141 protein-coding genes, 3 tRNA genes and 1 pseudogene (1 of these 145 running past the window's edge) are annotated in these 115343 nt (G+C 30.8%); 12 read left to right on the top strand and 133 right to left on the bottom strand.

Going from position 1 to position 115343, the window contains the following annotated elements:
• From BN1865_RS04215 to BN1865_RS04070, 30 genes are all read right to left on the bottom strand, one after another.
• Positions 1–769 carry the 5' portion of a PepSY domain-containing protein gene (locus BN1865_RS04215; protein ID WP_050636017.1) on the bottom strand. The gene continues 602 nt to the left of window position 1, outside the view, so the window shows 769 of its 1371 coding nt (coding positions 1–769); the start codon lies at positions 767–769; the stop codon falls past the left edge of the window.
• Entirely contained in the window at positions 753–1277 is a 525-nt protein-coding gene (locus tag BN1865_RS04210; RefSeq protein WP_157844078.1) for an RNA polymerase sigma factor, read from the bottom strand. The genes BN1865_RS04215 and BN1865_RS04210 overlap by 17 nt, the downstream gene beginning before the upstream one ends.
• Positions 1278–1437: 160 nt before the next feature.
• On the bottom strand, positions 1438–3033 hold the full coding sequence (locus tag BN1865_RS04205; RefSeq protein WP_050636015.1) for an ABC-F family ATP-binding cassette domain-containing protein: 1596 nt from the start codon (positions 3031–3033) through the stop codon (positions 1438–1440).
• Between the two features lie 94 nt (positions 3034–3127).
• Complete coding sequence (locus BN1865_RS04200) at positions 3128–4663, bottom strand: leucine-rich repeat domain-containing protein (protein WP_050636014.1); 1536 nt, start codon at positions 4661–4663, stop codon at positions 3128–3130.
• 184 nt (positions 4664–4847) lie between these two features.
• Complete coding sequence (locus tag BN1865_RS04195) at positions 4848–5072, bottom strand: PF20097 family protein (protein ID WP_050636013.1); 225 nt, start codon at positions 5070–5072, stop codon at positions 4848–4850.
• Positions 5073–5159: 87 nt separating this feature from the next.
• Positions 5160–5945: a class I SAM-dependent methyltransferase gene (locus tag BN1865_RS04190; protein ID WP_050636012.1), complete on the bottom strand. Its 786-nt coding sequence runs from the start codon at positions 5943–5945 to the stop codon at positions 5160–5162.
• 261 nt (positions 5946–6206) lie between these two features.
• Positions 6207–7601 carry a polysaccharide deacetylase gene (locus BN1865_RS04185; RefSeq protein WP_050636011.1) on the bottom strand — a complete coding sequence of 465 codons (1395 nt, stop codon included), beginning with the start codon at positions 7599–7601 and terminating at the stop codon, positions 6207–6209.
• 44 nt (positions 7602–7645) lie between these two features.
• Complete coding sequence (locus BN1865_RS04180) at positions 7646–9100, bottom strand: UDP-N-acetylmuramoyl-L-alanyl-D-glutamate--2,6-diaminopimelate ligase (protein ID WP_050636010.1); 1455 nt, start codon at positions 9098–9100, stop codon at positions 7646–7648.
• Positions 9101–9166: 66 nt separating this feature from the next.
• Positions 9167–10186 (bottom strand): PTS sugar transporter subunit IIC, encoded by a 1020-nt coding sequence (locus BN1865_RS04175; RefSeq protein ID WP_050636009.1) that lies wholly within the window; start codon positions 10184–10186, stop codon positions 9167–9169.
• A 30-nt stretch (positions 10187–10216) separates the two neighbouring features.
• Positions 10217–11584, bottom strand: a complete 1368-nt coding sequence (locus BN1865_RS04170) for an MATE family efflux transporter (protein WP_050636008.1) — start codon at positions 11582–11584, stop codon at positions 10217–10219.
• A gap of 15 nt (positions 11585–11599) precedes the next feature.
• The gene (locus BN1865_RS04165; RefSeq protein ID WP_050636007.1) at positions 11600–12322 is read right to left on the bottom strand and encodes a putative ABC transporter permease; all 723 of its coding nucleotides are present in this window, start codon (positions 12320–12322) and stop codon (positions 11600–11602) included.
• Between the two features lie 54 nt (positions 12323–12376).
• Positions 12377–12452, bottom strand: a tRNA-Ala gene (locus BN1865_RS04160).
• Between the two features lie 21 nt (positions 12453–12473).
• A tRNA-Ile gene (locus BN1865_RS04155) sits at positions 12474–12550 on the bottom strand.
• Between the two features lie 19 nt (positions 12551–12569).
• Positions 12570–12646 (bottom strand) — tRNA-Ile (locus BN1865_RS04150).
• Positions 12647–12875: 229 nt separating this feature from the next.
• A complete protein-coding gene (locus BN1865_RS04145) occupies positions 12876–15866 on the bottom strand; it encodes a putative bifunctional diguanylate cyclase/phosphodiesterase (protein ID WP_050636006.1) in 2991 nt (996 codons plus the stop codon).
• Positions 15867–15870: 4 nt separating this feature from the next.
• On the bottom strand, positions 15871–17292 hold the full coding sequence (locus BN1865_RS04140) for an extracellular solute-binding protein (protein ID WP_050636005.1): 1422 nt from the start codon (positions 17290–17292) through the stop codon (positions 15871–15873).
• A gap of 67 nt (positions 17293–17359) precedes the next feature.
• The gene (locus BN1865_RS04135) at positions 17360–18028 is read right to left on the bottom strand and encodes an N-acetylmuramoyl-L-alanine amidase family protein (RefSeq protein ID WP_050636004.1); all 669 of its coding nucleotides are present in this window, start codon (positions 18026–18028) and stop codon (positions 17360–17362) included.
• 178 nt (positions 18029–18206) lie between these two features.
• Positions 18207–18593: a hypothetical protein gene (locus BN1865_RS04130; RefSeq protein ID WP_050636003.1), complete on the bottom strand. Its 387-nt coding sequence runs from the start codon at positions 18591–18593 to the stop codon at positions 18207–18209.
• A gap of 151 nt (positions 18594–18744) precedes the next feature.
• A complete protein-coding gene (locus BN1865_RS04125) occupies positions 18745–19683 on the bottom strand; it encodes a hypothetical protein (RefSeq protein WP_050636002.1) in 939 nt (312 codons plus the stop codon).
• Between the two features lie 349 nt (positions 19684–20032).
• On the bottom strand, positions 20033–21400 hold the full coding sequence (locus BN1865_RS04120; RefSeq protein ID WP_050636001.1) for an MATE family efflux transporter: 1368 nt from the start codon (positions 21398–21400) through the stop codon (positions 20033–20035).
• Between the two features lie 165 nt (positions 21401–21565).
• A complete protein-coding gene (locus tag BN1865_RS04115) occupies positions 21566–21895 on the bottom strand; it encodes an inorganic diphosphatase (RefSeq protein ID WP_232780321.1) in 330 nt (109 codons plus the stop codon).
• Positions 21873–22283, bottom strand: coding sequence for a VOC family protein (locus BN1865_RS04110; protein ID WP_232780320.1), 411 nt, complete (start codon positions 22281–22283; stop codon positions 21873–21875). Before BN1865_RS04110 ends, BN1865_RS04115 begins: the two co-directional genes overlap by 23 nt.
• A 42-nt stretch (positions 22284–22325) precedes the next feature.
• Complete coding sequence (locus tag BN1865_RS04105) at positions 22326–23834, bottom strand: 4Fe-4S dicluster domain-containing protein (RefSeq protein ID WP_050635998.1); 1509 nt, start codon at positions 23832–23834, stop codon at positions 22326–22328.
• A gap of 90 nt (positions 23835–23924) precedes the next feature.
• Positions 23925–24989 carry a bis(5'-nucleosyl)-tetraphosphatase (symmetrical) YqeK gene (gene yqeK, locus BN1865_RS04100; RefSeq protein WP_050635997.1) on the bottom strand — a complete coding sequence of 355 codons (1065 nt, stop codon included), beginning with the start codon at positions 24987–24989 and terminating at the stop codon, positions 23925–23927.
• Positions 24986–25378 (bottom strand): DUF3795 domain-containing protein, encoded by a 393-nt coding sequence (locus BN1865_RS04095; RefSeq protein ID WP_050635996.1) that lies wholly within the window; start codon positions 25376–25378, stop codon positions 24986–24988. Before BN1865_RS04095 ends, yqeK begins: the two co-directional genes overlap by 4 nt.
• Positions 25379–25391: 13 nt before the next feature.
• Positions 25392–25730: a DsrE family protein gene (locus BN1865_RS04090; RefSeq protein ID WP_050635995.1), complete on the bottom strand. Its 339-nt coding sequence runs from the start codon at positions 25728–25730 to the stop codon at positions 25392–25394.
• On the bottom strand, positions 25730–26104 hold the full coding sequence (locus tag BN1865_RS04085) for a DUF4186 domain-containing protein (protein WP_050635994.1): 375 nt from the start codon (positions 26102–26104) through the stop codon (positions 25730–25732). Before BN1865_RS04085 ends, BN1865_RS04090 begins: the two co-directional genes overlap by 1 nt.
• A complete protein-coding gene (locus BN1865_RS04080) occupies positions 26104–28134 on the bottom strand; it encodes a GGDEF/HDGYP domain-containing response regulator (protein ID WP_050635993.1) in 2031 nt (676 codons plus the stop codon). The genes BN1865_RS04085 and BN1865_RS04080 overlap by 1 nt, the downstream gene beginning before the upstream one ends.
• A 13-nt stretch (positions 28135–28147) precedes the next feature.
• Positions 28148–28501: an Hpt domain-containing protein gene (locus tag BN1865_RS04075; protein WP_232780319.1), complete on the bottom strand. Its 354-nt coding sequence runs from the start codon at positions 28499–28501 to the stop codon at positions 28148–28150.
• A gap of 136 nt (positions 28502–28637) precedes the next feature.
• Positions 28638–28982: a hypothetical protein gene (locus BN1865_RS04070; RefSeq protein ID WP_050635991.1), complete on the bottom strand. Its 345-nt coding sequence runs from the start codon at positions 28980–28982 to the stop codon at positions 28638–28640.
• A 185-nt stretch (positions 28983–29167) separates the two neighbouring features.
• Between BN1865_RS04070 and BN1865_RS04065 the strand changes: the two genes are divergently transcribed.
• Both BN1865_RS04065 and BN1865_RS04060 read left to right on the top strand, forming a co-directional pair.
• Positions 29168–29488 (top strand): hypothetical protein, encoded by a 321-nt coding sequence (locus BN1865_RS04065; protein WP_050635990.1) that lies wholly within the window; start codon positions 29168–29170, stop codon positions 29486–29488.
• A 208-nt stretch (positions 29489–29696) separates the two neighbouring features.
• Entirely contained in the window at positions 29697–31490 is a 1794-nt protein-coding gene (locus BN1865_RS04060; protein WP_050635989.1) for a sensor domain-containing diguanylate cyclase, read from the top strand.
• A gap of 139 nt (positions 31491–31629) precedes the next feature.
• On the opposite strand, the gene BN1865_RS04055 is transcribed toward BN1865_RS04060, so the two are convergent.
• The 3 genes from BN1865_RS04055 to BN1865_RS04045 form a co-directional block, all read right to left on the bottom strand.
• Positions 31630–32769, bottom strand: a complete 1140-nt coding sequence (locus BN1865_RS04055; RefSeq protein ID WP_050635988.1) for an FtsX-like permease family protein — start codon at positions 32767–32769, stop codon at positions 31630–31632.
• A gap of 5 nt (positions 32770–32774) precedes the next feature.
• Positions 32775–33467: an ABC transporter ATP-binding protein gene (locus BN1865_RS04050; protein WP_050635987.1), complete on the bottom strand. Its 693-nt coding sequence runs from the start codon at positions 33465–33467 to the stop codon at positions 32775–32777.
• A 254-nt stretch (positions 33468–33721) separates the two neighbouring features.
• Positions 33722–34297, bottom strand: a complete 576-nt coding sequence (locus BN1865_RS04045; protein ID WP_050635986.1) for a TetR/AcrR family transcriptional regulator — start codon at positions 34295–34297, stop codon at positions 33722–33724.
• A 374-nt stretch (positions 34298–34671) separates the two neighbouring features.
• Here BN1865_RS04045 and BN1865_RS04040 point away from each other — a divergent pair, with 374 nt between their 5' ends.
• On the top strand, positions 34672–35301 hold the full coding sequence (locus tag BN1865_RS04040) for a TetR/AcrR family transcriptional regulator (protein ID WP_050635985.1): 630 nt from the start codon (positions 34672–34674) through the stop codon (positions 35299–35301).
• A 371-nt stretch (positions 35302–35672) separates the two neighbouring features.
• Here BN1865_RS04040 and BN1865_RS18285 read toward each other — a convergent pair whose 3' ends face one another.
• On the bottom strand, positions 35673–35843 hold the full coding sequence (locus BN1865_RS18285) for a hypothetical protein (RefSeq protein ID WP_157844077.1): 171 nt from the start codon (positions 35841–35843) through the stop codon (positions 35673–35675).
• Positions 35844–36105: 262 nt separating this feature from the next.
• On the opposite strand from BN1865_RS18285, the gene BN1865_RS04035 reads away from it, so the two are divergent.
• A complete protein-coding gene (locus tag BN1865_RS04035; RefSeq protein WP_050635984.1) occupies positions 36106–36411 on the top strand; it encodes a hypothetical protein in 306 nt (101 codons plus the stop codon).
• A gap of 49 nt (positions 36412–36460) precedes the next feature.
• Here the strand turns inward: BN1865_RS04035 and BN1865_RS04030 are convergent, their stop codons facing one another.
• The 5 genes from BN1865_RS04030 to BN1865_RS04010 form a co-directional block, all read right to left on the bottom strand.
• Positions 36461–38662, bottom strand: a complete 2202-nt coding sequence (locus BN1865_RS04030) for a sensor domain-containing diguanylate cyclase (RefSeq protein WP_050635983.1) — start codon at positions 38660–38662, stop codon at positions 36461–36463.
• A 226-nt stretch (positions 38663–38888) separates the two neighbouring features.
• A complete protein-coding gene (locus BN1865_RS04025; RefSeq protein WP_050635982.1) occupies positions 38889–41216 on the bottom strand; it encodes a glycoside hydrolase family 31 protein in 2328 nt (775 codons plus the stop codon).
• A gap of 31 nt (positions 41217–41247) precedes the next feature.
• On the bottom strand, positions 41248–41559 hold the full coding sequence (locus BN1865_RS04020; protein ID WP_050635981.1) for a PTS lactose/cellobiose transporter subunit IIA: 312 nt from the start codon (positions 41557–41559) through the stop codon (positions 41248–41250).
• Complete coding sequence (locus BN1865_RS04015; protein ID WP_050635980.1) at positions 41559–42899, bottom strand: PTS sugar transporter subunit IIC; 1341 nt, start codon at positions 42897–42899, stop codon at positions 41559–41561. The genes BN1865_RS04020 and BN1865_RS04015 overlap by 1 nt, the downstream gene beginning before the upstream one ends.
• An 11-nt stretch (positions 42900–42910) precedes the next feature.
• Positions 42911–43213 (bottom strand): PTS sugar transporter subunit IIB, encoded by a 303-nt coding sequence (locus BN1865_RS04010; RefSeq protein WP_050635979.1) that lies wholly within the window; start codon positions 43211–43213, stop codon positions 42911–42913.
• Positions 43214–43420: 207 nt separating this feature from the next.
• Between BN1865_RS04010 and BN1865_RS04005 the strand changes: the two genes are divergently transcribed.
• Positions 43421–44155: a GntR family transcriptional regulator gene (locus BN1865_RS04005; RefSeq protein ID WP_050635978.1), complete on the top strand. Its 735-nt coding sequence runs from the start codon at positions 43421–43423 to the stop codon at positions 44153–44155.
• A gap of 46 nt (positions 44156–44201) precedes the next feature.
• Here the strand turns inward: BN1865_RS04005 and BN1865_RS04000 are convergent, their stop codons facing one another.
• From BN1865_RS04000 to BN1865_RS03915, 19 genes are all read right to left on the bottom strand, one after another.
• Complete coding sequence (locus tag BN1865_RS04000; RefSeq protein WP_050635977.1) at positions 44202–44801, bottom strand: alpha/beta hydrolase; 600 nt, start codon at positions 44799–44801, stop codon at positions 44202–44204.
• Between the two features lie 12 nt (positions 44802–44813).
• On the bottom strand, positions 44814–45269 hold the full coding sequence (locus BN1865_RS03995) for a GNAT family N-acetyltransferase (RefSeq protein WP_050635976.1): 456 nt from the start codon (positions 45267–45269) through the stop codon (positions 44814–44816).
• Positions 45270–45286: 17 nt separating this feature from the next.
• Positions 45287–45409 (bottom strand): hypothetical protein, encoded by a 123-nt coding sequence (locus BN1865_RS18915; RefSeq protein WP_255351749.1) that lies wholly within the window; start codon positions 45407–45409, stop codon positions 45287–45289.
• A gap of 16 nt (positions 45410–45425) precedes the next feature.
• Entirely contained in the window at positions 45426–45776 is a 351-nt protein-coding gene (locus tag BN1865_RS03990) for a hypothetical protein (RefSeq protein WP_050635975.1), read from the bottom strand.
• A gap of 78 nt (positions 45777–45854) precedes the next feature.
• Positions 45855–46334, bottom strand: coding sequence for a hypothetical protein (locus tag BN1865_RS03985; protein WP_050635974.1), 480 nt, complete (start codon positions 46332–46334; stop codon positions 45855–45857).
• A gap of 46 nt (positions 46335–46380) precedes the next feature.
• Positions 46381–46785 (bottom strand): DMP19 family protein, encoded by a 405-nt coding sequence (locus tag BN1865_RS03980; protein WP_050635973.1) that lies wholly within the window; start codon positions 46783–46785, stop codon positions 46381–46383.
• A gap of 54 nt (positions 46786–46839) precedes the next feature.
• Positions 46840–47244, bottom strand: a complete 405-nt coding sequence (locus BN1865_RS03975) for a DUF4259 domain-containing protein (RefSeq protein ID WP_050635972.1) — start codon at positions 47242–47244, stop codon at positions 46840–46842.
• Between the two features lie 139 nt (positions 47245–47383).
• On the bottom strand, positions 47384–48007 hold the full coding sequence (locus BN1865_RS03970) for a CatA-like O-acetyltransferase, family 2 (protein WP_050635971.1): 624 nt from the start codon (positions 48005–48007) through the stop codon (positions 47384–47386).
• 232 nt (positions 48008–48239) lie between these two features.
• On the bottom strand, positions 48240–48902 hold the full coding sequence (locus BN1865_RS03965; RefSeq protein ID WP_050635970.1) for a hypothetical protein: 663 nt from the start codon (positions 48900–48902) through the stop codon (positions 48240–48242).
• A gap of 96 nt (positions 48903–48998) precedes the next feature.
• Positions 48999–49829: a hypothetical protein gene (locus BN1865_RS03960; protein ID WP_050635969.1), complete on the bottom strand. Its 831-nt coding sequence runs from the start codon at positions 49827–49829 to the stop codon at positions 48999–49001.
• A gap of 464 nt (positions 49830–50293) precedes the next feature.
• Positions 50294–50848 (bottom strand): hypothetical protein, encoded by a 555-nt coding sequence (locus tag BN1865_RS03955; RefSeq protein ID WP_050635968.1) that lies wholly within the window; start codon positions 50846–50848, stop codon positions 50294–50296.
• Between the two features lie 69 nt (positions 50849–50917).
• The gene (locus tag BN1865_RS03950) at positions 50918–51313 is read right to left on the bottom strand and encodes an iron chaperone (protein WP_050635967.1); all 396 of its coding nucleotides are present in this window, start codon (positions 51311–51313) and stop codon (positions 50918–50920) included.
• Positions 51314–51424: 111 nt separating this feature from the next.
• Positions 51425–52072, bottom strand: a complete 648-nt coding sequence (locus BN1865_RS03945; protein ID WP_050635966.1) for a DUF1905 domain-containing protein — start codon at positions 52070–52072, stop codon at positions 51425–51427.
• 79 nt (positions 52073–52151) lie between these two features.
• On the bottom strand, positions 52152–52679 hold the full coding sequence (locus BN1865_RS03940) for a GNAT family N-acetyltransferase (protein WP_232780317.1): 528 nt from the start codon (positions 52677–52679) through the stop codon (positions 52152–52154).
• A 75-nt stretch (positions 52680–52754) separates the two neighbouring features.
• Positions 52755–53204, bottom strand: a complete 450-nt coding sequence (locus BN1865_RS03935; protein WP_050635964.1) for a hypothetical protein — start codon at positions 53202–53204, stop codon at positions 52755–52757.
• Positions 53205–53289: 85 nt separating this feature from the next.
• The gene (locus BN1865_RS03930; protein WP_050635963.1) at positions 53290–53685 is read right to left on the bottom strand and encodes a DUF6608 family protein; all 396 of its coding nucleotides are present in this window, start codon (positions 53683–53685) and stop codon (positions 53290–53292) included.
• Between the two features lie 740 nt (positions 53686–54425).
• Complete coding sequence (locus tag BN1865_RS03925; RefSeq protein WP_157844076.1) at positions 54426–57632, bottom strand: leucine-rich repeat domain-containing protein; 3207 nt, start codon at positions 57630–57632, stop codon at positions 54426–54428.
• A 411-nt stretch (positions 57633–58043) separates the two neighbouring features.
• Complete coding sequence (locus tag BN1865_RS03920) at positions 58044–60773, bottom strand: leucine-rich repeat domain-containing protein (protein WP_050635961.1); 2730 nt, start codon at positions 60771–60773, stop codon at positions 58044–58046.
• A gap of 148 nt (positions 60774–60921) precedes the next feature.
• Positions 60922–61275, bottom strand: a complete 354-nt coding sequence (locus BN1865_RS03915; protein WP_050635960.1) for a hypothetical protein — start codon at positions 61273–61275, stop codon at positions 60922–60924.
• 183 nt (positions 61276–61458) lie between these two features.
• On the opposite strand from BN1865_RS03915, the gene BN1865_RS03910 reads away from it, so the two are divergent.
• Entirely contained in the window at positions 61459–62184 is a 726-nt protein-coding gene (locus BN1865_RS03910; RefSeq protein ID WP_050635959.1) for a LytR/AlgR family response regulator transcription factor, read from the top strand.
• Positions 62181–63521: a sensor histidine kinase gene (locus BN1865_RS03905; RefSeq protein ID WP_050635958.1), complete on the top strand. Its 1341-nt coding sequence runs from the start codon at positions 62181–62183 to the stop codon at positions 63519–63521. The genes BN1865_RS03910 and BN1865_RS03905 overlap by 4 nt, the downstream gene beginning before the upstream one ends.
• A 544-nt stretch (positions 63522–64065) precedes the next feature.
• Here the strand turns inward: BN1865_RS03905 and BN1865_RS03900 are convergent.
• The 12 genes from BN1865_RS03900 to BN1865_RS03850 all read right to left on the bottom strand — a co-directional run bounded on the left by BN1865_RS03900 (position 64066) and on the right by BN1865_RS03850 (position 71160).
• Complete coding sequence (locus BN1865_RS03900) at positions 64066–64257, bottom strand: helix-turn-helix domain-containing protein (RefSeq protein WP_050635957.1); 192 nt, start codon at positions 64255–64257, stop codon at positions 64066–64068.
• Between the two features lie 589 nt (positions 64258–64846).
• Positions 64847–65356 (bottom strand): hypothetical protein, encoded by a 510-nt coding sequence (locus BN1865_RS03895; protein ID WP_050635956.1) that lies wholly within the window; start codon positions 65354–65356, stop codon positions 64847–64849.
• A gap of 235 nt (positions 65357–65591) precedes the next feature.
• Positions 65592–66047 (bottom strand): VOC family protein, encoded by a 456-nt coding sequence (locus BN1865_RS03890; protein WP_050635955.1) that lies wholly within the window; start codon positions 66045–66047, stop codon positions 65592–65594.
• 224 nt (positions 66048–66271) lie between these two features.
• A complete protein-coding gene (locus BN1865_RS18280) occupies positions 66272–66592 on the bottom strand; it encodes a hypothetical protein (protein ID WP_157844075.1) in 321 nt (106 codons plus the stop codon).
• 16 nt (positions 66593–66608) lie between these two features.
• Positions 66609–67211 (bottom strand): acyltransferase family protein, encoded by a 603-nt coding sequence (locus BN1865_RS03885; RefSeq protein ID WP_050635954.1) that lies wholly within the window; start codon positions 67209–67211, stop codon positions 66609–66611.
• 372 nt (positions 67212–67583) lie between these two features.
• Positions 67584–68495 (bottom strand): alpha/beta hydrolase, encoded by a 912-nt coding sequence (locus BN1865_RS03880; RefSeq protein WP_050635953.1) that lies wholly within the window; start codon positions 68493–68495, stop codon positions 67584–67586.
• Positions 68496–68715: 220 nt separating this feature from the next.
• Positions 68716–69060, bottom strand: coding sequence for a DUF3784 domain-containing protein (locus BN1865_RS03875; RefSeq protein WP_050635952.1), 345 nt, complete (start codon positions 69058–69060; stop codon positions 68716–68718).
• Between the two features lie 47 nt (positions 69061–69107).
• On the bottom strand, positions 69108–69518 hold the full coding sequence (locus BN1865_RS03870) for a TIGR04076 family protein (RefSeq protein ID WP_050635951.1): 411 nt from the start codon (positions 69516–69518) through the stop codon (positions 69108–69110).
• 31 nt (positions 69519–69549) lie between these two features.
• The gene (locus tag BN1865_RS03865) at positions 69550–69789 is read right to left on the bottom strand and encodes a GNAT family N-acetyltransferase (protein ID WP_050635950.1); all 240 of its coding nucleotides are present in this window, start codon (positions 69787–69789) and stop codon (positions 69550–69552) included.
• Positions 69764–70003 carry a hypothetical protein gene (locus tag BN1865_RS03860; RefSeq protein ID WP_050635949.1) on the bottom strand — a complete coding sequence of 80 codons (240 nt, stop codon included), beginning with the start codon at positions 70001–70003 and terminating at the stop codon, positions 69764–69766. The genes BN1865_RS03865 and BN1865_RS03860 overlap by 26 nt, the downstream gene beginning before the upstream one ends.
• A gap of 132 nt (positions 70004–70135) precedes the next feature.
• Positions 70136–70744, bottom strand: coding sequence for a hypothetical protein (locus BN1865_RS03855; RefSeq protein WP_232780316.1), 609 nt, complete (start codon positions 70742–70744; stop codon positions 70136–70138).
• On the bottom strand, positions 70744–71160 hold the full coding sequence (locus BN1865_RS03850) for a DUF3788 domain-containing protein (protein ID WP_050635948.1): 417 nt from the start codon (positions 71158–71160) through the stop codon (positions 70744–70746). The genes BN1865_RS03855 and BN1865_RS03850 overlap by 1 nt, the downstream gene beginning before the upstream one ends.
• Before the next feature lie 524 nt (positions 71161–71684).
• Between BN1865_RS03850 and BN1865_RS03845 the strand changes: the two genes are divergently transcribed.
• On the top strand, positions 71685–71942 hold the full coding sequence (locus BN1865_RS03845; RefSeq protein WP_050635947.1) for a PRD domain-containing protein: 258 nt from the start codon (positions 71685–71687) through the stop codon (positions 71940–71942).
• Entirely contained in the window at positions 71923–72753 is an 831-nt protein-coding gene (locus BN1865_RS03840; protein WP_050635946.1) for a PTS sugar transporter subunit IIA, read from the top strand. The genes BN1865_RS03845 and BN1865_RS03840 overlap by 20 nt, the downstream gene beginning before the upstream one ends.
• Positions 72754–73056: 303 nt before the next feature.
• Here the strand turns inward: BN1865_RS03840 and BN1865_RS03835 are convergent, their stop codons facing one another.
• The 4 genes from BN1865_RS03835 to BN1865_RS03820 form a co-directional block, all read right to left on the bottom strand.
• Positions 73057–73428 carry a hypothetical protein gene (locus BN1865_RS03835; RefSeq protein ID WP_050635945.1) on the bottom strand — a complete coding sequence of 124 codons (372 nt, stop codon included), beginning with the start codon at positions 73426–73428 and terminating at the stop codon, positions 73057–73059.
• Between the two features lie 46 nt (positions 73429–73474).
• Entirely contained in the window at positions 73475–73813 is a 339-nt protein-coding gene (locus tag BN1865_RS03830) for a TfoX/Sxy family protein (RefSeq protein WP_050635944.1), read from the bottom strand.
• A 155-nt stretch (positions 73814–73968) separates the two neighbouring features.
• Positions 73969–74601, bottom strand: coding sequence for a hypothetical protein (locus BN1865_RS03825; protein ID WP_050635943.1), 633 nt, complete (start codon positions 74599–74601; stop codon positions 73969–73971).
• Between the two features lie 327 nt (positions 74602–74928).
• On the bottom strand, positions 74929–75747 hold the full coding sequence (locus BN1865_RS03820; protein WP_050635942.1) for a MerR family transcriptional regulator: 819 nt from the start codon (positions 75745–75747) through the stop codon (positions 74929–74931).
• A gap of 83 nt (positions 75748–75830) precedes the next feature.
• Between BN1865_RS03820 and BN1865_RS03815 the strand changes: the two genes are divergently transcribed.
• Positions 75831–76451: a GNAT family N-acetyltransferase gene (locus BN1865_RS03815; RefSeq protein WP_050635941.1), complete on the top strand. Its 621-nt coding sequence runs from the start codon at positions 75831–75833 to the stop codon at positions 76449–76451.
• Positions 76452–76573: 122 nt separating this feature from the next.
• Here the strand turns inward: BN1865_RS03815 and BN1865_RS03810 are convergent, their stop codons facing one another.
• The 14 genes from BN1865_RS03810 to BN1865_RS03750 all read right to left on the bottom strand — a co-directional run bounded on the left by BN1865_RS03810 (position 76574) and on the right by BN1865_RS03750 (position 86612).
• Positions 76574–77635 (bottom strand): hypothetical protein, encoded by a 1062-nt coding sequence (locus BN1865_RS03810; RefSeq protein WP_050635940.1) that lies wholly within the window; start codon positions 77633–77635, stop codon positions 76574–76576.
• Between the two features lie 314 nt (positions 77636–77949).
• Entirely contained in the window at positions 77950–78198 is a 249-nt protein-coding gene (locus tag BN1865_RS03805; RefSeq protein WP_050635939.1) for a hypothetical protein, read from the bottom strand.
• Positions 78195–78644 carry a hypothetical protein gene (locus tag BN1865_RS03800; RefSeq protein WP_050635938.1) on the bottom strand — a complete coding sequence of 150 codons (450 nt, stop codon included), beginning with the start codon at positions 78642–78644 and terminating at the stop codon, positions 78195–78197. The genes BN1865_RS03805 and BN1865_RS03800 overlap by 4 nt, the downstream gene beginning before the upstream one ends.
• Before the next feature lie 27 nt (positions 78645–78671).
• Positions 78672–78911, bottom strand: a complete 240-nt coding sequence (locus tag BN1865_RS03795) for a hypothetical protein (RefSeq protein WP_050635937.1) — start codon at positions 78909–78911, stop codon at positions 78672–78674.
• A 125-nt stretch (positions 78912–79036) separates the two neighbouring features.
• On the bottom strand, positions 79037–79675 hold the full coding sequence (locus BN1865_RS03790; protein ID WP_050635936.1) for a type III toxin-antitoxin system ToxN/AbiQ family toxin: 639 nt from the start codon (positions 79673–79675) through the stop codon (positions 79037–79039).
• Between the two features lie 952 nt (positions 79676–80627).
• Positions 80628–80714 carry a helix-turn-helix domain-containing protein gene (locus BN1865_RS18695; RefSeq protein WP_255351755.1) on the bottom strand — a complete coding sequence of 29 codons (87 nt, stop codon included), beginning with the start codon at positions 80712–80714 and terminating at the stop codon, positions 80628–80630.
• A gap of 145 nt (positions 80715–80859) precedes the next feature.
• A complete protein-coding gene (locus BN1865_RS03785; protein WP_050635935.1) occupies positions 80860–81225 on the bottom strand; it encodes an Imm1 family immunity protein in 366 nt (121 codons plus the stop codon).
• Positions 81226–81276: 51 nt separating this feature from the next.
• On the bottom strand, positions 81277–81906 hold the full coding sequence (locus BN1865_RS03780; protein ID WP_050635934.1) for a CatA-like O-acetyltransferase: 630 nt from the start codon (positions 81904–81906) through the stop codon (positions 81277–81279).
• 106 nt (positions 81907–82012) lie between these two features.
• Positions 82013–82705: an aspartate/glutamate racemase family protein gene (locus BN1865_RS03775; protein ID WP_050635933.1), complete on the bottom strand. Its 693-nt coding sequence runs from the start codon at positions 82703–82705 to the stop codon at positions 82013–82015.
• A gap of 238 nt (positions 82706–82943) precedes the next feature.
• Positions 82944–83591, bottom strand: coding sequence for an acetyltransferase (locus BN1865_RS03770; protein WP_050635932.1), 648 nt, complete (start codon positions 83589–83591; stop codon positions 82944–82946).
• 8 nt (positions 83592–83599) lie between these two features.
• Positions 83600–84415 (bottom strand): histidinol-phosphatase, encoded by an 816-nt coding sequence (locus tag BN1865_RS03765; protein WP_050635931.1) that lies wholly within the window; start codon positions 84413–84415, stop codon positions 83600–83602.
• A 56-nt stretch (positions 84416–84471) separates the two neighbouring features.
• Positions 84472–84648, bottom strand: coding sequence for a cysteine-rich KTR domain-containing protein (locus tag BN1865_RS03760; RefSeq protein WP_102134057.1), 177 nt, complete (start codon positions 84646–84648; stop codon positions 84472–84474).
• A gap of 11 nt (positions 84649–84659) precedes the next feature.
• A complete protein-coding gene (locus tag BN1865_RS03755) occupies positions 84660–85379 on the bottom strand; it encodes an SIS domain-containing protein (RefSeq protein ID WP_050635929.1) in 720 nt (239 codons plus the stop codon).
• 507 nt (positions 85380–85886) lie between these two features.
• A complete protein-coding gene (locus tag BN1865_RS03750) occupies positions 85887–86612 on the bottom strand; it encodes a GntR family transcriptional regulator (protein ID WP_050635928.1) in 726 nt (241 codons plus the stop codon).
• Between the two features lie 575 nt (positions 86613–87187).
• Here BN1865_RS03750 and BN1865_RS17875 point away from each other — a divergent pair.
• A pseudogene (locus BN1865_RS17875) lies at positions 87188–87610 on the top strand (type III toxin-antitoxin system ToxN/AbiQ family toxin); the annotation flags it as partial.
• Between the two features lie 521 nt (positions 87611–88131).
• Here BN1865_RS17875 and BN1865_RS03740 read toward each other — a convergent pair.
• From BN1865_RS03740 to rpsJ, 45 genes are all read right to left on the bottom strand, one after another.
• On the bottom strand, positions 88132–88689 hold the full coding sequence (locus BN1865_RS03740) for a GNAT family N-acetyltransferase (protein ID WP_050635926.1): 558 nt from the start codon (positions 88687–88689) through the stop codon (positions 88132–88134).
• Between the two features lie 12 nt (positions 88690–88701).
• Complete coding sequence (gene tsaA, locus BN1865_RS03735) at positions 88702–89178, bottom strand: tRNA (N6-threonylcarbamoyladenosine(37)-N6)-methyltransferase TrmO (protein WP_050635925.1); 477 nt, start codon at positions 89176–89178, stop codon at positions 88702–88704.
• A gap of 84 nt (positions 89179–89262) precedes the next feature.
• Positions 89263–90093 carry a MerR family transcriptional regulator gene (locus tag BN1865_RS03730; RefSeq protein WP_050635924.1) on the bottom strand — a complete coding sequence of 277 codons (831 nt, stop codon included), beginning with the start codon at positions 90091–90093 and terminating at the stop codon, positions 89263–89265.
• 198 nt (positions 90094–90291) lie between these two features.
• Complete coding sequence (locus tag BN1865_RS03725; RefSeq protein ID WP_082189885.1) at positions 90292–90618, bottom strand: toxin-antitoxin system YwqK family antitoxin; 327 nt, start codon at positions 90616–90618, stop codon at positions 90292–90294.
• 421 nt (positions 90619–91039) lie between these two features.
• Entirely contained in the window at positions 91040–91432 is a 393-nt protein-coding gene (rpsI, locus tag BN1865_RS03720; protein ID WP_050635923.1) for a 30S ribosomal protein S9, read from the bottom strand.
• A 15-nt stretch (positions 91433–91447) separates the two neighbouring features.
• Positions 91448–91885, bottom strand: coding sequence for a 50S ribosomal protein L13 (gene rplM, locus BN1865_RS03715; RefSeq protein ID WP_050635922.1), 438 nt, complete (start codon positions 91883–91885; stop codon positions 91448–91450).
• A 111-nt stretch (positions 91886–91996) separates the two neighbouring features.
• Positions 91997–92920, bottom strand: a complete 924-nt coding sequence (locus BN1865_RS03710; RefSeq protein WP_050635921.1) for a hypothetical protein — start codon at positions 92918–92920, stop codon at positions 91997–91999.
• The gene (locus BN1865_RS03705) at positions 92917–93348 is read right to left on the bottom strand and encodes an RNA polymerase sigma factor (RefSeq protein WP_050635920.1); all 432 of its coding nucleotides are present in this window, start codon (positions 93346–93348) and stop codon (positions 92917–92919) included. The genes BN1865_RS03710 and BN1865_RS03705 overlap by 4 nt, the downstream gene beginning before the upstream one ends.
• A 78-nt stretch (positions 93349–93426) precedes the next feature.
• The gene (locus tag BN1865_RS03700; protein WP_050635919.1) at positions 93427–94335 is read right to left on the bottom strand and encodes a histidinol-phosphatase; all 909 of its coding nucleotides are present in this window, start codon (positions 94333–94335) and stop codon (positions 93427–93429) included.
• Positions 94322–95056 carry a tRNA pseudouridine(38-40) synthase TruA gene (truA, locus tag BN1865_RS03695; protein WP_050635918.1) on the bottom strand — a complete coding sequence of 245 codons (735 nt, stop codon included), beginning with the start codon at positions 95054–95056 and terminating at the stop codon, positions 94322–94324. Before truA ends, BN1865_RS03700 begins: the two co-directional genes overlap by 14 nt.
• On the bottom strand, positions 95053–95853 hold the full coding sequence (locus BN1865_RS03690) for an energy-coupling factor transporter transmembrane component T family protein (protein WP_050635917.1): 801 nt from the start codon (positions 95851–95853) through the stop codon (positions 95053–95055). The genes truA and BN1865_RS03690 overlap by 4 nt, the downstream gene beginning before the upstream one ends.
• Positions 95846–96697, bottom strand: a complete 852-nt coding sequence (locus BN1865_RS03685) for an energy-coupling factor transporter ATPase (RefSeq protein ID WP_050635916.1) — start codon at positions 96695–96697, stop codon at positions 95846–95848. The genes BN1865_RS03690 and BN1865_RS03685 overlap by 8 nt, the downstream gene beginning before the upstream one ends.
• Positions 96673–97503: an energy-coupling factor transporter ATPase gene (locus tag BN1865_RS03680; RefSeq protein WP_050635915.1), complete on the bottom strand. Its 831-nt coding sequence runs from the start codon at positions 97501–97503 to the stop codon at positions 96673–96675. Before BN1865_RS03680 ends, BN1865_RS03685 begins: the two co-directional genes overlap by 25 nt.
• 89 nt (positions 97504–97592) lie before the next feature.
• Positions 97593–98465 carry a MurR/RpiR family transcriptional regulator gene (locus tag BN1865_RS03675; RefSeq protein ID WP_050635914.1) on the bottom strand — a complete coding sequence of 291 codons (873 nt, stop codon included), beginning with the start codon at positions 98463–98465 and terminating at the stop codon, positions 97593–97595.
• A gap of 174 nt (positions 98466–98639) precedes the next feature.
• Positions 98640–98999 carry a hypothetical protein gene (locus tag BN1865_RS03670; protein WP_050635913.1) on the bottom strand — a complete coding sequence of 120 codons (360 nt, stop codon included), beginning with the start codon at positions 98997–98999 and terminating at the stop codon, positions 98640–98642.
• A gap of 174 nt (positions 99000–99173) precedes the next feature.
• Positions 99174–99536, bottom strand: coding sequence for a 50S ribosomal protein L17 (gene rplQ, locus BN1865_RS03665; protein WP_050635912.1), 363 nt, complete (start codon positions 99534–99536; stop codon positions 99174–99176).
• 32 nt (positions 99537–99568) lie between these two features.
• Positions 99569–100513, bottom strand: a complete 945-nt coding sequence (locus BN1865_RS03660) for a DNA-directed RNA polymerase subunit alpha (protein WP_050635911.1) — start codon at positions 100511–100513, stop codon at positions 99569–99571.
• Positions 100514–100554: 41 nt separating this feature from the next.
• Positions 100555–100950: a 30S ribosomal protein S11 gene (rpsK, locus tag BN1865_RS03655; protein ID WP_050635910.1), complete on the bottom strand. Its 396-nt coding sequence runs from the start codon at positions 100948–100950 to the stop codon at positions 100555–100557.
• A 14-nt stretch (positions 100951–100964) separates the two neighbouring features.
• On the bottom strand, positions 100965–101330 hold the full coding sequence (gene rpsM, locus BN1865_RS03650) for a 30S ribosomal protein S13 (protein ID WP_050635909.1): 366 nt from the start codon (positions 101328–101330) through the stop codon (positions 100965–100967).
• 16 nt (positions 101331–101346) lie between these two features.
• Complete coding sequence (gene rpmJ, locus BN1865_RS03645; RefSeq protein ID WP_006505646.1) at positions 101347–101460, bottom strand: 50S ribosomal protein L36; 114 nt, start codon at positions 101458–101460, stop codon at positions 101347–101349.
• A 30-nt stretch (positions 101461–101490) separates the two neighbouring features.
• Positions 101491–101712, bottom strand: coding sequence for a translation initiation factor IF-1 (gene infA / locus BN1865_RS03640; RefSeq protein WP_050635908.1), 222 nt, complete (start codon positions 101710–101712; stop codon positions 101491–101493).
• A 16-nt stretch (positions 101713–101728) separates the two neighbouring features.
• Positions 101729–102475 carry a type I methionyl aminopeptidase gene (map, locus tag BN1865_RS03635; protein WP_050635907.1) on the bottom strand — a complete coding sequence of 249 codons (747 nt, stop codon included), beginning with the start codon at positions 102473–102475 and terminating at the stop codon, positions 101729–101731.
• The gene (locus BN1865_RS03630; RefSeq protein WP_050635906.1) at positions 102475–103122 is read right to left on the bottom strand and encodes an adenylate kinase; all 648 of its coding nucleotides are present in this window, start codon (positions 103120–103122) and stop codon (positions 102475–102477) included. The genes map and BN1865_RS03630 overlap by 1 nt, the downstream gene beginning before the upstream one ends.
• A 22-nt stretch (positions 103123–103144) precedes the next feature.
• Complete coding sequence (gene secY / locus BN1865_RS03625) at positions 103145–104446, bottom strand: preprotein translocase subunit SecY (protein WP_050635905.1); 1302 nt, start codon at positions 104444–104446, stop codon at positions 103145–103147.
• Between the two features lies 1 nt (position 104447).
• Positions 104448–104888 carry a 50S ribosomal protein L15 gene (gene rplO / locus BN1865_RS03620; RefSeq protein ID WP_050635904.1) on the bottom strand — a complete coding sequence of 147 codons (441 nt, stop codon included), beginning with the start codon at positions 104886–104888 and terminating at the stop codon, positions 104448–104450.
• Between the two features lie 11 nt (positions 104889–104899).
• A complete protein-coding gene (rpmD, locus tag BN1865_RS03615; RefSeq protein ID WP_050635903.1) occupies positions 104900–105091 on the bottom strand; it encodes a 50S ribosomal protein L30 in 192 nt (63 codons plus the stop codon).
• 14 nt (positions 105092–105105) lie between these two features.
• A complete protein-coding gene (gene rpsE / locus BN1865_RS03610; RefSeq protein ID WP_028044764.1) occupies positions 105106–105669 on the bottom strand; it encodes a 30S ribosomal protein S5 in 564 nt (187 codons plus the stop codon).
• 14 nt (positions 105670–105683) lie between these two features.
• Positions 105684–106040: a 50S ribosomal protein L18 gene (rplR, locus tag BN1865_RS03605; RefSeq protein ID WP_050635902.1), complete on the bottom strand. Its 357-nt coding sequence runs from the start codon at positions 106038–106040 to the stop codon at positions 105684–105686.
• Between the two features lie 28 nt (positions 106041–106068).
• The gene (gene rplF, locus BN1865_RS03600; RefSeq protein WP_050635901.1) at positions 106069–106614 is read right to left on the bottom strand and encodes a 50S ribosomal protein L6; all 546 of its coding nucleotides are present in this window, start codon (positions 106612–106614) and stop codon (positions 106069–106071) included.
• Positions 106615–106643: 29 nt separating this feature from the next.
• Positions 106644–107036, bottom strand: a complete 393-nt coding sequence (gene rpsH, locus BN1865_RS03595) for a 30S ribosomal protein S8 (RefSeq protein ID WP_050635900.1) — start codon at positions 107034–107036, stop codon at positions 106644–106646.
• Positions 107037–107072: 36 nt separating this feature from the next.
• Positions 107073–107258, bottom strand: coding sequence for a type Z 30S ribosomal protein S14 (locus BN1865_RS03590; protein WP_008790806.1), 186 nt, complete (start codon positions 107256–107258; stop codon positions 107073–107075).
• Positions 107259–107272: 14 nt separating this feature from the next.
• Complete coding sequence (gene rplE / locus BN1865_RS03585) at positions 107273–107812, bottom strand: 50S ribosomal protein L5 (RefSeq protein ID WP_050635899.1); 540 nt, start codon at positions 107810–107812, stop codon at positions 107273–107275.
• Positions 107813–107830: 18 nt separating this feature from the next.
• Positions 107831–108160 (bottom strand): 50S ribosomal protein L24, encoded by a 330-nt coding sequence (gene rplX / locus BN1865_RS03580; RefSeq protein WP_050635898.1) that lies wholly within the window; start codon positions 108158–108160, stop codon positions 107831–107833.
• A 15-nt stretch (positions 108161–108175) separates the two neighbouring features.
• On the bottom strand, positions 108176–108544 hold the full coding sequence (rplN, locus tag BN1865_RS03575; RefSeq protein WP_050635897.1) for a 50S ribosomal protein L14: 369 nt from the start codon (positions 108542–108544) through the stop codon (positions 108176–108178).
• Between the two features lie 28 nt (positions 108545–108572).
• Positions 108573–108833: a 30S ribosomal protein S17 gene (rpsQ, locus tag BN1865_RS03570; protein WP_050635896.1), complete on the bottom strand. Its 261-nt coding sequence runs from the start codon at positions 108831–108833 to the stop codon at positions 108573–108575.
• Positions 108834–108850: 17 nt separating this feature from the next.
• Positions 108851–109045 carry a 50S ribosomal protein L29 gene (rpmC, locus tag BN1865_RS03565; RefSeq protein WP_008790811.1) on the bottom strand — a complete coding sequence of 65 codons (195 nt, stop codon included), beginning with the start codon at positions 109043–109045 and terminating at the stop codon, positions 108851–108853.
• A 2-nt stretch (positions 109046–109047) separates the two neighbouring features.
• On the bottom strand, positions 109048–109458 hold the full coding sequence (gene rplP / locus BN1865_RS03560; protein ID WP_028044772.1) for a 50S ribosomal protein L16: 411 nt from the start codon (positions 109456–109458) through the stop codon (positions 109048–109050).
• Positions 109459–109460: 2 nt separating this feature from the next.
• Entirely contained in the window at positions 109461–110114 is a 654-nt protein-coding gene (gene rpsC, locus BN1865_RS03555; protein WP_050635895.1) for a 30S ribosomal protein S3, read from the bottom strand.
• Positions 110115–110125: 11 nt separating this feature from the next.
• Positions 110126–110458 carry a 50S ribosomal protein L22 gene (gene rplV, locus BN1865_RS03550; RefSeq protein ID WP_050635894.1) on the bottom strand — a complete coding sequence of 111 codons (333 nt, stop codon included), beginning with the start codon at positions 110456–110458 and terminating at the stop codon, positions 110126–110128.
• Between the two features lie 20 nt (positions 110459–110478).
• Positions 110479–110757, bottom strand: coding sequence for a 30S ribosomal protein S19 (rpsS, locus tag BN1865_RS03545; protein WP_008790815.1), 279 nt, complete (start codon positions 110755–110757; stop codon positions 110479–110481).
• A gap of 18 nt (positions 110758–110775) precedes the next feature.
• The gene (gene rplB / locus BN1865_RS03540) at positions 110776–111609 is read right to left on the bottom strand and encodes a 50S ribosomal protein L2 (RefSeq protein ID WP_050635893.1); all 834 of its coding nucleotides are present in this window, start codon (positions 111607–111609) and stop codon (positions 110776–110778) included.
• 58 nt (positions 111610–111667) lie between these two features.
• Complete coding sequence (gene rplW / locus BN1865_RS03535) at positions 111668–111958, bottom strand: 50S ribosomal protein L23 (protein WP_050635892.1); 291 nt, start codon at positions 111956–111958, stop codon at positions 111668–111670.
• On the bottom strand, positions 111958–112584 hold the full coding sequence (gene rplD, locus BN1865_RS03530) for a 50S ribosomal protein L4 (protein ID WP_050635891.1): 627 nt from the start codon (positions 112582–112584) through the stop codon (positions 111958–111960). The genes rplW and rplD overlap by 1 nt, the downstream gene beginning before the upstream one ends.
• Positions 112585–112606: 22 nt before the next feature.
• Positions 112607–113338 (bottom strand): 50S ribosomal protein L3, encoded by a 732-nt coding sequence (rplC, locus tag BN1865_RS03525; RefSeq protein ID WP_050635890.1) that lies wholly within the window; start codon positions 113336–113338, stop codon positions 112607–112609.
• 21 nt (positions 113339–113359) lie between these two features.
• Positions 113360–113668 (bottom strand): 30S ribosomal protein S10, encoded by a 309-nt coding sequence (gene rpsJ / locus BN1865_RS03520; protein WP_028044779.1) that lies wholly within the window; start codon positions 113666–113668, stop codon positions 113360–113362.
• Between the two features lie 331 nt (positions 113669–113999).
• On the opposite strand from rpsJ, the gene BN1865_RS03515 reads away from it, so the two are divergent.
• Entirely contained in the window at positions 114000–115301 is a 1302-nt protein-coding gene (locus tag BN1865_RS03515) for an IS30 family transposase (RefSeq protein ID WP_050635889.1), read from the top strand.
• The last annotated feature ends 42 nt before the right edge of the window (positions 115302–115343 follow it).

The following is a 115343-nucleotide window of genomic DNA, read 5'->3' as shown; positions in this document are numbered from 1 at the left end:
TCACAGCAATTTCCATTGCTTTTTCTTTACCAATATATCCACTTTCACTTGCTTGTGTTCCTGTTGTATGAATATCTATGCTATTTTTATGCAATAGAATATTTAAATCATTGACTGATAAATCTTTTAAGGACTCAAAAGTATAACGGTTATTCTTATGAATCAGTTCTTGAATCACTTCTGCTTTTCCAATAGAAATTTGATATTGACTTGCTAAAGCTTCAATATCTTTTTTTTGTGAAACAGTTTGTGATAAAATAGAGCCTTGAATTTGACTGTCTTTTAAATATTCATCAATATGCATTGATAATATCATACGCAATTGTTCATTCTTTTCTTGATTATCTCCCGTCACTGATATTAGTAAAGAATTTTTTAATTCATTAATATACCCTTGTTTTAACATAGAACCAATTAATGCATTTGTTGCTAATTCAATATCATTGCCTTCTAATTTCATACTTCCAATAATCTTTTGACCATCTTGATTATATGGATGAACTTTTACAATTTTATTTTGATCATCAATATCTATAGCAATACTTGGATTAACATCAAATCCTACAGTGGCTATGACTTGATTTGGTTTTTGACTGATTGTCAATATTGCAATCAAAACAATCATCATAACTGGTAATACATAATATATTTTTCTTTTCTTTTTGGGTTGTTCCACAACAATCTCTTCATTTCTATTTTGTAATTGAGTTTGGATTGACTGATAAGAATCTGGTGTAATTTCCTGAAAAACCTCATTTAAATCTTTCATCCACTCTACCTCCTATTTCTTTCATTTTTTTCATTCCTCGTCGATAGCAAGATAGTGAAGTTGCTAATGGAATATCTAATAATGTTGCAATTTCATAATGCTTAAAGCCCCATAATGAATGCATAATAATAATTTCTCTTTCTTTATCATTAAGAGCTTGAAATAATTGTTCTAATATCATTTGTGTTTCCCAATTATTCACTTGAGGCAAAGACATATTATCATCATATTCCTGATTCATTTTTCTTCTTCGTAAATGCAGATAACATTCATTTCTAGCAATTGTAAATATCCATGCAAGTGGCTTTTTCATAGAATGATAAGAAGAACTTGCCAGATATATTTTTATATAAGTCTCCTGCATAATATCACTGCTATCATCATAGTTTTTGATAATGCTCATAATATATGCAAAAACAAGCGTTCGTGTTTTCTCATATAATTCATGAAAAGCATTATCAATTTGGGGAATGTTTAAAATTAATTGATCAATTTCTCGATTATTCATATGCATATGTCTCCCCTTTCACCTTATTAATACAATCATAACATCAATTATTGCATAAATTTTATTTTTTATAAATTTCATTATTAAATACATTTTTTCAATTAGACATCTTCCATAACAAAAAGAAGTCTTCATTTAAATGAAAACTTCCTTTAATCAATTACATATTTTCTTTATATTCTAAATACTCATCATATGTTGATAAACGATCTAAGCAACCTTTTTCATTAAATTCAATAACACGATTTGCAACAGTCTGTACAAACTGATGGTCATGTGATGAAAATAAAATATTCTCTTTAAAACGCATAAGTCCCTCATTTAAAGCTTGAATAGACTCTAAATCAAGATGGTTTGTCGGTTCATCTAAAATCAAAACGTTACAATTTGCCATCATCATTTTAGCCAACATACATCTTACTTTTTCTCCTCCAGATAAAACATTTGCTTTTTTAAGTGCTTCTTCACCAGAAAATAGTACTCTTCCTAGCCAACCTCTTAAATCTTGATCATAGACATCTTCATCTGTAAACTGACGTAACCAATCAACCAATGTTAAATCACAATTTTCAAAATATTCATTATTATCTTTAGGAAAATAAGATTGTGATGTTGTGACTCCCCATTGGAATGTTCCTTCATAATCTTTAATTTCACCAGTAATAATTTTAAAGAACGATGTGACTGCTAATTCATGTTCACCAACAAAAGCAATCTTATCTTTTGGATTTACAGAAAAAGAAATATGATTTAATATCTTTTCACCATTGACTTCATAAGATAAATCTTCAACATTTAAAACAATATTCCCAACTTCACGATCTGGAGTAAAACCAATAAAAGGATATCTTCTTAGTGATGGTTTAATATCTACCATCTCTAAATTATCTAATAATTTCTTACGAGAAGTCGCTTGTTTTGCCTTAGAAGCATTCGCACTAAAACGTGCAATAAATTCTTCTAATTCTTTTTTCTTAGCTTCTGCTTTTTTATTGATATCTTTAGCTTGTTTTACCATCATTTGTGAATATTCATACCAGAAATCATAATTTCCTACATACAATTGAATCTTACTAAAATCAATATCTGCAATATGGGTACATACTTTATTTAAAAAATGTCGGTCATGTGAAACAACAATCACAGTATTAGGAAAATTAAGTAAGAAATTTTCCAGCCAATTAATACTCTTTATATCTAAATGGTTTGTAGGTTCATCTAATAAAAGAATATCAGGATTACCAAATAATGCCTGTGCCAATAAAACTTTCACTTTTTGTTGATCACCAAGTTCTTTCATCAAAACATGATGAAATTCCCCAGTTACTCCTAATCCATTCAATAATATCTCAGCATCAGTTTCCGCATTCCAGCCATCCATTTCCATGAATTCACCTTCTAATTCAGCCAATTCAATCCCATCTTCATCATTAAAATCAGGTTTGCTATAAAGTTCTTCTTTTCTTACCATAATTTCATAAAGACGTTTATTTCCCATTAAAACAGTTTTTAAAACTTCCATTTCATCATAAGCAAAATGGTCCTGTTTTAAAACCGATAATCTTTGTCCCGGTGTGACAACAACTTCCCCTTTATTTGGTTCTATTTCACCAGATAGTATTTTTAAAAAGGTTGATTTCCCAGCTCCATTGGCTCCTATGATTCCATAACAGTTTCCTTCTGTAAACTGTATAGAAACATTTTCAAATAAAGCTCTATCACCATATCTTAATGTTACATTTTGTGTTGATATCATCTTTGTTTCTCCTCTTTCATAGTCTTCCTTATTATACATGATTAAATATATTTTTCAACTTAACAAATGAAAAAGAAGAAGGGCTTCCTTCTCCTTATATTTCATAACTTTGTTTTTTCATTTTTATAAATACAATTGCTCCACTGACAATCATAAGAAGTGTTAATCCTAAAATCATTGTCTGATCTTCTGTTTTTGGAGTATCATTTTCTATTGATTCAGGTTTTTGAACAGGTTCTTCTTGTGGCTTATTATCTGGAATTGTTTGATCCTCCTGATTATCATCATTAATCACATCTTTTGCTTGAACCTCTATATTGAATTCTACTAAATGTTGTGCATATTTCATAATGATTTTATTATCAGTTGTTTTTAATGGATCTTGATGAGAAAATGAGAAATTCGCTTTTGAATCTTGATTATAAGTAACTATTTTATAAGTTCCATCACTATAATGAACCTTTATTTTTAAACCTTCAGGATTAAAGAATTCTCCTTCAAAATAGGTTGTTTTCTCTGGCTTTTCATCAATTTCAATATTTGTGATTGTAATTTCAAGAACATCCACTGTTAAAGTATCACTATAACCATTGAGATTAGCTTTGATTTGTATTGAATTTGTTTCATCATCCCCTATTTTTATCTGATGTCCTGAAATTTGAGTCTTTGGGAAATGAGTTCCTATTAATTGATATTCTACATTTTGATAATTTGACGGAATCATCATTGCCGATGACAATTGATTATTTTCATCATATACTTGAAATGTTTTATCAAAATATGAATCTAAATCTAGTGTTTGTCCCCTATTCGCATGAATTGTACTTTGATTTGCTTTTACGTGTGTGACACCACGATAGATTTGATGTGGATTTGTTATTTTATTGACAGCTGCTAAAATTTGAGGATTCATTATTTCATCCTTTGTATCAGTTATAACCATTATTTTTGAAAGTTTTGAAGAATGCTGTAATGCTGTATCTTTAATATTTGCAATCTTATTAGATAATGTTACTGATTCTAAATTTGTACAATACCATAGTGATGATGCACCTAAAGATTCAACATTTTTTGGAATGACAATTGATTTAAGCGAATGACAATCAATAAAAACATTATCTGCAATTTTTTTGACACTATCTGGAAGAGCTATTGCCTCTAATTTAGCACAATGATAAAAAGCATTTGATTTTATTTCTGTTAATTGATGAGAGAGTTGGATATTTTCTAAACGAAGACAGTCTTGAAATGTATAATTTTCAATTATTTTCACTTCATCAGGAATCTTAACAGATTTTAACTGTTTACAATTTTGAAACGCTCCTGTACCAATACTCGTGATTGTTTCAGGAAGTGTAATCGAAACCAAAGCAGCAGGATTAACATTATCATAAAATAAATGATCTCCTAAACTGACAACAGTATACATAACATCATTATATTCAATGGTTTGTGGTATATTATAGGAAGTTCGTGTTTTATCAGCACCAATAACACTGACATTATTTTCGCCAATCATTTGGTACGTTAGACCATCTTTTTCAAATGTTTCATCAGCCGCAGACGTTTTATGAATAGTCAGTGTAAACAACATCATCATTGCGACAACCATTATTGTTATTTTTTTCATAATTTCCTCCTTTTTTATTTTCAGTGACATTTATACACTCAGTATTATTATCACTTTTTATATTGTATCATTCTTAAATTAGAATTGATTGTATGATATGACACTTCTTACAAAAAGAAAAAGCAGTTCGTCATAAAGATAAACTGCTTGTCATATCGAATTGAAATCACAATCAAATAGGAAACTATAAATGTGAGATAACATTTTTATAATCAAACACAATCAGACCACATTCTTTACAAATAAAGGCATGAAAATCTGATCCCATGAGAGTGTTTTTTGCTATCATAACATCCTCTTCATGTTTTGAATTTAACGATATTTTATGTCTTGTTTTATTGAATGCAATGATATTCCCTGTTTGTAAAAATCCTGGCTGCATCTCTTTGCCACATTGAGGACAAATCATTATCAACACCTCCAAACGTTTTGACTCGTTAGTTTTTTATAAAAACCATCCTTTACCCATAAACACACTTCAACAAGAATTGAAATCTTACTTCTTTTTAAGTTCAGCAATGGCACCATAATGCAAAACATCAAACTCAGCAGGAGCATTATCAGTAAGTAACTTTAAATGTTCCTGTTCCCACATGGCAATCTCTTCTTCCGTAAGTGAAGCACCAATCCCACGACAAGCCTTCATTCTTCCATTCCAGCTTTCACGAGTAAAATGTACATATAAAGGATACTCTTCATGATAAATGAGTTCAAATTTTTCATCATAACAATCAGGTATACTTATTGGGTGGATTGTTTCTCCAGCACCACTCCACTGTGGACTATATTTCAGTGCAAGTTTTTCACTTGCTCCTGCAATTTTATCTTCATAAGGCAACCAAGCCATATACAATACAAGAATCCGTCCATTAGGCTTAAGCATACGATAAAACTTAGATACAATTTCCTCATGATTGAAATACCAGAAACATTGACAAGCCGTAATAACATCAAATGATTCATCTGGGAAATTGATGTTTTCTGCTGATAATGCATAATAATCAATATCCATACCTTCCGAAAGAATTTTAGCTTGTTCAATTTGATTTTCAGATATGTCTGTACCTGTCCATTTTGCTCCATAGCGATACATATTTCTAGGTAGAACTCCTGTTCCTGTTCCCATATCAAGGACACTTTGACCACTCATACATAATTGACGGTTTATGATTTTATCATAAAATTCCTGTGGATAAATATCTCTAAATTTTGCATAATCTGCTGAAGTTTTCCCAAAATCAAAAGCTTTTCCACCATCAATATTTTCATCTGTTATATTCATGACAACTTCCCCTCCAAGATTTCTTTTATAGAGATATTATACAGCCATTAAATGCCAATAGCAACTTGAACCAAAGATACAAAAAATTCAATCTGTAGTCTATGTTTTCATTTTAATATGTTATACCATTTCTTTACAAAAAAAGAAATATCAAGACTTATATATCAATAATCAGTAAATAATTATAATAGTAACAGGATTTTATAAAGAAAAAAATCATTAATAACAGGAATTCTATCATCAATGATTTTCCGATTATATTTAGTTTTGTACTGTATGATGAAAAGTTGGAGAATACTGATCTATGACTTCAAACTGATAGCCTTTTTTAATCAGATAATCTAATATAGCTGGCAATGCTTTAACTGTATTATCCTGTCCTGAACTATCATGCATTAAAAACATAATATCTTCTTTATCACCAATTTCTTCAATGGCTTTCTTTTTTAAGCCATTCACTGTTTTAATACCCTCACCATCACCATTAATAGATGTCCAATCATAATACTGATATCCTAAATCAATGACTTTCTTTGTTAATCGTTTCATAATACCTACATTATACTTTTTAGAAACAAGGTTACTTGAACCACCAGGAAAACGCATAAATTTTGTATAAACTCCAGTTTGTTCATAAACTACATCTTTAATCTTATTTAAATCATTAATATAATTCTTCAGTGAACTATAGATGAGTTCATAATCATGACTATATGTGTGTAACCCAATTGTATGTCCTTTTTCATAGGCTTCTTTAATATAATGAAAATCTTTAGGAGATGTTCCCGTGACAAAGAAAGTGGCTTTTATATGATATTCATCTAATACCTTTAGAATTTTAGCGGTATTGCTCGAGGGCCCATCATCGAAAGTTAAATAACATGTTTTTTTACCATCTTGTTTTGCTTCACGATTATCATATTGACTCAAAACTTCTACTAAACGTGTATATGTTTCTTCATTGCCCTGATCATCCACAACGTGATAATAAACTTCATATTCACCTGTTTTACGAATATTTAACTGCGAATCATCAATTGTTAATTTAGGATTCTTATCATGGTCATCCTGAACTGTAATCCCCTTTTTTAAATCTATTTCATCACCAATTAACATTGTTACTTTATCTAATCCAGATATTGTTGGTGCTTCATTATCTCTTTCTTCTACTAACACATATGCATTTTTTTCTGTTTTATTTTCATATTCATCTTCTACAACAACAATAACTCGATATGTTTTCACTTCATTAAAAATATAATCTTCTTTAAAATAAACAATTGTTTTTGAATCATCTTGAATATTTTTAACTAATGATTCAGGATTCACTTTTTCATTACGTAATATTTTGGTATTGACTGTATCAAATTGAGGAGGAATTTTATCATCAATAAATATCTTTAATGTAAATGTTTTATTTCGATAAACATACTCAATTTTATATTCACCTAATTTTTCATTATTCACTTGACTATGAATTTGTAATTCTTCTATATCCATATGTGAAACCTCTTCAATATAATCATAAGGTTTCACTTCTTCATATAATGACAAATGAATTTCATCATGAATAAAATGAATTCTTGGTTGTTGCGAAATGTAAATTATACCTGCACAAGCTAAAACTGCTATGCAAGAAAAAAAGATCTTTTTCATATGTATCACCAAAATACTATATGCACAAAAGATCTTTTTCAGTCCTATAATTGAAAATATTCTTCAATAATTTCTTTTTCACTAAATGCCAGAGGTTCTTGATCAATAATTTGATAATCTTCATGTCCTTTGCCTAAGCATAAAATGACATCACCAGTTTCTCCATGATCTAAAGCATAATGAATTGCTTCTTTACGGTCTTCAATAATCACATATTCTCCACCAATACGTTGAATACCTGTCACAATATCCTGACAAATTTTTGAAATACTTTCGCCACGTGGATTATCCGCTGTTAATATCGAAAAAGCTTTATATTTTGCAACAATTTCTCCAACATCATAACGACGTTTAACATCACGATGTCCACCTGCACCATAAACACAATAAATGCGATGTGGATGATAATCCATGATGGTCTGAAGAATGCTCTCAAATGAAAGTGCATTATGAGCGTAATCAATCATAACAGTATAAGGTTGTCTGACTGGCACAATTTCAACACGTCCTCTTACTCTGACTTGCTTTAAAGCCGCTTGAATATAATTTGTCTCAATGTGTAAAAGATGACAAAGCATAATCGCTACAAGCGAGTTATAAACACTAAAACGTCCTGGAATGTCTGTTTCAAACTCAGCATTAATAATTCCAGATGTTTGAAAAGAAACACCCAAAGTTCCTTGACCTTGACTTAATTGAATATGGGATGCCTTTAAATCACTTTCATGATGTAATGAATAAGTTTTGATATCACATTTTGCACCTTTAATCATATCTCCATAATGTTCATCATCCTGATTAAAAATCCCTACTTTACACATTTGAAATAGCATTTTCTTACATTCCATATAATGTTCAAAAGAATGATGTTCATGCTCTCCAATATGATCTGGTGAAAGATTTGTAAAAACACCATAATCAAAATCAATTCCTGCCACACGATTAAGCATCAATCCTTGTGATGAAACTTCCATAACACAATACTCACATCCACAATCTACCATTTGTCTCATTAATCTTTGTAATTCAAATGATTCTGGTGTTGTATTCTTTGTTTTTTGAAACTCTCCATTGACAATAGAACCAATTGTTCCAATAATTCCTACTTTCTTATTAGCTTTTTCTAAAATTGATTCCACCATATAAGATGTTGTCGTTTTTCCTTTTGTTCCAGTAATTCCAATCACTGTCATCTGACGACTTGGATGTCCAAAAAAGGCACACGATAAAAGTGCTAATGCTTTTCTAGCCTCAGGTACTTTCATGTATGTAATGCCTTCACGAAAAGGAACATCACGTTCAACAACAATAACACGAGCACCTTGATCAATCACTTGATCAATAAAATCATGCCCATCAACATTGGCACCTGGAATACATACAAATAAACTTCTATCTTTAACAGTTCTTGAATCATAATCAATCTGACTAACATCTTGATTCAAATCACCTTGTAAAACTTCATAATCCATTTCTTCTACTAATTGTTTTAATTTCATTTTTCTCACCAATCCTATTATATCTGTTTTTAAATGCAAATAAAAGAAAAAATCATCCGAAGATGATTATAATCTTGTTAATTTCATATCTCCACTTTTTATGTAATTCAATTTACGAAAGGCACGATACATACTCCAGCAAATTGCCATTGGGACAAGAACATCTACGATAATTAAAGGTAACCAGAAAGATGATCCCATGACCTGTATACATTCTAATAATCCTACCAGTCCAGCCGTTCCCATTCCAGAACCAACAGGTGTACATTTGATACCTAAAACAGCAGTTGAAAGGATTCCTGTAATAAGACTTGCTACGATTGGTGGAAGCCATATAATCGGACGTTTAACAATATTTTTAAATTGTAACATACTAGTTCCAATACCAATAGCAATGACATCACCAATTTGATTATCATCCATTGACATGATAGCCAATCCAACCATTTGAGCACAGCATCCTGCTAAAGCAGCACCAGCCGCCAAACCATTTAAACCTAACATAATACCAATAGCTGCTGATGAAATCGGAGCAGTTAAAGCCATTCCCATTAAAACCGCAACAATCATTCCCATTAACAAAGGCTGCATTGTTACACCTTGATTAATTAAATCACCAATCCATACAATCACTTGAGAAATATAAGGTCCAACAAATTTTGTAATCAAACCAGCACAAAGAATAGAAGTCAATGGAACCAATAAAATATCCAAAGGTGTTTTATCTTGTATAAGTTTTGTAACTTCAATAGCCAATATAACAGCTAAATAAGCAGATACAGGATTTCCTACAGCAACAGATACATTTTGTCCACTGATAGAAAATGTCCCAGCACCAATTGCTCCAGCAATAACAGCTGCAATCATATTAAGACCTTTTGCATCTAAGACAACAGCAATTCCTACACCAATAGCCGGTCCCATTAAATATGTCGCTAACTGTCCCCAATAAATCAAATCACCCCAATGTATTGCCCCACCAATTTGTTTTAATATTGTTCCAATAATGAGACTGGCAAAAAAGCCATAGGCCATCCCATTAAGTGTCTTAACAATATAGTTTTCTTTTTGTGATGCACGTGCCATAACAATTCCTCCTTTTTCTAATTCAATATCTTAATAAACGACTTCCTGAGTTAATGTCATATTTTTAGCCCATCGTCCTTTTTTAAAGAAATACGTAGCAACAAACAATTTCAGTAAATCACAGGCCTCAACAATTGCAAACAATTGAACAAGTGATAAATTCGTAAAAATAGATAAAACTGTTGATAAAAGAACTCCTGCACACCATAAAAAACCAGAGTCCATCAACATTGTTGAGAAAGTATCACCACCAGCTCTTAATGTAAAAAATACACAGACATTATAAACATAAATAGGTAACAATAAAGACTTAATTCTCAACAACATAACAATTGTTTCTTTAATCATATCTTCAACATTATAAAAGGAAGCAATCAATGGTGCTACACCAATAAAAATAACACTAATTGTCAAACCAATCATAACACCAAATGCTAATAATTTATAAGCATTTGCTTTGGCTTCTTCAATCTGATTTGCGCCTAAACGATTCCCAATTAAAATAGAAATAGCACTCGATAACCCACCAAATACAATATATGCAATTTGCATAACTGTATCAACAACACTAATAGCTGAAATCAAGCTTTCATCACAACGCATATAGGATAAGAAAATCATAGCTAATCCTAATGAAAATAAAATTTCATTAGCAGTGAGTGGAATTGCTTTTCTAATCATTGAACGAATTAATGATGTGTCAAGATGGAACAAATTTCGCAATGAAAAAGTAAAAAAATGTTTATGTCGTTTTAAAATAATTAAATAAATACCTAATTCTAAAAATCTAGCTATAGCAGTTGCAATGGCCGCTCCTTGTACTCCTAATGTTGGAAAACCAAAATTTCCAAAAATCAATAAATAATTCAATGAAGTATTGGTTACTACAGTAATTAGCCCAACTATCAACTGAATTTTATTAATTCCTACAGCACGCATAGCCATCATAATACTAAAACTCATAGCAAAAGGAATATAAGTCAATACTGCAAACTGAATATAACGTAAACTTTCTTCAATAACAGCAGGATTAGATGAAAATATTTCCATCAGTTGTCTAGGCACTGTCATTAAAGCCACAACAAATAATCCCGCCACTAAAAGTCCACATGATAAATTGATATTAAGTATCTTTTGACAATTCTGATATTTCTTCGCTCCATAATATTGAGCAATAAAAATACCAGCGGCCCCACAAATACCAAACATTGTTGAATTAAAAATCAGATATACACGATTAGCTACAGTTACTGAAGTTAATGCTAGACTTCCAACACTACCAATCATAATATTATCAATGAGATTTACAAAACTTGTTACAAATTGCTGTGCCATAATTGGCAAAGCAATGGATAATGTTGTCATATAAAAAACTTTATTCCCCAAAAATTTTTTCATAGAACATCCCTGCCTTTATTTTTTCTTATTCATTAAGTGAGGGAAAGCTTTTAAAATACGCTTCTCAGCAAACTTTGTCTGTTTTGTAATTTCCTGATATATTGGCATATCCTTAACTTTCATATCCTCAAATATCTCATACAAGTTCTTCTTACTGCTTTCAAAACCATCAAATGCTTTGACAGTATATTCTTCTACCATTTTTCTAAACTCTTCCAAGCGCTCTTCTAAATGAGCCAATGCAATAATCGTAAAAATTAAATCAATAGTCAAAATTGTAGTTAAAACGGTTGCAACAACTAATAAAAGAACCATTCCATATTGTAATAACCATTCCATTATTGCTGGCTGAACAAATTTAACTGCAATCACACTAAAAAGTCCAAATACCAAAAATCCTTCTAAGCAGACTCTCCCATTCACATTAAAAGCTTTATCAGAGTAATCCCACCAACGATGATGATATAATGCCTCCATTGCCCAAGAAGTTAAATATTCAATAACACATGCAACAAAAGCTCCTTCTATAAATATAGATAAATAACTTTCTTGAGGTGAAAATAATAAAGAAACAACCAATGCTCCTACACCATAAATAGGTACAATCGGTCCATTCAAAAAACCACTGTTTTTAATTTTATGTCCTGTTATTAATGGACAGATGAAAGATTCCCATATCCATCCACAAAAACCATAAATAAAAAAAGAAATCACAAGTGCACTGATATACCTTTCCATTATTTTCCCTCCTATATACAATAAAAACGTTACATAAGTAACGTTATTTTCAATTGGTGGAGCTTAGCGGGATCGAACCGCTGACCTCCTGCGTGCAAAGCAGGCGCTCTCCCATCTGAGCTAAAGCCCCAAAACCTATATTAAATTAATATGGTGGGCCTGAATGGATTTGAACCATCGACCTCACCCTTATCAGGGGTGCGCTCTAACCAACTGAGCTACAGGCCCATATTATAACAGAAATTAATGGTGGGCCTGAATGGATTTGAACCATCGACCTCACCCTTATCAGGGGTGCGCTCTAACCAACTGAGCTACAGGCCCATTAATGACTGCCCTAATATATTAGCATAGCCCCTATTTTTCGTCAATACTTTTTTTATTTTTTTTGCATAATTAAGCTACAAAAGAAAAAGATAAGTCCTAAGACTTGATTAATCGATAAATAATGAAAGCCATAATAAATGAAAGAAGAAATAAAGTACTGAAATTGATCAGCAATTGACTTCTTCTTTTTTATTATTTATATCTATACCTTAAAACAAGCAAGAACTTATAATCCCTCTTTTAATCTTTTCTTTTGATACTCTAAAATACATTGAATTCCCTTTTCATTAATTTGACTAGGTAAAGGCATTGCCTTAGCAAATAAAAATCCTTGTACAAAATCAACTTCCAATCTTAAAACAACCTGTAATTCTTCTAAAGACTCAATTCCCTCAGCAATCACACTTTTCCCTCTTTCATGGCAATAAGATACAATATTCTCAACAATTTTTTGTTTATCAATATCAGTATCAATATCACGAATAATATCCATATCTATCTTTACATAAGTTGGATTAATCATCAATAAATTACGTTCACTATTATACCCACTACCATAATCATCTAATGCAATTTCCGCTTTCCAACGAGATAATGTTGCTTTCTTTGCCTCAAAACAATCTTGATTTGTATCTTCATATTCAGTGACTTCTAATACAACATTATGTAAAAGTTCATGATAATTTTTTTCAATCTGCTCTATCTGTTCATCAGCGATTAATTGATGTGATAGTGAATTAATAAAAACTTTATGATTTTTGTGTACTTTTCCTTGATGATAATATTCATTATAAGAGTATAATGCTTCACGCCATGTCATAGCTTCTATTTGGCTTAACTGTGCTTCTAATTTCGCTAACATAATAATTTCTTTAGGATCTTTTAAAGTTGGATGAGAAGAACGCAAAAGTGCTTCATAGCCATAAATTTCACCAGTATTAGTACTAATAATTGGCTGAAAATGATAAACCATCATTCTTTCATCCATAAATTGATGAAAATCAATGCGTTTTTTCATAATATAGGAATTATTCTCATAATCCAAAAGATTGAAAACTCCTATTTCGCCCTTAACTGTTTTCTTCACAGAATACATTGCATAATCAGAATATCTTTGTAATTCTTCAAAATCGGTACTATCATCTGGATACCAGGCAATACCGCCAGATACTCGAATCTTAACTTTTTGTTGATTTGGTAATTCAATACTAGCAATCGCTAAAGCCTTTTTTAAACGCTCTAACTGTTCAGCAATTTGATCTTTACTATGATATCCATAATAGAAAAGATAAAATTCATCGCCAGATGTACGCGATACAATTGTTTGCTTTGGTGAATTCTCTTTAAATATGCGTGCCGTTCCTTTAATATAGGAATCTCCACAATCATGGCCATATTTATCATTAATAGCCTTTAAATTATCTAAATCCATCATCACCAATGCTCCAACATTCAACTGACTCTTATGAACACTAAACAATCGTTTCATTTTTCTTTGGAACGCACGTCGATTCATTAAACCAGTTAAAACATCATGATCTCTTTCATGTTCAATTGCTAATCGTTCTTTAATAACATCACTAATTTCTTCCAATAAACCAACACATTTTTCTTTATCACTATGATATCTCAAACGTAAATATACCTCATCAGTTGATGTCTCAATATGATAAACATACTCATTATGATTCTTTGTTGCTTTGCAACATCCATCAAATGTATTAAATAATTTTTTAAATTCATCAACTGACATATGTCTTGTATCTATATCATGTAACATAAAAATATCAAAAAATTGATCTGTAATAAACAATTGATTGGTTGTATAGTCAATTTCAAAACCAGCCAATTTGGTATTTGCTAATCGAATAATATTAGTAAAACGTGATGCTGATTCAAGCACATCATTATTCATTTTTTCAATAGCCTGAATTAATTGATCAATTTCAATAATATTTGTTTTAGCCAATTTCAAACGTGCCATAGCACCTGTTGGATGGGCAATTCGTTTTGCCAAATCAACAATTGGCTTTGTAATATATTTCGTTAAAACAAAAGAAAGAAGTGCTCCTAAAACAATAATAACAACAAATATAAATGTAAATATTTCTGTTAAATGATTGGTAATACTATAAAGTTCGCTCTTATCCACCAGTCCCAATAATACCCATCTTTCATTTTCATAAGGTGTATTGGTATTATAGAGTTTCAATGAAGACGCAGAACAATAAATTTTATCATCAATATATTGTTCATCAGTCCCTTCAACTTTCATTTTAGAAAAATCATTAAATGAGCGTGAATAATAAGGCCCATTTAAAAACATTGACTGATATGTATGATCATCTTCTTTTAAAGCCAATACATATCCACTATTCCCATTATTAAGCAATTCATCATAATTCAATATCTTCTGTAAATAAGCAAATGAAATATCTACCCTAATAGCTCCATATACCTTTTGATTACAGATCAATGGAAGCATAAATGAAATACTATATGTATCACTGCCATAAAGCTTATACGGCTGAATCCAGCATCCAACATCATTCAATGAAAAATCCGGATTATCAATCACTAACTGAAAATTTTGAAAAGCTTTTTCATAAAATATATAATCTTCCCGATTAAATTGAAATGATGGTTGCCAACAACTATCTGTTGATATATTTAATTTATCAACAAGTTCTTTAGGAGAACGTGCTAATAAAAGATCTGTATTCGTTGACGTATAGACGCTTTCTGGATCATTATCAATAACATAAATACCTGGGAAAAACTGACTGTTTTTTTGCGTAAACTGTCCATCACTTAAAAACAAATAAGCCCCTGTCGTGCCATGATTTCGCAACATTGTAATCAGTTCATCAGAAGTTTTTTCAAGCAGCAATAAACTATCCTGAGAAGAATTTGTTAAGTGATCCAATGAAATCTGATGACTATCAACAAGATTTTTGGTAATTGCATTAATACGATTAATCTCACCTTCAATATTAGACCATTTCGTAATCATAGATGTTTGTAAATCATGTGCTCTATTTTTGACTTGCTGATCAAATAAACTTCGGCTGTTTGCATTCATTTCCCCCAATATATCATAATAATAACTAAACCCAATTAAAAATATAACAACAGAGGCAATCAGCATACACATGGGGATAAAAATTCTTTTAAATAAAGAATTTTTTTGAAATACTTTATTATATTTTAATTTCATAATATTAACCTACTATATCTTTTAAGGCCTTATATGTCTCTTGATACCAATTTTCAAAATTATCCTGATTGTCATATTGTGCAAACACACTGTTTGAATCTTGACCGTTATCAAGTGATTTTTGAATCGTTTTTCGATCTGTCTCTGCTTTATCTTTTAAACAATTTTCTAATTGAGTTCTTAATGTTGCACCATTATCACAAGCTTTTGTTGTATAAAGTTTTTTATTATTAACTGTATCAACAGAAGTTTGAATAACTTCTTTCATAAGATTTGATTCAATCTTAACTGTTTTTTCTATCGCTGAAAACTGATTGGCATCTTTAGTAACTGGTAAATAACCAGAATCAATAGAAAATTTAATATTTTGTTCTTGTTGTGTAAACCATTTTAAAAACTCAACAGATCCTTCAACATGTGCTTCATCACCTGTAGTAACAACCATTCCAGCTCCCTGCTGAACAGCATATGCTTCACCATCTTTAAAAGTTGGTGCTTCTAAAACTTTCACATCAATCGGATAAGAATTCTCATCATCCACAATAACCTGTTCTGGAAAGAATGTTGCTCCTGAAGAAGATCCAACGAAACTAATAATATTTCCTAATTTCACATCATCACTTCTAAAACGCCCTTCTGCTTTAAAATAACCATGAATATAAGGCGTATAATAATAATCCCACAATTTTTTAACAGCATCTTTATCAAAATCCAAAGTTGCCTTTCCACTATCACTTACAGTAATAATATCATGTCCTAATTGCTTTAAACCAATAACAATATAATTAGCCATGGCATCTCTACCAAAAAAAGCTTTCCCATCATTTGGTGTTGGTGTCATCTGATCAGTATACTCATAATATTTTTTAGCTGTTGCACATAACCCTTCAATAGTTGATAAATCTTCTAATTTTGCTCCTGTCACTTTAGCAAATTTATTAAAATCTGTCATGTTAATCATCATAATCTCTGTAGATTTAGCCGTAGGAAAAATTTTCAGAGCATCATGAAACATTCCTTCTTCAATATATCCATCTACATAAGCAGAAAGTTCTTTATCTGTAAAATAAGGCTTTAAATCCTGGACCAAACCTAAAGCATCCACTTGATAGGCTGTATCAGCATATGCCGCAAAAATATTTGGAACTTCTTTAGATCCCACTTTTTTATTAGCAGCATCTAAGACACTTTCCCCTAATTCATTGACATTACCAAAACCTGTCACCTCAACAATAATTCCTTTTTCTTTACCAACCGTTGTATTAAATTGGCTTACCAAAGCGTTAAAAGATTCCAATTGTTTTCCAGTGTAATAATTCCACAATTTGACTGTAACTGGATTATCTGGATCTAAATAGCTCTTCGAAGAGCATCCTATACACATTAACAAAGCCACACAACATAGTACTTTCATTATTTTCTTCATATATAAAACTTCCCTTCAATCGTTAATCTAATCATACCATTATTACCAAATATTTACAATAAAAACACTATACCCCGGAGTTCAAGGATTGATAATATGACTCTATTCCATCACTGATTGATACTGCTAACTTCTTTTGATATTTACTACTTTTTAGCTGACCACGTTCATTCTCATTTGATAAAAAACCACATTCGATAAGAACACCCAAAGATTGTGTCGCACGCACAACATAAAAACTGCATGGTGAAATATTCTTACGTGTCCCTGTCACTGGTTTCATACTATCATGAATATTTTGTGCCAACCTTTTTCCTTCCTGACTATTCTGATAATAAAACACTTGTGATCCCCATGCTCCAGATGATGAAGAGTTCAAATGAATACTTAAAAACAAATCCGGCTTATATTCATCAATTTTTAAGACTCTTAAATACATATCATCTTGTTTAGAATAATTATAATCACGTTTTGTCATATCTTGATCATCAGTACGTGTCAAATAAATGGTTGCTCCCCTTGATTCCAATTCTTCTTTTAACGCAAAACAAATCTTTAAATTCAATTCATCTTCATTGACCTTTCCAACATTAGCCCCATTATCCATTCCACCATGTCCTGGATCCAAAACGATCACTTTTTTAGCAAGAGATTGTGATGATGAGACACTAATCACTGGTTTAAATATTAATGAACATAATGCAAACATAAAAACAAATGGTATTACTTTTTTCATATCATCACCCAAAACATTATATGCTTTAAATCAAAAAAGAGAACTGACAATCATGTTCTCTCATTTCTCTATTTATTCATGTGAATATGACTATGATACTAGAAAAGAAAACAGTATAAAAAGATGATGCATTCATTCTAAATCATTATCTATAATCTCATTTTATAATAATATCCTATTAATATAGTTTTTCAAAGTAATCATATTTTTGTGTTTCTTCATTAAAAATCGCAACAAAATCCTTATTTTCCGATATATAAACTTTATAACCTATGTTATCTTTAATAATTTGACTAACTTCTAAATCATGACTCGGAACTGCTATCATATCTTTTGTTGTACTTTTTACACATCCATAAAATGTATAATCTTTATCAATATCACCACTTTTATTCATAGTGGTTCCATAGATATATCCATTCACATGAATAGTAGGTTTAGTAAAATTACCATCAACATCATCTTTAGTGAAATAATTTTGACATAAAACAAATAAAAATACACCAATACATAGACAAATCAGTAAAATTTTTATACCTTTATTTCGCAAACAATATTTACTCATTTTAAATCCTCTTCTCTTCATGTTCTTATATATAATGACTCATAAGTTTGGACAATCAATACAGAAGCATCTGTTTCTATTTAAATTGTCCAACACAAAATCTCAATCTACAAATTCTATCAACGATAGAAATAAATATGTATTTCAAAAATTATTCATTCTCTTTTATGAAATGATTATGTTTATCAAAAACATTTGTTTGTAAAGACTGATTAAGACTTAATGAATTTATTTTTGTTAAAAAAGTATCATTTCCGTCACTATCAATCAAATGAGATTCAAGTAAAATACCAGTAGCAGAATCAATAATGAAGCGTGCCGAAACTGCATTATGCTTTCCTTTATAATAAGCGTTTAATACTGGTTCAACGATTACACAGTCTCTGTCTAAATATTTTTCATTCGATACAATATTCCAACCGCTCAAATCTGTACCTATAAAGCCAATTGCAAAATCTTCTGGTAACAAAACAGTTTTCGTGATTCCCATAAGCGAAGTTTCTGTTTTTCTAACATATGAATCCTGAGCATCAGTTGTTGCTATTCTATCTTCTATTGTATTATCTGCTACAATGCCTTGATTCTGTGAATCAGGAGTAGATATTTTTTGATAATGAAACTGACTTGATCCGCTACTCGTTGCAAGTTCTTCTAAAGAAAGTTGAGTTGCAAGATAATCTTGACTTCTATATACCGAATAATATTCACCATTAAAAATACTTTCCTCAAATGGTTCTACAATACTTTTTGTTTTTAAATTTCTAAATGTATTCTTTTCATATGACTTTGAATTTTCAATATCAACCACAAAGTCTATATCCATATCAGTTTCAGCATTTTTTGAATAATATCTAAATGATCCAGAAGCATTTTTAAAATAATCAGTTGAATTAATCATCATATTTAACAGTTGTGTCTTATCTGAATCTGAATTAGTAAAAACTTTTACACTTTGCTGACTTGATGTCATTTCATGACTTGAACTTGCTTTTACATCATCTAACGGACTGATATGATAATTTGACATGAATCCAGTCATTAATACTCCCAATGCAATACCACCAATTAAAATTTTATTTCCCTTTTTCATGAATAGAAATCTCCTTTATTTTTTGTTTACAATCATAAAACAAGCGACTTAAATAACTTTCATAAATATTCTATAACCAATTCATAAGCATAAGAAAATCAAAATTATCTGCTTATTTACAACCAAATTATCATAATTTTAAGACTATGTAAAGGTATTACGTATATAATGCATATTTAATGTATAACATGTGCAATTCCTAAACTATAGAAGTGTTTTATTTTTTACTTTGATTAAAGAATATTGCATGATTAACATTATATTTACTTTTAAATATCAATACTTATTTCATATATCCTAATAACACAAAATAATAATCATTTTTTACCTTAAATTTTCAACTTGTTATTTAAAATGAATAGGTCTTTGTTTTCTTTCGTAAGTCTTTTCCGATTGTTAATAACATTGTTATGTAGCATGCTCCTCCACCAATAAAATTACTAATTGCTTCAGCAATAAAAACACCATCAATACCTATAAACATAGGTAATATCACTGTTAAAGGCGCGACAATAATAACCTTTCGAAAAACAGAAAAGAAAACAGCTTGTTTAGATTTTCCTAATCCTACTGCTATTGCCTGCCCAGTCATCTGAAAAGACATCATAAAGAAACCAAAAAAGTATAAACGAATTGCTTTTGTTCCATGCATAATCATATCTGAATTATGACTAAAGATTCTAATAAAGAGTTCTGGAAATGTTGTGACTGATAGCCATAAAATAAGACTTGTTATTAAGGAAGCAATGGTTACATATTTCATACCTTGTAAAACACGCTGATATTTTTTTGCTCCATAATTAAATCCCAATACTGGTTGAGAAGCATTAGCTAATCCTTGACCTGGTAAAGAGATGACTTCACGAATGGAATTGATAATTGTCATAATAGCTATATAGAGATCTCCACCATATATCTGTAGTGTTGAATTACAAACGATAGTGACTATTGAATTTGTAATTCCCATCATAAAGCCAGCCATTCCTAGTGAAAATATACGTTTCACGTGATGTATCTGAAGATGCATTTTTTCTTTTCTAATTTTTAAAATTGTTTTTTGTCCTGTTAAAAAACGAAAAGTCCACACTGCAGATACAAACTGAGAAATAACAGTTGCTAGAGCCGCTCCTTTAACCCCCATTGAAAAAGTAAAAATAAACACTGGATCTAAAATAATATTTGTTATGGCACCTAAAAGGACAGTCATCATCCCAATTTTAGCAAAGCCCTGACTATTAATAAAACTATTCATACCAAGTCCAATTAATACAAACAATGTTCCTAATAAATAAATCGTCAAATAATCATTAGCATAACCTATTGTCTGTGAACTTGCTCCAAATAACCACAATAATTGTTCTTTAAAAATCAACCCAATTCCCATAATAAGAATAGAAAAAATAATCAAAAGTGTAAAAGAATTGCCCATAATTTCTTCTGCTTCATCTATTTTTCCTTGTCCTCTCGCAATTGAACATAATGGGGATCCACCCATTCCAAACAAATTCGCAAAAGCAATAATAATAGATATAATGGGCAGACACAATCCTAGTCCACCCATTGCTAAAGTAGCAGCCTCAGGAATTCTTCCAATATAAATGCGATCTATGACGTTATATAAAACATTAATGAATTGAGCAACTATCATTGGCCCTGCTAAATGTAATATATGACTTGACATCTTCCCTTTTGCAAAATTATTTTCATCAACACCCATGCAACATTCCCCCTATGTTTTGCATTATACAACTCTTTGAGATGTTTCGTAAACTTTTTTCGATAAATTGAAAATGGTAGTTACATTTTTGATGAAACTACCACTATTTATTCTTTTCATATCCTCATTGATTTTATGACTTTTCTATATTCTTTTTATCAATAATTAAAATTCATGAGAATGAATGATTTCTATTTCATGCGAAAAGTATTGTTCACAAAATGAAATGGCTTGTTCAATCTCTTCAATATTATAATGACTTTTAGGTGGAACAACTATCCATTTATCCTCAACATCATCTTGTCTATGTACAATGGCATAGAGTTCGCCTATAAATTCACTGACTGGTTCATTAACCCCTAAAACATAAGCATCTTGTTCTTCCCCATCGCCTGCAATCACACCTTCAATATATCCATAATTAACTGGATAATAAAGATCTGGATATTGAGGATGGTAACTACCTAATGGTCTATCTATAATCACTTTTATCATCATATCCTCCTGTTATCTCTAATTCATTTCCATCTGGATCTTGAATTGTAAAATACCAATATGGAGCAGCTATATTTACATAAAACAATGGTGAAACTTGACCTATATTTAAAGCTTTTACTCTTGTATATTCCTTTTTTAAATCATCAACTTCAAAATTCAAAACAATATTTGTATTTGTTATATGTTTTGGAAGTTGAAAATATTTCTGATAAGCATCATTATAACATTGTAAAACATCTTTAGAAGAATTCATTTTATCTAGATCATACTGAGCATTATATAATGCGAATACATTCCCAATATCAAATTGTGCCCAACGATTTTCATTTTGATATGTGGGTTCTTGTTGTAATAATTTCTGATAAAAATCTAATGATTTTTCCATATCTGTCACACATATATACGTACATCCGAGTTTCATCAATATTTATTCCTCAACTAGTTCTTCTAAGCGTTCAACATATTCACTTTCAGAAGACACTTTCTTTTTTGAACTTGCCTTAAACTTATTGACTGCACCTTTTGCACGAACAATTGATTGTAATGTCCCTGCGCCTGCAATACATCCTCCAGGACATGCCATACCTTCTAACAGATAACCATCATAAACACCTTTTTTAGCATCCTGTAACATCTTGCGGCAATTACGTAGACTTTCTTCAGCATGTACCTTCACTTCAACATCAGGATGTGTCTTATGGATACAATTCACAACTGCCTGAGCGACTCCTCCACTGACTGCAAAACCACGTCCATCAGCTGTTGCTTCACCCAATTCTTCTTCCTCTGTTAAATCTTCAAAATGAATATCTTTTGCTTCAAACATACCCATAATTTCTTCAAAAGTTAAAACAAAATCAACATCACTACGAACTGATTTACGAGAAGCTTCTAGCTTTTTAGCTGCACATGGTCCTACAAAAACAACTTTACAGTCTGGATGATCTTTTTTAATCATACGAGCAGTTAAAACCATTGGTGTTAGCGCCATAGAAATATAAGGTTTAAATTCTGGAAACAATTTTTTAGCCATCACTGACCAGGCCGGACAACATGACGTTCCCATAAACGGTTGTTCTTTTGGAACTTTACTTAAAAAATCTTCAGCTTCTTCAACTGTACATAAATCAGCGCCAATAGCCACTTCAACTGTATCTTCAAATCCTAATGCCTTCATCGCACCCTTTAATTTTTCAGGTGTGACTTTTGGTCCTAATTGTCCTACAAAAGCCGGTGCTACAGCTGCATAAACTTTATATCCCTGCTTCATTGCAGTAATCAATTGAAAGATTTGTCCTTTATCACTAATTGCACCAAATGGACAATTCACCAGACACATTCCACAAGACACACATTTATCATAATCTATATCTGCATGTCCATTCTCATCAGTACGAATAGCATCCATACCACATGCTTTTGCACATGGTCTTTCCATTTTCATAATTGCTCCATAAGGACAATTTTTAATACATAATCCACATTTGATACACTTTTCTTGATCAATAACGCTACGTCCATCAACAATACTTATAGCATCTTTTGGACACACTTCTTTACAAGGATGTGCTAAACATCCTTGACATGCATCAGTTACTTTTACAACATTATCTGGACATGCATGACAAGCAAACTTAATAATATTAATAAGTGGTGGTTCATAGTATTTTTCAGCAATAATACTATTACTAATACCAGTAGGTAGTGGAGCATGCTGATCAATTGGGCGTAATGGCAGTCCCATTGCCAAACGTAATCTTTCTCCAACAATTGCTCTTTCTAGGAAAATACTTTCACGATAAGTTGCTACTTCTCCTGGGATAATTTTGTATGGCAATTCTTCTATATTTGAATAATCCCCGTTATATGCCATACGTGCAATTTCAGTAAAAATTTTTCGACGAATATCTGTAACAGACGAATAAATTCCTCTCATAACTCTATACCTCCTATTTCTCTTATATCATATCATTTTTATGATTGAAGAAAAATAAAAAGCGTGTTCAAGATAAAAAAAGAAAGACATTTAATCTTTCTTTCTCATGTAGAGTATGGTTTGATCATGACAAATATATTTTTGAAAGTGTGATTTTTCAAGCAAACGCTTTGAAGCTATATTATCTTGAAACGGTTTTGCATAAATATATTGAACATTCTTTTCAACAAATAACCATTGTATGAATTTTTCAAGAACAAGACTCATAATCCCTTGATTCCAATACTGGACATCTAACCAATATGCTAACTTAACCTTATTATCACTTTCATAAAAACCAGCTATACATCCAATCATTTCTTCATCTAACAAAATAACTTTTGCTTCATCATTTGATTGACTCAATATCTTTACTGTTTTTTCACATTCTTCTAAAGTTTTGGGAAAATCATCATTCATATATTGATAAAGTTCATCAGAATGTGAATGTTTATAAAACAATTCTCCATCATCCTGATGCCAACATCGAAATGTAATAGGTAGATATTTTTGATAAAAGAAATCACGTGCTTCTTTCATTTTTCGATGAGGAAAAAGCAACTGATGATTTTCAAAAAGATAACGAATATATTCATAACATGCTTTTTCCAATGATATTTCAAGTGCTTTTCCAATTTGAGGTAAATAAGGTGGAATTCCTTTCTGATCCCAAGAAATTTTATCAGCTAAAAACAAAACCATATCATACAAAGATGGGTTTGCTTTTAATGTTGTATGACATGCAATCGCATTTAAGATACGTTCATCTTGTATCTGAAATATATCTTGTGCTATCCAAATTGATACTATTTGGTGAAGCAAGAAAGGATATTTTTCTTCTGCTTTATCTAGTATATAACCATTTTTTAGGGCTAATTTCTTCATATCATCGCTCTTTATAATAGCACTAATATCATGTAATAATGCACTTTGATAGCAGAGATTCTCATCTAGGTTGAATCGTTGTGCTAATTTTCGACTTGTTTGAGCAACGGATAAAACATGTTGTTTCGTTGTTGTTTTATGATTGATATCAAATAATTCTGAAATATCTGACTGCAGATCATGGGATAATTCAATTGCCTTGATATAATTAAAATCCATAAAATCAATCATGACTGATATTCCTTTACCCCATGCATTATCAAATCCATAATTTCTTCCTCTGTCTCAAATTGATCATATTCACCCATATGACTACCCTGATAATGATAAACAACCCCATTTTCTTCATTTCTTTTTAAACATTCCAACAACTTTTCTTCTCCATATATACCAATAAATTTAGCAAATGTTCTGACTCTTAACTTATTTAACATATGATTATCACAAGGGAAATCCTGACATTCCCAACATCCTTTTAAATTTTGTTTTTGACAGCATTGAAAACATTGGCACCATTCTTTATCATGACATCCCTCTTGTCGACATCCAGGACAATCCTTTGCCTCACGACAAAGACAGCAAGCCAATCCACAATATGCAAAACCTCTTTCTTCATTCATTTTCAAACACTCCCTATGGTTTAATATAAGCAAAGCCTTGACTTTGTTTCAGGGCTAACTCTACAACACCTGCATCAACAACGACAACTTCTTCCAACAAATCTTCTAAAGCAATCTTTTGTCCTCGCAAAGCATTATGACAAGCTGCAAACTGTATTCCTTGACATGATAGTTCTTTGAGTTTCAAAGCCAATGCACTGTCTTTAACATAATCTTTCACAGCAAGACTATTGGCTAAAACTTCAATTTGATATGGGATATGATGACTTCGGTAATATGCTTTCATATTTTCAACATTGCCAAGACATAATGACCACTTTTCTCTTTCGTCAATATGATAAATAACTTTCATCAATTTTTATACCTTCTTTCTTCTCTTTGAATCCATTCCATAATAATATCAACAATATACTCAACTTGTTCTTGATTTAAATCCGTTCCCATTGGAATAGAATGCCATTTATAAAGACATTTGCGACAGCAAGTTGCTGTCGCATGCTGGGCAATAAAAACAGGATGCCCTCTCATTGGTGTCTGTTTTCCATCATTGATTATCGTTTTGGGTGCTAATCTTTTATTAATAAAATCATATGCATGCTGACGGATTGTTTCTAAACCTTTTTGATTGATATATTCAAAATCTTTAGTTTGAAGATGAAAACGACTTCTAAATGTAGAACGAGACAATCTTAAAAACAATTGTTCATGATTTTTCAATCTCATCATTAACTCTTCACCTGCTTTTCATGAAAATAAGGAGCATAGAAACGATATTGTTTTCGTCCATTGTTTTTTGCTACATAAAGTGCCTGATCAGCACGATTATAAATATCATCATAAACTTCACCATCTTGTGGATATAAAGCAATTCCCATGCACAATGCGATTGAATAGCCCTTATATTCACGAATAATAGCATGATGAAGTTTTCGCATAATCCCTTCTATATCTTTATCATATTTAAAGAAGAGCATAAATTCATCTCCACCAACTCTAGAAACAATACTTTCATCATTCACATTTCTTAACAATTCATTTGCTACATACCTTAAAACATCATCACCAAACATATGCCCAAAATGATCATTAGCTTCTTTAAAATAATCCAAATCTATTAGTACCAAAGCATATTTAGAATTATTCTTTTTTGACATCAATAATTCAATTTGATCTCTTGCAGCTTTATGATTCCATAATTTTGTTAATGAATCGTGATTCGCAATAATTTCCAAATGATTCATTTTAGTATATTCTTCATGAATATCCACACATTTTCCAATGACATTAATCATTTCATGCGTTTCTTCCAACCATAATGGGCGTGCTAAAATCTTCATCCATCGGTGTTCACCCTTAATATTCATACGAGCCATCATTTCAATAATTGGTTTTTCTAATGTTGCTAATTCTATTTTATTTTTTAATTTATCTAATGAATCTTTGAGAATAATATTTTTTATTAAAGAATTCTCAAATGGTTTCACTATAATTTCTGGTATACATAGATGCATTGCACCCCATTCAGATAAAGATAATATATCTGAATTGATATCATATTCAAACTGAATTTCTCCAGACATTGATGCAAAAAATCTATATTTTGTTCGTTCTTGTTCTAATAAGGCTAAAGTTCGATTAGAAACACTTGCATTTTTCAGTAATTGTTCTTTCACATTTTGGGATTCTGTCTCAAGTAACTGATGCGAAGAATAGGTATCAAGTTTTTGTCTTAATTTCTCACCACTATTATAAAAACATTCCAGTAACTCTGGATTAAAGCATCCACATTCTCCGTTTTTTATCATTTCCATAGCTTTTTCATGTGTAAATGCTGGCTTATATACACGCTGACTCGTTAAAGCATCATAAACATCTGCCAAAGCAACAACCTGTGCAGCAAATGGAATATCATCACCAATGAGTCCATCAGGGTATCCTTTACCATCATAGCGTTCATGATGCCAACGACAAATGTCATGAGCGATTTGAATCAAATCTTCCTGTTGATAATAAGGAACATTCTCAAGCATTTGTGCACCTAGAGCACTATGGGTCTGAATAACTTTAAATTCTTCTTTTGTTAATTTTCCAGGCTTATTTAAAATTGTCTCTGGGATCATGATTTTTCCAATATCATGTAAAGCTGAAGCATTAACAACTTTTGAAATATAAGATGAAGAAAAAGAATATTGATCAGATGAACGTGATAACTCTTGCATTAAAAATTCAGTAATAATACGAATACGTAATACATGTAATCCACTTTCACCATTACGAAATTCAACAATATGACTTAAAATTTCAACCATAAGGAGATTGTTTTTTTCTTTTTCTAAGATTTGTTCAGTCACCATATTCTCTAACATCTTTTGTTTTGCATACAATATTATAGTATTATTGACTCTTCGCTGAACAGTCAATTCATCAAATGGTCTATTAATATAATCTGTAACGCCTAAATCATAAGCTTTATTAATATATTGAGATGCTGTTTCTGATGTAATCATGATAACTGGTGTACTTTGAATCCACTGATTATGATTCATAATTGTTAAAACTTCAAAACCATCCATGACAGGCATAACAATATCTAAAAGAACCAAACTAATACTTTCAATATGTTTTCCCATATACTCAATCGCTTCTAAACCATTTTCAACTTCTACAATATCATATTGATGAGAAAGAATATCTATTAACAATGAGCGATTAATATCAGAATCATCTACAATTAAAATCTTATCTTTATGTGCCATCGCAATTCACTCGCTATGCATCATGAAGCAATTGATGAATTGCATGAATTGTTTGATCATAATCTGCTTTTACATTCTGATAAAGATCATCAATATTTTTTTCATTATTTCTCAATGCTTCAGTAAGTAAATGACTAGAATCAGCTAATTTTTTCATTCCTAAATTAATTGTGACACCTTTTAATGTATGAACACTTCGAAAAGCCTGTTCATAATCTCCTTGTTCTAAAGCATCACTTAAATTTTGCATAGATTTATCTTCAGTAAATTTAATCAAATATTTCATGATTCTTTGTTCATTTATTAATAAATGAATAATTTCATCATAATCTCCGCCCATTGCTTCATAACACTCTTTAATTGTCATTATGACCCCTCCTTGTATTTATATTATTATATCATTTGAAATAATGATGTACAAGAAACATTACATAATCGTTTTGATTTGATCAGCATAGAAAAAGACACCATTTCAATCAAAATGATGTCTCTTTCATAATCAATTATTTCTGCTTCAAAATAGCTTCTACTGCTGCACAGGCAGGGCAATCACAATACTTTGCTCCAGCAGCCTTGATGTCTTTAGCATGCGTAGCAATATTTTGGGCAGTTTCTTCTCCAAAATACTCTGCTCCGGCTTTTGAATCTGCAAAGGCAATCAGTTGATCAATTGGCATAATATCTTCTTCTAACTCTAAAAAGTATTTTTTTGTCTCAGCCTCTTCATTTTCTGTTCCAACAGCATCAAGCCATTTTTGGGCAGCAACTTTTAATTCCTGACAACAAGTTGGTGCCTCTATTAATTCATGTGTTCTTAAAATAATATTATTTAATTTTTCTTTATCCATAAATATTCCCCTTTCTTACTATTACAGTAGCATATTTATTTTATGAAAACAAATTTAAACGCTTGCATTTTTGCAAATTATATAATAAAAAAGTTTTTGTCACAATCTTCAATTTATCTTGTCAAATAATATGAGGACATTTCAATATGACTTGTTCTTAAATTTTATATTATGAGGAGGACAAAATGAATAAGATTTTATTAACTGCTTTGCTAGGAATATTGATTGGAGCCATTGATATTATACCTATGATTAAAATGAAATTAGACAAATACTCAATTCTATCAGCATTTTTATTTTACTTTATGTTATCTTTTATAATTGTGAATGTTGATTTATATGGAATAAAATGGTGGCTTAAAGGTGGGATTGTTGGTTTTTCTCTTGCCTTACCAACAATCATAATGGTTGCTAAAGAAGATCGTAAATCGGTTTTACCGATGTTGATTATGTCTATCGTTTTAGGGACAATCATAAGTGCAATTGATTATTTTTGGATATCATAATGTTTTAAGCAAATAGAAAAAATTCCGTCAAGGAATTTTTTTGATTGAAAACAAATATTATTTAGATTATTTAAAAAGATAAGATGAATATTTAATACTTAATACAAAAATAACTGATAAAATGGGGATTATTAATTAAATCAGTACTATCATTTGGGCAAAAGTGATATACTATGACTAAGTTATGACAAACAAATGAGGTGTCTCTATGCAAAACATAAAAAAGTATAAAACAAAAACTGGTGGTGTTTTTGATTGTCGCTGTGATTCATCTTTTACTTTAATTCAAGCAGATTCTTCACTTTTTTCTCTAATTGGATATACTCAAGAAGAATTTCAAGAACGTTTCCAAAATCAATTAATCCAAGTTATTTATCAAGAAGAACGTGAACATATTTTAGATGAAATTATGCGTCAAGTCAAAAAAGATGGTGTCTTTATGTATGAAAATCGTTTAGTATGTAAAGATGGAACTTTAAAATGGATATGGATTAGTGCACAATATATAAAACGTAATCAGGAAGAAGCTTTTTTTCATTGTATATTTCATGATATAGAAGAAGAAAAAAGAAATGAAGAAGCATTAAAGATTAGTGAAAAACGCTTAGAATATATCCTTTCTCAAACACAAGATATTGTTTTTGAATATGATTGTCCTCATAATGAAGTCTATTATTCTGATAATCTTGAAAAGAAATTTGGATATACCATTCCTATTAATGGATTTCCTGATTCTCTATTTTCTTCCCATATCATCTATCCAGATGATGAGCCCATTGTCCGTAATGCTTTTCAATTAATTCGTCAAGGAAAAGATCATATGCAATGTGAGTATCGTTTAAAATATCGTGATAAAGGATATCGTTGGGTTTATACACAAGGAACATCACTGCGTGATGAAGAAGGAAATCTGATTAAAATTCTTGGTGTCATTACAGATATCCATGATCAAAAACAAGAAATTATGAAATCAAAAGAAGAAGCTGCTTTAGATCCTTTAACGGGGTTATATAATAGACGAGAATGTTTACGTCAATTGGAAGATTATATTTCATTAAATGATGATTTATTTGCATTTATATTAATTGATATAGATGATTTTAAAGTGATTAATGATACTTATGGTCATACCAAAGGTGATGAAGTCTTATGTGCAATTGCTGAAGAATTAAAAGCAATGATTCGTCCACACGATATTGCTGCCAGACTTGGTGGCGATGAATTTGTGATATGTTTAATGAATTTGCCTGATTACCAGATTGCTACTAATAAAGCAGAACGTATTCAAACAACTTTTGAATTTATCTTGACTCAAAGACTACAATGTGAAATCAATTGTAGTATTGGCATTAGTTTTTACCCAGAACATGGACATAATTATGAAGAATTGTTTGAACATGCAGATATTGCAATGTATCAGTCAAAAAAAGAAGGTAAAGGACAATTTTCTGTCTTTACCAATCATAATCCTCAACAACAAGCAACTGTTGAACCACAAAAATATATGAAAAAAACTTTCCATGATCATATTATTGAATATGTTATACGTATTTTAATAACAAATTCTAATAAGCAAAAAGCGATGAATTATGTATTAGAATTTATTGGAAAAACTTTTGACTGTGATCGTATCACTCTCTATATTAAAGAAAACCATATTTTTCAGCGTTCTTATGAATGGATCAGTGATCCCATTTATCAAATCAATGAAACTCATTTACCAGTTGTTCAAGAATTACAAGATAAAGAAAACAATTCATCTAGAATTTTTGCTTATACAAATATTCAATCCATTGAAAATAATCAAATAAGACAATGGTTTACACAAAGATTAACATTGGCTGCAATTCTATGTCCATTAAAAGAAAATAATGATTTACATATGTTTTTATGTTTTGAAGATTGCCATTCGTTACGTCATGGTAGTGGTGAAGAACGATATACACTCCGTATCATTAGTGATATTATTCACTTGTTCTTACACAATGAAATACCTTACTAATAAAATATAGTTATATCATTCTTAACTTATTTCTTTTGTGCTGCTATTATTAGCAGCTTTTTTTAATGACTACAATACTTGATATTTTCATTCATTACATATGAGATATACTTCTTTTTATTATCAAACCAAAACACCTTTATTCCACCATAACACTCTTTAATGACAATCTTTTAATTTGTAAAGAGTAAACATAAAGAATAATTTCATAAACCACAACAAAAGCAATCAGTGTAATCAGAAGAATTTGAAAGTCAAAATGATAATCAGGCATATTCTCAATATTTGCAAATAAGACTGTCACCATCAATTTGAGTAAAACATATTGATACAGTGTACCTATGAAAAAGCCAATATAAGCAAACAATCTATATGCACCTAAAATCTTCTGACTACAAATGCGATGTTCATACCCAAATACCCTCATCATTGCAATCGTCTTCACATTTCCTTTGACTACTGTAGACAAGGACAGAATTAAAGTTATAAAACTTAGTATTAATCCAATTGTGATAATCATAAAAGCATAGTTTTCACTTGCAAGTTGCTTCATAGACATAGACATCTGCACCATTGCAGAAAAACAAAATGCTGAAAAAGCGGTAAAGAAAACAAGTGTCTTTTGAGATCTAACTGTTGTTTTAGGTAATTCTTGTAAAAAAGGGAGTTCACTATTTTTATACTTGATTTTTTTGAATTTCACTGGCTTAATTTCTCTTAATAAGTTAATAACAGGTTGTTTCAGTTTAAAATCTGCATACAGTACAGAGATTATTGAAAACAACAGTGTTGGAGCAATTGTAAGTAAAAAGCATAACAATGGATGAAATTGCACCATAATATCTGGGAAAAGCTTATCTGTGTTATTTTGCATATAGAATGTTGGTAAATAAAGATAAGCTATCACATATCCAACAACACAACCTAATAAAATACTCAGACCAAACACCCAAAAACTTCTTGCAATTGTCATATTCGAATATCCTAATGCCTTTAAAATACCAAGTTCTTTGCAATGTATGTCAATATAATTTTTTATATAAAACATCAGCATAACGACTGATGTAAGCACTAAGCAACACCCTGATACTATCGCTATGACCCTTCCCATAGAGACAACAGCATCATACATAGCCTTACCGGCCACCATTGTGATTTCACTTTCCATTGCAACAAGATCAAGATTATAGTTTAGAAAAAGAGTACATACAAATACTGCACAACATGCAACAATAGATATTCCTATCAGTTTAAAAACATCCTTAAATCCAACAATCATATCTATCACCACCCTATCTCATAAGCAGTTTTCACTGTGACATTTTTATAGACTTCTGATACTCTACCACTGTTCATATGAATAACTGTGTTTGCCATTTCTGCAATATTTTGATTGTGTGTAACCATAACAATAGTAAACCCATATTCATTATGTAATTTACATATATAGTCCAGAATTTGTCTACCTGTTTGCTCGTCTAATGCTCCCGTTGGCTCATCAAGAAACAACACTTTAGGTTTTTTAGCAAGCGCTCGTGCAATCGATACCCTTTGCTGCTCTCCACCTGAAAGTTCGCTGGGAAATTTGCTCTGCTTACCATCAAGACCTACTGCTTTAATAATTTTATGATAATCTTTATTATTGGCAAGATCGGCTCCCATTCTTACATTTTTTTCAACATTCATATTGGGCAATAGATAATATTGCTGAAAAATAAATCCTATGTTACATTTACGAAAACGTGTCAATTCTACTTCTGAAAACTTCGTAATATCGACATTATCATACGCAACAATACCACTGTCAGGACGCTCAAGACCTGAAATCACATTTAAAAAGGTAGACTTCCCTGATCCTGATGCACCTAAGATGACTGCAAAATCTCCATCAGCGATTTCTAAACTGATACCCTTTAATATTTCCGCTTTGTTATCACCTACTCCATAAGCTTTTATAATCTTCGAAATTTTTATCATTTCTTTATTCTCCTTTATGTACATACGTATCTGTACTTAATATAATATTCCTTTTAAAATCATCACTCCTATATTACAATGTCAAGCAATTGATATATATGACAACATAATCACAAGATATTTCATACAAAGAAAATCAATCTACATACAAAACCTATAGTCATTTTCTCCCAGCATGTAATCAATAAACAAAAACTTTTTTAAAATATGTGTATTGAAATAAACTCTCCTATTTTAGAAAAGGTCATGACTTCTTAAACCTCACCTATTGACAATATCTGAAGTAACCCACGTAACACTTCAGTCATCATTGTTCCAATTTCATCAGTAGTAAATACACACATATTGGTAGCACATAATACTGCAATACCATGTGTATATATCCATAAATGCTGATATAGTTTTTCAGCAATCTTGTCGTGAACACCAAAACTAGACTCTACTGACAAAAGAATTTCCGAATAGTTTTCATCAATAATAGGTAAGACATTTTGGAAATTGGGTTTATTTTGTTGCTCTGACATAAACAAAAGTTGAAATAGCTTAGGCTCTTCGATTGCAAATTTGATATATTGCATACCAACCCCTTTAAACGCTGGTGTATCTTTAAGACCTGCATTTATATATTCAGCATATAAATCTCTTGCCAGTTGCTTTGCTGCTTCGCTTACCTCCTCCATGTTTTCAAAAACAGTAAAGATAGGACAAGCAGAGCTACCTAAACTTCTACCAAGTTCCCTTGCTGTTAAGCTCTCCACTCCTTTTTCTTTAATAATATTTAGTGCGGCAGAGGAAATCTGCTCTCGTGTAAACTTTGCTTTTGGTGGCATAACCACGCCTCCTTTATTTATAACATACGTTCTATAACATATGTTCTATTATGTGATATAAACCTCGCTTTGTCAAGGAAATACTATCCACTTCCTTTACTAATATATGTCTTTTCATATTTTTTCAGATATTATAGATACCACTATTTCAATAGTCATTATCTCTTTTTGATATAAGAAAAGCTATATAATAGCCTCTTAACAGTTCATACTTCCGTTCATCCATTTCCTTCATATATAAAGATAAAGTTAATTCCAATATTGCAATTAAGTAATGGATATATTTAAAATTTACTGACTAATCAATGCTTGACAGTCTATAAATCATTTGTTATGATATTCAAAACAGACCGTTAGTTTGTTAGGAGGACGTTATGGGAAGAAGCAAACAACCAGAACAAACACGAGAAGCCATTATTAATGTTTCAGCAGAACTATTTTCAAAAAAAGGCTATGAACAAACAAGTATACAAGATATTCTTGATATCACAAAACTTTCAAAAGGTGGACTTTATCATCACTTTAAATCAAAAGAAGAGATTTTAAATGCTGTCATGCAAAAACGTGTTCATTATGTTAATGAAAGATTTCATAATATTATCAAAAATACACAAGGTGAAAATGCAAAAGAAAAACTCAAAATAATACTTTATCAACTCGTAACTGACACAGAAACTTATTCACTTGACAAAGCGATAACTACTCATATTGATCCCTATTTTGTAGTAGGTGGTATGCAAAGCTGTATAAAACAAGACGCTCCTATCATTTGTAAACTCATCGAAGAAGGTATTGAAGATGGATCTTTTACAACAACTCAACCTGCGCTTTGTTCAGAAGTGTTCTTAATGCTCTTAAATTATTGGGCAAATCCTATCTTGTTTGAACGTAACTATGCGGATACAAAAGAACGATTAAACTATTTGCAATTTACCATGGCTCAACTTGGATTAGATATTTTAGATGATTATCTCATCTCTGCTTTGTTAAAAACATATGCTTAATGAGTAATTATCGTAAAAAATAACTGTTTTTTTACAGTTTATTTTTTGACCTAAAAAAAGACCAACGGTCGGTTTTTAAAAATAATAAAGGAGACAATACCAATGTCAAAACTGATAAAGTTAGAATTACAACGTATCAATTTAAGATTTTATTTCATCACATCTTGTATACTAGCAGGAATCATATTAACATTTATTTACTTTATAGCAAATGTCGCACAAATCACACAAGAAAGAACATTTATGACTTATAATAACATTTTTCAATTGACCTGTATTATCAGTCTTTTGACTTCTAGCATTCTATCAACAGTAATGTATAACCATTTGATTGTAAAAGACTTTTCTTATAAACAGATATTGCCTTTGTCTTATTTAGTTTTTGATTCTAAAATATTGATAATAAGAGTATTCTTAATCTTTTTATTCATAATGATATCAATAATAATCCATACAATAATACCACTTATTTTCTTTTCAATGACTGAATCATTTATTCCTATTGTATCAGATATCATTACAGTGAATTTATTATTATCCACCTTTCAATCAGTTCTTATTTCTTCAATATTTTCTAACACCATCGGAATTATCATAATGGGTATTAACACAATCAAAAAATCAGTTATTATGACTCTGATAAGTTTCTTTATACTATACGGTATTTATGGCAATATTATCATCTTTGTTAATATCTCTGATAGTCTCATAGCCTTACTGCTTATTATTGGAATATCACTTTTTGTAATAAGCAGTATAATCTTCATATTATTAAACAAAATCAATCATACGGAGGAAAAATAAATGAAACAACCCTTAGAATATACACAGACTGCTTTAGCAGCATCTAAAAACAAAACAGAAAGAATGATGAATGCAACTCATTCTATTATTAAGAAAAGTAAAAAATTGCGTCATCCATCAAAACAAGTTGATAAGATTGGAACTGCAGTGAGTGCTATTGTTAGCCTTTGTCTCATTATTTATGGTGTAATTCAATTTTTGAGTGAAAAACCATTATGGTCATTAATTACATTATCAGTTGGTAGTATATCATTTGTATCAAATCGTATTCATCAACATAAAGTAAATCACTCAAATCAAAAATAGTTAGAGAAACACAAAAGAAGCAATATTTGCTTCTTTTGTACTTTCACTATCATTCATCTTTATAAATATAAGTATTTTTCCCGCTCTTTTTAGCCTGATATAATCGTCTATCAGCGCATTCAAATAATTGTTGATAATTCATTCCATCTCTATCATAAATAGCAACACCAACACAACACTGTATACGATATGTACGATTTCTTGTTAATCGAATTTCAGAAATTGTTTTTAGAAAATCATCACATTTCCTTTCAATCTGTTCATTTGTAAACTGATCTGGATATTTCATAAAAACAACAAATTCATCACCACCAAGTCGACCAATAATATCATTTTCTCTAAAACTTGACATAAGTACAGATGAAAACTTTTTCAATGCTTCATCTCCACTTGTATGTCCTAAAGTATCATTAATCACTTTGAAATTATCAATATCAATAGCAAACATAACATGACATTGATGAGGATTTCTTTCTAATTCTAAAGTAATCATATTTTCTAAAGTCATTCGATTATAAGTTTTCGTTAGTCCATCTTTTTGAGCCCGCTCTAACAACTGCAAAGCTCGCTGTTTTTCTTGACTGATATCTGAAATACTTCCAACAATACGTAATAAATAACCTTCTTCATTTAAGATAGCTTTTGCAAAAATTTTAACCCATATTTCTTCACCATTTGCTTTAGGAAGAATACATTCTATTTGATCACTTTCTACTTTCCCAGCCACCATTTTTTCTATCAATGGAATGTAAGTATTTGTTTTCCCTTCAAAAAGCTGATAAGTCAAAACAAGAAAACCATTTAACTGTCTTGGATAACCATATTTACTTACCCATAAATCTGAAAATGTCATTTGATCTGTATTTGTATCCCATTCAAAAATAACAGATTCTGTTTCTTTTAGAATCATTTGATAACGTTCTTCACTAATCATTAATTGTTCTTGAGCTGCCTTTAATTCAGTAACATCTAAGACTTCAACATAATATATAAGACGATGATCCTCTTGGATAATCTGACGTTGATCAAAAATCCATTGCATTTTATTATCTTTGTTTTTTATACGATATGTATTGGAAATAACAGAATTAAATTCTAAATTCTGTAAAGATGCTTGTAAAGCCTGATAGTCCTCTTCCAATATTAATCTATAAATATCTTCATGAATAATTTCTCTAATTTCTTCTTGCGTATATCCAGCCAATAAACGATTATCTTGTTTGAAAAAGACAATTGTATCTGGTTTTGTTACTTCATGTTTATAACTTGATCCTGGTGTATTAGAAATAATAGCATCCATACGTTTATTCATTTTCTTAGCTGTTCTTGCACCTTGATACTGTAAATAGAAAAAATATAAACATGTGATTAAAAGAATAGAACTGATTTTCAATGCTAGAATAATTGTCTGTTCAAAATTATGACTCATCTCCTCCTGTATTGTTGTATAAGGTAAAACCGTTAACATAAACCAATCAGTATGTGCAATCGGAGAATAATAAGCGTATCGTGTTTTTTCATTTAATTGAAAAGTCAAACTCCCCTTTTTACCACTATTTAAGTTTTCTTTCATTTCTTCTATTATTGATTCATCATTATGGGACTTACCTAACATATCAAAAAAATGACTATCTATATCTTCACTTGAAATCAGATTTAACCCATCACTTTGAATAAGATAAGATGAAACATTACCAGATAAAAATGAGAGTTCAAAATATTCATTCAATTTTTCAATATTTAATGTTGCACGAAGCACTCCAGCAAAATGATTGTTTTGATAAACAGGGACACTCATAACAATCACTTCTTTTTGATCAATCATACTTGTCATCAAATTAGAGATATAACTATTTCCTTTTTTTCCTTCAATGTAATATTCTCGATTGGAAGAATCATGTTGAAAATGATCACTTGTATAAGATATTCCCTGTGCATTAGTAATAGCTACACGAGAAAACATATCTGTTTTTAATAATGGTTCTAACTTTTGAAAAGCCATTGCACTGGTAATATCATCTTCTTCTGAAATTAATGTTGCATATGATTGTAATATATAAATCTGATCATTTAGTTTTTCAGTAACAGCTGTGTTTGTTTGTTGATTATTTTCTTCAGTTATAGAGCGTAAGTTATCTTCTATTCTTTTCCCATTACGATAATTATAATCATAAAAAGAATAGTATAGTAATACTGCCATAACTAACAAAAAAGCAATTTTTATAAAATTATTATTTAAATATTTTTTCATAATCAACACCTACTTTATACGAAACCTCTTCATTTATTATATCACATATTCATCACACAAGAAAAGAAAACTCCTATTCCTTTTGTCTATAAATCAAAATAAACTGCTTATTAACTATCAAAATTTCTCTTCAAACACATAAATCATTATTTAATAAAATAGACAGAAAAAGAGTATATTCTTACATTTTAAGAAGATACTCTAAAATTTGGATTATTATTTAAAATTATAAAGTTATATGAAATATTTTTTCATGTGTTTGATATACTTGCCCATTAAGAATAATAGCATCAAAATGATCATTGATAACATCTATTTCTAATGATTTCACATTATGCTTAATCATAATATCTAAATTTTTATCAATAAGTGTTGCATTCACTTCAATAGCATATTCATCGTCATATAAATATAAATATGCATTCTTTTCATAACAGAAGATTGTTAGTTTATACATTCCATCATGTTCAAGAGAATTCTTTATATTATTTTTATATTCTACAAGAATAGAACCATCTTTCATAAATAAAGGTATTCTCTCCAGTGGTGTATCTATTTTATAATATTGATTTCCTAATAATATGCCCTCATTACCATTGATAGCTTTCCAATACCCTGCTGGCAGATAAACATTTCTACTTCTCGCCTCTGGCAAAATAACAGGTGCTACCAACAATGAGTCTCCAAACATATACTCATCTTCGATTGTATGAATGAATGGATCATCAGAATATTCAGCAACCAGAGCCCTCATCATAGGTAAACCATTCTGACAACTTTTTTGAGCATAATGATAAATATATGGCAACAATCTATATCTAAGTCTCATATAATCAACAACTATTTTTTCAGCATCCTTACTATAATTCCATGGTTCTCTAGGAGTAGTTCCATGAAATCTTGTAATTGGAGTAAACATCGCATATTGTGCCCATCTCACATACAGTTCATCAGATGGTTTAGACCCTGTAAATCCTCCTGCATCATGAGACCAGAATACTTCCCCACATAATCCAGCACTTAGTCCTGCTCTTATGACACATTTTAATGCTGGCCAACTTGTTTGCGTATCCCCCGCCCAGGTTACTGGATATTTTTGTGTTCCTATATACCCAGATCGCCTAAACATAATATGTTCATTTGTCTTTTTATATATAAGTTCATCAACTGCTTTTACATAATAATAAGAATAAATATTATGCATTTCCTCTCCTGTTTTTCCATTATAAAAGACAGCATTACAAGGTGTTCTATCAGCATAATCTGGCTTTACACAATCCATTCCATCATCAATAAAGACTTCTAACTGACTTTGCCACCATCTTGTTGCATCAGGATTTGTAAAATCTACCAATCCAGCGGTTTCTCCACTTTCGATTCGTGCATTATGTCCATCTTGATCTTTAACCAGATAACCTTTCTGACTTGCTTCATGATATAAATCTGTATGTTCTGCAATATATGGATTTATCCACATACAAAGATGATACCCCTTTTGCTTTAATTCTTTAAACAGCGTTTTTCTATCTCTTAATTTTTCATCATCCCATACAAAATCGCAGGCATCTGTTCCTATTGTATTATAGAAAGATTCTTTCATCCAACCTGTATCTATATTAATGCAATCAATTGGAATCTCCTTCTTTTGAAGCATTGATGTTAATTGATCAAGTTCTTCATTGGTATTATAAGAGCACTTACTCATCCAAATACCTAATGCCCATTTTGGAATCATATAAGGTTTACCAACCATTCTATAATAACGTTCTAACATCTCTTTAAAATTATCTTTAGCCCATATAAACAAATCTAAGCATTTTTCATATACCATAACTGAAGCTGTTGGATAAGAAAACGTTCCTATTTCAAATTGACTTTTGTATGTCGTATTAAACAACATCCCATAATTATAATTAGAAAATAATACGGGAATTGATTTATAACTTAAATCAGTTGTGTTGGTCCCCATTGTATCTGCACCCCAAATTGTAGCCTTGGTATGACGTTTATCTAAAGGACTAAATTTTTCACCCAACCCATAAAAATGTTCATCATTTTTCATTCGAAAACTAATAACTGGTTGTTCAGTTAAATCATTTAAATTGTTTCGATAAGCCATTGGTGGTGTAACACACCAACTTTTTTTATCTGTATTTTCCAAATCCCATAATAACTTTCCTTGGGCATTATAAAGACAAATATTAAATAAATCTTTTTGTACTTCCAAATAAAGAGAACTATTTTTAATTATATACTTATCTTCACTTTCTAAAACATTTGTTTCTGTCATATATAAATTTTTATCTTCAAAATCAATTAAAGTCGTATGAGTTTGACGAGACTCTTTAGACATTATGATTCTAAATGTTTCTTCACAATAATTGATAATACTCAGATAAATTTTTGTAGCATTTTGTGTTTCAACAATAAACTCTACAAAACAATCATTTTGATAACTGATACCTTTTACAGTCTTTAAAATATCTATATCATATCCTTCTTGATGAAAAATACGATTATCATTAGGTATCAGATTAAATTTATTTGTAATCACGATTGACTCTCCCTATATATTAATAATTTTGTTATTTTATTTTTTCATGTACATGGATTAATTTTTCAGCCAGATCACAACATAGTGAAGCTGACATAAAATGATCCTGTGAATGAATTAATAAGATTGATTTTTCAATTTCTTTTCCATTAAGTTCATCCTGCATCATTGTTGTTTGAATTTGATGAGATTGTGATAACTCACGTCTTGCATCCTTTATCATTTTTTTAGCCAAATCAAAATCATGATGTTCAGCTGCTTCAATGGCTTGCATTGCTTGAGATTTTGCATTCCCTGCATAAAATATCAATTGCATTGAATCTTTTAATACATTTTCATCCATTACTTTTTCTCCCCATATTTCATCTTATTTGCCATTTTTACAAAAGGCATCCACAGTAAGATACATAATGCCATAATAATAATTTGAGCAACAGCTCCTGTCCACGAACCTGTATATAATAAACCAGAAATCACTGGCGGTACTGTCCATGGAACATGATTTGAAATAATCGGTATAAAGCCAATCATTGTTAAAACCTGTGCCACAAAGAATGAAACAAGCCATGAACCTATATATGGAATAAAATAAATAGGATTAAGGGCTATTGGCAATCCAAATGTCAATGGTTCAGAAATATTGAAAAGTGCTGGCATAGCTGCAATTTTAACGAGTGATTTGCTTTCATCACGTTTTGAAAATAATAACAAAGCGACAATTGGTGCAACTGTTAACGTTCCAGAAGCAACAACAGAGAAATTCATAAATATTGTAGAATATAAATGTTGAGCAACACCTAAAACATTCTCATTACTTGCGATATCCCAAGTCACTCCAAAGATTGGACTCCATACAGATGAACCATGAATACCAAACCATTGTAATAGTGGCTGAGTAGTTACAGCTGCTAATGCAAAGAAAGGTGTACTTGCGATTGCCATTGCTGGTTTTTGTAAAGAATTTAATAATAATTCAGGTATAGACATATTGAAGATACTTTGACATCCCCCTGCTAAAACAACAAATAAAGATATTGAAATTAGTCCAGGAATTAAAGATTCAAATGATCTTGCGACTGCTGGTGGTACGGAATCAGGCATCTTTAACTTAATATTTTTCTCTAAAAGTTTATTGTAAAGATAAACTGTAACTCCGGCTATAATCAATCCGGCAAAAATTCCTTTTTGTCCAAGATAATCAGCATTTAATCCTGATATGACAACATCTTTACCATCTAACTGTGTTGTAAACTGCCATGGTAGACAAATAAAGAATGAACCTAATGCATAAAAACTAGAAATAATAGGTTCTCTGTTTTTTGGAAAAAATCTTTTTGTTAAAAAGAATGCAAACCCACAAACAATTAATATTGAATTAATTGTCATTGTTCCTTGACTAAATAAATTAAAATAAGCTTGTAATCCTCGTAAATTATCTGCCATCCCAGAAGTTGACCAAGCTTCCATTGAACCACTGATAAACGCTCCTATTCTTAAACCACTTTCACCAAAAATAACTCCATTTGGATCTAAGAATACTGAATTAATCATAATCGCAAAACCAGCTATCATAAGTGGTGTTGCTGCCATAATAAAAGTATCTCTCATTGTCAACAAAAGTCTATTTCCTGAAATTTTGCTGATTGTCTTATTCAATTTGACTGATAACGCATTTAAATTCATTTTAACCCCTCCTATTTCTCCTCTATCTCTTTTTCAATTCGATCAGCAATAACATCACCATTCATTGAACCAAACTCTTGCATCGTTAATAATATAACAACTTTATCTGGATAATCCTTTTTGACATTGTCATATTGCCATGCTATTTGCGGACCAAGAATAATAACATCTGCCTCTGGTGCGACTTCTGGAAGCATTGACATATCAAATGCTTCCACTTCAACATCATGTCCCCTTGCTAATAAAGACTTTTTTGCAAATGAGCCAACTAAGCTTGTTGACATCCCCGCATTACAAAATAAATAGATAACCATATCTTCTCCTCCTTTTGTTACCCCTTACAATTCACAGTATACACAAACTTTTTCTATTTGTCTATACTTTTAATTTATTTTTATAGACATATTTATTTTATTGTCTATAGTTTTTATATGAATTTCATAATTTTCTATGTAAAAATACTATATTTATGTTAGAATATGAATAGACATTTGAATGTCAAAGAAGTGAGGAGTGATTTTATGGATAAAGATTATTCATTTCCAAAATATAAAATAATTTATGATGTACTTAAACAAAGAATAATAGATGGAAAATATAGTGATAATAACTATCAGATACCTGATGAATTAACATTGTGTGATGAATTCAAATGTAGCCGTATGACTATGAAAAAAGCCCTTGATATTTTGGTATCAGAAGGCTTCATTTATCGTAAACGTGGTCATGGTAGTTTTGTATTATATAAAAATTCATATAAAAATTCTGTTCTTCAGTTGTTTGATCAGGATTTAGTTAGTTTTAGTGAGTTAACCGAAAATGAATGTACTTCTAAAGTTTTGGAGTTTCAATTATTGTTTGCAGATGAAGAAATAGCCAATAAACTTAATATTCATATCCAAGATTCCGTATATAAAATAGTGAGACTACGTTCTTTAGACAATGAACCCTATTTAATTGAAACAACTTATATTAGTACCACTTTAGTTCCAGGTTTAACTTTGGAAATATTATCAAACTCTTTATTTCATTTTATAGAAAATGAAACCGATTTAAAAATCACAAGTTCACAGCGTACATTAAGAGCTATGATACCAAATGAAATTGATATACATAATTTATTATTAGAACTCAATGAACCTGTTTTAGAATTAGAGGCAATTGTTTATTTATCTAATGGAAAAATATTTGAATATTCTACTACACATTATCGATTCGACAAAATAGAATTTACTGCTTTTGCACAAAGAAAATAAACGAGAGCTATTTGATTATTAATTGAACGATTATACAAAAAGAGTTTTAAATATTCATTGTTATCCATCTATCTAAGAAAGCTAATTGTTCATCAGTATGGAACCAATGTTCTCCATTTTCCATAATTGTAAGAGAAGCATTATGATTTTGAATATAAGACTCAATTGTTTTACGTGAAGTTAGATGGTCTTGATCTGCATAAAGGATGGCTGTAGGTACTTTCCAGTTGATAGGATGGTTTCTCACATATTCTAAATACTTCCAAGATAGTGTTTCTCCAAATTGAGTCTCAATCTCTCCTTTTTGACAAAGTTCCTTCTCAGTGACATTTGCCCATCCCATCATATCTGTAATCAGTTTTTCCATATCAACAATTGGAGATATGAATAATGCTTTTTTTATTTTCTGACCTTGTAATGCATTCATACAAAAGTATGCCCCAATACTATTAGCAACGATAGTCATTTCATCATACTCCATAGCCAGTTTTTTATATTCATTTTCTATTTCATCTTGAGTATCCCATGGAAATTCTCCCTTATAATCCAATCCATAAATATCATATCCAATACAAACAGATTGATAACGGTTAGCTTCTTTGGCATTTCCACCTTTTCCATGTATATATAATATTGCTTTTTTCAATGTTATCACCTCTTAAAAATCATTATTTTCAACATTTAACCAGCGTATAAAAGCTGTTTTATCCGTCGTATTATATCCAGCCTTTTGATAAAAATCTAATGTTTTCTTATCCTTTGAACCTGTTAGCAACATAATTTTATAACAATTTTTCTGAATTGCTAAATCTTGTGCATATTTTAAACATTCCGTAGCATGTTCTTTTCCTCTATAATCTTGATGTGTAACAACATTTTCTATAAGAGCATAAGAGCTTGCATTTCTTGTTAAATTAGGAATGATAATACATGTACAAGAAGATATAATCTTTTCATCTATTATTTTTATAATAATATGATAATTATCATTTTCTAAAATCTGATTCCATGTAGACATGAAATGATCAGTTAGTTGAGGAATTGATTTTTCATGTAAATATAAATAGAGATCTAATAATCCTTTTAAATCTTCTTTTGTAACTTCTCTAATCATTTCATAACCTCCATATATTAAAATATAAAATGTAAAACTATTGGTATTAACAAAACAACAGCAATTCCAATTAAAAAGACATTAACAACTTTATTGAAATCTTTCTTTTGTTGGTCATTCATATTTTTGTACCATTCCATAAATATGTCCTCCTTTTCATTTGAGTTTTTGATCTTTTTGTCTAATAAACTCCACAAAAGCAAATATAATAGAGATGACAGTTAATACAGAGACAATAAGTTCTGACATGTTGTCTGCATAGTCTGCTTGGGTTGGAACAATGATTCCTAAAAGAAGAAAATAGATACACCAAAGTAATCCGATCACAAGCAATGTCATTGTGACATACTTTAATACAACTGCAAATTTATTAATCACTCCTCGCATAAATTCTACTTGCTTTGGTGAAGGTGCTTTTTTGCGCAAAACAGACTTTAAACTACCAAAGATAACACCAATGACTATTCCCATTGATAAAGCCATAAAAATATGACGTAAACTATTCATATCCATTCCCCTTTCTCAGAAATGAAAACCATAAATATATTCCTTATGATTAACACCTATTAAAAAACTCAAATAAACTTATTTTCTATTTTTATTCAGTTTATAATAATGTTCTAAATGAATTCCAATATGTCCAATTCCTAAAATAACTACAGCAATTAACATCCAAATCACTTTTCCATATATTCCTAACAAACCAAATGCCATCACAGGCAGTGTTGCTCCGGCAAGCGGAATAAACAAGATGCCTGTATAAAAATCTTTTAGTTGACGTTCACTACAAAAATACTTTATCCACCAAATTTCATATAAAACCATCAGCATAATTGCTGCTATGAGCCATCCACTCCACGCTGTTATTTCACGAAAATTAAAATCTGAAAATATCAATGCACAACAACATACTAATATTTCACCAATACGTTCAAATAAACCTAAAATCTTATTTTCTCCATCAGCAGTGTAACCTTCTGGTTTTTTTCTTGCCCAAATCATATTTGGAATAAATAACATCAGTAAAAAGATGAAACCAATATATGAAAATCCGAAATGTCCCATAACATTACCTCCGTTAAATAATTATTCTATAAACCAGATTTCATCATCAACCTAAATGATCATCAATATATTTTTTCACCAAATCCCAAAAAGCACTGTAATCATTATTCAAAGCCAATTGATTATACAAATCATTATATTTTTGTTCATATTCTTGTGGTGACATTGCTTTAGCTTTTTTCAGCAAACTCGCTTCTTTGCTTGCACCACAATTTTCTAATGCTTGTAATATTTGAGGAAACATTTCTTGCATATTTCCATTTATAATTTCATCTAATCCACCCATCTGAATTTCAGTATCATAATCAATAATAGTAATAACATCCTTTATAAAGTGAGGATATTTATCTAATACACTTCGTACATTATTTTCTGAATAGATATCTGCCATAGCTTGTAAAAATTCATCGCCATGTAAATTATTTTCCAATGCTTTATCAATAAAATTCACTTATTTATATCCCCTTTGCATCCCATATACATAATCATTGTTTTTAATCTCTACTTACTCCATAAGTCTCTTTTTTATCTTGCATTTATCATCACACCATTTAGGGTATAATTCCTTATTCTCTTCCCATAGTTCTTTTAATTCAGAGTGATTAGAAAGAACTTGATTAATAGCCATGACTGCCTTTTGTTTAAGTGACGTCAAATCAAATTCTTTTAGTGTTTCTATCCATTCAGTATAACTATCATCACATCTATAAGATGTTCCATTTATTACACTATCTATCACTGCAGCTGACACTAAAGCATAATGTCCCTCGTCATAACCAACATAATCAGTCTGTATTGCCTTATCAAAATACTTTTCCATTTCCAGCATAATATCTGTTGATTCCTTTAAATCATCTAAAGCATCATAAGCAGTATCATCATCAAACACACCATAATCCCATGCACCCATATATTCATTTCCTCCATAAATTCTAATTCTATATTATTAACTTTTTTAACAAATACCTTTGAAAATTTATCAAGTTTTTTAACTTCTCTATATATTCTCATTTATATCATTCTTTGTCATTTGGATAAATGAGAATTTTTTATTTTAAACTATTAATCTCCTTTTGTAAATTTGCCAAAAATCTACCAGCATGTGCACCATCCATCTGTGTATGGTGAAATTGAAAAGAAAGTGTTAAGTAATATTTAAACCATTTCTTTTTGTATCTTCCCCAAATGATAAATGGGTTATTAAAAATGCCACTGTTCATACCCACAGCACCATCAATTTCTGTATCTATGATTGCTGATGTACCTATTACCATACTATTGTTGGATAAATCTCTATCTTGACAGTTTTCTGCAACCTGAGAGGTATATTTTAAATATTGTTGGTTGTATTTATTCAAATCTTCCACATATAAAATGTCACACGAACTGACTTCTCCATCTTTATTTTTCACGATCGTATTAATTGCAATCGTATCATATTGCATAAGTTTATCGCCTACAGGAAGTGTATAAAACTCTTTTACACTCACAGCAGCTTTTCCAATGCAAAAATCCAGAAGCATATTGAACTTCATGTGTTTTCTTTTACTCACTTTCATCAGATTCGTTACATCCAAAGTCTTAAAAAAAGTTACCATTGGATTGGGAGCTTTCATCCAAAGTTCATATGCCATGGCTCTGGTTGTATCTTTTGGTTGAACTTCTTTTGCCATCATATCCTCCATCAAATTCTCATTTAGTTTAACTTATTATATCATACATCAAATAATTAAGCATTATAGTTATTGACTATGTTCTCATTTAGATATGTCTAAAAATGATTATTTTTACAAAAAAAGTATCGCTTTGAATCTCAAAATTAAAGTGAGGTAAAAAAATACCCCACAATTATTGAAAATACCACTATTTATTGTAATAAATTTAAAATTTTATATGGACTAAAAGTTATTGACTTGAACAAATTTTATTCTTGATACGTAAACTTGCTTCAATATGCATAATCCAATGTCTTGAAAAGGGCATTAGAATTAATCCTCTTATATCTTTTCCACACCAATAGTCAATAAGCCATATCGCGCTTTCATCTGTACTGACCACATTTAGACATTTTAAAGTCTTTTTTCTATCTTCTGAAATTTTGTTTCTCATATCTGTATAAGATAGATTTTTAATTAATTTCTCAGTACTCTCTTTCACCTCAAAAATATAGGAATAAAGTTCATCTAAATTTAAGTTTTCTGAAAATTCTGCTATTTCATATTTCACAAGTTCATTTCCTGTTGTGATAATTGATGCATTGATTCGCTTTTGATAATTCCCTTTAAAGAAAACTTGTTCATCACCATTTATCAATGTATGTGCAACAATATCCTCTATACGGAAAATATGCCATATAGAATAAACAATAGTTTTACTATGATAGCCTTCTGCATTTATAAATGGTATTGTATTGAAATCTTCTCTAATCAATTCATCTTTTATAGATACGAGCACTTTCATAAGACTATTACGTAATTCAAACAATGTATCAATACCTTCTTGATAAGTATCTTTCCTTTTTATTTGTTCCTGTACAGTTTTATGTAATTTAGACCATTCTTTATTCATAAGTTTTACCTCTGTTATTTTCTTCACTATTTAGAACAACTGGTATTTATCTCTCTTATAACTTTTTCACTTAACTGAAATTTACCTTTAAAAAAATTATAAGTACTTTCGAAAATACTTATCCACTAAAGTACTATCATAACCATCTTCTCCACGCCAATAAGTCGCATAAGTCCAATCATGTTTTGCCGCCTCTGGTCTATCGTATGATTTAGGAGTTAACACTCCTATACACGACAATATCTCGATTATAACATCACGCTCAGCTTTATTTGTCTTTAACAGTGAAATCTCTGCTAATTTGTTTCTCAAAGCACTTGGATAATCATTAGAATGACAACTCGCTACTGCATTCAATATTTCTTTAAAAATTTCAGCATCCTTACTAGTTGGTTCAGGGATTTCTTCTTTCATAAACTGTTCCAAATCAAAAAGTGTATAAATCAAATCTCCATGACGAAGTCCTCCCCATTTTATTCGCTCAAAATTCAAAACATTCAAATCTATATTTTTGTAGTATTCTTGTCCTACTACTCCATATTTTATATCACGACATATAGCACAAGTATAATCTATGTGTGTCACTGCATCACACTCATAAAAATAACCTGATTCAATAGGCGTATATTTATGCTCTGTAAATAGTTTTGCAATATAATAAGAGCATACTGCACTTCGCCATTCTAAACGTCGTGTAGACAAACTACACATGAATGCTCGTGTAACTTGTTCCATAGTAATTGTATTTGCAAGTTTTACTATTTTTTTTACACATTCATCATGAGAAATCGTAATTGGCTCAAACATTAATCCTTTTTCTTTTGCATATGCAAAATCTTCTGGTGATGTGTAACGTTCATTCTCCATTTTCCATCCATTACTTGACCAATAGGTACTAAACAATATCTTCTTTGCTTTTTTATCCATATTCCACCTCATCTATGCATAAAATTCAGAGTTTAAAATTCCTACATCCATATTCAACAATTTTTATTCTATTAAGCCCTTTTTCAAGGATACTGCCTTTGAGGTATATACATCAGTTGTACTAAAAACAAAACATTCTTCTACATAACTGGAATTTGTAGAAGTAATTACAGAATATCCTTGCTATAAAAAATAATCTCTTTGTGATGTGTTTTTGCATATTCAATTTCTTGCCTAACCGAATGACCAATATAACTATTTACATATACCACATCAATAGTATCACTCATATCGATTTTTTTAAAGTGTGCTTGTTTTAAGATTTTCTAACATCAGTGCAGTAATATCAATATTCATATCATTATAAGTGCATTGTAAAACATCATACCCTTTTATGCATTCGAAATCAAAAGCTATTCTTCTCATTTACTGAATTATAATGCATTTAGAAAATAAATATTTATTTATTTTAGTATCTCACTTATAAGAGTTAATTCATTAGAAACATTTGAAACTTGTCCACCTTGATTGTACGTTTTTTCTAATGATAATTTATTTAAATCAAGATAATGAGAATTATTGAGAACATCATATAACTTCATATATAAACTTATTGGAAATTCTTCTTCCCATTCAGTTCTATAGCCATATATTCCTACTCTCTTAATAAGCCTAGTTAAACTTTCAAAAAGTGCATCCATAAATTCATTGTAATCACAGCGAATCTTCGTAATTTCTATTTGTTTATTTCTAGTTTCATCTTTAAAACAATTGATTTGTATAACCAAGTCATTATCTTTTTTATTAAATAACCAATCATCAATTGCAGGTTCTGAATATGCAGTGAATCTATCTAAAGATCTATTTTCTATATACCCTCCAACATATAAAAATGCCTTTAATAAATCATTTAAGAAATTTGAAATCCAGCTATAAGAAAAGTATAGATTATTTTCTTCAGTTGTAATTTTCCCTTCTATCCAACCAGCTTCCAATCTCTCAAAGTCTATTTTAATCACAATAGTACACCTCCACAAATTCTCATTTTTAATGTTCCTTAGTACTTTTACAAACAAAAAATTATCAAATTATTTTAAGCACCATTTTACAATATTTGTAATCAGTTTTGTTGGCAATGCTTTATTATAAGGAAAGTAGATTGCATTTTTCTTTGTAACAAATTCATTTAATTCAGGTGCAAACTCTTCAATAGCTTCAACTCCTACATAAAGACTAATATGATTTTTACAAGCAGAAAAGGAAATAGACTTTCCTTCTTTTTCATAGTATGGCATACTCCATAATATACGTTCATTTATATATGGAACACTATTTTGTAATGTAATCATCATTTCTGTTAAATGAGAATGTGTTTCCGATGGTTGCGAGTCTATATATTCTAATACTGTTTCAGCTGTTTTTCCACAATAATGTCCTTGATTTGTTCTTTTAAACTCTCTTCCACATTTAGGGCATTTCCACATATTTAATTTCCTCCTCAACTTTTGAATTTATACTTATATCTTTTCATAAGATTCTTTCCCCAATTCTCATTTGTAAGTATAAATAAGAATATATCTGCTCAATCTTTTTTATTATATAATAATTTCTAAATAACCTATAATTTTTGATAGAACAATAGATTTTGTATCATAATATTTTCCTTTATAATACAAGACAAAATGACTTGTATTTTCGTCTTTTATATTAACAATGCAACACTCTGGTAAGGTAAACTCTTTTCCTTTAGTATAAGTAATCTTTTTATTATGTTGAATACCAAAATAGTCTAAAGTTTCTATCAGTTTTGTAAAAGAACATTGCCATGCCTTTGTTTGCATAATATTGATAACTTCATCTACACTAAGACCTGTCAGCATAGCAATACAGATTTGTCCACAATATCCATCTTTTGGATAACTGACACTTTCAATAGAGTTAATCTTTCGTATAGGATTTTCCTTAGTATATGGACTATCATGATTTATTCGAGTTAATCCACTAATGACTTCCAAGGAAACACTTACCACATCCTTTATCTGATCCGCAATTTTCTTTGCAACCGGTATGTAATAGATTCCTTCTCCTTTTGGAATCAGTCTGCACTCAAAAGGATAATCTTCTATGGAAACTTTAACTGAAATCATGCCCTTTTGACCAAATTCTTCCCAGACATTAAAGGGAATTTCAATGAAATATCGATTCCCTTGCTTGAATATTTTTTCTACAAATCTACATTTCATTGTATTTTAACCTCCCCATGATAAAGCAACAAATTTTAATTTTTACTACCCTTTATGACTTCTACAAACTAGGATTTATTTATATCTTTGTGTATGTGTATACATCAACAGATACAATTTCCTGACCGCCCCAATTCTTTTCTTGTATAGTATAATTCTCCTTGATAAAACCATTATTTAATAATATTTTTGCTGAATATATATTTTTTGGCATAACAAAAGCATTAAGTGTTGTAATTCCAATTTCGTTTACTAAATAATCAACCATTAACTTTAAAGTATTTGTTGCTATTTTTTTATTCCAATAACTTTCATTCACTTTATATCCTACTGTTATTTTGTTTTCTCTTTTTTTATAGTCAAACATTTCTGCCAAGCCCACCAGTCTATTAGGATTATCCTTTAAATAGATGCCTGCAATTATGAGTTTTTTCTTTTCAAAATCTCTTTTCCCAAGATTTTTAATTGCTGTCTCTAATGCTTTGTTACTTTTTTTATACAGAAACGGTGGTATAAACCTATATATATTATCATTATTACTCATTTCTGATAATGCTTCAACATCATTTAATTCCATTTTTCTTATAATCACTTTATCATTTTCCAAATAAGGAAATATCTCAAATAACTCTCTCATTATAATCTCCACAAATTCTCATTTACAATCTAGCTATACCAGAATTTACCAAGTATATTGTCTAATGTGATGTATCGCCTTTTGCCTATCTTTATATACTAAATTTTGCATACTTTCATCATAAATTGTATGATAATCTTCTAAGGCTTGAAGAATGACATCTATAAGTTCTGGCTTATTTTTTGCTATGATAATTGTATCTTTTATACACTGCCTAGCTGTTATAGGCTTCTCATCTTCAATATGCTTCAACCATTCATGAATAATTTCATTCACTTGATTATCTATATCCCATTTTGAATTATATGCAATTAAACGTAATCCTCTAGTACGAATATATGAATTATCTTGATTATTCATCATTTCAACAAATCGATTGAAATATGGATATAAAATATTGCTTTTTTCACTTAAAGCTAAAAGTTCTTTCAAGGCATTATATGCCTGTTTATTTTCTGAATATATTAGCATATCTATTTGTTGAGTAATGTTCATTTTATTGCCTCCTATATCATCAAAAAGATCATACAATTTTTCCTTTTACAAATTCTTACTTTTATTACTTTGAGAAACTAGGATTTCACTGTTTCTTATCTTTACATTTCTTTTTTTCATTAAAATATAATCCTACAGCGATAATAGCATATACTGTTGTATAGTTTAAAGCAAAAATAGGATAAGGTGGTTTCTCACCAATTTCAACAAAGAAACTCAAACAAAAAATAAATAATAGGATAAGAAGTAACGAAACTATATAATGTACACATTCTTGTAGTAATTTATTTTGTAATCTTACAGTTCTAAAAAGACAGATAAAGCCTACACCTAGAGTACAAATAGCTCCTCGCAGTAAAATATGTGTATTGCTGTCATATCTTTTTTCCTGTATTACAAGTTGGATAATACTGCTGCAAAATGTTGTAACTGCAAATAATACACAAACAAGCAAGAAGTATTTTTGAGCTTCTTTAAACATTATATATTCCTCCTCGAATTCTAATTTATATGTATATTCATTTTAACATAACCATATACAAAATACTATTTTAACCAAAAGGAATAAGATAAATTCAAAAAAGATAACAACCTAGGCTATCTCAATTCATCACTTACATAAGCGATGTTCAGCGTTTAAAATACGGTGTGCAGATATACCTCGCCGTATAGTTGGGAATAAGCGTTCTAAGGCGTTACTTAGGGTTAATAACTTATACATATTTTGCTACCCCTTTCTAATGTAACTTTTTCATATACCAATATAGTACTCTATAATAAATCCATTATTTCATAATGAACCGCATTCTGTCAATGATTGCTCTAATTGCCCGGAGGAATAGTCAGCTGCTTTTTTTATTGAACAGAGGAAAGTACTAAAGTTATTGAACTTTATATTTGAATAAACCAACTGCTAAATGAGAAAGAAAAGAACCACTTATAAACCCGAGGCGTTTATAAGGGTTCTATTTTATTATAAACTATGTTCTATTTCTTCTTATGTAATAATTTTAACCTTAATGAACACGGCAATTTTCCTGCAATATTTCATAACAAATTATATATAACTGTATTGAAGTGTATACAAAATGTTTACTTAACTATACATGTTGCACTCAATAATCGTTCTCATTTTGGTTTTTCTTCTGATTATTTCCGATAATCAAAGCAATACATTCGACTAATAGAATAATGAATGTAGTAAGTAGTCCTATTGATGTACTATCTTCGCGTCATCTCCTCATTCTTTTTTCTTCTCTTTCCTGTAAGGTACACAAAACATCCTGCGGAGAACATACTAATCGTTGCAAAGAATCCTGTTTGGTTATGATCACTAGTTGATACGCTGCTTGTATCTTTTATTATCTCTTCTGATTTCTCTGTATCGGTCATGTAACTTCTTGTGAAGATGCCAGTATAATTGCCCTGGAATGTAATCGTGATCGTGACCTCATTATCTTTTTGTTGCTTGTCTATGCGATAATCTTTTCCTTTTATCAATTCTCTATCTCCATCTTTGAGAATTAGATGCGCTACATCCTCATCTGATTGGATATCAGGAACGATATCACCATCTATATGTTTTGGTGCTATCATAAAAGTCGTTATATATTCTAATTCAGTATAATCCCCTGTTCCTTCTACGCTTCCTTTTATATACCATGTACCTGCATTTACTGGTACATTAGATGTAAATTTTCCTATCTTGGAATCACTGTATGTGTAAGTCACATTGCCATATTTCGATGTAGCAGTTGGCATATTTGCTTTCTCTCCATATGTCCAGCCTATTAGCGCTGGTTGATTTATCCACCCATTATCTGCTTTTTGAATCTGGAACATCACAATTTCTTCCAAGCCTGTATAATTATCTGTATCTGCAACTGTTGCCTTGACATACCATGTGCCTGCATTCTGAGGAATTTTATCAGTATAGATGCCTGTCTTTGTATCACTGTATATGTAAGTCACATTGCCATATTTCGATGTAGCAGTTGGCATATTTGCTTTCTCTCCATATGTCCAGCCTATTAGCGCTGGTTGGCTTGTCCACCCATTATCTGCTTTTTGAATCTGGAACATCACAATTTCTTCCAAGCCTGTATAATTATCTGTATCTGCAACTGTTGCCTTGACATACCATGTGCCTGCATTCTGAGGAATTTTATCAGTATAGATGCCTGTCTTTGTATCACTGTATATGTAAGTCACATTGCCATATTTCGATGTAGCAGTTGGCATATTTGCTTTCTCTCCATATATCCAGCCTATTAACTCTGGTTGGCTTGTCCACTCATTATCTGCTTTTTGAATCTGGAACATTACAATTTCTTCCAAGCCTGTATAATTATCTGTACCTGCAACTGTTGCCTTGACATACCATGTGCCTGCATCTGTTGGTACATTGCTAGTGTATATACCCGTGCGTGAGTTGCTATAGCTATAGCTCACATTACCAAAAAGGGAGCTTGCGGTCGGATCGTTTGTTGATTGACCATATGTCCATTTTTCAATTGTTGGTTTTGCAATCCAATTATTTACTGCCCCTGTAATGGTGAATTCCACTTTTTCAGAATCTGCCATAAGCCAAAAATCATCACTTGCGACATGTGCCTGTACTCTATATACACCAACATGAATTGGTATATCACTAAAGTCTATCCATTTACTATCATTCCATTGCTCATACGTAAAAGTCACTTCCTTTTGACTACCATGCTTACTTATCATAGGATCATCTACTTGCTTACCATCATAAATTTTACTAATATCATTTTCGATAGAAATAACACTCTTCTCTTTTTGAATATCCAGGGCTAGCGCAACAGTTAAAAACTCTGTTCCATTTCCTGAGGTACCCATTTGATACATATAAGTTACATCTTGATCAGGTTTCATAATCGTTACGATTCCTGTTGTTGTGTTTAGGTCACCATTTGAAGTTATTGATACTTTTTGCAAATCTAGATCAGGGAATAAATCTTTGATATTGAAGGTATTACCTGTCACAGATATATTCATCTTTGTGGTATTTTTTGAAATTGTCTTTAAATTGATGTTATCCCCGATATTCAACCAAACTAATTGCGTATTTTGACATTCCAATAAATTCAGATTTTTATTTTGACTAACATCTAATGAACAGATACTTGTATTATCACATGATAACTTTTCCAAAGCGTCTGCACCTGTAATGATAAGTGATGTTAGATTTTTATTATCCCCACATACAAGTTGTTTTAAAACTTTATTTAAATGAATATCTAGTTTTGATATCTTCGTATTCGAAGCAAATAAGAATTTTAACGCTGTGTTTTTACTAACATCTAAATCTGTAAGATTGGTTGAACTTGTATACAAATGTGTTAATTTTTTATTATTCGAAACGTTTAATTTATTGATATTTGTATCATTACAACGTAATACTTCTAATGCATCTGCACCATCTACATTCAATGTGTTCAAATCAGTATTTTCATAACAATTTAACTCTTCAAGATTTTTAAGATTGCTTACATCTAACGTCTGAATAGCATCGTTAAAACAACTTAATTTTTCTAATCGCTGTGCACCATTCACAAGGAGGATTGACATTTGTTTATTATTATAACAATTTAAATCTTTTAGAAGTTCATTATGGCTGACATCTAAACTTTTCAATCCTGAATCCGTACAAATCAAAGATTGTAAAGCATCTGCACCTTGTACCGTAAGAGATTCCATTTCTGTGTTCCAATTACATGATAATTGTGTTAATTTTTTATTTTTACTTACATCCAAAGAAGTGAGTAAGGTATTACTACAATCCAATTTTTGTAAAGCCAAATTTTTACTTACATCCAGTACCGTTATTTTCGTGTTATTACAGTATAAAAAACGTAAATTAGGAAAATATTCAATTCCTTTTAGACTTTCAATATCACTTTTACTCAATACATTTACAGTATAGATATTATCTAGTTCCTTTATTGATAAAACATTATCTTTTAATGTATCAAATGTTTCCTTCACATATTTTCTGAAAATATCGTCTGGAAAATTTGCTTTATCAATAGCAACCTCTCCTGCTTTTGGTATGCGTGGTATCGTTAAGGTATAATCAAAATAGAACTCTTTAGCATTTTCTAACATCACTCCAATCCTTATATTTATGTCTCCTGTGGAATCCTGTGTTGCATCTGTTTTAGAAACCAAACTCATTTTTATACTGCTAAGTTTTGCAGTGCCTATAAATTCTGCTCTTAAAAAATCATGTAATTCTCTCTCTGTTGTTTTATTGCTTATTGGATAGCTATCCAGTGCTTCCTGTATCGCTTGTTGTGCTTCTCCATCATCAGTAAAAACTTCATTTGACCTTAAATCAACGACAGCTATATCTGTTACTGATTGTAAATTGTTGGTATTCGTATTCTGTAGGTTCTCATTCACTGGAACGTTCTGCTTTGATATGGTAGTTTCATTCTGTGATTTTGTATCCTTTTGAATGTCCTGCTGCTTGTTTTCCTGCATGATTATTGCTGAGTCTTCTTCCTGGGCATATACTGCCACAGGGGACATCATGACGCTTACTCCCAATGCTGTTGCCATTGCTGCTGCGACGCTCTGTTTCTTCTTATTATTCATAACAGCTTCCTCCTTTTCCTTTCAAAACTAATTCAATATAGAAATTCAATTCTCTTTGCTGGAATGCTTTTTTATAACGTTAAGAGCAACCCCTCTTTTTACTTTTCGATTTCTCCTTAGGTATGAAATTGTAGTAATCATGAAATGATTACTACATTAGACTGCGCACTATGCTATCACTACCGCAGATAATCATTTCCATATATTCCACAAGTACTATCTTCCCTTCATCTCCTCATTCTTTTTTCTTCTCTTTCCTGTAAGGTACACAAAATAGCCTACGGAGAATATACTGATTGCTGCAAAGAATCCTGTTTGGTTATGATCACCAGTTGATACGCTGTTTGTATCTTTTATTATCTCTTCTGATTTCTCTGTATCGATAATGTAACTTCTTGTGACAATGCCAGTATAATTGCTCTGGAATGTAATCGTTATTGTGACTTCATTACCTTTTTGTTGCTTGTCTATACGATAATCTATTCCTTTTACCAATTCTCTATCTCCATCTTTGAGAATTAGATGCGCAACATCTTCGTCTGATTGGATATCAGGAATAATATCATCATTTATATGTTTTGGTGCTACCATAAAAGTCGTTATATATTCTAATCCAGTATAATTCCCTGTTCCTTCTACGCTTGCTTTTATATACCATGTTCCTGCGTTCTGAGGAACTTTATCGCTATAGATACCCGCCATTGTATCACTATATGAGTAAGTTACATTGCCATATTTCGATGTAGCAGTTGGCATATTTGCTTTCTCTCCATATGTCCAACCGATTAGCTCTGGTTGGTTTATCCACTCATTATCTGCTTTTTGAATCTGGAACATCACAATTTCTTCCAAGCCTGTATAATTATCTGTACCTGTGACTGTTGCCTTGACGTACCATGTGCCTGCATCTGCTGGTACATTTGATGTAAATGTTCCTGTCTTGGAATCACTGTAAGTAAATATTGGATTGCCAAATTGCGCAGTCGCTGTTGGAAGATGAGATTTTTCGTTATATGTCCAATCTGCAATCACAAGCACATTCTTCCAACTATTTGTTGCTTTTGTAATAGCAAATTCTACTGTATTTGAAGCACCATAGAAGTATTCATCCTCTTCTACAGTTATCCTTACTCTATAGTTCCCAACATCACAAGGTGGCCCGTTTACATCCTTCCAGTATGAGCCGTCAAGCATTTCCCAGCGAATCTTATACGCTTGGTTATCGCCTTTTACGACAATATCACTTTTATCCAATTCCACAGGTATTCCATCATACGGTTTATTTAGATCATTCTTTATTGTGATACCATTATCCAATTTTTGAATATTGGGAATCAATGAAACGGAAAGTTGGATCTTCCTTCCGTTATACATCCCACAGTAGTATGTATAACGTATTGGCTCACCATTTTTATATCCACTAAATTCCTCGCCGTTTTGTGTAGCACCACTCAAAAGATTCAAATTAGCGACATTTATATTTGGAAATATATCCGTGATTTTGAAAGAACTACCTGATATATCAAAAGCAACCTGCTTGTTATTGCCATAATATAGGTAATTTATATCTACTTCTTGTGGCAAGTTTAAATAAGCTAGAGGACAATCGCCAATACTTAAACTATTCAAATTTTTATTATTTATCAAATCCAATCCTCTTAACGCAGTATCATCACCAGTAAAACTTTTTAAGTTTGACATGCCGCTGACATCTATATCACTTAAACTAGTATTACCAGATACGACGATATTTTCTAAAGCTGTATTATTTCCAGTTTGTATATCTGCAAGTACAGGCGAATACTTCGTCCATAATTCTTTTAACAAAGATGCATTGCTAATGTTTAGGGAAGCTAAGTTAGGGCATCTCATTGCTTTTAAATCTGTTAGTTTACTATGATCACTGACATCTAATTCATTGATTCCAGTTTCAGTAATATTCAATTTTTCTAACAAGCCACTCTTATTTGTCTTTAAGGTAGTCAACTGCGGATTAGAAAAGCAATCCAGTATTCTGAGTTTTGAATTGTTGCTAACATCTAAGCTGTTAAGCTTAGTCATATAGCAGGCAAGCCAATCAAGGTTTGTGTTATTTTTTACATTTAATTCAATGATTCCGGTAGAATAACATTGTAATTCCACTAAAGATTCAGCCCCATCGATATTCATAGATGTAAGCTTTAAATTATCAGTGCAATATAAAGTTTCCAATTTCTTGTTTTTGCTGACATCAAAAGTTTCTATATCAGTATTACCGCAATTTAAAAACACTAAATTTCTAAGATACTGTATTCCTGCTATATTTTTTATATTTTTATTTCCATATAAATACACTCTTTTCGCATTATCCAATTCAACTACAGATAACACATCATTAGAATTACTATCAAATGTCTTTTTTATATAGGATCTGAATTCAGCATCTGGAAAATTTTTGTCATTGATAGCAACTTCTCCTGCCTTTGGTAGGCGTGGTATCGTAATATTCATGTAATAATAGTACATTGATGAAGGCTGGAACCGTAACACAAAAACTATCTCTAGGGTTATATTGCCTACAGTATCCACTGTAGCTTTTGTTTTATCGAAGGAACCTAAACTGCAATCCGCTAATTTCTCTGTATTTATAAATGTTTTCTCTAGAAAGTCGTCTATTTCATCTGCTGTTGTTTCATTGCTCACAGGATAGTTGCCCAGTACTGCCTGTATCGCTCTTATTGCTTCAGCCGGATCAGTAATCTCTTCATTTGACCTTAAATCAGCAACAGGTATATCTGTTTCTGGCTGTTTATTTGTCTCCTGTAGAATGTCTTGCTGCTTGTTTTCCTGCATGATTATTGCTGAGTCTTCTTCCTTGGCATATACTGCCACAGGGGACATCATGACGCTTACTCCCAATGCTGTTGCCATTGCTGCTGCGACGGTCTGTTTCTTCTTGTTATTCATAGCATCTTCCTCCTTTTCATTTCACAACTTGTACAATATAGAAATTCTATTCTCTTTTCTGGAATGCTTTTTTATATTATTAAGAACTACTTCCTATTTTTGCTATATCTTTATGTATAAAATTATGAATATCTGATACATTTTGCTATTATATCGTTTCGATACGCTTTAGTGCCTGGATGACTTTTTCATGTGAAATAGGTTTCATGTCGAAATAGAACACGCACAGACGATATGCCTGTATGCTGAAATCCAAGTCAGAAAACCATATCATCCTGCCTGATGCTATCCTCAATCCTGTAATGATATCCAGTCCACTCACCCCATCCTGCGCCACGATGATAGCATCTGCTGTTTTCTCCTTGATCTGCCTACTCAGCCCCTGCCAGTCTCCACAGTGTCGTATTTGGCAGGGGATATTCTTGTCTCTGTAGTAGTCATTAACAGATTCCTCTATCAGACTGCACTCCTTGCTATCACCACCACAAATGATCATTTCCATACATTCCACACTCCTTTCGTGCTTGGTATTTCCTACTTTCACTATAGCAAAAAGAGTCGGAAATTCAACAGGTTGGCCGCAAACTGCAATTTTTGGCTGAAATTCGCATTGTTTTGACCTTCTTTTTCATGTAAAATTAAGTTGACAAAATTATTTTATTCGTTAAAGGAGTGAGGATGGAACATGAAAATAGCAATTATTGATGACCTTGTAGAATGCAGAAATGCCATCCAATCATGTCTCTATCGTTTCTTTTCCAAACATTATGTTGAGGAATTCATTCATATCGAGGAGTTCATCAGCGGTGAAGATTTTCTATCGATTTTTAGAAAAGACAGCTATGATACTATCTTTATCGATCAGTATATGGATGGTCTCTCTGGTATAGATACCGCAAAAAAGATAAGAATGAACGATACCTTTGTCCCTCTGATCTTCATCACTACCAGCAGAGACCATGCAATTGATAGCTATCAGGTGCGGGCAAACGGTTACCTTGTAAAACCTTTTTCCTATGAGGGTTTTGAACAGACTCTACTTCTGCTTAACATGGCACGATTGCGTAATGCCCGATATATCTGTATACAAGATGAAAAAATACTTCTGCGTGAGATTCTATGGTGTGATGTAAGTGGTCATTATACACAGATTCATACCCTACAATATGGCGTCCTGCGCTACCGCATCCCCTTTACCACTGTGGCGGATATGCTGATGGCTTATCCACAGTTTCTGTCCTGCTATAAGGGATGCATCGTCAACCTTGATTGTGTTGAACAAATGGTAGATCTAGCATTCCTGTTGAAAACAGGAGAAAGGGTTCTCTTTTCCAAGCGGGACAGGAATAACATAGAGAAAGAATATCATAGATATCTGTTTCATAAAGCAAGAGAGGAGGAAACACTATGATAGATTCATTAATGGTGATCCTATTTCCATATCTTGACTTCATCCCATTTGCGATACCACGTTATCTAATGTTCAAGGATAAACTGCGTATTCCGTTTCGTTATGTCATGATTCTGATCACGGCTGTAGCAACACTCAACAGTTTGACTTTCTACCTTATCAATACAGGTGGATATGAGATGGCTATGCAATGGACGACCACCATGCGCTATTGTTTCATGCTTGTGAATCTGACACTGTCCTTTGTTCTGATAAGAGAGAGTTTCCCAAAGCTGATGTTCACCTATTTGCTTCTGTTCTCGTGGTCATTCTTTGTTTATGGGAATGCAAACTACATCGAAAGCAAGTTCTTCTGGGATTTTTCAGACCAGCACCCCTATTTGATATATAACATTGTTCGCATCGTTGTCTATCTGGTGACCTGCCCGTTTATGTTCCGTTTCTTCAAGCATACGATTGCGGATGCCATGAAGATACAGGACGATGCAATGTGGCGACACCTCTGGAAGATACCATTATTTTCTGCATTGTTTGGGATGCTGTACTGCTTCAATGATGATATCTATGCTTATGCGACATGGCAATTCATAGTATCCCGCTACCTCATGCTGTTAGGTACTTGTTATGTATCCTATGTAGCATTGAAAGTATTAGAAATTTCCATGAAGAAAACACAGCTGGAAGAGTCTTTGAAATATGCTGATCAAAGTATTCAGACACAGAAAAAACAATACGATATACTTGCCAAACATATGGATGATATGCGCAAAGCCAAACATGATTTACATCATCATCTAATGCTTGTTAATTCCTATATAGAAAAAGATGATAAGGAGGGATTGAAGAATTACATTGATTTATATAGAAGCGAATTACCTCCCGACGTTTTAGAACTCTACAGCCGTAATGATGTCGTAAATGCAATTGTTTGTTATTATGCAAGTAGAGCAAGAGATTATCATATCCGCTTTGATGCAAATATTGCTTATCCTGATGACTGCAGCATTTCAGAAACAGACATCACCGTGTTACTTGGTAATATGCTGGAAAATGCTGTAGAAGCCTGTCAAAGAAGTAAAAGTAATGACACATTTATAAAATTATGGATAAAGCAGCACGGAACCTCTGAGTTGCTGATTCTCACCGACAATACCTGTGATGCTCCTATACCCTTTCAAGATGGTGTACCCACTTCTTCAAAACGTGAGGGCATGGGAATCGGGACAGCTTCTATGCAAGACATAGCAAAGCGTTATCATGGTTCTGTACGCTTTGAAACAAGTGATGGTATTTTTTATACTTCCGTAATCATGTGTTTTACATCTGGTGAACAATAATATAACTAATAGAAAGCAGACATATGTCCCAATATCATTAAGTTATTAATGATAAACAATCAGCTAATTATTCTTAATTAAAAATGAATAATTAGCCACTTTTTTACCTTTTTTATGAAAAACACTTAAATATAACTCACTCTAGGATACTCCTATTCAAAAGGAATTATATCATATGTTATCTTTTTCATTGTCACCATGATATATAAACAGATGTGATATTCAGTGCATCGGAGAACTTACATAAAATTCCTACTGAAACTTTCCGTTCCCCTTCTTTAATCATTGATCATCCATTTCTCTCCTGCTCAACATAGCGTGAAAGAGAAATAATATTTGCACCATTAATTAGTATCGTGTAAAAAAATAAATCTAGTCCCTGCTTAGGTTTACATATATGCTTTTCCGTTTATTATCGATAAAATAGAATGTTTTCTTCTTATATAATTCAATTCAGCAAAAAACATCAACCCATTTTCTTAGATTGATGCCATTTGACTTTATATCAAAATGTTTTTTACTCAAATATCAAGTATTTTTTATTCTAAATGTTTAAAGCTTCAGCAATATCAAAGATCTTCAACATTGTTATATTCCTTTTGCCGTTCTCTATATCGCTAATATAGTTTTGATTAACACCACATAATTTAGCTAAATCTTCTTGTTTCAATTTCTTGCTTTTTCTTATGATCCTTATCGATTTCCCCATCCTTTTCAAAAAAATTTCATATTTCACATCAGCACCTCGTTTTATCACTAATATAATGCCACAGATTTCAAGTATTATCAGTTAGTTATTAAAAGCTATAGTGTGTTTGCAATAATTAGAATTATATATTAATTACAAAATCGGAAGGAATATCCTATAAATTGTAAGAAATCATTAAATAAAAAAAGTCTATTCATTAATACAGATGATAGGATAAAGTCTATTTAAATGTTCAAAGGATAATATAAATCATTTTATAAACTTAATTAGTCAATATTATTTTTAAATAGCAATTTTCAGTATCCATTTTCATAATATGTTCAAAATTGAACACCAAATCAACATAGAAATCAAAAATATTTTTCTTAAATCTTTTCACAAAAAAAAGTCATATTTTTATTTATAAATCATCTATTCTGTTTATCAATTAGTTATGAATTTTTGTACTATATCAACATATTATCAAATGCATTTTTTTACGCTAAAAGTTACGCCAAACCTTGCGTAAAAATTCTAGATTTGTTACCTAAGTGTGTCCACCCCATCGCTCATTTCCACTTACACAGACCTACGCACAACGTTCTTTTGTATATTCAGTATTACGTAAAACTGGAATCTATCTTTTAATGTTGTCGTTTTTTTCGTATTGTATAGGATAAATATTTTCTTTATGTAATTGCCCTATTTTATCACATATTATGTCATACAAATTATCATTGACATAAGCAATTCTTTCTATATCAACATTATTTTCCGATATTTTTCCACTATTAAATTTCTGAGCATAAATCCCACATTCTTTTATATAAGACATTATTAAGGTTATTTCTTCTTTTTCAACCGCTGAAAATATTGATTGTTCAGTTAATCTTTCACTAATAAAATCGCAAAAATAAGAATAATCATCATCCCAATTTATATTTCCATTATCTTGTGCCTCAATACGGATTTTTTCTATTTCTCTTAATAATTCGCCTTGCAAGTTATTCGCTTGACCCTCTTTGGGAACATAATTTTTCCATATATACTTACATTCATTAAAATATTTTTGTTTATAATCTTTAGATATAATTTCCTCTATTGTCAAACCACTGTTTTTCTTCCTCAATTTATTAAATATTCTCATAGCTAAATCTCCTTTACAAATTCTAATTTATCTATGTCATTTTTTCTTGACACTCGCTACATTCTCCATCTTGTATAGAAATGATTCTACCGCACTTAGAGCAAGTGTACTTGATTTTTTGTTGTTTCATAAATTGATCTAAGCCATACTTTTTGACAAAAGCACTGTTCTCCATAAGGCTTGTCTGATATCTCTTATTATAACTTTTTTCAAGATTTATTGACAAATATCTTCTTTATTCTTTCACAACTCGAGGAAAATATTTGTTTCTATTGAAATTGACTAATTCATATTCTATTCCTTCTGAATCCTTAAAAAATAAAGCATAATAATCATCACAATATTCAGGATAATATTGTGGTTTATGAACAATAACAGACGGAATATCTCTAATTTTAAGATAAAGTGAATCAATTTCTTCTAGACTATCAACATGAAATGCAAGATGATGTAATGCACCTGCTTTTCTTCTATTGACTTTTTCATTCTTATTCTGCTTTCTTGAATTAACAAGCCCAATAGACAAACAATTGTGATGATACTCAACAATTTCATATTGATGTTCTGGCACTGAATCATGTTCTTTGAGTGAAAGATCAAATCCAAGCAATGGCAATAGTTTATCATAAAAGGCTTCTGCTCTCTCAAGATTTTCAACTGTGATATGGATATGATCAATATATGGTAGCATTTTAATTCCTCCTTCTTGTAAAAATTCTCATTTTCATTATTATCTGTATAAACACTATAAACTGGAAGTTCACGCACCATAGATTATGCTCATATATTGAATAAACCAATTACTTTATTCCAAACAGTACTCTAACATAAGGAATCCTTTTTATTATCTCATATAAAAATATTGTCCCAATAAAACTTGTAACTATTATAATGCCTATTTGTAAAGGTAGATCATTAACATATTGTAAAGTATAATATGCCACTGCTACTAATATGGATTAATGTAATATATATTGGAAATGATGCTTTATTAAAATAATGCAATAATTTCGTCCTCTTATTTAGATATTTCATTGCAAATGAAATCAATGCACAACTGCCTATCCATGCAACAAAATTAACCAATACATCTCCATAATATGCATATTGGTAATATGTAATAAAAAGCAAAAATAAACTACTACAAAACATAATTATTAATACACTTCGATACTTCTCAAGCAATCTTAATACACACTCATTACTTAAAATGTAGTATCCCAATAAATATAACACAAGATTCTTTCCTAAACTAAATCCTCCAAAATTTCCTATATAATATCCTCCCCATACAAGAATGAACATCGTAATAACAATATATATTAATATTAGAAATCTTATTTTTGACTTTATCGTATGGTATAACCTTTGCACTCAAAATCCCAATAAATGAAAATAAAAAAAGAAATAGAATAAACCACAACTGTTCAGGTGTAAATGCACCATCATAACCTGACATATCTGTAAAACGTGTAAAGAAATAAATAATATTATCAAATATAGTTCCTTTATAACCATAGAAGTATTTTCTTGCAAAAAATGTTTGAAAAGGTACGAGTAATATAACCCCACTTACCAATGGAACGAACAACTTTTTCACTCTTTCAACTATAAATTGCTTTGTCGTTCTATTTTCTAAGGAATATCTGGCACACATACCTACAATAACAAAAAATATTGGCATAAACCATGGATTAATTAAGATAATTAAACTACTTAACACTCTATTATCTCCACCCCAAACATAGAACTTCTGCCCATAATCGTTCCATACCATCAATGTATGAACTGGAAATAATAGTACTATAGATATAATTCTTAAATAATCTAAATAATATTTTCTCTTTTTCTCCATACTCACCTCATATATAAATAATCTTTAGGACAAATTATAATTTATATGTATATTCATTTTAACATAACCATATACAAAATACTATTTTAACCAAAAGGAATAAGATAATTTCAAAAAAGATAGCAACTAAGGCTATCTCAATTCATCACTTATGAGTATAGTATATTCTCAAAAAAATTGTGTACAAATAGATTTAATCTGTAATTTGTATATTTAAGACATCAAATATATGTTTCCCTAAAAAAGATATAACATGATCTATTCGAGATATATTAATCTTTGTGATATTATCATTACCGCTTTTGATTTCATAACGAATAGCATCTTTTATTAAAAACCAAAGAATATGCTTTATTATCCATATCTAGATTATCACTTTTCACTAAAATTAGAATTTGTATCAATTCCTTTATTTAAAAAAACAATTCTTTTTTGAATACATTCACGCACACAATCAGATTTTTCTTCTACATCAAATCCATGAATTGTTCCCTTTGTATTCACAATTTCCACAGAAACATCTGATAACTTTAAGTGATTAGCAAGATTTATTCCTTCATCTCTTAGACAATCAAATTCTGCTGTTTCAATATAACATTCAGGAAATCCATAAAAATTATCTGCTTCTATAGGCGATACTAAAATATTGTGACGATCTTTCTTTTTAGTATATAAATCCCACATTTTGGCATTCAGCTTTGCATTCCAAATAGGAGTATCAGTGAACTCTTTCATGGAATTTGTTATCATTCTTGTATCAACAACTGGATATATTAAAAGTAATTTATCTGGAATTCTATTGTTTTTCTCTATAGCTTTTCTCGTTACTCCAAGTGCTAAATTTCCTCCAGCACTATCACCACCTACATAAATCCTTTGTTTTGTAAATTTACTAACAGCCCAAAGATATGATTCATAGCAATCCTGCATTGGAATTGGAAATTTATATTTTGGTGCCAGTCTATAGTCTACAAACAACACTGCCATATTTCCTTTATATGCATATTCCCTTACAAGATTTTTGTGTGTTTGAGATGCTTTTAATACAAAACCCCCTCCATGAAAATACACTAAACACGGAATGTCCTTTTTTACTTTTGGTTTTATAAGCTGTGCTGTACAGGATTTGAACTTAATCTCTTCAACTTCAAGTTCATTTTCAAATGGAGAATTCTGTTTTTGAACAATTGGCATCATAAAATTGACAATTTTTAATATGATTGGGTTTAAAGGGACAATATCTTTTGAATGTCTTTTAAATTCTGGTAAAATATTATATTTCATTTATTGTTCACCCCGGCTCATTTTATTAATATAATTATTTATTTTATCAATCTTTTCTGTATATCAAATTTATCATTTTGCCATACAGTATACAATTTTTCCTTCCATGGTTCTTTCCATTCATAATGATTACTTATATAACTATATTGTGATTCCTTTTTTAAAACAGAACGTTTCTCCTATGAATTTTCATCATTTAGAAAAAGTAAAATTCAATAAATTAAAGTGTATTCTCATTGTTTTTTCTTCTAATATTAATTGAAGATCCTATAGCATAAACCATTAGACAACCGATAATCAGCATTATTGCTGAATACAGCCATCTAACCTTAAAAAGAATCTCCAATGCAAGAAGCAAAAGTGCTATTCCTATTAAAAGGAAAACTATCGCTGATTGCCTATAATGAGATTTCTTATTCATTGTTTCACGCTCTTTTTTAGAAGCATAAAGGTATGCATTATTAAATAAAAATCCCTTTTCTTTAAATTGAAAAAAGCTAATTATAAAAGCAATCAAAGATACGATAAGCAAAAAAGTAAAAATAATGACATCTCCTATATCCATAAAATCACCCTCTTACAAATCTTGTCGTTATAATACTTCTCTATTCATTATCCAGTATAGGCACTATCTTCAGTGTTAGAAAAATCCTGCTTATCTAACCATTCTTTTTCCTCTATACTTTCAGGAATATCAATTCTTTCTATTTTAAATATAACAGGTCTCGTCCCATCATTACAGCAAGCAATCATCATCCTATCATCATTTGTCCAATTATGCATAATTGCTCCACCCTGTAGCGCTGTATAAACATATCTGCTAATTGCATCCCATGCTTCACCACAAAACTTTCCATCCATTAAATGATAAAAATCATCTCTTTCTGGAGTCCTTTTCAAGGTAAAAGTATCTCCTACTTTAAAGCAAGGGCAAGGTCCAGATTTGGGATTAGCAAGATATTTTTGTTGATAATCTGAAAAAACTTTGGTTTCCAATACTGTTGTTTTGCACTCATGTTTCATACTACTCCCCTTTTCTATTTTTATAATTTAGTTATCTTTTTAATACAAATTTCTGGACAGGACTTCCAAATTCTTCTGTCAACTGGCCTTCTTGAAAACCTAAACTCTTATAAAAAGCTCTTGCTGCTATTCCCTCAGGAACTTCTTTACGATATGTAGTAACCACGACATCTTTTTTATCATCCATAAATGTAAGCATATAAGATATCATATTGTCTGCAATATGCTGTCTACGATAATTTTCATCAACAGCCAAAAAAACAGAGTTCATTATTATCGATTGAGAATAATAAAACACCAATAATTTTATCATCATGTTTAGTACAAATTGCAGATTTCTGACTCATAAACTCTAAAACAGTATTCTTATGATTATCCAAAGCTTCCTTTGTTTCTAGTCCTGGAAAGTAGTCTTTCACTTTATATACAAGATTCATCCAATTATCAATATCACATTCTAAACCCATCTCAATTTTCATTGACATAATAGACTCCTTATAAATTTTCACTTTTTACATAACTGATTATTCTTTTTTTATAAATAATTCATATAATAGAATTCATTATTTAGATAAAATCATATAGCCTTAATAATTCATAAAACCAATGCCTATTAATTATTTTTCTATTGAAACAAACGTTGGGAAAATATCAGGACTATTCACACGATGCATAGTTTGTATATCGACATCAAAACATTTTCCATCATATTCATAGTGTAATTTTCCATCTTGTAAATAAAAGCGATGCTCTGATTGAAATGCTACTGGCTTATAACGTCCATCTTGAATTGGCTGATCACGATACAAAACTTGATCTTCTAAAAATTTTAAAACGTTATTTTCAAGGTGAATATCATAAATGCCACTAATCACTGCTTCAGCAGCTACATCTTTTCCAGAAGCAGAAATCATCCTAAAACAACCTGTCATTGCATTTGTACTTTTACGCTTAGCCATCTCAAAACGAAACAATGATACAGCACTAAAATCTTTTTGCAATTTCTCACGTTGACGATCAGTACCCATAATCCATATCTTCTCATTAGAAACAATAAACATATCTAATTGAAATCCACTTTGATAGTACTTAAAATTTGAGAAAGAAATTTGATCAGAGTATACTCCCTCCAATTTATCATTTTCTAATTTATATACTAATTCCTTTGTAAATAAAGTCTTTCCATTTACATTTTCTTCAATAAAATCAATGATTTCTTTCACCATTAAGTCCTCCTGTTTGGCTTTCTTTTAATACTCAACAATCTCATAAAATCATTAAATAAAGAAACATCTACTGGCTCAAACATCATCCATTTACCATCGTGATAAGTTTTAGATTCATCATAAATATTTTGAACTTCGCTAGTGTAATTTTCTCTATCTTTTTCAAATTTTAAACGTTCATCTTTACCCAAGATAACCATAAAACCAATGCAATTCTCTCTGGCATATAAAGCACATAAAGTTTTACCACCACGTCGATATTTATATTCATATACCCATGCCTTACCACCTTTATTCCATAGACAATCCATATCATATTTCTCATCAATTAAATCACATAATTTATTCCATACTTCATATAATGATTCCCCAACTAAAATTGTCATTTGTTCTGTATTTGGTATTTTATCTAGCATAATTTTCTCCTTTATCAACTCTTTTAACTGCTATTTTTATAAATTTTTTAGCTGTATATAAAATAATAAGCAAATCTATAATTATATTCCTTGTTTTAAATAAATATCTCTTTATTTCCTATCATATACCTAAAAAATAAAAGAAATAAAACTTAATACATCAAGTTACTTATCATCTACTTTATAATCCATTATTATACTGCTTTTAGTATTATTACTTGTCTTTCTTTAAAAAGAATATATCATACACATAAAATAGAAAACCTTATGGCAATCCATATTGCCATATTATCACACCTCTATAAATTCTAACTTTGCTAAATCTATTATATCATGTTTGAAATAATTAAATATAAATAAATTGATTATGCTTGAATTTAAATATCTTAAAGTACAATATAAATCAAAATCAATTTCATTATAATAAAATTGTCACATAAAACAAATATCCTACCTACGCTTTTGAAAATTGCATAGCGATTTTATTATGGGGACAAATTAAGCCAATAGATACTTCTATTTCTATGAATCAACCTACATCAGAAATTATCACCTCAGAATTTATCAATGAAATCGATGAGATTCTTTTTAGTGTTTTCAATTACTATATGTTAAATATTGATTTTTCTGATTTCTTATACAATTTTGCCTTACATATTAATGATTTAATTAAACGCGCGAGTCATTGTCAAATTGCTCATAATGATATCTTTGATAATATAAAGAAGAACTGTCCTTTTATTTATGATGTGGCTGTACAGATTGCAAAAAAAAATACATGATAAATATAACATTCTTATCGAAGATCAAGAAATTGGTTACATAAGTATTCATATTGGATTTTTAATTGAAAATTATAATGCTTCAACTGAAAAAATAAAAATACTTTTAATTTGTGATGACTATTATCATATAATGGATAAGATAAAAAATAACATTATAAAAAATCATGCACATCTTATTGAGATTGATTCTATAACTGATAATCCATTTCATTATGAATTTAATGATAAGATTGATTTAATCATTACTACGAAAGAACTTTCATTTATAGATAAAAAAATAATCCATATATCACCTTTTTATACACAGGAAGATTATTTGAAGATTGATACTGCTATTAATCAATATATTATTGAACGAGAAAAACAAGCACAAAATAGTATGTTACGTTCCTATTTTCATGAAAATCTATTTTTTGATATGAATACTTATTTATCAAAAGAAGAAGCCATACGTTTTATGGGTCAAAAAATTATAGATTTTGGTTTAGCTAAGGAAGGATTTGTAGAATCTGTTTTTAAAAGAGAAGAAATGTCTTCTACTTGTTTCTTTGATACTTTTGCTATTCCTCATCCATTAGAGTTAATCGCTAAACAGACTATGTTTTGTGTATTAGTAAATAAAAAAGGCGTGCAGCGGGATTACAAAAAAATTCATATTGTGTTAATGATTGCTGTTCAGCAAAAAGACCGTAAAAAATTCATGAAAATTTATGAAAGTATTATAAGAGCTTTAGGAGATAAAGAGAAAATACAAAATTTAATAAAATCTCATTCATTAAATGAATTTATTAAATATCTAGAAAACTAATAATATAATTATGTAACTTTATCCATTCTATCATTGGACATATAAAACAAGTGAGGAAGACCTTTGACTTATATTAGGCATTCCTCACTTTTTATCAATTATATCGTTGTCTTTTTTCAAAATATAAATACTACATCTAAAGTTTTTGATAATGCAATGAGAGTGTCTTGTGTTGTTTGTTCCAATTCCCAATTTGAAATAAGTTACCTTATTACACCAATTTTTTTATCTCACTACTTTTACCAAAACCCCTTGGAAATATGTCAATGTTTCTTTAATATTGTCATACTCTAGATTTATCTATTAATGAGTAACTACTGTGAAGTTAACACTTCCTTTTGCTTTTTCTCCTGTTACTGTAACTACATACGTTCCACTCTCTTCAATTTCAATATCAAATTTATCAGTTAAACAGATATCGTTCTCCTCATAAATAGGTGTCTCATTATCTTTCTGAACCTTAATTGATAAGCTACTGCTCTCAACAATAATTTCTGCATGAATAGTTTCTCCTTCTTCAACGATTAAGTGTTGAGAGTCGGCAGTATTAAACATCTTAAAGTTCATCACAAATTCATTATCACTTCCTATTCGGCTACCTTCAAAATATACTCCACAAGCTGTTAATAACAAAGTTAATATTAACAAACACAAGATACTCAAATATTTTTTCATAATCTTCTCTCTTTCAAATTCTCATTCTTTCTACTTTTTATGACTTCTACAAACTGGAACTTGTCAATTTTTTCTTTTTCGGTTTTGGTTCTGGTAATTCCTCATACATAGCATTAAATAAACCTGCCAGAAATTCTTTATTATCAACTTCATCTACCAACAACATTTCTTTTGCTCCCTTATAAGGCAACTCATACAGAACTGTTGGCATATAACTAATCGCTGATTTTACTGGTTTGACAAGCAATCTATCATCATAGATACCACCAACAATTTTACTGCGATAATAGATAATAAACTCTCCCATCATAGCACGATATGTAATTTCTTCTAATTCAGATAGTTGCCCTAAAATAAAATCCAAATAATCTTTACTTGACGCCATAATTCTACCTCAATTCTCATTTATTAACTCCATTATGACATATCTAAAATACATTTATACCCTGTATATAAGTAAAAATAGATAATGTCTACACTGTATAGATTTTATAAATAATTACTTTTAATCATAAAGAAACTTTGCTCAACATAATAAATTTACTTCAAATCACATAAAAATCCTGTTGATTTTGTTTCTTGATACTCATCTAAAAACGGATTAATACCCCACTTTGCAGCAAGTTCATCAACAATCTCTTCATCAGGATATAATATATTTTGATCATACTCTTCTAAATTAAATGATGATAAAGTGAGGCCTATTTCTTGTTCTTCTTTTGTTAATGCACCTTCGTTCCATATAATTTCACCTTGATCACCAATATAATAAAAACTGCGTACTAATTTCCCATCTACGAACTTTACCCAACATGATAAATCAACAACTCTATGTGTTGAAAAGAACTGAATTTCTTCAAATTTCATTGCTATTTCCTGTAATAATTCTTTATTTTCTAAGGGTGAATCAAAATTAAGTACTAAGATATATCCATCAAAACATGGCGTTACAAATACTTTCTTCATATCTTGCATATAAGAAAATGCACTATTCCAGTTACACTTTTCGATATTAGTGCAATCGAGTTTATCAAGAACTATTTTTGGATCGGTTTCTTTCAAAACCAACCAAGACATTTTCATTCCAAACGGAATTGGTGTATCTGGTTCTTGAGATATGACATTGTTTTTCTTTGTTTCTTTTTCTTCTTTCAAAAAATTAAATAAACCCATAATGTTTGTCTCCTACCTCTAATTGATTGATTAAATTATATCAATAAATATAAGTCTTTACAAATTTTATAAGTGATTGAGAAAATTTTCACAGATAATGGGATGCCTTACTCATATCACATGACTGTCAATATAATGTATCCTTATAGAAATACTAACGAATCTAAAATTGCTCTATCGTCAATATGACAATAAACAAATTTAGATTTTATCAATTCTATAATATTATCAATCTAACTTACAACGATATATCTCCTTATCATTAATCCACAAGTCAACTTTTCCCTAATACAAAAGTATCAAAATCATTTCATAATACCTATCACCCTAAATTTGAGAGTTATCTTTAATCTGAATCATAATCTTTGTAACATATTGCGAAAAATCTGAAATCGCAAATTCATTCAATCCCATCTCGTAAGCATAACCTACAAGGGCCAAATTATTTTGCTTGGCAAAATCTATCATCTTTTTATAGATACATGGTAACTTGTCCCATGTTCCTTTTTGGTAACCACACAAATATCTGCCTTTAGGTTTAGTTATCTTTTTCGCTGATGAACAGCCACTTATTGCAGGAGTATAAAGTCCGTCATACTTTTCAAATTCTTCATTGATAACTTTATCAAGAGAAATAAATCCTCCAATCCCCATACGAATTTGTTCAATACTCCATGTATCTTTTAGATAAGTAAATATCTCTGATATATTATCCTCTGAAAAATCATAAGGAGTAATCAAAATGCTTTCAGATGGATGTTCCTCAACTCTAATCGCTTGTTCTAGCAAGTTTTCACAGAGAGCTAGATTATCTTTCTTTACATTCAAAATCTTTTTAATAGATTTCAACTTTTGGATTTCTATATCAATTTCCTTTATTTTGATGTCCGCAATTTTAAGGAAACTGTCAGCAGCAGGATTTTTACAATATGCTTCAATTTCCTCGATACTCATATTTAATTCTTTCAGCATACGGATATACTCAAAGTCAATACTTTGTGATAAATCATAATATCTATATCCATTATCCCCTTTTGTGTCAGGGGAGAAAAGGCCAATATTATCATAATAATGTAAAGTTCGTTTATTCACTTCATGCAGTTTTGCAAATTGAGCTGTTGTTAATTGGATATTACTTTTTTTCATTTTTCAAATCTCCTTATTGACTTTACAGTAACTGTAAAGATTATTATATAAATTGTAACAAGAAATGACAAGGAGAATTGAAAATGAAAATTACATTCAGAGAATATCAAAAAGAAGATTTTAAAATCTTAGGAAACATTATCCGTGAAACATGGCACTATGATGAATTTAGCAGTCCTAAAACAGCAGTAAAATTAGCTAGAGTATTTTTGAGCAGTTGCTTAACAAATTATACGTTTTCACGTGTTGCTTTATTGAACGACAAACCGATAGGAATTATTTTAGTCAAAAATATCGCTACTCATAAATGTCCTCTAAAATACAGATTAAAACAGATGAAATCTATTTTATCGCTGTATCTTTCTAAAGAGGGAAGAAAAGTATCTAAAATCTTTGAAAACGTATACGGTATTGATAAACAACTTTTAGCTGATGCAGGTAAAACATATCCAGCCGAGCTTACATTATTTGCTGTTGATACTTCTTGCCAAGGAAAAGGAGTAGGTAAGAATCTGTTTAACTCTGCGCTTGAATACTTAAACAAACAAAGGATCAATGAGTTTTACTTGTTTACAGATACAAGCTGTAACTATGGTTTTTATGAACATCAAGGAATGATTCGTCGCTGTGAGCAAGAACATATTTTTAACATCAAAGGACAACAAGCAAAAATGAATTTTTATATTTATGACTATCGATGTTAAGAAAACAATAGACATGCATTCTGATTCAGATTGCATGTCTATTATTTTTAATCTAATAACTTAGAAATTTATATAATTATTACTTCATTTTGATAGACAAATACAACTACCTACCACTTATTTCAGAATAAAGTAATCAAATTAATTTTATTATCTCTTGGATTGTACTTAAATGCTGCTAACATTTTAATTTTTTTATCTAAACAAAGAATTTCAAATAAAATATTAAACCTCACATTTCCCCATTCATCATAATCTAGATTATAAATATAATTTTGTCTTATCTTTTCTTTTAATAGTTTACATAAATCCTCTTCTTTGAAATTTTCCATCCCACTTCTCTTTATAATATTCGCTTTATTCATTTTAAGATAATCTAATTTATTAGATTCAATTTCAATATCTACAGTAGTAATATCAATATAAAAAGGAACAACAGCATTTATTGAATCATTAACATCAATTGCATATATTAAACTAGATTCAATTTTGTAATCTAAAAAAGAAAAATATAATTCTTGTTCAATTGGTACCTCAATATATCCTTTATATTTAAAGGAATAAAAGCACTCATCCAAAGATACACATGGAAATAATATTTTATTCCCCTTTTTTATACATGTTGAGCTTAAAACATAAGCTAACAAGTCTTTCAAATCGTTATTAAATGTGAAATCACAATAACCTATATACATCTCTTCTTGTAGTAATTCTTCCAATAATTGTTTTCGCTCACTTTTTGTAACATTATTAATATAAACAAAATAGTATTGTGACGAATAAATCCAAATGCTTTTTTTAACATATTTTATGTTATTAAAAAACAACTCATGTGCTTTTCTTTGATATATATCTTCGATAATAAAATCACCAGTATGTATACTATGCACTGTTTTAGAATTTAATAAAGAAAATATTAATTCTAAAATTCGTTGTCCATAGCAACTTATTTTTGGATTAATGTTAGTATCAAAACAAAATAACAACTCATATTTATCTTTATCACGATTTGGAATTAACGCAGATTTAAGTTGTTTATACTCTATCTTTCTATTCTTCAAATAATCCAAAAATTCTTCAAAATGTAAATTAATTTCATTATTAAATTCTTCTGGGGTTGTATTAAAATGATTTCTTATTATCTCCCAAATAATATTATCTCTAACATTAAAAGTAAAAATCATTTATTTAATCCTATTTAAGTAAAAAATTTTATAATATTTTTTGCTTAATACCTTTCATCTGTATATATATTATATCTTTTTACTTAAATAAGATAAAGATTTTTTAACCTATACTTGATAGACATAATTATTCCACTTGTCCAACAATAGGTATAATGAACATACTCTTATAAAATAAGAGTTTTCAGCATTTTTGTGTCCACCTCAGCGCTCATTTCCACTTACACAGACTTAGACACTATGTTCTTTCTATATAACTATTTATAGTATCACACAATGATCGACATATATTAGTTCCCTGCTATCATTGCAAGCTATTTTAAATTTTTTTCTAATTTACGAACTCTTTGTTTAAATCCGTCAGTAATTATTTCTATTCTTTCAGGACTTATTTTAGATATATATTGATTTGAAATCAGCATATCTTTCCATTTTTTAGCCACATCATATAAAGCATTAAAATCAATATCAAAATCTATATTTTTAATTATTTTTTCGATAATAATTTCAAAATCAATATCGTTTTTATTAAAAAATCTTCCAGTGGCATTATTGAAATTCATTTCATATACTTTTTTTGTGAAAACAATGCCTGACCACTATCAAAATTAGGTGCAATCTTTACCCATTTCAATGTTTCAACATTTCTAATAATCCCAAAATTACCAAGGTGTCTATCTACATTTGCCATTAAATAATCAAGAACAAACATTTTAGCTAAACAAGATTCAACATTTTCTAATCCTTTAGATTTTAAAATCTTTACATAACTTTCATACACATATTGATTCATAGGTCTTATATCCACCTCATGATAGTGCAATATTGAATACGCTGATAACAGTTCTGTATTTGTATCGATAAAGCATTCATACTTTGATAACACCTTACCGTGTATTACTTCAATCGTATACTCTACATGATCCAGTCCAACAACCTCACATATCATACTTGCTAATACCTCATTGAAAGGTTCCATTCCGCTTTCTCTATATGACCCTTTAAGCATATATCGTTTTCTATCTTCTCCAACAAACTATGTTTTCTTTAGCATACCGTCAAACGTATTATTCGGAGAATAAAGATCTATTTGTTTATGATCAAGTATCTTATTTTCAAATATTGCAATTTCATAATCAGAACTATTGAAATCATTTTCAAAGAAATTAATATCTTTCCAATCCATAATTATATGAGTTGGGTTCATCCAATATTGGTCAGACACTGATAGGCCAAATGCTTTATTTAATAAAATATCTTTATTTTGAATGCCCATATTATCTAGGAAGTCATCTAACCCATCTCTCCACGCTGGTATACCTCGGCCTCTAAACCACTCTGTAATTCCTGTAACAGTTATATTCCCATGAGAGAAGCATTCTAGAGGAGTATATTCAATCTCTAATAACTCACAACTATTTTTGCTACAGTTTGTTTTGAATTATCATACATTATCTTTGCAATTTTCTTATGTTTATTCATTAGAAAATATTCAGTAATTCCTTCTGTATTTGGATTTGTTAAAAAATACTGAGAATCTGGAAAACGATTATAGTGTTTCCCGTACTTATCTATTTTCCAATTCTGTGATGCGATTTCTAATTTTTGAAAATCGACAGTTACACGTAAATATCCTTGGTTATATCTTTTCTTTTTTTGATTATAAAGTCTATCGGCTGATTTCATGATTCTATTCATTTGAGTTCTTAAATATTCAAGTTTCTTTTCTGCAAGTTTGACTTCAAAATCTTTAAAATCATTTAATTCAACTGAAATCAAATCTTTATATGGAATTGCAAACATATTTGAAAATAAGCATTTTCCTAAATACTCTTGTGTTTTCATATCAAACATGCGCAAAATAGTTGGTGTTGTTTTCCTCAAATTATGATTTTCGTCATAATCAGAGTCATTAGCAGAATCAATAGGCAAATAATAAATCATCTCATTCAACCGAATTGCAATCCCTATTGTATTTTTTGTATTTACTATATTATTATCTAGAGAGTAAACATATGCTAAATACTCAGGATTTTTCATATTCTTACTTCTCCTTTTATCTATATATAATGAAAAACAGGGAAAGCCTAAATGCTTCATCCCTGTTTATAATTTGTTTCATCCAACTTAGGCTATGGTTCTCCGATTTAGTAGTTCCAACTCAGGCTATGGTCCTCCGATTTTTTAATACATATTTCTAATATGGAAGTAAATATATTTTTCAACTACATCTATTTTCATCATTTTTGAAACAGCCTACATATTAAGTTATGCTCTTATATGTGATGTTTATACATCAAGCCTTATACAGTACAGTTAACTCATTGTCTCTTATAAATGAAGAGGATTTTGTAGAGGATTTCTCTTAAGCCACTATATATGAATTGATGTAATAGATTACAATATTTACAACATATTGGATTAACTATAGAATTGTCTTTATTTCTACAATAAATCAAACGAACACAACAAATCAAAAAATCTTTTCCCTTCCAATTCTTAGAAGGGATTTTTTATTCTAATTTATCTAATGAATTAGAAATTTGTATATTGATTATTTACTTCTGTCTGATAACCAAAAACGATTAAATAATAATCCAACAATCACACAGATAATACATCCAATACTTCTAGCAATCCATTCGTTTGCATCTATTTAATATAAAATATCTGTAAAAAAACTACCAATAGAAACTGCCACAATGATAGCAATAAATACTTTCACATTTCTGCTTAATCTTGTCTTTTTCATCTTCTCTTACCACTATGCCAAAGAGATAAACGCTAGAATCAAGATAATAACAATTATCGTTAAAACAATTATTGAAATTTTTAAGAGTTTGTTGTTCTTAACAATTTCTAATTCTACATGATTCACTTTTTGTTCCAGCAAATTATGAATATCATTATCTACAAGAGTATCAATACTTACATTTAAAGCTTTTGCTAATGCAATTAATTGATGCGTGTCTGGGGTTGTTTGTTCTAATTCTCAATTTGAAATAGTCTGTCTTGTTACTCCAACCTTTTCTCCTAGCTTTTCTTGTGATAAATGCATTTGTTTTCTTAATTCTAAAATATTTTTTCCTAAGTTTATTTTCGTTTATCTGATCCTTTTCAGTAAAATTATATAATACCTATTCACTGATTTCTATCAAAGTCCTTTAGATGTTTGTCAAAGTTTTTTAACATTGCTTTTGTTTATCATTCGATTAAACTGGAATTTATAACTCTTGCCACTGAATACAAGAAGGTCTTTCATAAGTAGCACAAAATTCATTAATGCAAGAAAACGCACTGTTTAAACTAATAATTGCATTGACATCTGGCGTCCATTCTTCCCCAGCAACTGTAAAAGTGACTTCTTCTTGATTTCCCTCATTATAGGACAACCACATATCACCTATATCATTTTGAAAATAATAGATAGCTGCATATTCTCCGTTAATACAAACAGATATACAGGGATATGACTGCTTCCCACTAATCCATAGCTCAATGTTTTCTTGTACTGATGTTTGTATGAACCTTAATACATCATCTGCTGATTGAAAAGAAAAATCACCTGTATCTGTACTTACAACTATCATATTGTTCTCCTTAAAATTCTAATTTTATCATCCTTTTCATAACGTTATAGGCTAAAATCTATCAAAAAAATCTTGAAGTTTATCTGCAAACTGTCCGATATGTATACCATCCACAAAAGAATGATGTACTTGTACTGATATTGGTATTATAGTTTTTCCATCTTTCTCATAATATTTTCCCCAATCAAAAAGAGGTGTTGCATTATCTTTATTCCCAGAATTGGTATGAGAAATATGTGTGTAGGTTATCCAAGGCATAGGAGAACATTGAAATACATCATTTCCTAATGGACCTGTAAAATATTCCTTTTGCTCCTTTGCTGCTTTTTCAGCCAACTCACAATATTCTTTAAAATCATCTATCATGCGAACATTTACCACCTTAAAAAGTTCAGTTTCTTGGTTAAGATAAGTGAATGCAGTATCTATTTTATCAAATAAAACGACTTGGCCATCAACAAATCTATAACGAAATGCTTCTATTTCATTTGCACATTTACAGACTGCATATACCATAGCTATGGTAAAAGAAACACCTTGATTTTTTACCATACGTTTAAATCTTGTGATATCTATTTCAAATGTTACACAAAATGATGGTTCGATACTATTTCTAAAAATCATGCAATGCATTGCTCTGTTCCATGTTTTTTCATCAATGACCTTATACTTATTTACCATCTGTTCAACCCTCCAAATTCTAATTTTTCTAATTAAACTGAAATTTCTTACTACTCTTTATAACTTCTACAAACTGAAATTTGTACTTCCTTTATTAATTATATTTTTAGCTATCCAACGCTATTTCAGCCGCCTTTTTTGCATGTATCAGCGTAGTATCGTATACAGGAAGAGAAGAATCTGATTGATGAATAAGTAGCCCAATTTCTGTACAGCCAAGAATAACACCAGTTGCTCCTTTTTTCTTTAGGTGCTCTATTATTTTTTTGAATTTTATACGTGACTCTTCCTTTATTTTCCCTAAACAGAGTTCATGGAAAATAATATCATTAATAACATCAATATCAGTGTCATCTGGAATGATAACGTCTATTCCCCTATCAATTAATTTCTTTTTATAAAAATCCTGTGTCATCGTATACTTTGTACCGAGTAATCCGACTTTTTCAATTTGATTATTTTGAAGTTCATCCGCTGTAGCATCTGCGATATGGATGATAGGTATGTGAATCATTGAGGAAATTTGTGGTGCTACTTTATGCATCGTATTGGTACAAATCAGAATGAAATCTGCTCCGGCAGCTTCTAAGCTCTGTGCAGCCTTACCAAGAATATTACCACTTTTTTCCCAGTTTCCACTTGATTGACATTTCTCAATTTCATCAAATTCTACACTGTAAAGAATAATCTTTGCAGAATGAAGACCTCCAAGTTTATTTTTAACTTCTTCGTTGATAATCTGGTAATATGGAACTGTGCTTTCCCAACTCATTCCACCTATTAAACCAATTGTTTTCATGTTTTAATTCCTCCCCCAATTTTTTATAATGAAATCCACTTAGAAAAATTCTTATTTATTAATTACATTATAGCATGAATACTCCATAATTAAATGAGATTTAATAAAACTCTCCCGTCGACTTTAACTAAATTTTTTTACAAAAGCAATCAATCCTATTGACTGACTGCTTTGTGTGTACTAATTGTTGGTTAGTTTAATCTTCTTTTAAATCTCCCCAATTGATCAAGTCGAAATATCATGAGGTTTTATTCTTCTTTTTCTTGATAACTTCTGCTGGAACACCTACAGCAACACTATTATCAGGGATATTTGCAATAACAGTAGCCCCAGCACCAATTGTTACATTTTCGCCAATTGTTACATCATCAATGATTGTACTGCCAATTCCCAGAAATGTTTTATTACCAATTATAACATGACCTGCCATCGCAACTGCTGGACATATGTTTACAAAGTTTTTTATAATACAATCATGTTCAATAATTGCTCCTGTATTCACAATACATCCCATACCAATGCATGCATTTATATTGATAGCAGTATAAGCTAAAATTGTACATCCTAATGAGATTTTAGCGTATGGACTTATTATTGCTGTTGGATGAATAATTGTTGCAAGCTGAATATTCATTTCTATTAACTGTAATACTTTTTTCTCTCTTAAATTGTTATCACCTGTAGCTACAATGACTTCATCATATTTTTTGAATATTTGATATATATCCTCTTTTCCTTCTTCATAAATTATGAATCCAGGAATTTCTCGATGTCCTTTTTCCTTAAAATCCAAGAAATCAATTTGCTCATATTCATTCATTGCTATTGCACAATTTAATGTTACAGTTCCTTGATCTCCCGCACCCCATATTAATAATTTTTTCATCTGTTTACCTATTTCAATTTAATATTTTCTATAAAATTCAATGGAATATCTTTAAGTATTTCATTAGCTGTGATATATCTATTTTTCTCTAAAAATGCTATTGGTGAGTGTGCATCATAACCATAAAGAACTTTACATCCATATGATGAAATAATTTCCCAGAACTCTCTAAATGGGTAAGTATATCGTTCCTCATAAATACCTGGTCGATTATAAATTTCATATGTTTTTTTTCCATAACGAAAACCATTTAAATTAACTTCTAAAGGAATATCATATTTTAAACTAGCTTTAGCAATTCGATGAGCTGCTTCCTCACATTCTTTTGAAAATACTCTTCTCCCCTGCATAAAATAATCAGGATGGGCAATATAAGTTACTAGATTATGTTGTAAAGCAGTTTCAATCTGTTCAACATATGTTAAAACATCTTCATTAGAACAATAACAGTCATAATCATAGATACCTTTACTATCAGAAATATATTGAAGATGTTGTCCTAGTATCATATAATCACATTCTTTTCGAACTTCCTTTAAATAGTCAAGATGATCTTCTAGATATTCTATTTCAAAACCAACTTTTATATCAATCTCGTGTTCAAATTGTTTTTTTAGTTTTTTAATACTGGCGATATACTCATCTTTTTGTTCGATAAACATACGGGCTCCAGAAATCCTAATTTCTTCAAAAGGAATATGCTCACTAAATCCTAAAATTTTTAATCCAGCATCAATGGCACTATGGATATACTGAATATCCGTTCCATCTGCATGCCCACATCGTTGTGTATGTGTATGCAGGTTAAATAATTGTTTTCCCATAACACTACCTCCTTATTATAATAAAACCAATAATCTTAATTACATATGTCATTAGATCATTGGCTCTGTGTCTTTGCATCTGGCTCTATTATTACAAATTGTTTCATATTTATGACTGTCTCTTGTTTGCATTTTGGGCAGTAAAGAGGAAAATTTCTCAATTCTGTATATCTTCTCACTTTTACTCTTATTTTGCCACCACAAACTGGGTAACGTATCCATTCCTTTAACATAATCTTGTTCTCTAAATATTGTAATACTTTTTCATAATTTCTTGATTCCAGGCATCACCATCATCTACATTTGCACTTAAAAATACTGGTGGTTCTATACCTGCTTTTGCTAAATTTTGTGCCAATAACATAGAAAGTAACTGTGCCATAAACATTCCCACTATACTAGAACTTGATCCCATTTTCCCTTTTGCACCTTCTACCTGCATCATTGCATCACCAATTTCACCACAATTATCTATAACATAATCACATACCTCATATAACTTCTGTTTAGATGAATGGCGACTTGTTACACTTTTAGAATGTTTTAAATTCGTAAATGCTATCACTGACATACCTAATTCTTTACATTTTATAGCAAGTTCAATAGGCATAGAATTTCTACCTGAGTTAGATGAAATCAAAATAATATCGTTTTCTTTTAAACCATATTGCAGCATGATTACAGAAGCATAATCTGCTATTCTTTCGATTTGGGTAGATTTTAATGGATGTTCCCCTAATGTTAACTCCATAGGTGCAATTAATTGTATACAAGCTAATCCACCTGCTCTTGCATAAAACTCTTCTCCTACCATATGGGAATGCCCTGTTCCAAAAACAAAGAATCTTCCACCTTTTTGAATTTTCTCAACAATTTCATTAGCAATAGTTTCAAGCATTTCACTTTGTGTTTTAATAAATATATCTAATATTTCAATTACTTTATTATAAAATATAGACTCCATACTTTATTCCTCCTTTAAACAAAAGATATTTAACCATATTGAATAACTTCTATCAATCTATTAACATCTGGCTTAACCTATTCAATAGCATTGACATATTGTAGCACCAGCAACTATATTAGTGTAATTTGAATTTGACCATTATAATGATTTGCATACTCATTCATAATAACGAATAACTATGATAAACATTCTATAGGCTAATAACATGTACACCCACAAATATCTCGAGATTGAGTAACTCTTATTAATAAATCAGTCTAATCAATTCTTTCCAATCAAATCAAACTGGTAATTCTATGCAATAACGACCTACTACCATTTCTTCTCTTAAATTATTAGGAAATCTGCTTAATTGTTTCAGCATATCAGTATTAATATCTACATGATTTCCATATCTAATTTATCACAATAATCGAATAAAAATGGAAATCTCTCTTCTACCTCAACAACTTTCCTCGTATTTTTAAATCATCAAAATCTGGATATACTGTTAAACCTATTTTTTCATCTTCTTCCTCTTTTTCTATATGCAATTTGATTGAAACTATAAGAATCTACTCGATAATATGAATAACCATACTCAATGCAGCTACTATCTTTTAAATACGTTGTTTGTAATATTCTAAGTAGTGGTGTGTTTTTACTTACTTCTAGATACTCTGCAAGTGTATCAGCCAAACAGGCATCTATCTTCTGTTTTGAATAGTCCATATCTAAATGCAATTCTTCTTCAAAATAAGCATACAAGGAACCTTTCAAAGCACTATCAGGAATAGATTCAATCAAATTAATATTATAATAACTATCTTCATAAGCAATCGGTTCTTCATCAAAATAACGAATACGAATGACATGCCAAACTTCACCAAGATCATTTAATAAACCTAAAGAACATAGAGATGATATTTTACACTGTTCCTTTTGACACAAAAGAATTTGTGAATGAGTTTTTCCTTGCAAACTAGCAACATCTTCACTAAAACTTTGCAATCCATCCAATGTTTTAAAAGAATTTTCATCACGGAGATAAGCTCCCTTTTTAGGGACCACATAGATTGCACCATCTTGCTGCAAGGACAATAAAGCTTGTCTAACAGTCATTCTAGAAACTTGAAATTTTTTTGCTAATTGATTTTCACTTTCAATCTTTCCATCTTTATATACTTTGTTCTGAATATTATCTAATATATAATCCTTAATCTTTATATATAAATATTCTTTTTCACTCATTATCACACCACCAATCTTGTCTAGACAAGATAATTATTACATATATATTTAAGAAAGTCAATTAACTATCAAAACAATAATAAATCTTATTTCATTATCTTGAAATGTACTTAAATTCCATGAAAATCATATTTCTATTATCTCTACAACAATAAAACTATTCTCATAAACTAGCATAGTATCATATAGTATTAATGAATTTTAAATGATCATTTATGTACATTCTTATTTTAGTATTTACAAAAAGTTTATGTCTATCACATGAAATAAAGCAAAAAAAATGAATATACTATATATGTCAGAGGGTGTCAATCCCCTTGACTTATACACATAACAATGTATAATATAAATGAAGGTAGAAATACCGAAACAGTACGGCTCCTACCGCCATAAGTGTAGGGCGTTAAAGTGTGGAAGGATGCAAATCCTTCCTTTTATTTTATTAGAAAGGAAGTGTAATTGATATGAATTTTTATACAATTGATATAGAATATATTAAATATTTACACTCTTTTGATACTGAAGTATATTTCAATAAAGAACGACATGATTATGAGAATTAACCTTATGTAGGTACTATTATTTATAATGACACAATACCATATTTTGTTCCTTTAACTTCAGCAAAACCAAAACATCTTAAACTAAAAAATACTGGAATCGATTATTTAGTTATATATGAAAATATTAATGAATCAGAAGTACATAAGAAAGATATAATTAAAAGAATGGATAATGATGAAATAAAAAAGTTATTATCTGTAGTAGATTTAAGAAAAGCAATACCTGTTGCTGAAGGATGTTACCATAAGATAGATATACGAACTCATAAAGATCGAGATTTACTAGCCAAAGAATATGAATTCTGCAAGAAAAAGAAGAATACCATCTTTAATAAAACAAGAAGTATTATTCGTCAACAAAAGAAAACTAAAAATATCAAATTTGCATATTGTAACTATGATCTTCTTGAACAAAAAATGAACGAATGGAAATAATATGTATTTACTAGAAGGGAATTTGCTTCCTTTATTCTTATCTCTCACCAGAAAACTGTAGAGATAATTTTGTATATTACGTGACTCTTACGTGTTGCATCCCATTTAAAATCTATAAAGATAGAAAAAAACTCAAATCGAGTAAAGGCATGATAAATAAAGGCTTTTGACGATTTGAGTTTCTTTGAACTTCTCTGAACAAACGTATAAATTAACTCTTACTTAGTTAGAAAGTACCATTTTATAAGTTTTTTTTCGCTTTTGTATCCACCACAGCGCTCAATTCTACTTACACTGACATATTTTCTTTATATCTATAATACCAAAAAATAGTGATTTTTCTTCTTAAATCATCATACAGATATTCAAAGAGATATATCTAATTTACAAATGCTAAGAATATCAAATCTAAGGAGGGAAGGAAGATTCGTTTATCCAGTTTTGTTTGCAAACCAGATGAAATATAGACAAACAATATAAATCAGCCGACAGTTAATACGATTTCTAACTGTCGGCTAACATTATTTTAAGAAATTAGAAATATCAGATTTCAATATTCCATATAAATAATAATCACAATATGTGTTTACCATTTTCCCCTCTCTGATATGTCCTTCTCGTTTAAATCCAACTTTTTCCATTGTTTTATATGAAGCATGATTTAAAACGTGCACATCACTCCACAGTCGCTGTAATTCTGTGTTTTCAAAACAAAATTTTACTACGCTTTCTAATGCTTCTGCCATCAATCCATTCCCTTGGTATGTGTGTGAAAGACGAAATGCTACTTTCGCCATCCTATCATTCTCAATAAGATACACCCACATTTCACCAATTACTTTATTGTCCTGTTTGTGGACGATACCCCAATGAAAGCTCTTTGTAGGTCTGTCCATCTTCTCGAAAAGTAATTCTGGATTTTTCTCACTTTTTGATGGACGTTTTCCCCAATATTCATACAATGATACGTCACTCATCCATTCTTTTAAATCAGCTATATCATTTTTATTCATAGTTCTTAATATAAGGTGTTCCGTATGGATAACTGGTTTTTCGGATATATAATCTTGTAGACTCATCTTGCACCACTCCTAAAAGTTAAATTCTTGCTCCCATGCAAATGTTCCAGATTTCTCTAAACTTTTTGGCCAATGGCTGCACCATCTGGGAACAACTGGTGTTTCCACTCTGTCAAGGCTCGGTGTATAAGGCTTGATGTCAAGAATAGGTGTATTGTCATTAGCATCGATATAAGTAATCTGGATGATCCCATTCTGATAATCTACATGAATAATTTCTACTGTTGTTAATGCAATCGGGTTTGGACGTATTGGCGACCTTGTGGCAAAAATCCCCATCTTTTCTGGAGCATTTTTGTAAGGTTGTTCTGTTTCTAATATAGATCTATATTCTTCCTTATCAAAATCACTGAACCACCAAAGAACATTGATATGGCTAAAACCATCCATAGCTTTTAATGCTGGAATAAATTCAGCATTTAATTTCATAAATGTTCCCATTTCATTGTTACAGATAATTCCTATCGAATTTACGTTATAAGTTGTCATATTTTTTCCTCCATTTTCATTTATCTGTAATCAAATGGTAAACCCTAACATCATGTGAGAGTCAAGAAAAAACATCCTGCAAAATCACAAGATGTTTTTATAAATTTTTTCTAAAGGTATCTGAATTTCAGTTAAATACTCCTGTGTATTTTCTTCATTCCACGGACCACGGTGTACAATCTGCCTATTTTCACCTTTCATTTTGTACTGACTATTATTTTGTAACCATTTTGCAAATGTGAGATATGCAGCTGCAATATTTGAAAAACTTCCATAGACCATAGTACAAGCCATTATAGGAACAGGTTCAGTGCACCGGAATTTAAAGGGTTCTATATCTTTCCCTACTTTGTTTACAACTGCACATAACTCTACATCAACATTTTCTTCCCTATAATCTTCATCATGATAAATAGAAAATGTATCACTTAGGAGTTCAACTTTATGCTGTTTAGCAAATTCTGATAATTCATTCCACAATTCACCCTCATAATAATAGTCAGGTATTACTTTTCTCAATGACAGAACTTGGTAACTTGGAATAGATTTTATAGAGATATTATAATGTATTTCATTTTTTCCATTCAATAACTCATTTTTAGCAAGTTCAATTTTTTTTAACATTTCTTGCTCTGAACGTATGTTATGTTTAATATCTTCATATTTTTTATCAAGCTGCTCTATAAGTAAAGTATCATTTTCACTATTAAGAGCAACTGCTATTTCAGCTACATTGAACCCACTGTCACGCAGATATATAATTTTATTCAAGGTAGGAATCTGTTCCACTGAATACATACGATATCCAGTCCATGAGTCAATTTCTGCTGGTCTTAATAAACCAGTTTCATCATAGTATCGTAACATACGAACAGATACTTGTGTTAATTTTGAAAATTCACCAATTTTAAACATCTTATATCTCCATTCCTTAACATCTCAATTATAAAATCATGTTAGTTTTTTGTTGTTTATCAAATTTCTTTTATTGACATATTAATTGAAAGCATTTCTATAAAATCTGCTTTCATATCTAATTCAAGATCGTTATTAAATATTTTTGTACCCTATGCAGACATTATGATTTTTTCCTGATTCAATTCTATTTGTTACTTACTCGAAAATCTCTTCACTTTCTAATATTCCATTCTCATCATAATACAGCCATTTACCAATTTCTTTACCACCTTTGTAATCACCTTCCGCAGCAATATTCCCATTCTCATGATAATCTTTCCAATGTCCAGTCTCTAAACCTTCATCATACAATCCTGTTGACATTATGTTTCCGTTTTTATGATATTCTGTATATTGCCCATGGCGTATCCATTTAGTGCCATCATCTGACACTTTCCTTGAATAGCGAAAGTGAACTTCACCTGTTTCATATAGGATTTCAGCAATATAAAGATTCTTATCATCTTTTTTCATAAATCCCATTATTATACCTCCACAAATTCTAATTTCTTTAAGAATATTATATCATATCTAGAATAATTATATGGAAATAAACACATCTTGATCAAATTTAAACATATCAAAGATCCTCTTTAATTCAATAGCATTTGTTTTACTTTATTTAAATCTTTTCATAAAAAGTCATATTTTTATTTATAAATCATCTATTCTGCTTATCAATTAGTAATGAGTTTTTGTACAATATTGACTCATTATCAAATGTATATTTTTTACGCCAAATCCTGCGTAAAAATTCTAGATTTGTTACCTATTTGTTACCTAAGTGTGTCCACCCTATCACTCATGTACACTCACACACACTCATACAAACAACAAAAAACCCCATAAAATGGGGCTTTCGTGTGTGTACGTAGTGTACGTGAGTGTAGAAAGTAAGTACTTTCTATCTCTTACTAAATTGTGGTGCTCTACGTGCAGCTTTAAGACCGTATTTCTTACGTTCTTTCACACGTGCATCACGAGTTAATAATCCAGCAGCTTTTAAAACTGGTCTATAATCAGAACCTGCTTCTAATAAAGCTCTTGAAATACCATGACGGATTGCTCCAGCTTGTCCACTGTATCCTCCACCATATACGTTAACAGTCACATCAAACTTACCAGTTGTTCCAGTTAATTCAAGTGGTTGGTTGACGATCATTAATAATACGTCAGATGGTAAATAATCTTTTGCATCTCTACCATTGATGACGATTTTCCCTGCACCTGGTGTTAAAATAACACGTGCTACTGAAGACTTTCTACGTCCAGTTCCTCTGTATTGTACATTAGCCATTTATCTCTCGTCCTCCTATCCCTTGATTTTCATTTCTACTGGTTTTTGTGCTGCATGTGGATGTTCGCTTCCAGTGTATACAAATAGTTTCATCCCTTGTTTTCTTCCAAGTGTGTTATGAGGTAACATACCTTTAACAGCTGCTTCTACAAATCCTGTTGGATTTGTTTCTTGGAATTGGCGAGCAGTTTTTGTTTTTAAACCACCTAACCATCCAGTATGATGATAGTATTTGACTGTATCTAATTTTTTACCAGTCATTACTACTTTTTCTGCATTAATAATAATTACATAGTCACCAGTATCTACATGTGGTGTATAAGTTGGTTTATGTTTTCCTCTTAATACAGTTGCTACTTCTGATGCTAAACGACCTAAAGTTAAACCTTCAGCATCAACTACGAACCATTTACGTTCAATTGTGGCTTCTTTAGCCATAGTTGTTTGTCTCATTTTTAATCCTCCTGTAGTTTCCGGGGCTACAAACGTTAAAATAAGGCACTTTCTATTATAACAATATCATTGATTTTGTCAATATAAATTTAAATATGTCTGCCTACATTCTTAAAATATTTCACTAAGAGAAATAATATAGTAATCTTGACCATCAGTTAAAGTTAGATATTTTTCTTCTGTAATAAAATATCCAATATATACATTTGTTCCAAGATAATCAAGAACTTTCATTTTATTTTTATAAAAGTCCACAATAACTATTTTTTTATCATCTAATGAATGAAATATAATAAATCGATTATTACATACATTATAATCATATTTTTCCAAATAAATATCCATAATTTGTTGTTTATTTTGATAAACATCTGTAATTATTGTTTTATGATAATCAAATTTCAATGTATAAGTTGAAACCGCTGGATAAATACATTCTACATTGAGATTTGTTGTTGTTAAAGTTTTTAAATTAATAATACTTGTCTTACAATCACTATTATAAACAAGAAGTTCTTCATCACTTAAAAAAGCATGTTCATTACTATGAGCATAAGGATTTAAATCATTTAATACTTTTTCTGTTTGTGTTTTGGTATTATAGACAGTCCAATACTTATCATTTTTATTAATTAATATATATGTCCTTTTTGGCGATATAAAAAAATTAACAGAATCATTATCATAAGTTATTTTATTAATATCTTGATTTTTTAGATCTAGTGAACATAAATTAGTATCCGATGAACCAAAATACATTGTATCACCATTAAGATATGGGACAGTATATTCAATATAGCCTTTTTCATTAAATGTTAAAATTTGATCCTGATAACGAACATAATCAAATGAATAATCTTGCTTTTGATATATTCCTTTTTTATGTTTGATTTTTTGTTTAACATATTTTCCATCTTGTAAAACATAAACACTATCAATAATCATTTGATCATTATCATTATGATAATAATAAAGAAATGAGTTTTCAATCCATAATTCTTGAGCAGTAGAATGAAACTCTTCTAGTGATGTCATTTGAAATTGGTGATATATCCATGAACGAAATTCTTCATTATATGCATAAGCAACACCAAATGAAGAAAAACATAATAATAGAGATATAATACATTTCTATATTTCTTAGGAAGTTTTAAAACTTCTGGTAGTAATGTTAGATCCTTTTTATGATCAGCAATAATAACTTGTTCTATATCTATAGTGAATTTGTAAAATCTTTTTATATAATTCCTACATTCATTTATACAAACTCTGATGAGCCAAGCTTTTAAATGTTTTTCATTTTGGAATTCAATATCTTTTTGAAACAACTTGATAAACACATTTTGATAACAGTCTTTTGCATCATCACTATTACGTAAGTTCATAATACATATTCTCGTAACCATATCACTGTATTTTTCAACGATATCATTAAAAGTCATTCCCAATATCATTTTTGACATCGTTATTTCCTCCCCTCATTATAAATACAATTACATATCATCAAAAGTTGCAAAAAAAGAAAGATTTTTAAATCTTTCTTATCTTATATCATATTCAGCTTGATATTTTTCAAAATTACCTTGTAAAAATTCAAAATGATCAATCACATTTAACTCATGATCTTGTGCAAACTTCATCATTTGCTGATACATAGCATCATTAAAATCAGAAGGATCATGGGCATCAAATCCTAAAATAACATCATTACCTACTTCACTTGCTATTTTCCAAAAATGTGTATTAGGATAAAGATAAATATCTTCATGATTTCTCTTTCTTAATCCTCTTCTCATTCCACCAGCATTAATCTCTAAAGGAATATTTAATTCTTTTGCTTTTTCACATATTCTTCGAGTCACTGTTTGAGCATCTAAATCAAAATCAGAATAGCCAATTAAAAATAAATCTGGATGAGCCAAATAACTAAATAATTGTGTTTCCAAAGCTTTCTCTACTTCATTACAATATAAATAAATATCCTTTTTTGTCATTTTCTCTTTACCATAATAATGACTATGAATACAATGCTTATGAAAATGATGTCCTAGTATAAGATAATCAACCTTATGTTCATATAATAACGTCTGATAATAATCATAATACTCTTCAAGACCTTCAGCTTCAAATCCTTTATAAATGTTTATTTGATCTTCATATTTTTTTTGACAATTTCTTAAAATATCCAAATGGTCTTCTAATTGTTTATAAGGCATACGCATGCTAGGTCCATTCTTTATAAATGCTTTGACAAGACCTGCTAGTGATCTTATTCCACGGACAGATGGAATAGAATAAATAAGATGCTTACGATAATGTGGCAATGGCACATGTCCACACATACCTAGATCCTCTATTCCCATGTTAATCGCAGCTTGAATCATCTCTTCTTCATTTCCATTAGCATGACCACAACGATATGTGTGTGTATGATAATTAACTTTCTTCATAATATACCTCTTGTAAATATAATCCTTGTGGTTTGGCTTTAAATAAGCACTTCTTTTCACCACAACTTTCTAACATTTCTGACAATACATCTATAGAAATACGTTTTGCTCCAACTTGTATAATTCCACCAACAAGATGTCTAACCATGTATCTTCTAAATCCATTACCAGTCAAGCGAAACATAATAATTCCATCATTATCTTCAATATCAAAGGAATAAAGTATTCGAATTGTATTACCATATTGATCATAGCTACAAAACGATGCAAAATTGTGTTCTCCTAAGAATATCTGAGCAGCCTCTCTCATTAAATTTATATCTAATTGTCTTCCATATTGAAAAATATAATTTGTTTCAAATGGATTATATTCTTTTGTATTTAAATAATAACGATACTCCTTTTTAACTGCACTATAGCGTGAATGAAAATTCTCATCTACATAACTTGCATCTAGTATATAGATATCATTAGGCATAAAATGATTAATTGCTCGTTTCCATTGCTGAGCTGGTAATTCTTTTTGCGTATCAAAATGGAAAACTTGATGAACTGCATGTACTTTTGCATCAGTTCTTCCAGATGCATGAATAATCGTTTCTGTCTCATTTATTTTCTTTAATGCTTTTTGGATTTCACCCTGTACAGTTCTTTCTTTTTCTTGAACCTGAAAGCCATGAAACTTGCTTCCATCATAACTCACTATACATTTTACTCTCATAGAACAATACTCATAACGACTAATGTTGTACACATAAGTAAAACACAGGCAAAAGAAATTGTATCAGCAAATTGCCAGCGTAATTGTTTATATCGTGTTCGTTTTGCTTCTGGATTATAATTTCTACTTTCCATTGCATTGGCTAAATCTTCTGCTCTTTGAAATGCTGAAATAAATAATGGAATAATTAATGATACAATTGACATAATTTTATCTTTTAAGCTTCCTTCAGAAAATTCAACACCACGACTTGCTTGTGCTTTCATAATACGTTGTGTTTCTTCTAATAAGGTTGGAATAAAACGCAAAGCAATAGAAATCATCATAGCGACTTCATGTGTAGGAAATCCTAATTTTTTAAATGGTGATAACAAATGCTCAATACCTAAAGTTAAATCTAATGGTTTTGTTGTTGCTGTTAAAATGGTTGTCATCACAATAATTAAAATTAAACGAATAAAAATATAAGCAGTCTGTAATAAAGCTTCATCATATATCTTAATAAAACCTAAAGATAAAATTAAATTTCCCTTTTGAATAAACAAAAGATTGAAAATAAGTAAAAATGCCATCATAAATAACATGGGTTTAATTGCTTTTAAAATTTGAGAAATCTTAATTTTAGATAATATTGCCATAATCATAACAAAAATACCTAAAAGAGCATATCCAATAAATCCTGCATCAAAAAAAACAGCTATTAACAATAATAATAGTGACCCTATTTTTAATCGAGGATCTAATCGATGAATGACACTGTTGAGAGGTAAATATTTACCAAACATCATATTATTCATGTATTTGTCCTCCTATTGCTTCAATCAGTTCTTCTATATTTTTCATAGATGGATCAAGATGAAATCCACCTTCATTTAATTTTAAAATAAATGATGTAATAATAGGCAAATCAATACTCAATGATGTCAAATATTCTGTTTCCTTAAACAATTCATCTACACTCACATGTCTTTCTACTTGACCTTTATTCATCACAATAACATCATCACAATATTCTAAAACCTGATTCATATCATGTGATACTAATAATACTGTTTTCCCTTGTTGATTAATTTTTTTAAACAATTGTAACATTTCTTTGGCACCCTGTGGGTCTAAACCAGCTGTCGGTTCATCTAAAATCAGAATATCTGGATTCATAGCCAGTATTCCTGCTATGGCAACTCTTCTTTTTTGACCACCTGACAAATCAAAAGGTGAACGTTCTAAATAACTTTCATCTAAGCCAACAAGTTTTAACATTTCCTTTGCTTGAACAATAGCATCTTCTTCCTCTACTCCAAAGTTTTTAGGACCAAAGATAATATCTTTTAAAATCGTTTCCTCGAATAATTGATATTCAGGAAACTGAAATACCAAACCAGCCTTTTTTCTTAATGGCTTTAATGTATTTGGTTTATTGGTTGCTGTTATAAGAATATCATCAATATTGATTTCTCCAGCTGTTGGCAGTAATAATGCATTGATATGCTGTACAAGTGTTGATTTACCACTACCCGTATGACCAATCAATGCTGTCATACTTCCCTTTTTAATATCAAGATTAACACCCCTTAATGCATGATAAGAAAAAGGCGTATTCTCACTATATATATGTTCTACTTGTTTGAATGTAATTGACATAATTCTTTCACCAACTTCTCTCTGTCTATATATTTATCAATCTGAATTCCTTGTTGTTGTAATCCTTGTGATATTTTAAAAGCAAAAGGAACATCTAATGCTAAATTTTCTATTTCTTTTTGTTTTACCAAAACATCCTTTGGTTCGCCAGTATCTATAATATGACCATCACTTAATAAAACAACATAATCAGATAAAGCAGCTTCTTCAATATCATGTGTAATAGATAAAATTGTCATCTCTTTATCTTTATTTAATTGATGAACCAAAGCATTAATTTCTTTACGTCCTTTTGGATCTAACATACTTGTTGCTTCATCTAAAATAATAATTGATGGACTCATTGCTAAAATTCCAGCAATCGCTACTCTTTGCTTTTGTCCTCCTGATAACTTTGTTGGTTCATGATCAAGAAAATCAGCCATATTAACCTTCTGTGCATACTCTTGAATAATGCCATCCATCAAAGCTGGATCTACACATGTATTCTCTAAACCAAAAGCAATATCATCACGAACTGTTGCCCCAATAAATTGATTATCTGGATTTTGAAAGACGATTCCAATCTGCCCTCTCACCTCTGCTAATGTTTCTTCAGTTAGTGGAATACCTCCTACAATAATATCTCCACTTTTCTTTTCAAGCAATCCTATTAATAATTTTGCAATTGTACTTTTACCGCTTCCATTATGTCCTAAAATTGTTGTATATGAGCCCTTTTTTATACTAAAAGAAATATTGTCAATTGTCTTGACACCTTCTTCATATTCAAAAGATAAATCCTTTATTTCTATTATTTTTTCCATGGTTTTTCCTCCAAGTAGTTCAATTTTAGTATGATTATCTCTGCTTGTCAACCCAATCAATAAGAAAAGGGAATTTTTCAAAACTCCCTTTATTCTTCATCAATAAATTCATATCCAGAAACACGATCATCTATCTGTTTTGCAATCTGTATTTTATCATTAAGATTCTTTTTATAATTCAAAGAAAAGATACATCCATATAAAATATCTAAAATACATTTGACAGATTGTGAAGTTGCAAAATCTCCTATTTTTGTATGAAGCATTTCACGCGAAGATATTCTTAAAGTCACATCAGCCATCTTTGATAAATCATTATCTGCAATACATGTTATTGCAATAAATGGTGTTTTTCTTTCTTTGAGAATACGAGCAACTCTTAAGACAAAATCAGTTTCTCCTGAATATGAAATGAGAATTGCACAATGTCTCTCATTACTCATAGTTGCTTGAACTTTTGCATCACCAGGTAAAAGACAAATATGAGCATTTTTATGCACAAAAAACATTTGTTGAGCAAATTGCTGGGCAAGCAATACCTTATCTGATACACCATAAAGATCAATTTCCTCAGCATCTCTTAATAATCTAATTGCATGATATAAACTATCATGATCTAAAAGTTTCATCGTATCCTGTATTGTTTCTATCTGTAATTGCGAAATGTTATGAGCAATTGTGGTAAAATCATCACTCACTACAAATGGTATACTTGCATCTATATCACATGAATTATATAAATAATCAAGTTCTTTTAAATAAGCTTCTTTAAATTCACTCCAACCTGAGTAACCTAATTTTTTGGCGATCCTAACGAGTAACGGAGCTGAAGTGTATGTTTCTTTAGCAATTGCATTTATAGACATATGTTTGATATTCTCACCTTCTTTAAGTATGAAATCAACTATAATTGCTTCACTTTCAGAAAAATGTGTTTGTTCTATTTTATGAGTAATTAGCATAAGTTCACCTCTTAGTTATTATACGCTTGATAAACAATAGAGTAAATAAGAAAGGGTCTTATCTATCATGATTTAAATAGTTCTCAATAATAATGAACATTACATTTTCTTTATCTATATGAAAATCCTTCCAGTGGCGACTGTTTACCATTGGAAGGACAATTTATATAAATCTTACTTTGACATTTGTTTTTCTTTTAATTCTTCTACCATATGACTAATACGTTCTTTTTCTTTATTTAAAGCATCATACATCTCATTAACACTCATTCTTGGTGTTGGTTGTGCTTCATGTGCATTTTTGAATATCTTTTGAAATGATTCTTCAGCTTCACGTACAACTTGTTCTCTCAATAATTCTAATGAATCATGTTTCTTTTCTTCAACAATCTCCATCTCTTTGACTTCTTCAGTTAATTTATCTTTATCCAATACAACATCATCACTTTTTGGATTTGCTTTCTCTTGTGCGTCTTTGAAATGTTTTTCATAAGACTCCTTAGCTTCTTTCACGATTTGTTCTGTTGTTTTCATAACTATCATCCTCTCTTTCTTTTGATACTCATATTCTATGCCTGAATTGATTTTACGTCCAGCATTTGAAATAGACTTTTAATAAAGTTAACAAAATATAAAAACAAATCATGTGATTTTGTTAATATAATTAACAAAAAAAGTGATGGATATTTTTCCATCACTTAAGCATTACTAGAATAATCCAATAATAGCCATTGGTGCATTATCACCTTTACGATTATAAGTTTTTAACACACGAGTGTATCCACCATTTTTATCTGCATATTTTGGTGCAACTTCTTCAAATAATTTTTGAACAGCAGTTTTACCAGTAGCAGGATCTACAACATCTTGTAATACTTGAGCAGCTTGTCTTCTTGCATGTAAATCTCCACGTTTACCTAAAGTGATTAATTCATCAACGATTGAACGAACTTCTTTAGCTCTTGTTGCAGTCGTTTCGATTTTTCCATACATGATAACATCTGTAGCTAAGTTACGTAACATTGCTTTTCTATGAGATGATACACGCCCTAATTTTCTATTTTGTGCCATAGATTAGTGCTCCTTCCAATATTTTCTCAGGATTAATCAATAGGTCTAAAACCCAATCCTAATTCTACTAATTTTTCTTTAACTTCTTTTAAAGATTTCTTACCTAAGTTTCTTACTTTAATCATATCGTCTTCACTCTTAGCAGCAAGTTCTTGAACTGTTTGAATTCCAGCTCTCTTTAAGCAGTTATAAGAACGTACAGATAAGTCTAATTCTTCAATAGTCATATCCAATACTTTATTACTTGTATCTTCTTCTGTTTCACTCATAACTTCCATGTTCATTGCCATATCAGTCAATTCAACAAACATGTTTAAGTGTTCCACTAAAATCTTAGCAGCTAATGCTAAAGCTTCATGTGGTTGAATAGATCCATCAGTTGTGATTTCTAATGTTAATTGATCATACTTAGCGCTTTGACCAACACGTGTTGGTTCAACATCATAGGCTACTTTAACAACTGGTGAATAAATAGAGTCAGTTGCAATGACACCGATTGTATTGATCAATTTCTTATTTTGATCTGCACTCATGTATCCTCTGTCTCTATGTGCATACATTTCCATATAGAAATGTGCTCCTTCAGCAACATGAGCGATTTCTAAGTCATTTGAAATCATAGTTACATTTGATGGGCATTGAATATCAGCACCTGTTATAACTGCAGGTCCTTTGACATCAATAATCATTGTGACATCATCATCACCATCAACTGTAAATACCAATTTCTTAATATTTAAAATAATTGAAGTGACATCTTCCACTACACCATCTACTGCAGAAAATTCATGAATTGCTCCTTGAACTTTCACAGCATGTACTGCACATCCAGGAATAGATGATAATAAGACTCTACGTAAAGAGTTACCTAAAGTTGTTCCAAACCCTCTTTCAAGTGGTTCAATGACAAACTTACCGTAGAAATCATTTTCATCATATTCTGCGACATTAAAATTTGCTTTTTCAAACTTTTGCATTATTTCCCTCCTCACTTAGAAATAACTACTAGTTTACTTCATTATCCACGAGGACGTTTTGGTGGACGACACCCGTTATGTGGAATTGGTGTTACGTCATTAATTGATGTAACCTCTAATCCAGCAGCTTGTAAAGCTCTTACAGCAGCTTCACGTCCTGGACCAGGACCTTTAACACATACGTCTACAGCTTTCATACCATGATCCATAGATGCTTTTGCAGCAGCTTCAGCAGCCATTTGAGCAGCATATGGAGTAGATTTTCTTGAACCTTTAAATCCAAGTGCACCAGCACTAGACCAAGTTAAGACATTTCCATGTTCATCAGTTACAGTAACAATTGTGTTATTGAAAGTTGAATGTACATGTGCAACACCTTTTGCTATATTCTTTTTAACACGTCTTTTACCACGAGTATTTGTTTTTGCTTTTGCCATTTTCGCTCAACCTCCTATTTCTTCTTACCAGCAATTGGACGAGCTTTACCTTTACGAGTACGCGCATTAGTCTTTGTTTTTTGTCCACGAACTGGAAGTCCTTTACGATGACGGATACCTCTGTAGCTTCCGATTTCCATTAAACGTTTAATGTTTAATGCAGTTTCTCTACGAAGATCACCTTCAACTTTGTATTTTTCTACTTCTTTTCTGATTTTTCCTTCTTCTTCTTCAGTTAAATCTTTAACTCTTGTATCTTCACTAATACCAGTTGCTTCACAAATCTTCTTTGCAACAGTATTTCCGATACCGTAAATATATGTTAAAGAAACTACCACACGCTTATCACGTGGGATATCAACACCTGCTATACGAGCCATGTTTTACTTCCTCCTATTAACCTTGTCTTTGTTTGTGTTTAGGGTTTTCACAGATCACCATTACTCTACCCTTACGTTTAATCACTCTGCATTTATCGCATATTGGTTTTACAGATGGTCTTACTTTCATCTTAATCTTTACCTCCTTTTGGAAGATTTCCTATTTATGTCTAAATGTAATTCGCCCACGTGTTAAATCATATGGAGAAATTTCCACGGTTACTCTATCCCCCGGTAAAATGCGAATGTAATTCATACGGATTTTACCAGAAACGTGAGCATCAATAACCGCCCCATTTTCCAATTGAATCTTGAATTTTGCATTTGGTAATGTTTCAAGAACAACTGCTTCTACTTCAATAACGTCATCTTTTTTTGCCATTGATTATAACTCCCTTTTAAAGTTTTGTCAAAATCTCATACCCATCACTTGTAATGACTATAGTATGTTCATAATGAGCTGCAAGAGATCTATCTCTTGTGACTACTGTCCAATCATCATCTAATACGTCTGTTTCACATCTGCCTAAATGAGCCATTGGTTCAATAGCAAGAGTCATTCCTTCTTTTAATCTAGGTCCGCGACCAGGTGCACCATAATTAGGAACAGCTGGATCTTCATGAACTTGAGTTCCAATCCCATGACCAGTATAGTCTCTAGGAGTCGAACATCCATGACTTTCTAGATAAGTTTGTACAGCATGAGATATATCAGATAAACGATTGCCAGGTTTCACTTGTGCAAGACCCGCATATAATGATTCTTCTGTCACCTTCATCAGGTGAGCAGCTTCACCACTAATCTGACCAACAGCATATGTCCAGGCACTATCACCATGATAGCCTTTATAACATGCGCCAACATCCACTGAAATAATGTCACCTTCTTTAAGTTTACGATTGCTAGGAATACCATGTACAACAACTTCATTGATTGAAGTACAAACAGCTCCTGGAAAACCATAAAGATTTAAGAAAGATGGCGTAGCTCCTGCATCACGAATAATTTTTTCACAGAATTTATTAATCTCCTGAGTTGTTACCCCTGGTTTAATATAATCTTTAAGTTTATCATGAACAAGCCCTACAATGCGACCAGCTTCTCTCATTAATTCAATTTCTCTTTGGTCTTTAGTAACAATCATTATTTACCCTCCAAGCTTTTTTCAATGTCTTTAAAGACGTCTTCCATAGGTTGGTCACCATTAATATTAATGATTGTCCCTTTCATTGTATAATAATCAATCAAAGGTCTTGTTTGTTTGTTATAAGTATCAAGTCGAACTGTAACAGCTTCTACACTTTCATCTTCTCTTTGATACAATTCTCCACCACATTTGTCACATACACCTGTAACTTTAGGTGGATTGAATTCAACATGGAATGTTGCACCACAATTTTTACAAGTACGTCTACCAGATAATCTAGAAACCAATTTTTCTTGTGGTATATCTAAATTAATAATAGCATCAATTGTAAAGTTGAATTCTTTCGCAATACTTTCAAGTTCTCTTGCTTGAACGATTGTTCTAGGGAAACCATCTAAAATAAATCCATTTTCAAATGTATTCTCTTTTAAATATTCCCTAACCATTTCAATTGTATAATCGTCTGGTACAAGGTGCCCAAATTGCATGAAATATTTCGCAATTACGCCATATTTTGTTTGTTCACTTAATGCTTTTCTGAATAAGTCTCCAGTAGATATTTGTGTCAAACCATACTTGTTAACAAGTTTTGTGGCTTGAGTCCCTTTACCAGCACCAGGAGGCCCCATTAAAATAATGTTCATTGACATACACTCCTTTATTATACTATTTTCTAATATATCCATGATACTCTTTACGAGTGATCAAAGTTTTAATCTGTTTTGTTGTCTCTAACGCAACACCTGTAATGATAATTAATCCAGTTCCACCAAGTGTTAATGAGGCATTCGCAGTTTGAGACCAGATAACTGGTGTCATAATTGGAATTGCTGCAATAATCACTAAGAAAATTGAACCAACAACTGTGACTCTATTTAAAACTGTACTAATAAATTTTTCAGTATCTAACCCAGTTCTAACACCAGGTATAGATCCACCATTTTTCTTCAAATCATCACTGATTTTATGAGAATCAATTTGTAGATTTGAATAGAAGAATGCAAACAATACAATCATAATTAAATATAGACAGAATCCAAAAGGTTCTTGATAATTCAACATTGAATCAATAGCCTTTGTGACATCTGTTGACTTCATAAAACTAATGATTGTTCTTGGTGCAGCCAATACAGATGATGCAAAGATAACAGGTAACACACCTGAACTATTAATTTTAATAGGCATATGTGTTGTATCTTTGGTTCTCATTGTTGGATTGGAATTTGTTGCATACATAATTGGGATTTTTCTAACTGCTCCTTCGTTGAAAACAACAAAGATAACAATTGCTAAATAAACAATTACGAATAAAACAAACCATAATATTCCAAGAATCATTGTTTGAGTTCCTTTATCGAATGCAACTAAATTATTGAATGTTGTAATGAAGTTTGCAGGTAAATTGGAAACAATTCCTGTAAAGATTAACAATGATGTACCATTACCAACACCCTTTTGAGTGATCTGATCACCAATCCACATTGCTAACATACTTCCTGCCATCATGACGATTATAACATAAGCATAAGTCCAAATTGATGTTGAACTTAACATATGATACATTTTATCAAATGCATAAGTTAAAGAACCACCTTGAACAGCAGCTAAGACTAAAGTCACATAGCGTGTTACTTTATCTTTCTTCTTCTTACCAGTATTCCCTTCTTTTTGCCATTGCGCAAGAACAGGAATAACATCCATAGATAATAATTCAATAATAATGGAAGCAGTAATGTAAGGAGAAACTCCTAATGAAAAGATTGAGAATCTTTCCAACATACCTCCACCTAGCATATTCATAATTCCTAGGATACCAGTATTTGTAGCCCCAGCTGTTAATGCATCAGCATTAATAGAAGGAATTGTAATAGCGGCTCCTAATCGGAAAACAAATAACATTCCTAATGTAAAGATAATTCTACGACGTAATTCACCTTTTTTAAAAACATTCTTAAAAAAGTTTAACATCTTAGATCACCTCAGTTTTTCCACCTGCAGCTTCAATAGCAGCAACAGCTGACTTAGAGAATTTTTGAGCTTTAACAGTTAAAGCAACTTCTAATTTACCGTCACCTAAAACTTTTAATCCGTCCAATTCTTTTTTGATTAATCCGCATTCTTTTAATGCAGCCATATCTACAACACTACCAGCTTCAAATCTGTTTAAGGCTTCTACATTAACGATTGCGTATTCAACTCTATTGAAGTTCGTAAAACCACGTTTTGGTAAACGCATGAATAAAGGTGTTTGTCCTCCTTCAAAACCAGGTTTCTTTCCTCCACCAGATCTTGCTTTTTGACCTTTTTGTCCTTTACCAGCAGTTTTACCAGTACCTGAACTTGTTCCACGTCCAACACGTTTTCTTTCTTTACGTGCTCCTTCAGTATATTGTAATTCATGTAGCTTCATGTTTACACCTCCTATTTACTTTCTTCAACTTTAACAAGGTGCTCAACAGTTTTAATCATACCTTGAATAATTTCATTGTTGACTTTTTCTACTGATTTGTGCATTTTTGTTAAACCTAACGCTTTAAGAGTATCCTTTTGATTTTTCTTCGCACCAATTGGACTTTTTACAAGCGTAATGATAACTTTAGATTCTTTTGCCATTTCTTACGCTCCTCCTATCCGTAAATTTCTTCAACTTTTTTATCTCTTAATTCTGCAACTTGTTGTGCAGTTTTCAATGATTTCAAACCTTCCATAGTTGCACGAACCATGTTGATTGGAGTTCTAGATCCTAATGATTTAGAAATAATATCAGAATATCCTGCTAATTCAACAACAGCACGAACTGGACCACCTGCAATGATTCCTGTACCTTCAGAAGCAGGTCTTACAAATACATGTCCTGAACCAAACATACCATTAATTTCATGAGGAATAGTTCCATGAACGATTGGTACATTGATAACATTTCTTTTAGCTGCTTCAGATGCTTTTCTAATAGCATCAGGTACTTCGTTAGCTTTACCAGTTCCGAATCCAACACGGCCTTTTTTATCACCGATTACAACTAATGCTGCAAAGCGGAATTTACGTCCACCTTTAACAACTTTTGTAACACGGTTAATAGTAACAACACGTTCTTCGAATTCTTTTTCAACTTTAGGTCCATTTCTTCTAGGTCCATTTTTTCTTGGTCCGTTTCTTCTTGGCCCATTTTCTCTTGGTTTACGTTGTTCCATTCTTTAACCTCCTATTAGAATTTCAATCCAGCTTCTCTAGCAGCTTCAGCTAGTGCTTTCACACGACCATGATAAATATAACCTCCACGATCGAATACTACATTTTCAATATTTTTAGCGATAGCTCTTTTCGCAATTTCTTTACCAACTTGAGTAGCAGCTTCTACATTTCCACCGTTTGCTAGTTTCATATCTACTGAAGATGCAGCAACTAAAGTTACTCCGTTTACATCATCAATAATTTGGGCATGGATATGAGAGCTTGAACGGAATACATTTAAACGTGGACATTCAGGAGTTCCGCTGATTTTTCTACGAACTCTAGCATGACGTTTTTGACGTAAATCGTTTCTTGACATAGTTTTAGCCATGATTAATAGCTCCTTCCTTATTTTTTAACTACTTCTTACCAGCAGTTTTACCTTCTTTTCTAATAATTCTTTCACCAACATATTTAATACCTTTTCCTTTATAAGGCTCAGGTTTCTTCACTGCTCTAATTCTAGCAGCAATTTCGCCAACTCTTTCCTTAGAAATTCCAGATACTTTAATAGTTGTTTGTGTAGGAGTTTCAATTTTAACTCCTTCTTCACCCTCAATTTCAACTTGATGAGAGAATCCAACATTTAATACTAATTTATTACCTTGCATTTGAGCACGGTATCCAATACCAACGATTTCTAAGTTCTTTTCAAATCCGTTGTGTACACCATCGATCATGTTTGCAAGTAATGCTCTTGTAGTACCGTGTAATTGTTTCACAGTCTTTTGTTCACTTGTTCTGTTTACTTTAATTTCATTTCCATCCATATCAATTTTGATAAATGGTGAAAATTGTCTGACTAAAGTCCCTTTAGCACCAGTTACAGTGACAGTATTATCGCTAGCGATTTCTACTTTTACACCTTCAGGTACATTGATAATTTTATTACCTACACGAGACATCAGTTACACCTCCTGCTTTCTTATTTTGATTACCAGATATATGCTAATACTTCTCCACCAACTTTTTTAGCTCTTGCTTCTTTATCAGTCATAAGCCCTTGAGAAGTTGATAATACTACGATTCCTAAACCATTTAATACCTTAGGAATTTCATTAACTTTTGCATATTGACGTAAACCAGGTTTAGATACTCTCTTTAATCCTGTGATTACTCTATCATTACCTTTGTATTTTAAAGTGATAACGATGTTTTTAATAACACCTTCACCTTCAATTTTGTATCCTTTAATAAATCCTTCGTTTTTCAAAATTTCAGCTAATTGAGCTTTTAATTTTGACATAGGAATAACAACTTCCTCGTGGCGTTGTTGATTCGCATTACGAATTCTTGTTAACATATCTGCAATTGGATCTGTTACCATTTACAGTGTCCTCCTTCCATTTGGGATTGTATTTTCTTACCAGCTTGCTTTTTTAACACCAGGAATTTCACCTTTGTAAGCTAATTCTCTGAAGCAAATACGGCATAATTTAAATTTCTTAATTACTGAATGTGGACGTCCACAACGTTCGCATCTTGTATATTCACGAACTTTGTATTTTTGAGGACGTTGTTGTTTAACTTTCATTGATGTTTTAGCCATTAATTAAGTCCTCCTTATTTATGGAAAGGCATTCCTAATTGTGCTAATAATTCGTGACCTTCTTCGTCAGTCTTAGCAGTTGTTACGAATACGATATCCATTCCTCTAATTTTATTTACTTTATCAAAATTGATTTCTGGGAAAATTAATTGTTCTTTAACACCTAAAGTATAATTTCCTCTTCCATCAAATGAGTTTTTAGGTACACCTCTAAAGTCTCTTACACGAGGTAAAGAAATACTTACTAACTTATCTAAGAATTCATACATTCTTTCACCACGTAATGTCACTTTACATCCAATTGGCATTCCTTCACGTAATTTAAATCCAGCAATTGATTTTTTAGCTTTAGTAATCACTGGTTTTTGTCCTGTAATTAAAGTTAATTCTTCTACAGCTTCATCCAATAATTTAGAATTGCTTACTGCATCACCAACACCAATGTTGATAACAATTTTTTCCATAGCTGGAACTTGCATTACAGAACTATAATTAAATTTAGTCATTAATGACTTACTAATTTCATTTTCATAACGTTCCTTTAGTCGGTTCATTATTTAACCTCCTTCCGATTACTTTTTCTTTTTTGTTTTTTCTAATGGTTTTCCTGTTTTCTTATTGATACGGAATTTTTTACCTTCACTATCGAAGTCGTATCCAATTTTAACAGTTTCTTTTGCTTTTGAATCATAGTATGCAACATTTGAAACATGAATAGGTGCTTCTCTTGTTACAATTCCACCTTCTGGATCAGTTTGTGATGGTTTGATGTGTTTTGTTACCATATTAACACCTTCAACAATCACTCTATCTTCTTTTCTCAGAATTTGAATAATTTCTCCAGTTTTCCCTTTATCGCTACCAGCGATAACTTGAACTGTATCACCAACACGTAATTTCATCTTCTCGTTCTCCTCCTATAATACCTCAGGAGCTAATGATACGATTTTCATGAAATCTGCATCTCTTAACTCTCTTGCAACCGGTCCAAAGATACGAGTTCCTTTAGGTGAATTATCATCTTTAATAATAACGCATGCGTTATCATCAAATTTGATTAAAGAACCATTTTCACGGTTAACACCATATCTTGTTCTTACGATAACAGCTTTCACTACTTCACCTTTTTTAACTGTACCACCTGGAGTCGCTTGTTTCACTGTTGCCACGACGATATCACCGATGTTACTAAATTTTCTATTTGAACCACCAAGGTTTCTAATTACTAGTACTTCTTTTGCTCCTGTATTGTCAGCAACTTTTAATCTGCTTTCATTATGGATCATTTGAGTGACCTCCTTTCAGATTCTTTCATTATATAATTTCTGCTTTTTTTACTACTTCTACTAAACGGAAACGTTTAGTTGCAGATAATGGACGAGTTGCCATAATTTTAACAATATCTCCATCTCTTGCAATATTTTCTTCATCATGAGCCTTAAACTTTTTAGAAGATTTAACACGTTTTCCGTATAATTTATGTTTAACATGAGTTTCAACTAAAACAGTGATTGTTTTATCCATTTTTGTAGAAATAACTGTTCCAGTATAAACTTTACGATTGTTTCTTTCCATTTTCTTCTCCTTCTAAATTATTTGTTTAATTCTCTTTCTCTAATAATTGTTTTAATCTTAGCAATATTTTTTCTCACTGTTCTAATACGAGCAGTGTTTTCTAATTGACCAGTTGCTGCTTGGAATCTTAATCCAAATAGCTCTTTCTTGTACTCTTCTACTTTGTTAAGTAATTCTTGAGTTTCTGTATTTCTAATATCTTGAACTGTCACAATTACTCACCTCTTCCAATAATCTTACACTTGATTGGTAGTTTATGAGATGCAAGTCTTAAAGCTTCTCTTGCAACTTCTTCTTCTACACCAGCGACTTCGAACATTACACGTCCTGTTTTTACTACTGCTACCCATTCTTCTGGAGCACCTTTACCTGAACCCATACGGACTTCAAGAGGTTTCTTTGTTTTCGCTAAATGAGGGAAAATTCTAATCCAAACTTGACCACCACGTTTCATATAACGGTTCATAGCGATACGAGCTGCTTCGATTTGTCTTGAAGTAATCCAAGCACCTTCTTGAGCTTGTAATCCATATTCACCAAAAGAAACTACAGTTCCACCTTTAGCTTTACCTTCATATTTAATTCTATGAGGTCTTCTATATTTAGTTCTCTTAGGCATCAACATGATTATTTATCCCCTTTCTTCTTTGCAGGAAGAATTTCTCCCTTACAAATCCAAACTTTTACTCCTAATTTTCCATAAGTTGTATCTGCTTCTGCAGTCGCATAATCAATGTCAGCTCTTAATGTGTGAAGAGGTACATTTCCTTCAGAATATCCTTCTGTTCTTGCCATATCAGCACCACCTAAACGACCTGATACACAAGTTTTAATTCCTTTAGCTCCAGCTCTCATAGCACTTTGGATTGCTCTTTTTTGAACTGTTCTAAATGAAGCACGATTTTCTAATTGTTCTGCAATCTTGTTAGCAACAAGTTGAGCAACAACATCTGGATTTTTAATTTCAACGATATTGATAAACACTTGTTTACCAGCTACCATTTTAGCAACTTCTTTTCTTAAAGCATCTACTGCTTCTCCATCTTTCCCAATAACAACACCAGGTCTAGATGTATGAACGAAGATGTTTACTCTATTTTTAGATCTTTCAATTTCAATATTTGCGACATAAGCGCCTTTTAACTTTGCATTTAAGAATTCACGAATTCTAATATCTTCGTGTAATAATGAAGCAAAGTCTTTATCATTAGCGTACCATCTTGAATTCCAATCACGGTTAACGCCAACACGTAATCCTACTGGACTTACTTTTTGACCCATACTTTGCCCTCCTATCTTTCAGCAACCACACATGTAATGTGGCTTGTTCTTTTTAAAATTTGAGTACCGCTACCTTTAGCTCTAGCGCGGAATCTCTTTAATGTAGGACCTTCGTCTACAAAAATTTCTTTAATGAATAATTTTTCTTCTTCTGCACCTTCATTGAAAACAGCGTTCTGTGCAGCAGATTTAACGACTTTAATGATTGCAGGTGTTGCACTCTTATTTACGTATTCTAAGATACCAAGTGCTTCTTTCACATTCTTACCTCTTACTAAGTCAACGACTAATCTAGCTTTTTGAGGCGAAACACGAATCATTTTAGCTTGTGCTCTTGCTTCCATGTTATTTCTCTCCTCTCTTTCTATTTACCTGACTTTTTATCATCAGCATCATGACCATGATAAGTTCTTGTAGGAGCAAATTCTCCTAATTTATGACCTACCATATCTTCAGTTACATAAACTGGGATATGTTCTCTTCCGTTATATACTGCGAACGTATGTTCAATAAATTGTGGGAAGATTGTAGAACGTCTTGACCATGTTTTAATGACTTCTTTTTTACTTGCAGCATTTAATGCTTCAACTTTTTTCATTAAGTGTTCATCCACGAATGGACCTTTTTTTAAACTTCTTGCCATATTCTATAACCCTCCTTCTTATTTACCGTTACGACGACGCACGATCATTTTATTTGAAGCTTTCTTTGAATTTCTTGTCTTAACTCCAAGAGCTTTTTTACCCCAAGGAGTCATTGGAGCTTTACGACCAATTGAAGTTCTACCTTCACCACCACCATGAGGGTGATCATTAGGGTTCATTACAGAACCACGAACTGTAGGTCTAATACCTCTCCATCTGTTACGACCAGCTTTACCATAGTTAACCAATCCATAGTCTTCGTTTCCAACAACACCAACTGTTGCTCTACAAACAGCTAAGAATTTTCTTACTTCTCCAGAAGCTAATCTTACAGTGACATATTTTCCTTCTTTACCTAAGATTTGTGCAGACACACCAGCAGATCTTGCGATTTGTCCACCTTTACCTGGTTGCATTTCAAGGTTATGAATAACTGTACCTTCAGGCATATTTCCCATTGGTAAACAGTTACCAACAATAATATCAGCATTTTCTCCTGATACAATTGTCATTCCTACTTCTAATCCTTTAGGAGCAAGAATATATCTTTTTTCACCATCTGCATAATGAATTAATGCGATGTTTGCTGATCTATTAGGATCATATTCAATTGTTGCAACTTTTCCAACAACATCATCTTTATTACGTTTGAAATCAATAATACGATATAAACGTTTATGTCCACCACCGTGATGACGAGTAGTGATAACACCTTGGTTATTACGTCCACCTTTTTTAGATAAACGGATTGTTAATGATTTCTCTGGCTTAGTAGCTGTAATTTCTTCATAAGTCAAAGCTGTCATATTACGACGACCGTTTGTCGTAGGCTTATATACTTTAATAGCCATCTTAGTTCCTCCTTATTTTACTTATCTGGAATGGAGATCATTCCAATAGTTTGAAATCTTATTCTTCACCGAATAAGTTGATTTCATATCCTTCTTTTAATTTAACAATAGCTTTTTTTCTTTTGTTTGTTTTACCAACGTATCTACCCATTCTTTTTGTTTTAGGTCTTACATTCATAATGTTGACACTTTCAACTTTTACATCAAACATTTTTTCAACTGCTTGTTTTATTTCAATTTTATTAGCAGTTAATTCTACATCAAATGTATATTTGTTTTCGTTTTGTTGTAACAATAAAGATTTTTCAGTAAGTACTGGTTTCTTTAAAACATCTGTAATATGTGCCATTATGCCAATACCTCCTCAACAGCTTTGATAGCTTCTTCAGTCATTACTAACTTAGTGCTATCTAAGATATCATATACGTTAAGTCCTTTTGATTCGATAACTTTAACTCCTGGAATATTTCTAGCAGATAAAGCAACGTTTTCATTGATTTCGTCCATAACGATTAATGTTTTTCTGTTTGCTTCTAAGTTTTCTAAAACTTTTACCATATCTTTAGTCTTTGGAGCATCTAAAACGATATTATCTAATACAGTTAATTCGTTATCGATAACTTTTTGACTTAAAGCAGATTTTAATGCTAAACGTCTTACTTTTCTGTTCATTTTTAACTTATAGTTTCTATCTGGTGTAGGTCCAAATACAACTCCTCCACCTCTCCATTGTGGAGCACGGATAGATCCTTGTCTAGCTCTACCAGTACCTTTTTGTCTCCAAGGTTTCTTACCTCCACCTTTGACTTCAGTACGGTTTTTCACTTTATGAGTCCCTTGTCTCCATGAAGCTCTTTGTAGTAAGACCATATCAAAGATTGCTTGATTGTTTGGTTCAATACCGAATACAGATTCATTTAATTCTGTATCTTTAACTTTTTTTCCTTCTTGGTTATATACTGCAACTTTTAACATTAGTGTTCCTCCTTTCGCTTCATTATTCAGCAGCAGCTGTATCAGCTGCTTCAGTAGTTTCTTCTACTACTGGGCTTTCAACGATTTCTTCTTCATAGATAATTAAATCTTCAGCAGGGTTAACCTTACCATTTGCTTTAATAGCAGTTTTCACAACTACTAATCCTTTTTTAGGACCAGGGATTGATCCACTGATTAATAATACATTGTTTTCTACATCAACAGCAATGATCTCTAAATTTTGAACTGTTCTTGTTACGTTCCCCATTTGTCCTGGTAACTTCTTACCTGGAGCGATTCTGTTAGGAGCGATAGGACCCATTGAACCAACGATTCTATGAGCACCAGAACCATGTCCTTTAGGACCAATACTATGTCCATGTCTTTTTATAACACCTTGATAACCTTTACCTTTGCTAGTTCCAGTTACATCTACAACTTCACCAGCTACAAAGCTATCAACTTTAATTTCTTGACCAACTTCATAACTCATCATTTCGTCATAACGAAATTCTTTAATGAAGCGCTTAGGAGCTGTTTCAGCTTTTGCAACATGTCCTTTATGAGCTTTAGTTGCTAATTTTTCTCTCTTATCTTCAAAACCAACTTGGATTGCATCATATCCATCAGTAGCAATTGTTTTCTTTTGTAATACAACGTTTGGAGTTGCTTCTACAACTGTAACTGGGATTAACTTTCCATCAGTAGTGAAAACTTGAGTCATTCCAATCTTACGACCTAAGATTCCTTTCATGAGTTACACCTTAACCTTTCCTTATAATTTAATTTCAATATCCACACCACTTGGTAATTCTAAACGAGTTAATACATCAACTGTTTCTGGTGTAGGATTCACAATGTCAATTAGACGTTTGTGAGTTCTGATTTCAAATTGTTCACGAGAATCTTTATACTTATGAACTGCTCTTAAGATAGTATAAATTTCTTTTTCTGTTGGTAGTGGTACAGGACCAACTACTTGAGCACCTGATTTTTTAGCAGCTGCTACAATCTTTTCTGCAGAAGCATCTAAGATTTTGTGATCAAATGATTTCAATCTGATTCTAATTTTGTTGTTTGCCATGAATTATTCCTCCTTCTGTTTGCCAATTAAATTGGCTGCTCTGCACGAATTACCTGAAACTGCCCTTCCGCTCATGACAACGGCTATCAGCGTTTCAGCAACCTCGCACTTCTTCGCATTTCACAACAAGTGAATTTTACACTAAAAACAATGATAAATCAAGCACTTTTTGCATTTTTATTTAATTTTTTTATTTAACCTCAAATTTTTTTGAAAAGTCCGTTTTAAGTATTTCTTTTTATTAAAGTTCCGTTTTTTTGTTATTTCATCTTTTTTTACTATAATGTATGTATAGGTATGGATTACTTCTGTATGAAAGGAGTCATTAACGATGGTTAAAAGTAATTCAATTCATCATTTAACTTATAAACAAAGGCAACACATTGAAACTCTTTTAAATGAATCCGTTAAGCTTTGCAATATTGCTTCAGAACTTCATAAGGATCCAAGAGGCATCAAAAAAGAAATTGTCAACCACAGGCAACTCTCCGTTAGACAGAATGCAAAAAACAAATGTGGTTTGCAGATTGTCTGTAAAAAATCAAGACTCTGTAATAACTGTGAATCTGGTTTATGCAAATACTGCAGCTATGCTAAATGTTCTACTCTCTGCTGTGATTTCCAGGAACTTCCTGAATGCAAAACAATGAAACGTTTCCCATATGTATGCAATGGCTGTGATAAAATCAAGGAATGCCCTTTACCAAAGGTATTCTATAAGGCTTCTACTGCTCAAACTGAATATGAATTTAATGTTTCAGAACACAAAAAAGGTCCTCAATTAAATGCAGTTCAAATGAAGCAGCTTGATAAGATTATCAGTGATGGTGTGAAACGAGGAATAGCCATTGAAGTCATCATAGAAACAAATCATCTTCATATTGCTCCCAGTACTGTCTATCATTACATTGATCTTAACTTATTGGAAGTCAAGAACATCGATCTGAAACGTAAAGTCAGATATCACCAAAGGTATACAATAAAGCCAAAAGCGAAGCCATTAAACTATGATTATTTAAATAATAGACGATTTGATGACTTTACTCAATATCTACTTGAAAATCCTGGAGTAAATATTTGGCAAATGGATACTTTAATAGGTAAAAAGGGAGAAGGCGAAAATACAGTCTTATCTCTTCTCTATACAAAAACAAATCTTCAGTTGTTTTTCAAACTAAGATCAAACTGTGCAGATGAAGTGAATAGAGTTTTTGAAAGAATCAAAAAGCATCTGGGAAGTGATCTCTTCAAGGAAATATTTGAATGTCTGCTTACAGATAACGGAAAGGAATTTTCAGATCCGTTATCAATTGAAGCAGATTCTCAGACTGGCGAAACACTTACACATGTTTTTTACTGCAATCCAGGAAGAAGTGACCAGAAAGGAAAATGTGAAAAGAATCATGAACACTTTAGAGAATGCATTCCTCAGGGTATAAGTTTTAATCCATATATGCATTCAGATATCATAAAGATATCAAATCAGGTAAACAATTATCCCAGAAAAATGTTAGGCTTTCATTCACCATATGAAAGTACAATGTCATTACTCAATAAAAAAGTATTTGAGCTAAATCAGCTTCATGAGATACCCGCTCATAAAGTTACACTCAAATACCCTAGAAAAGTTTAAAATCAAGATAAATCCATACCTTATCCAAGAATGAAAAACGGA

It is taken from the genome of Candidatus Stoquefichus sp. SB1, assembly GCF_001244545.1.
Lineage (GTDB): Bacteria > Bacillota_I > Bacilli_A > Erysipelotrichales > Coprobacillaceae > Stoquefichus.
This window is presented reverse-complemented; position numbering and strand designations above follow the sequence as displayed.

Bases quoted from the DNA above. Each gene is read 5' to 3' on its own strand.
- BN1865_RS04210 (WP_157844078.1), bottom strand. From the start codon at position 1,277: ATGAATAATCGAGAAATTGATCAATTAATTTTAAACATTCCCCAAATT.
- BN1865_RS03515 (WP_050635889.1), top strand. From the start codon at position 114,000: ATGGTTAAAAGTAATTCAATTCATCATTTAACTTATAAACAAAGGCAA.
- BN1865_RS03805 (WP_050635939.1), bottom strand. From the start codon at position 78,198: ATGAATTTCAATAATGCCACTGGAAGATTTTTTAATAAAAACGATATT.
- rpsM (WP_050635909.1), bottom strand. From the start codon at position 101,330: ATGGCTCGTATAGCAGGTGTTGATATCCCACGTGATAAGCGTGTGGTA.
- rpmD (WP_050635903.1), bottom strand. From the start codon at position 105,091: ATGGCAAAAGAATCTAAAGTTATCATTACGCTTGTAAAAAGTCCAATT.
- BN1865_RS03775 (WP_050635933.1), bottom strand. From the start codon at position 82,705: ATGAAAACAATTGGTTTAATAGGTGGAATGAGTTGGGAAAGCACAGTT.
- BN1865_RS03930 (WP_050635963.1), bottom strand. From the start codon at position 53,685: ATGTTTAAAGAAGCTCAAAAATACTTCTTGCTTGTTTGTGTATTATTT.
- BN1865_RS03850 (WP_050635948.1), bottom strand. From the start codon at position 71,160: ATGCTAGATAAAATACCAAATACAGAACAAATGACAATTTTAGTTGGG.
- rplD (WP_050635891.1), bottom strand. From the start codon at position 112,584: ATGTTAAAAGTTGCAGTATATAACCAAGAAGGAAAAAAAGTTAAAGAT.
- BN1865_RS04010 (WP_050635979.1), bottom strand. From the start codon at position 43,213: ATGGTTATCTATTTATTTTGTAATGCGGGGATGTCAACAAGCTTAGTT.
- BN1865_RS03920 (WP_050635961.1), bottom strand. From the start codon at position 60,773: ATGAATAACAAGAAGAAACAGACCGTCGCAGCAGCAATGGCAACAGCA.
- BN1865_RS03760 (WP_102134057.1), bottom strand. From the start codon at position 84,648: ATGTTAAAGGAATGGATACGTTACCCAGTTTGTGGTGGCAAAATAAGA.
- BN1865_RS03660 (WP_050635911.1), bottom strand. From the start codon at position 100,513: ATGCAAAAGTTTGAAAAAGCAAATTTTAATGTCGCAGAATATGATGAA.
- tsaA (WP_050635925.1), bottom strand. From the start codon at position 89,178: ATGACAACTTATAACGTAAATTCGATAGGAATTATCTGTAACAATGAA.
- BN1865_RS03820 (WP_050635942.1), bottom strand. From the start codon at position 75,747: ATGAAAAAAAGTAATATCCAATTAACAACAGCTCAATTTGCAAAACTG.
- BN1865_RS03725 (WP_082189885.1), bottom strand. From the start codon at position 90,618: ATGGGATTTATGAAAAAAGATGATAAGAATCTTTATATTGCTGAAATC.
- rplF (WP_050635901.1), bottom strand. From the start codon at position 106,614: ATGTCTCGTGTAGGTAATAAAATTATCAATGTACCTGAAGGTGTAAAA.
- BN1865_RS04040 (WP_050635985.1), top strand. From the start codon at position 34,672: ATGGGAAGAAGCAAACAACCAGAACAAACACGAGAAGCCATTATTAAT.
- infA (WP_050635908.1), bottom strand. From the start codon at position 101,712: ATGGCAAAAAAAGATGACGTTATTGAAGTAGAAGCAGTTGTTCTTGAA.
- BN1865_RS03985 (WP_050635974.1), bottom strand. From the start codon at position 46,334: ATGGGACATTTCGGATTTTCATATATTGGTTTCATCTTTTTACTGATG.
- BN1865_RS03975 (WP_050635972.1), bottom strand. From the start codon at position 47,244: ATGGGTGCATGGGATTATGGTGTGTTTGATGATGATACTGCTTATGAT.
- rplC (WP_050635890.1), bottom strand. From the start codon at position 113,338: ATGAAAGGAATCTTAGGTCGTAAGATTGGAATGACTCAAGTTTTCACT.
- BN1865_RS03690 (WP_050635917.1), bottom strand. From the start codon at position 95,853: ATGAATAATATGATGTTTGGTAAATATTTACCTCTCAACAGTGTCATT.
- rplB (WP_050635893.1), bottom strand. From the start codon at position 111,609: ATGGCTATTAAAGTATATAAGCCTACGACAAACGGTCGTCGTAATATG.
- BN1865_RS04070 (WP_050635991.1), bottom strand. From the start codon at position 28,982: ATGGATAAAGAAAAATTAAATAATATTATTTTAAGAACACATGAATTA.
- rpsK (WP_050635910.1), bottom strand. From the start codon at position 100,950: ATGGCAAAAGCAAAAACAAATACTCGTGGTAAAAGACGTGTTAAAAAG.
- BN1865_RS04090 (WP_050635995.1), bottom strand. From the start codon at position 25,730: ATGAAAGTTATTTATCATATTGACGAAAGAGAAAAGTGGTCATTATGT.
- BN1865_RS03830 (WP_050635944.1), bottom strand. From the start codon at position 73,813: ATGGCGTCAAGTAAAGATTATTTGGATTTTATTTTAGGGCAACTATCT.
- BN1865_RS03990 (WP_050635975.1), bottom strand. From the start codon at position 45,776: ATGAATAGTTTACGTCATATTTTTATGGCTTTATCAATGGGAATAGTC.
- BN1865_RS03870 (WP_050635951.1), bottom strand. From the start codon at position 69,518: ATGAAACATGAGTGCAAAACAACAGTATTGGAAACCAAAGTTTTTTCA.
- BN1865_RS04185 (WP_050636011.1), bottom strand. From the start codon at position 7,601: ATGAAAAAGATCTTTTTTTCTTGCATAGCAGTTTTAGCTTGTGCAGGT.
- rplE (WP_050635899.1), bottom strand. From the start codon at position 107,812: ATGAACCGACTAAAGGAACGTTATGAAAATGAAATTAGTAAGTCATTA.
- BN1865_RS03680 (WP_050635915.1), bottom strand. From the start codon at position 97,503: ATGGAAAAAATAATAGAAATAAAGGATTTATCTTTTGAATATGAAGAA.
- BN1865_RS04075 (WP_232780319.1), bottom strand. From the start codon at position 28,501: ATGACAATTAAAGAGTGTTATGAAGCAATGGGCGGAGATTATGATGAA.
- BN1865_RS04125 (WP_050636002.1), bottom strand. From the start codon at position 19,683: ATGAAAAAGGGAAATAAAATTTTAATTGGTGGTATTGCATTGGGAGTA.
- BN1865_RS04060 (WP_050635989.1), top strand. From the start codon at position 29,697: ATGCAAAACATAAAAAAGTATAAAACAAAAACTGGTGGTGTTTTTGAT.
- BN1865_RS03895 (WP_050635956.1), bottom strand. From the start codon at position 65,356: ATGAGAATATTTAATAAATTGAGGAAGAAAAACAGTGGTTTGACAATA.
- BN1865_RS04085 (WP_050635994.1), bottom strand. From the start codon at position 26,104: ATGATGAGATTGAAAAATCATGAACAATTGTTTTTAAGATTGTCTCGT.
- BN1865_RS03700 (WP_050635919.1), bottom strand. From the start codon at position 94,335: ATGAAGAAAGTTAATTATCATACACACACATATCGTTGTGGTCATGCT.
- BN1865_RS03765 (WP_050635931.1), bottom strand. From the start codon at position 84,415: ATGGGAAAACAATTATTTAACCTGCATACACATACACAACGATGTGGG.
- rpsQ (WP_050635896.1), bottom strand. From the start codon at position 108,833: ATGGAAAGAAACAATCGTAAAGTTTATACTGGAACAGTTATTTCTACA.
- BN1865_RS04120 (WP_050636001.1), bottom strand. From the start codon at position 21,400: ATGGGTGTTGATGAAAATAATTTTGCAAAAGGGAAGATGTCAAGTCAT.
- map (WP_050635907.1), bottom strand. From the start codon at position 102,475: ATGATTGTTACTAAAGACCAAAGAGAAATTGAATTAATGAGAGAAGCT.
- rplR (WP_050635902.1), bottom strand. From the start codon at position 106,040: ATGGCTAAAACTATGTCAAGAAACGATTTACGTCAAAAACGTCATGCT.
- BN1865_RS03965 (WP_050635970.1), bottom strand. From the start codon at position 48,902: ATGAATAAAGAATGGTCTAAATTACATAAAACTGTACAGGAACAAATA.
- BN1865_RS03910 (WP_050635959.1), top strand. From the start codon at position 61,459: ATGAAAATAGCAATTATTGATGACCTTGTAGAATGCAGAAATGCCATC.
- BN1865_RS03670 (WP_050635913.1), bottom strand. From the start codon at position 98,999: ATGAAAACAACAGAACAAATCGTGAAAGAAGCTAAGGAGTCTTATGAA.
- rplO (WP_050635904.1), bottom strand. From the start codon at position 104,888: ATGAAGCTACATGAATTACAATATACTGAAGGAGCACGTAAAGAAAGA.
- BN1865_RS03750 (WP_050635928.1), bottom strand. From the start codon at position 86,612: ATGAGTGAAAAAGAATATTTATATATAAAGATTAAGGATTATATATTA.
- BN1865_RS04175 (WP_050636009.1), bottom strand. From the start codon at position 10,186: ATGGCACGTGCATCACAAAAAGAAAACTATATTGTTAAGACACTTAAT.
- rpmJ (WP_006505646.1), bottom strand. From the start codon at position 101,460: ATGAAAGTAAGACCATCTGTAAAACCAATATGCGATAAATGCAGAGTG.
- BN1865_RS04110 (WP_232780320.1), bottom strand. From the start codon at position 22,283: ATGGAAAAATCATTAGATTTTTATCAGAAATTATTACAACAAGAACCC.
- BN1865_RS03915 (WP_050635960.1), bottom strand. From the start codon at position 61,275: ATGGAAATGATCATTTGTGGTGGTGATAGCAAGGAGTGCAGTCTGATA.
- BN1865_RS03800 (WP_050635938.1), bottom strand. From the start codon at position 78,644: ATGCTTAAAGGGTCATATAGAGAAAGCGGAATGGAACCTTTCAATGAG.
- BN1865_RS04020 (WP_050635981.1), bottom strand. From the start codon at position 41,559: ATGGATGAAAATGTATTAAAAGATTCAATGCAATTGATATTTTATGCA.
- BN1865_RS04005 (WP_050635978.1), top strand. From the start codon at position 43,421: ATGGATAAAGATTATTCATTTCCAAAATATAAAATAATTTATGATGTA.
- BN1865_RS03710 (WP_050635921.1), bottom strand. From the start codon at position 92,920: ATGACATCACTAGAAGAGTTTCATTCTACTGCTCAAGAATTATGGATT.
- BN1865_RS03865 (WP_050635950.1), bottom strand. From the start codon at position 69,789: ATGAACTCTGTTTTTTTGGCTGTTGATGAAAATTATCGTAGACAGCAT.
- BN1865_RS03855 (WP_232780316.1), bottom strand. From the start codon at position 70,744: ATGGTGAAAGAAATCATTGATTTTATTGAAGAAAATGTAAATGGAAAG.
- BN1865_RS03995 (WP_050635976.1), bottom strand. From the start codon at position 45,269: ATGATTAGAGAAGTTACAAAAGAAGATTTAAAAGGATTATTAGATCTC.
- BN1865_RS04045 (WP_050635986.1), bottom strand. From the start codon at position 34,297: ATGCCACCAAAAGCAAAGTTTACACGAGAGCAGATTTCCTCTGCCGCA.
- BN1865_RS03905 (WP_050635958.1), top strand. From the start codon at position 62,181: ATGATAGATTCATTAATGGTGATCCTATTTCCATATCTTGACTTCATC.
- BN1865_RS04130 (WP_050636003.1), bottom strand. From the start codon at position 18,593: ATGAGTAAATATTGTTTGCGAAATAAAGGTATAAAAATTTTACTGATT.
- BN1865_RS03685 (WP_050635916.1), bottom strand. From the start codon at position 96,697: ATGTCAATTACATTCAAACAAGTAGAACATATATATAGTGAGAATACG.
- BN1865_RS18915 (WP_255351749.1), bottom strand. From the start codon at position 45,409: ATGGAATGGTACAAAAATATGAATGACCAACAAAAGAAAGATTTCAAT.
- BN1865_RS03845 (WP_050635947.1), top strand. From the start codon at position 71,685: ATGAATCAACCTACATCAGAAATTATCACCTCAGAATTTATCAATGAA.
- BN1865_RS04055 (WP_050635988.1), bottom strand. From the start codon at position 32,769: ATGATTGTTGGATTTAAGGATGTTTTTAAACTGATAGGAATATCTATT.
- BN1865_RS04190 (WP_050636012.1), bottom strand. From the start codon at position 5,945: ATGAATATAACAGATGAAAATATTGATGGTGGAAAAGCTTTTGATTTT.
- rplP (WP_028044772.1), bottom strand. From the start codon at position 109,458: ATGTTGATGCCTAAGAGAACTAAATATAGAAGACCTCATAGAATTAAA.
- BN1865_RS03885 (WP_050635954.1), bottom strand. From the start codon at position 67,211: ATGGAGAAAAAGAGAAAATATTATTTAGATTATTTAAGAATTATATCT.
- BN1865_RS03960 (WP_050635969.1), bottom strand. From the start codon at position 49,829: ATGGATAAAAAAGCAAAGAAGATATTGTTTAGTACCTATTGGTCAAGT.
- BN1865_RS03780 (WP_050635934.1), bottom strand. From the start codon at position 81,906: ATGGTAAATAAGTATAAGGTCATTGATGAAAAAACATGGAACAGAGCA.
- BN1865_RS04170 (WP_050636008.1), bottom strand. From the start codon at position 11,584: ATGAAAAAATTTTTGGGGAATAAAGTTTTTTATATGACAACATTATCC.
- BN1865_RS03755 (WP_050635929.1), bottom strand. From the start codon at position 85,379: ATGGAGTCTATATTTTATAATAAAGTAATTGAAATATTAGATATATTT.
- BN1865_RS03970 (WP_050635971.1), bottom strand. From the start codon at position 48,007: ATGGCAAAAGAAGTTCAACCAAAAGATACAACCAGAGCCATGGCATAT.
- yqeK (WP_050635997.1), bottom strand. From the start codon at position 24,989: ATGATTGATTTTATGGATTTTAATTATATCAAGGCAATTGAATTATCC.
- BN1865_RS04065 (WP_050635990.1), top strand. From the start codon at position 29,168: ATGAATAAGATTTTATTAACTGCTTTGCTAGGAATATTGATTGGAGCC.
- BN1865_RS03810 (WP_050635940.1), bottom strand. From the start codon at position 77,635: ATGATTTTTACTTTTAATGTTAGAGATAATATTATTTGGGAGATAATA.
- BN1865_RS04105 (WP_050635998.1), bottom strand. From the start codon at position 23,834: ATGAGAGGAATTTATTCGTCTGTTACAGATATTCGTCGAAAAATTTTT.
- BN1865_RS03630 (WP_050635906.1), bottom strand. From the start codon at position 103,122: ATGAACATTATTTTAATGGGGCCTCCTGGTGCTGGTAAAGGGACTCAA.
- BN1865_RS04030 (WP_050635983.1), bottom strand. From the start codon at position 38,662: ATGAAAAAATATTTAAATAATAATTTTATAAAAATTGCTTTTTTGTTA.
- rplN (WP_050635897.1), bottom strand. From the start codon at position 108,544: ATGATCCATAATGAAAGCAGATTAAAAGTTGCTGACAATACAGGAGCA.
- BN1865_RS04195 (WP_050636013.1), bottom strand. From the start codon at position 5,072: ATGATTTGTCCTCAATGTGGCAAAGAGATGCAGCCAGGATTTTTACAA.
- BN1865_RS03875 (WP_050635952.1), bottom strand. From the start codon at position 69,060: ATGGATATAGGAGATGTCATTATTTTTACTTTTTTGCTTATCGTATCT.
- BN1865_RS04200 (WP_050636014.1), bottom strand. From the start codon at position 4,663: ATGAAAAAAATAACAATAATGGTTGTCGCAATGATGATGTTGTTTACA.
- BN1865_RS03835 (WP_050635945.1), bottom strand. From the start codon at position 73,428: ATGAAAAAATATTTGAGTATCTTGTGTTTGTTAATATTAACTTTGTTA.
- BN1865_RS04035 (WP_050635984.1), top strand. From the start codon at position 36,106: ATGAAACAACCCTTAGAATATACACAGACTGCTTTAGCAGCATCTAAA.
- BN1865_RS03815 (WP_050635941.1), top strand. From the start codon at position 75,831: ATGAAAATTACATTCAGAGAATATCAAAAAGAAGATTTTAAAATCTTA.
- rpsS (WP_008790815.1), bottom strand. From the start codon at position 110,757: ATGGCAAGAAGTTTAAAAAAAGGTCCATTCGTGGATGAACACTTAATG.
- BN1865_RS03790 (WP_050635936.1), bottom strand. From the start codon at position 79,675: ATGAAAAATCCTGAGTATTTAGCATATGTTTACTCTCTAGATAATAAT.
- BN1865_RS03890 (WP_050635955.1), bottom strand. From the start codon at position 66,047: ATGCTACCATATATTGATCATATCCATATCACAGTTGAAAATCTTGAG.
- BN1865_RS04115 (WP_232780321.1), bottom strand. From the start codon at position 21,895: ATGATAAAAGTGATTATAGATAGACCATTAGGTAGTTACCATCCTCAA.
- rplW (WP_050635892.1), bottom strand. From the start codon at position 111,958: ATGGCACATATTACAGATGTTTTAAAGAAACCAGTACTTACTGAAAAA.
- BN1865_RS04180 (WP_050636010.1), bottom strand. From the start codon at position 9,100: ATGAAATTAAAACAATTAGTAGAAGAAATGGATTATGAAGTTTTACAA.
- BN1865_RS04145 (WP_050636006.1), bottom strand. From the start codon at position 15,866: ATGAAATTAAAATATAATAAAGTATTTCAAAAAAATTCTTTATTTAAA.
- BN1865_RS03950 (WP_050635967.1), bottom strand. From the start codon at position 51,313: ATGTGGAAATGCCCTAAATGTGGAAGAGAGTTTAAAAGAACAAATCAA.
- BN1865_RS04095 (WP_050635996.1), bottom strand. From the start codon at position 25,378: ATGAATGAAGAAAGAGGTTTTGCATATTGTGGATTGGCTTGCTGTCTT.
- rpsH (WP_050635900.1), bottom strand. From the start codon at position 107,036: ATGGTAACAGATCCAATTGCAGATATGTTAACAAGAATTCGTAATGCG.
- rpsI (WP_050635923.1), bottom strand. From the start codon at position 91,432: ATGGCTAATGTACAATACAGAGGAACTGGACGTAGAAAGTCTTCAGTA.
- secY (WP_050635905.1), bottom strand. From the start codon at position 104,446: ATGTTAAACTTTTTTAAGAATGTTTTTAAAAAAGGTGAATTACGTCGT.
- BN1865_RS04205 (WP_050636015.1), bottom strand. From the start codon at position 3,033: ATGATATCAACACAAAATGTAACATTAAGATATGGTGATAGAGCTTTA.
- BN1865_RS03785 (WP_050635935.1), bottom strand. From the start codon at position 81,225: ATGATAGTTGTAAGTACAGATACAGGTGATTTTTCTTTTCAATCAGCA.
- BN1865_RS03880 (WP_050635953.1), bottom strand. From the start codon at position 68,495: ATGAAATATAATATTTTACCAGAATTTAAAAGACATTCAAAAGATATT.
- rplX (WP_050635898.1), bottom strand. From the start codon at position 108,160: ATGAAATTACGTGTTGGTGATACAGTTCAAGTTATCGCTGGTAGCGAT.
- BN1865_RS04135 (WP_050636004.1), bottom strand. From the start codon at position 18,028: ATGAAAAAAGTAATACCATTTGTTTTTATGTTTGCATTATGTTCATTA.
- BN1865_RS03740 (WP_050635926.1), bottom strand. From the start codon at position 88,689: ATGAGTCTACAAGATTATATATCCGAAAAACCAGTTATCCATACGGAA.
- BN1865_RS03730 (WP_050635924.1), bottom strand. From the start codon at position 90,093: ATGTTTAAAATTGGTGAATTTTCAAAATTAACACAAGTATCTGTTCGT.
- BN1865_RS04165 (WP_050636007.1), bottom strand. From the start codon at position 12,322: ATGGAAAGGTATATCAGTGCACTTGTGATTTCTTTTTTTATTTATGGT.
- rplV (WP_050635894.1), bottom strand. From the start codon at position 110,458: ATGGAAGCAAGAGCACAAGCTAAAATGATTCGTGTTTCGCCTCAAAAA.
- rplM (WP_050635922.1), bottom strand. From the start codon at position 91,885: ATGAGACAAACAACTATGGCTAAAGAAGCCACAATTGAACGTAAATGG.
- BN1865_RS03705 (WP_050635920.1), bottom strand. From the start codon at position 93,348: ATGTCAAAAATGATATTGGGAATGACTTTTAATGATATCGTTGAAAAA.
- BN1865_RS04080 (WP_050635993.1), bottom strand. From the start codon at position 28,134: ATGGCACATAAAGATAAGATTTTAATTGTAGATGATTCTGATATTAAT.
- BN1865_RS04050 (WP_050635987.1), bottom strand. From the start codon at position 33,467: ATGATAAAAATTTCGAAGATTATAAAAGCTTATGGAGTAGGTGATAAC.
- BN1865_RS03945 (WP_050635966.1), bottom strand. From the start codon at position 52,072: ATGAAATGTAGATTTGTAGAAAAAATATTCAAGCAAGGGAATCGATAT.
- rpsC (WP_050635895.1), bottom strand. From the start codon at position 110,114: ATGGGTCAAAAAGTAAGTCCAGTAGGATTACGTGTTGGCGTTAACCGT.
- truA (WP_050635918.1), bottom strand. From the start codon at position 95,056: ATGAGAGTAAAATGTATAGTGAGTTATGATGGAAGCAAGTTTCATGGC.
- BN1865_RS04015 (WP_050635980.1), bottom strand. From the start codon at position 42,899: ATGAATTTAAATGCGTTATCAGTCAAATTGAATAAGACAATCAGCAAA.
- BN1865_RS03590 (WP_008790806.1), bottom strand. From the start codon at position 107,258: ATGGCTAAAACATCAATGAAAGTTAAACAACAACGTCCTCAAAAATAC.
- BN1865_RS04140 (WP_050636005.1), bottom strand. From the start codon at position 17,292: ATGAAGAAAATAATGAAAGTACTATGTTGTGTGGCTTTGTTAATGTGT.
- rpsE (WP_028044764.1), bottom strand. From the start codon at position 105,669: ATGGAACAACGTAAACCAAGAGAAAATGGGCCAAGAAGAAACGGACCA.
- BN1865_RS03770 (WP_050635932.1), bottom strand. From the start codon at position 83,591: ATGAAAAAATTATTAATATGGGGTGCGGGAGATCAAGGAACTGTAACA.
- rpsJ (WP_028044779.1), bottom strand. From the start codon at position 113,668: ATGGCAAACAACAAAATTAGAATCAGATTGAAATCATTTGATCACAAA.
- BN1865_RS03935 (WP_050635964.1), bottom strand. From the start codon at position 53,204: ATGAACATTACTCAACAAATAGATATGCTAATATATTCAGAAAATAAA.
- BN1865_RS03860 (WP_050635949.1), bottom strand. From the start codon at position 70,003: ATGTCAATGAAAATTGAGATGGGTTTAGAATGTGATATTGATAATTGG.
- rplQ (WP_050635912.1), bottom strand. From the start codon at position 99,536: ATGGCACAAAATAGAAAATTAGGGCGTGTATCATCTCATAGAAAAGCA.
- BN1865_RS03825 (WP_050635943.1), bottom strand. From the start codon at position 74,601: ATGGGTTTATTTAATTTTTTGAAAGAAGAAAAAGAAACAAAGAAAAAC.
- BN1865_RS03795 (WP_050635937.1), bottom strand. From the start codon at position 78,911: ATGGGCATTCAAAATAAAGATATTTTATTAAATAAAGCATTTGGCCTA.
- BN1865_RS03675 (WP_050635914.1), bottom strand. From the start codon at position 98,465: ATGCTAATTACTCATAAAATAGAACAAACACATTTTTCTGAAAGTGAA.